At 71.7% G+C, this 109,963-nt stretch carries 94 protein-coding genes, 2 tRNA genes, 2 pseudogenes and 1 riboswitch; of the genes and pseudogenes, 61 read left to right on the top strand and 37 right to left on the bottom strand.

What is annotated here, in order from left to right:
- Positions 1–271: 271 nt before the first annotated feature.
- Positions 272–937 carry a hypothetical protein gene (locus tag ACZ5CW_RS03290; RefSeq protein WP_468597912.1) on the top strand — a complete coding sequence of 222 codons (666 nt, stop codon included), beginning with the start codon at positions 272–274 and terminating at the stop codon, positions 935–937.
- Between the two features lie 84 nt (positions 938–1,021).
- Here ACZ5CW_RS03290 and ACZ5CW_RS03285 read toward each other — a convergent pair whose 3' ends face one another.
- Genes ACZ5CW_RS03285 through ACZ5CW_RS03275 form a run of 3 tightly spaced genes read right to left on the bottom strand, consistent with a single transcriptional unit; the run spans position 1,022 to position 4,083 of the window.
- On the bottom strand, positions 1,022–2,155 hold the full coding sequence (locus ACZ5CW_RS03285) for an Mrp/NBP35 family ATP-binding protein (RefSeq protein WP_468597910.1): 1,134 nt from the start codon (positions 2,153–2,155) through the stop codon (positions 1,022–1,024).
- Positions 2,156–2,198: 43 nt separating this feature from the next.
- Positions 2,199–2,798: a DUF1003 domain-containing protein gene (locus ACZ5CW_RS03280; protein WP_468597908.1), complete on the bottom strand. Its 600-nt coding sequence runs from the start codon at positions 2,796–2,798 to the stop codon at positions 2,199–2,201.
- Entirely contained in the window at positions 2,788–4,083 is a 1,296-nt protein-coding gene (locus tag ACZ5CW_RS03275; protein ID WP_468597906.1) for a magnesium transporter MgtE N-terminal domain-containing protein, read from the bottom strand. The genes ACZ5CW_RS03280 and ACZ5CW_RS03275 overlap by 11 nt, the downstream gene beginning before the upstream one ends.
- Before the next feature lie 237 nt (positions 4,084–4,320).
- Between ACZ5CW_RS03275 and ACZ5CW_RS03270 the strand changes: the two genes are divergently transcribed.
- Complete coding sequence (locus ACZ5CW_RS03270; RefSeq protein ID WP_468597904.1) at positions 4,321–5,061, top strand: hypothetical protein; 741 nt, start codon at positions 4,321–4,323, stop codon at positions 5,059–5,061.
- Between the two features lie 61 nt (positions 5,062–5,122).
- On the opposite strand, the gene ACZ5CW_RS03265 is transcribed toward ACZ5CW_RS03270, so the two are convergent.
- Both ACZ5CW_RS03265 and ACZ5CW_RS03260 read right to left on the bottom strand, forming a co-directional pair.
- Positions 5,123–5,635 (bottom strand): hypothetical protein, encoded by a 513-nt coding sequence (locus tag ACZ5CW_RS03265; RefSeq protein WP_468597902.1) that lies wholly within the window; start codon positions 5,633–5,635, stop codon positions 5,123–5,125.
- 23 nt (positions 5,636–5,658) lie between these two features.
- Positions 5,659–6,783, bottom strand: coding sequence for a magnesium and cobalt transport protein CorA (locus ACZ5CW_RS03260; protein ID WP_468597900.1), 1,125 nt, complete (start codon positions 6,781–6,783; stop codon positions 5,659–5,661).
- Positions 6,784–7,253: 470 nt separating this feature from the next.
- Here ACZ5CW_RS03260 and ACZ5CW_RS03255 point away from each other — a divergent pair, with 470 nt between their 5' ends.
- Positions 7,254–7,838: a suppressor of fused domain protein gene (locus ACZ5CW_RS03255; protein WP_468597898.1), complete on the top strand. Its 585-nt coding sequence runs from the start codon at positions 7,254–7,256 to the stop codon at positions 7,836–7,838.
- Between the two features lie 40 nt (positions 7,839–7,878).
- Here ACZ5CW_RS03255 and ACZ5CW_RS03250 read toward each other — a convergent pair whose 3' ends face one another.
- Positions 7,879–9,138, bottom strand: coding sequence for an MFS transporter (locus ACZ5CW_RS03250; protein WP_468597896.1), 1,260 nt, complete (start codon positions 9,136–9,138; stop codon positions 7,879–7,881).
- A gap of 159 nt (positions 9,139–9,297) precedes the next feature.
- Here ACZ5CW_RS03250 and ACZ5CW_RS03245 point away from each other — a divergent pair, with 159 nt between their 5' ends.
- The 3 genes from ACZ5CW_RS03245 (at position 9,298) to ACZ5CW_RS03235 (ending at position 11,661) form a co-directional block, all read left to right on the top strand.
- The gene (locus ACZ5CW_RS03245; protein ID WP_468597895.1) at positions 9,298–9,939 is read left to right on the top strand and encodes a DUF6758 family protein; all 642 of its coding nucleotides are present in this window, start codon (positions 9,298–9,300) and stop codon (positions 9,937–9,939) included.
- 121 nt (positions 9,940–10,060) lie between these two features.
- Positions 10,061–10,918 carry a PHP domain-containing protein gene (locus ACZ5CW_RS03240; protein ID WP_468597893.1) on the top strand — a complete coding sequence of 286 codons (858 nt, stop codon included), beginning with the start codon at positions 10,061–10,063 and terminating at the stop codon, positions 10,916–10,918.
- Positions 10,919–11,055: 137 nt separating this feature from the next.
- A complete protein-coding gene (locus tag ACZ5CW_RS03235; protein ID WP_468597891.1) occupies positions 11,056–11,661 on the top strand; it encodes a MarC family protein in 606 nt (201 codons plus the stop codon).
- 47 nt (positions 11,662–11,708) lie between these two features.
- Here ACZ5CW_RS03235 and ACZ5CW_RS03230 read toward each other — a convergent pair whose 3' ends face one another.
- Positions 11,709–11,861 carry a hypothetical protein gene (locus ACZ5CW_RS03230; RefSeq protein ID WP_388792325.1) on the bottom strand — a complete coding sequence of 51 codons (153 nt, stop codon included), beginning with the start codon at positions 11,859–11,861 and terminating at the stop codon, positions 11,709–11,711.
- Between the two features lie 207 nt (positions 11,862–12,068).
- Here ACZ5CW_RS03230 and ACZ5CW_RS03225 point away from each other — a divergent pair, with 207 nt between their 5' ends.
- Complete coding sequence (locus ACZ5CW_RS03225; RefSeq protein ID WP_468598390.1) at positions 12,069–12,974, top strand: NYN domain-containing protein; 906 nt, start codon at positions 12,069–12,071, stop codon at positions 12,972–12,974.
- Here ACZ5CW_RS03225 and ACZ5CW_RS03220 read toward each other — a convergent pair.
- Together ACZ5CW_RS03220 and ACZ5CW_RS03215 are read right to left on the bottom strand one after the other, a co-directional pair.
- The gene (locus tag ACZ5CW_RS03220; RefSeq protein WP_468597889.1) at positions 12,971–13,852 is read right to left on the bottom strand and encodes an alpha/beta fold hydrolase; all 882 of its coding nucleotides are present in this window, start codon (positions 13,850–13,852) and stop codon (positions 12,971–12,973) included. The genes ACZ5CW_RS03225 and ACZ5CW_RS03220 overlap by 4 nt on opposite strands.
- A gap of 150 nt (positions 13,853–14,002) precedes the next feature.
- Positions 14,003–16,759, bottom strand: a complete 2,757-nt coding sequence (locus tag ACZ5CW_RS03215; protein WP_468597887.1) for a DEAD/DEAH box helicase — start codon at positions 16,757–16,759, stop codon at positions 14,003–14,005.
- A 502-nt stretch (positions 16,760–17,261) separates the two neighbouring features.
- Here ACZ5CW_RS03215 and ACZ5CW_RS03210 point away from each other — a divergent pair.
- The gene (locus ACZ5CW_RS03210) at positions 17,262–18,008 is read left to right on the top strand and encodes a ferritin-like fold-containing protein (RefSeq protein WP_453315428.1); all 747 of its coding nucleotides are present in this window, start codon (positions 17,262–17,264) and stop codon (positions 18,006–18,008) included.
- Between the two features lie 138 nt (positions 18,009–18,146).
- Here ACZ5CW_RS03210 and ACZ5CW_RS03205 read toward each other — a convergent pair whose 3' ends face one another.
- The 4 genes from ACZ5CW_RS03205 to ACZ5CW_RS03190 all read right to left on the bottom strand — a co-directional run bounded on the left by ACZ5CW_RS03205 (position 18,147) and on the right by ACZ5CW_RS03190 (position 19,987).
- Positions 18,147–18,419: a hypothetical protein gene (locus ACZ5CW_RS03205; RefSeq protein WP_468597885.1), complete on the bottom strand. Its 273-nt coding sequence runs from the start codon at positions 18,417–18,419 to the stop codon at positions 18,147–18,149.
- Positions 18,420–18,589: 170 nt separating this feature from the next.
- Positions 18,590–18,817 (bottom strand): DUF3107 domain-containing protein, encoded by a 228-nt coding sequence (locus tag ACZ5CW_RS03200; protein WP_468597883.1) that lies wholly within the window; start codon positions 18,815–18,817, stop codon positions 18,590–18,592.
- Positions 18,818–18,951: 134 nt separating this feature from the next.
- Positions 18,952–19,593 (bottom strand): TetR/AcrR family transcriptional regulator, encoded by a 642-nt coding sequence (locus ACZ5CW_RS03195; protein WP_468597881.1) that lies wholly within the window; start codon positions 19,591–19,593, stop codon positions 18,952–18,954.
- A 166-nt stretch (positions 19,594–19,759) separates the two neighbouring features.
- Positions 19,760–19,987 (bottom strand): hypothetical protein, encoded by a 228-nt coding sequence (locus tag ACZ5CW_RS03190; RefSeq protein WP_468597880.1) that lies wholly within the window; start codon positions 19,985–19,987, stop codon positions 19,760–19,762.
- A 265-nt stretch (positions 19,988–20,252) separates the two neighbouring features.
- On the opposite strand from ACZ5CW_RS03190, the gene ACZ5CW_RS03185 reads away from it, so the two are divergent.
- The 13 genes from ACZ5CW_RS03185 (at position 20,253) to ACZ5CW_RS03125 (ending at position 36,510) form a co-directional block, all read left to right on the top strand.
- Positions 20,253–21,353 carry an alpha/beta fold hydrolase gene (locus tag ACZ5CW_RS03185; RefSeq protein WP_468597879.1) on the top strand — a complete coding sequence of 367 codons (1,101 nt, stop codon included), beginning with the start codon at positions 20,253–20,255 and terminating at the stop codon, positions 21,351–21,353.
- A gap of 8 nt (positions 21,354–21,361) precedes the next feature.
- Positions 21,362–23,011 (top strand): DUF3152 domain-containing protein, encoded by a 1,650-nt coding sequence (locus tag ACZ5CW_RS03180; RefSeq protein ID WP_468597877.1) that lies wholly within the window; start codon positions 21,362–21,364, stop codon positions 23,009–23,011.
- A gap of 56 nt (positions 23,012–23,067) precedes the next feature.
- The gene (locus ACZ5CW_RS03175; protein WP_341868990.1) at positions 23,068–23,163 is read left to right on the top strand and encodes an Ms4533A family Cys-rich leader peptide; all 96 of its coding nucleotides are present in this window, start codon (positions 23,068–23,070) and stop codon (positions 23,161–23,163) included.
- 180 nt (positions 23,164–23,343) lie between these two features.
- On the top strand, positions 23,344–25,062 hold the full coding sequence (locus tag ACZ5CW_RS03170; protein ID WP_468597876.1) for an ABC transporter substrate-binding protein: 1,719 nt from the start codon (positions 23,344–23,346) through the stop codon (positions 25,060–25,062).
- A gap of 4 nt (positions 25,063–25,066) precedes the next feature.
- Entirely contained in the window at positions 25,067–26,194 is a 1,128-nt protein-coding gene (locus ACZ5CW_RS03165) for an ABC transporter permease (protein ID WP_468597874.1), read from the top strand.
- Positions 26,191–27,189 carry an ABC transporter permease gene (locus tag ACZ5CW_RS03160; RefSeq protein ID WP_468597873.1) on the top strand — a complete coding sequence of 333 codons (999 nt, stop codon included), beginning with the start codon at positions 26,191–26,193 and terminating at the stop codon, positions 27,187–27,189. Before ACZ5CW_RS03165 ends, ACZ5CW_RS03160 begins: the two co-directional genes overlap by 4 nt.
- The gene (locus tag ACZ5CW_RS03155; protein WP_468597871.1) at positions 27,186–28,814 is read left to right on the top strand and encodes a dipeptide ABC transporter ATP-binding protein; all 1,629 of its coding nucleotides are present in this window, start codon (positions 27,186–27,188) and stop codon (positions 28,812–28,814) included. The genes ACZ5CW_RS03160 and ACZ5CW_RS03155 overlap by 4 nt, the downstream gene beginning before the upstream one ends.
- Positions 28,815–29,069: 255 nt before the next feature.
- Positions 29,070–30,734, top strand: a complete 1,665-nt coding sequence (locus tag ACZ5CW_RS03150; protein ID WP_468597869.1) for a glycosyltransferase — start codon at positions 29,070–29,072, stop codon at positions 30,732–30,734.
- A gap of 368 nt (positions 30,735–31,102) precedes the next feature.
- Complete coding sequence (locus tag ACZ5CW_RS03145; protein WP_468598388.1) at positions 31,103–32,431, top strand: hypothetical protein; 1,329 nt, start codon at positions 31,103–31,105, stop codon at positions 32,429–32,431.
- 244 nt (positions 32,432–32,675) lie between these two features.
- A complete protein-coding gene (locus tag ACZ5CW_RS03140) occupies positions 32,676–33,635 on the top strand; it encodes an NAD-dependent epimerase/dehydratase family protein (RefSeq protein ID WP_468597867.1) in 960 nt (319 codons plus the stop codon).
- Positions 33,623–34,372 carry a spherulation-specific family 4 protein gene (locus ACZ5CW_RS03135; protein ID WP_468597866.1) on the top strand — a complete coding sequence of 250 codons (750 nt, stop codon included), beginning with the start codon at positions 33,623–33,625 and terminating at the stop codon, positions 34,370–34,372. Before ACZ5CW_RS03140 ends, ACZ5CW_RS03135 begins: the two co-directional genes overlap by 13 nt.
- A gap of 63 nt (positions 34,373–34,435) precedes the next feature.
- Positions 34,436–35,614: an adenylyltransferase/sulfurtransferase MoeZ gene (moeZ, locus tag ACZ5CW_RS03130; protein WP_468597864.1), complete on the top strand. Its 1,179-nt coding sequence runs from the start codon at positions 34,436–34,438 to the stop codon at positions 35,612–35,614.
- 236 nt (positions 35,615–35,850) lie between these two features.
- Positions 35,851–36,510: an NADPH-dependent FMN reductase gene (locus ACZ5CW_RS03125; RefSeq protein ID WP_468597862.1), complete on the top strand. Its 660-nt coding sequence runs from the start codon at positions 35,851–35,853 to the stop codon at positions 36,508–36,510.
- A 113-nt stretch (positions 36,511–36,623) separates the two neighbouring features.
- On the opposite strand, the gene ACZ5CW_RS03120 is transcribed toward ACZ5CW_RS03125, so the two are convergent.
- Positions 36,624–37,019 (bottom strand): SCO4402 family protein, encoded by a 396-nt coding sequence (locus ACZ5CW_RS03120; protein ID WP_468597861.1) that lies wholly within the window; start codon positions 37,017–37,019, stop codon positions 36,624–36,626.
- A 166-nt stretch (positions 37,020–37,185) separates the two neighbouring features.
- On the opposite strand from ACZ5CW_RS03120, the gene ACZ5CW_RS03115 reads away from it, so the two are divergent.
- The gene (locus tag ACZ5CW_RS03115; protein ID WP_468597859.1) at positions 37,186–38,262 is read left to right on the top strand and encodes a medium chain dehydrogenase/reductase family protein; all 1,077 of its coding nucleotides are present in this window, start codon (positions 37,186–37,188) and stop codon (positions 38,260–38,262) included.
- A gap of 374 nt (positions 38,263–38,636) precedes the next feature.
- A complete protein-coding gene (locus ACZ5CW_RS03110) occupies positions 38,637–39,074 on the top strand; it encodes an RICIN domain-containing protein (protein WP_468597857.1) in 438 nt (145 codons plus the stop codon).
- Between the two features lie 74 nt (positions 39,075–39,148).
- On the opposite strand, the gene ACZ5CW_RS03105 is transcribed toward ACZ5CW_RS03110, so the two are convergent.
- The 3 genes from ACZ5CW_RS03105 to ACZ5CW_RS03095 all read right to left on the bottom strand — a co-directional run bounded on the left by ACZ5CW_RS03105 (position 39,149) and on the right by ACZ5CW_RS03095 (position 45,359).
- Entirely contained in the window at positions 39,149–40,714 is a 1,566-nt protein-coding gene (locus tag ACZ5CW_RS03105) for an alpha/beta hydrolase (RefSeq protein ID WP_468597856.1), read from the bottom strand.
- A gap of 135 nt (positions 40,715–40,849) precedes the next feature.
- A complete protein-coding gene (locus ACZ5CW_RS03100; RefSeq protein WP_468597855.1) occupies positions 40,850–42,394 on the bottom strand; it encodes an alpha/beta hydrolase in 1,545 nt (514 codons plus the stop codon).
- 118 nt (positions 42,395–42,512) lie between these two features.
- Complete coding sequence (locus ACZ5CW_RS03095; RefSeq protein ID WP_468597854.1) at positions 42,513–45,359, bottom strand: lysylphosphatidylglycerol synthase domain-containing protein; 2,847 nt, start codon at positions 45,357–45,359, stop codon at positions 42,513–42,515.
- 186 nt (positions 45,360–45,545) lie between these two features.
- On the opposite strand from ACZ5CW_RS03095, the gene ACZ5CW_RS03090 reads away from it, so the two are divergent.
- From ACZ5CW_RS03090 to nudC, 5 genes are all read left to right on the top strand, one after another.
- Positions 45,546–45,932 carry an MGMT family protein gene (locus tag ACZ5CW_RS03090; RefSeq protein ID WP_468597853.1) on the top strand — a complete coding sequence of 129 codons (387 nt, stop codon included), beginning with the start codon at positions 45,546–45,548 and terminating at the stop codon, positions 45,930–45,932.
- A gap of 257 nt (positions 45,933–46,189) precedes the next feature.
- Positions 46,190–49,828 carry an ATP-dependent helicase gene (locus ACZ5CW_RS03085; protein WP_468597852.1) on the top strand — a complete coding sequence of 1,213 codons (3,639 nt, stop codon included), beginning with the start codon at positions 46,190–46,192 and terminating at the stop codon, positions 49,826–49,828.
- A gap of 114 nt (positions 49,829–49,942) precedes the next feature.
- Positions 49,943–53,581 carry an ATP-dependent helicase gene (locus tag ACZ5CW_RS03080; protein WP_468597850.1) on the top strand — a complete coding sequence of 1,213 codons (3,639 nt, stop codon included), beginning with the start codon at positions 49,943–49,945 and terminating at the stop codon, positions 53,579–53,581.
- A 76-nt stretch (positions 53,582–53,657) separates the two neighbouring features.
- Positions 53,658–55,061, top strand: coding sequence for a dipeptidase (locus ACZ5CW_RS03075; RefSeq protein ID WP_468597849.1), 1,404 nt, complete (start codon positions 53,658–53,660; stop codon positions 55,059–55,061).
- 155 nt (positions 55,062–55,216) lie between these two features.
- Positions 55,217–56,161 carry an NAD(+) diphosphatase gene (gene nudC, locus ACZ5CW_RS03070; RefSeq protein ID WP_468597848.1) on the top strand — a complete coding sequence of 315 codons (945 nt, stop codon included), beginning with the start codon at positions 55,217–55,219 and terminating at the stop codon, positions 56,159–56,161.
- A gap of 83 nt (positions 56,162–56,244) precedes the next feature.
- Here the strand turns inward: nudC and ACZ5CW_RS03065 are convergent, their stop codons facing one another.
- Entirely contained in the window at positions 56,245–56,487 is a 243-nt protein-coding gene (locus ACZ5CW_RS03065) for a mycoredoxin (RefSeq protein WP_468597846.1), read from the bottom strand.
- A 96-nt stretch (positions 56,488–56,583) separates the two neighbouring features.
- Here ACZ5CW_RS03065 and ACZ5CW_RS03060 point away from each other — a divergent pair, with 96 nt between their 5' ends.
- From ACZ5CW_RS03060 to ACZ5CW_RS03035, 6 genes are all read left to right on the top strand, one after another.
- The gene (locus tag ACZ5CW_RS03060; RefSeq protein WP_468597845.1) at positions 56,584–58,893 is read left to right on the top strand and encodes an ATP-dependent DNA helicase UvrD2; all 2,310 of its coding nucleotides are present in this window, start codon (positions 56,584–56,586) and stop codon (positions 58,891–58,893) included.
- A 164-nt stretch (positions 58,894–59,057) separates the two neighbouring features.
- Complete coding sequence (locus ACZ5CW_RS03055) at positions 59,058–59,378, top strand: hypothetical protein (RefSeq protein WP_468597843.1); 321 nt, start codon at positions 59,058–59,060, stop codon at positions 59,376–59,378.
- A 174-nt stretch (positions 59,379–59,552) separates the two neighbouring features.
- Positions 59,553–59,921 (top strand): WhiB family transcriptional regulator, encoded by a 369-nt coding sequence (locus ACZ5CW_RS03050; RefSeq protein ID WP_103817702.1) that lies wholly within the window; start codon positions 59,553–59,555, stop codon positions 59,919–59,921.
- Positions 59,918–60,241 carry a hypothetical protein gene (locus ACZ5CW_RS03045; protein WP_468597841.1) on the top strand — a complete coding sequence of 108 codons (324 nt, stop codon included), beginning with the start codon at positions 59,918–59,920 and terminating at the stop codon, positions 60,239–60,241. The genes ACZ5CW_RS03050 and ACZ5CW_RS03045 overlap by 4 nt, the downstream gene beginning before the upstream one ends.
- Positions 60,242–60,379: 138 nt before the next feature.
- Positions 60,380–60,592 (top strand): hypothetical protein, encoded by a 213-nt coding sequence (locus tag ACZ5CW_RS03040; RefSeq protein ID WP_468597839.1) that lies wholly within the window; start codon positions 60,380–60,382, stop codon positions 60,590–60,592.
- Positions 60,593–60,665: 73 nt separating this feature from the next.
- Complete coding sequence (locus ACZ5CW_RS03035) at positions 60,666–60,983, top strand: hypothetical protein (RefSeq protein WP_468597838.1); 318 nt, start codon at positions 60,666–60,668, stop codon at positions 60,981–60,983.
- A gap of 56 nt (positions 60,984–61,039) precedes the next feature.
- On the opposite strand, the gene ACZ5CW_RS03030 is transcribed toward ACZ5CW_RS03035, so the two are convergent.
- Both ACZ5CW_RS03030 and ACZ5CW_RS03025 read right to left on the bottom strand, forming a co-directional pair.
- Entirely contained in the window at positions 61,040–62,407 is a 1,368-nt protein-coding gene (locus ACZ5CW_RS03030; protein ID WP_468597836.1) for an ABC1 kinase family protein, read from the bottom strand.
- Complete coding sequence (locus tag ACZ5CW_RS03025; RefSeq protein ID WP_468597835.1) at positions 62,400–63,632, bottom strand: TOMM precursor leader peptide-binding protein; 1,233 nt, start codon at positions 63,630–63,632, stop codon at positions 62,400–62,402. The genes ACZ5CW_RS03030 and ACZ5CW_RS03025 overlap by 8 nt, the downstream gene beginning before the upstream one ends.
- Positions 63,633–63,915: 283 nt before the next feature.
- On the opposite strand from ACZ5CW_RS03025, the gene ACZ5CW_RS03020 reads away from it, so the two are divergent.
- The 4 genes from ACZ5CW_RS03020 (at position 63,916) to ACZ5CW_RS03005 (ending at position 67,769) form a co-directional block, all read left to right on the top strand.
- A complete protein-coding gene (locus ACZ5CW_RS03020; RefSeq protein WP_468597834.1) occupies positions 63,916–64,512 on the top strand; it encodes a M48 metallopeptidase family protein in 597 nt (198 codons plus the stop codon).
- 142 nt (positions 64,513–64,654) lie between these two features.
- Complete coding sequence (locus tag ACZ5CW_RS03015) at positions 64,655–66,304, top strand: TerD family protein (protein ID WP_468597832.1); 1,650 nt, start codon at positions 64,655–64,657, stop codon at positions 66,302–66,304.
- Between the two features lie 11 nt (positions 66,305–66,315).
- Complete coding sequence (locus ACZ5CW_RS03010) at positions 66,316–66,996, top strand: AIM24 family protein (protein ID WP_468597831.1); 681 nt, start codon at positions 66,316–66,318, stop codon at positions 66,994–66,996.
- A gap of 17 nt (positions 66,997–67,013) precedes the next feature.
- Entirely contained in the window at positions 67,014–67,769 is a 756-nt protein-coding gene (locus ACZ5CW_RS03005; RefSeq protein WP_468597829.1) for an AIM24 family protein, read from the top strand.
- 54 nt (positions 67,770–67,823) lie between these two features.
- Here the strand turns inward: ACZ5CW_RS03005 and ACZ5CW_RS03000 are convergent, their stop codons facing one another.
- Complete coding sequence (locus tag ACZ5CW_RS03000; RefSeq protein ID WP_468597828.1) at positions 67,824–68,345, bottom strand: NUDIX hydrolase; 522 nt, start codon at positions 68,343–68,345, stop codon at positions 67,824–67,826.
- Positions 68,342–69,784, bottom strand: a complete 1,443-nt coding sequence (locus tag ACZ5CW_RS02995) for a zinc-dependent metalloprotease (protein WP_468597827.1) — start codon at positions 69,782–69,784, stop codon at positions 68,342–68,344. The genes ACZ5CW_RS03000 and ACZ5CW_RS02995 overlap by 4 nt, the downstream gene beginning before the upstream one ends.
- Positions 69,785–69,975: 191 nt before the next feature.
- On the opposite strand from ACZ5CW_RS02995, the gene ACZ5CW_RS02990 reads away from it, so the two are divergent.
- From ACZ5CW_RS02990 to ACZ5CW_RS02975, 4 genes are all read left to right on the top strand, one after another.
- Positions 69,976–71,088 (top strand): SDR family oxidoreductase, encoded by a 1,113-nt coding sequence (locus ACZ5CW_RS02990; RefSeq protein WP_468597825.1) that lies wholly within the window; start codon positions 69,976–69,978, stop codon positions 71,086–71,088.
- 144 nt (positions 71,089–71,232) lie between these two features.
- The gene (locus tag ACZ5CW_RS02985) at positions 71,233–71,694 is read left to right on the top strand and encodes a molybdenum cofactor biosynthesis protein MoaE (RefSeq protein WP_468597823.1); all 462 of its coding nucleotides are present in this window, start codon (positions 71,233–71,235) and stop codon (positions 71,692–71,694) included.
- A gap of 149 nt (positions 71,695–71,843) precedes the next feature.
- Complete coding sequence (locus ACZ5CW_RS02980) at positions 71,844–72,017, top strand: hypothetical protein (RefSeq protein ID WP_468597821.1); 174 nt, start codon at positions 71,844–71,846, stop codon at positions 72,015–72,017.
- 50 nt (positions 72,018–72,067) lie between these two features.
- Entirely contained in the window at positions 72,068–73,165 is a 1,098-nt protein-coding gene (locus tag ACZ5CW_RS02975) for a YlbL family protein (protein ID WP_468597819.1), read from the top strand.
- Positions 73,166–73,232: 67 nt separating this feature from the next.
- Here ACZ5CW_RS02975 and ACZ5CW_RS02970 read toward each other — a convergent pair whose 3' ends face one another.
- Positions 73,233–73,775, bottom strand: coding sequence for a PPA1309 family protein (locus ACZ5CW_RS02970; RefSeq protein ID WP_468597818.1), 543 nt, complete (start codon positions 73,773–73,775; stop codon positions 73,233–73,235).
- 163 nt (positions 73,776–73,938) lie between these two features.
- Between ACZ5CW_RS02970 and ACZ5CW_RS02965 the strand changes: the two genes are divergently transcribed.
- From ACZ5CW_RS02965 to ACZ5CW_RS02950, 4 genes are all read left to right on the top strand, one after another.
- Positions 73,939–76,896: a UPF0182 family membrane protein gene (locus ACZ5CW_RS02965; protein WP_468598387.1), complete on the top strand. Its 2,958-nt coding sequence runs from the start codon at positions 73,939–73,941 to the stop codon at positions 76,894–76,896.
- A gap of 41 nt (positions 76,897–76,937) precedes the next feature.
- Positions 76,938–77,011: transfer RNA gene (locus ACZ5CW_RS02960), tRNA-Met, on the top strand.
- A 205-nt stretch (positions 77,012–77,216) separates the two neighbouring features.
- On the top strand, positions 77,217–79,037 hold the full coding sequence (locus ACZ5CW_RS02955; RefSeq protein WP_468597817.1) for a tetratricopeptide repeat protein: 1,821 nt from the start codon (positions 77,217–77,219) through the stop codon (positions 79,035–79,037).
- 132 nt (positions 79,038–79,169) lie between these two features.
- Positions 79,170–79,243: transfer RNA gene (locus ACZ5CW_RS02950), tRNA-Met, on the top strand.
- 152 nt (positions 79,244–79,395) lie between these two features.
- On the opposite strand, the gene ACZ5CW_RS02945 is transcribed toward ACZ5CW_RS02950, so the two are convergent.
- A complete protein-coding gene (locus ACZ5CW_RS02945) occupies positions 79,396–79,812 on the bottom strand; it encodes a Fur family transcriptional regulator (RefSeq protein WP_468597815.1) in 417 nt (138 codons plus the stop codon).
- Between the two features lie 145 nt (positions 79,813–79,957).
- Between ACZ5CW_RS02945 and ACZ5CW_RS02940 the strand changes: the two genes are divergently transcribed.
- The gene (locus tag ACZ5CW_RS02940; RefSeq protein ID WP_468597813.1) at positions 79,958–81,412 is read left to right on the top strand and encodes a catalase; all 1,455 of its coding nucleotides are present in this window, start codon (positions 79,958–79,960) and stop codon (positions 81,410–81,412) included.
- Positions 81,413–81,480: 68 nt separating this feature from the next.
- On the opposite strand, the gene ACZ5CW_RS02935 is transcribed toward ACZ5CW_RS02940, so the two are convergent.
- Both ACZ5CW_RS02935 and hisN read right to left on the bottom strand, forming a co-directional pair.
- Positions 81,481–81,876, bottom strand: coding sequence for a CBS domain-containing protein (locus ACZ5CW_RS02935; protein WP_468597811.1), 396 nt, complete (start codon positions 81,874–81,876; stop codon positions 81,481–81,483).
- 147 nt (positions 81,877–82,023) lie between these two features.
- A complete protein-coding gene (hisN, locus tag ACZ5CW_RS02930; RefSeq protein WP_468597809.1) occupies positions 82,024–82,824 on the bottom strand; it encodes a histidinol-phosphatase in 801 nt (266 codons plus the stop codon).
- 165 nt (positions 82,825–82,989) lie between these two features.
- On the opposite strand from hisN, the pseudogene ACZ5CW_RS02925 reads away from it, so the two are divergent.
- Positions 82,990–83,463 (top strand): annotated as a pseudogene (locus tag ACZ5CW_RS02925) (TetR/AcrR family transcriptional regulator); the annotation flags it as partial.
- A gap of 249 nt (positions 83,464–83,712) precedes the next feature.
- Positions 83,713–83,847: pseudogene (locus ACZ5CW_RS02920) on the top strand (TetR family transcriptional regulator); the annotation flags it as partial.
- A gap of 63 nt (positions 83,848–83,910) precedes the next feature.
- Here ACZ5CW_RS02920 and ACZ5CW_RS02915 read toward each other — a convergent pair.
- From ACZ5CW_RS02915 to ACZ5CW_RS02895, 5 genes are all read right to left on the bottom strand, one after another.
- Positions 83,911–84,525, bottom strand: a complete 615-nt coding sequence (locus ACZ5CW_RS02915; RefSeq protein ID WP_468597807.1) for a hypothetical protein — start codon at positions 84,523–84,525, stop codon at positions 83,911–83,913.
- A 10-nt stretch (positions 84,526–84,535) separates the two neighbouring features.
- Positions 84,536–84,859, bottom strand: coding sequence for a DMT family transporter (locus ACZ5CW_RS02910; RefSeq protein WP_361228994.1), 324 nt, complete (start codon positions 84,857–84,859; stop codon positions 84,536–84,538).
- A gap of 84 nt (positions 84,860–84,943) precedes the next feature.
- Entirely contained in the window at positions 84,944–85,954 is a 1,011-nt protein-coding gene (gene rsgA, locus ACZ5CW_RS02905; RefSeq protein WP_468597805.1) for a ribosome small subunit-dependent GTPase A, read from the bottom strand.
- Between the two features lie 12 nt (positions 85,955–85,966).
- A complete protein-coding gene (aroA, locus tag ACZ5CW_RS02900) occupies positions 85,967–87,283 on the bottom strand; it encodes a 3-phosphoshikimate 1-carboxyvinyltransferase (RefSeq protein WP_468597803.1) in 1,317 nt (438 codons plus the stop codon).
- Between the two features lie 28 nt (positions 87,284–87,311).
- Positions 87,312–88,034 (bottom strand): M50 family metallopeptidase, encoded by a 723-nt coding sequence (locus ACZ5CW_RS02895; protein ID WP_468597801.1) that lies wholly within the window; start codon positions 88,032–88,034, stop codon positions 87,312–87,314.
- A gap of 50 nt (positions 88,035–88,084) precedes the next feature.
- Between ACZ5CW_RS02895 and ACZ5CW_RS02890 the strand changes: the two genes are divergently transcribed.
- The 10 genes from ACZ5CW_RS02890 to ACZ5CW_RS02845 all read left to right on the top strand — a co-directional run bounded on the left by ACZ5CW_RS02890 (position 88,085) and on the right by ACZ5CW_RS02845 (position 98,216).
- The gene (locus tag ACZ5CW_RS02890) at positions 88,085–88,900 is read left to right on the top strand and encodes an SOS response-associated peptidase (protein WP_468597799.1); all 816 of its coding nucleotides are present in this window, start codon (positions 88,085–88,087) and stop codon (positions 88,898–88,900) included.
- Position 88,901: 1 nt separating this feature from the next.
- Positions 88,902–89,528, top strand: a complete 627-nt coding sequence (locus ACZ5CW_RS02885; protein ID WP_468597797.1) for an alpha/beta hydrolase family protein — start codon at positions 88,902–88,904, stop codon at positions 89,526–89,528.
- 310 nt (positions 89,529–89,838) lie between these two features.
- Entirely contained in the window at positions 89,839–90,534 is a 696-nt protein-coding gene (gene sigR / locus ACZ5CW_RS02880; RefSeq protein ID WP_468597795.1) for an RNA polymerase sigma factor SigR, read from the top strand.
- The gene (gene rsrA / locus ACZ5CW_RS02875; RefSeq protein ID WP_393277260.1) at positions 90,531–90,833 is read left to right on the top strand and encodes a mycothiol system anti-sigma-R factor; all 303 of its coding nucleotides are present in this window, start codon (positions 90,531–90,533) and stop codon (positions 90,831–90,833) included. The genes sigR and rsrA overlap by 4 nt, the downstream gene beginning before the upstream one ends.
- A gap of 108 nt (positions 90,834–90,941) precedes the next feature.
- Positions 90,942–92,279, top strand: coding sequence for an HD-GYP domain-containing protein (locus tag ACZ5CW_RS02870; protein WP_468597793.1), 1,338 nt, complete (start codon positions 90,942–90,944; stop codon positions 92,277–92,279).
- Positions 92,276–93,568, top strand: coding sequence for an HD-GYP domain-containing protein (locus tag ACZ5CW_RS02865; RefSeq protein ID WP_468597791.1), 1,293 nt, complete (start codon positions 92,276–92,278; stop codon positions 93,566–93,568). The genes ACZ5CW_RS02870 and ACZ5CW_RS02865 overlap by 4 nt, the downstream gene beginning before the upstream one ends.
- Before the next feature lie 100 nt (positions 93,569–93,668).
- Positions 93,669–94,673, top strand: a complete 1,005-nt coding sequence (locus ACZ5CW_RS02860) for a tetratricopeptide repeat protein (protein WP_468598385.1) — start codon at positions 93,669–93,671, stop codon at positions 94,671–94,673.
- Between the two features lie 149 nt (positions 94,674–94,822).
- A complete protein-coding gene (gene def / locus ACZ5CW_RS02855; protein WP_468597789.1) occupies positions 94,823–95,473 on the top strand; it encodes a peptide deformylase in 651 nt (216 codons plus the stop codon).
- A gap of 290 nt (positions 95,474–95,763) precedes the next feature.
- A complete protein-coding gene (cyc1, locus tag ACZ5CW_RS02850) occupies positions 95,764–96,849 on the top strand; it encodes an epi-isozizaene synthase (protein ID WP_468597787.1) in 1,086 nt (361 codons plus the stop codon).
- Complete coding sequence (locus ACZ5CW_RS02845) at positions 96,846–98,216, top strand: bifunctional albaflavenone monooxygenase/terpene synthase (protein WP_468597785.1); 1,371 nt, start codon at positions 96,846–96,848, stop codon at positions 98,214–98,216. The genes cyc1 and ACZ5CW_RS02845 overlap by 4 nt, the downstream gene beginning before the upstream one ends.
- Before the next feature lie 21 nt (positions 98,217–98,237).
- Here ACZ5CW_RS02845 and ACZ5CW_RS02840 read toward each other — a convergent pair whose 3' ends face one another.
- Entirely contained in the window at positions 98,238–99,203 is a 966-nt protein-coding gene (locus tag ACZ5CW_RS02840) for a helix-turn-helix domain-containing protein (protein ID WP_468597783.1), read from the bottom strand.
- 92 nt (positions 99,204–99,295) lie between these two features.
- On the opposite strand from ACZ5CW_RS02840, the gene ACZ5CW_RS02835 reads away from it, so the two are divergent.
- Positions 99,296–99,550, top strand: coding sequence for a hypothetical protein (locus ACZ5CW_RS02835; RefSeq protein WP_468597781.1), 255 nt, complete (start codon positions 99,296–99,298; stop codon positions 99,548–99,550).
- Here the strand turns inward: ACZ5CW_RS02835 and ACZ5CW_RS02830 are convergent.
- Entirely contained in the window at positions 99,463–100,473 is a 1,011-nt protein-coding gene (locus ACZ5CW_RS02830; protein WP_468597779.1) for a ribonucleotide-diphosphate reductase subunit beta, read from the bottom strand. The genes ACZ5CW_RS02835 and ACZ5CW_RS02830 overlap by 88 nt on opposite strands.
- On the bottom strand, positions 100,473–102,836 hold the full coding sequence (locus ACZ5CW_RS02825; protein WP_468597777.1) for a ribonucleoside-diphosphate reductase subunit alpha: 2,364 nt from the start codon (positions 102,834–102,836) through the stop codon (positions 100,473–100,475). Before ACZ5CW_RS02825 ends, ACZ5CW_RS02830 begins: the two co-directional genes overlap by 1 nt.
- A 123-nt stretch (positions 102,837–102,959) precedes the next feature.
- A riboswitch (cobalamin riboswitch) is annotated at positions 102,960–103,083 on the bottom strand.
- Positions 103,084–103,282: 199 nt separating this feature from the next.
- Between ACZ5CW_RS02825 and ACZ5CW_RS02820 the strand changes: the two genes are divergently transcribed.
- On the top strand, positions 103,283–106,906 hold the full coding sequence (locus ACZ5CW_RS02820) for an NACHT domain-containing protein (RefSeq protein WP_468597775.1): 3,624 nt from the start codon (positions 103,283–103,285) through the stop codon (positions 106,904–106,906).
- A 29-nt stretch (positions 106,907–106,935) separates the two neighbouring features.
- Here the strand turns inward: ACZ5CW_RS02820 and mctP are convergent, their stop codons facing one another.
- The 3 genes from mctP to ACZ5CW_RS02805 all read right to left on the bottom strand — a co-directional run bounded on the left by mctP (position 106,936) and on the right by ACZ5CW_RS02805 (position 109,714).
- Positions 106,936–108,564, bottom strand: a complete 1,629-nt coding sequence (mctP, locus tag ACZ5CW_RS02815; RefSeq protein WP_468597774.1) for a monocarboxylate uptake permease MctP — start codon at positions 108,562–108,564, stop codon at positions 106,936–106,938.
- Positions 108,561–108,824, bottom strand: coding sequence for a DUF3311 domain-containing protein (locus tag ACZ5CW_RS02810; RefSeq protein WP_468597772.1), 264 nt, complete (start codon positions 108,822–108,824; stop codon positions 108,561–108,563). Before ACZ5CW_RS02810 ends, mctP begins: the two co-directional genes overlap by 4 nt.
- A 125-nt stretch (positions 108,825–108,949) precedes the next feature.
- Positions 108,950–109,714 (bottom strand): GntR family transcriptional regulator, encoded by a 765-nt coding sequence (locus ACZ5CW_RS02805; RefSeq protein ID WP_360749104.1) that lies wholly within the window; start codon positions 109,712–109,714, stop codon positions 108,950–108,952.
- Between the last annotated feature and the right edge of the window lie 249 nt (positions 109,715–109,963).

Raw genomic sequence — 109,963 nt, 5'->3', positions numbered from 1 at the left:
ACAACACGGAGGCGGGGAAACCGTCAGGGTTCCTACCCGCTTCCCCCAAACACGCGGGCGTGGATGTGCCCCGTGTGCGGGACGTGTTTCAAAGCGCACACTTGGCGCGCACGGCCGGAACGGGCCGTGCCCACGACCCACGCATCCAGCGCCTGCCCTGCCGCTCTCACCGGTGTGGATATGCTGCCGAGTTGTTGTGCGGACCGGAGGAGTACGCCCGAAGGGGGGCGGGCCGCCCCGGTCCGACGAGAGCGAGGAGGCGTCCGGGCAGATGGAGACGACGAGTCGGGTGGGCGCGCAGGCGCCGGCCGCGGAAGGCGGGCAGCAGCTCGCCTCCGCCCGGCGTACGGTCGACGGTTACCTGCAGGCGCCCTTCCCGTGGTACGGCCTCGACGAGGCGTTCACCGGGCCGCGCTGGCTGATGCAGGTCGGTACGGCGGCCGACGGTGCCGTGGAGCACGGTTCGATCGGGCACGGTGACGAGCCCTCCGTGCGCAGCGAGAGCGGTTCCGTCGGCGAGCCGCGGGAGAAGTTCGCGGTCGTGGTCACCGTGGCCGCCCAGCCGTCCCGCCGGAGCGCGGACGGCACGGGCCTGCTGGAGGCGACGTCGGTCTCCTCGGCGGCCTGGCTGGCCGGTGTGGGGCTGCTGTCCTTCACCTGGCCCGGGCAGATGGATCACAGCCTGCGGGACGACTGGCTGGAGCAGCAGACGGAGACGGCGTGGGCTCTGGCCGACGACCTCGAGGGGCCGGAGTGGTCCCGGCTCTCTCTTCCGGTGGACGGGGTGGCGGCCTCTTTCCACTACCGGGAGTCGGAGTTCGGCTGGGTGCTGGCCGGTACGACCGAGGCGGGCGTGCATCTGGGGGCCTACGGGCGGGGCATGAGCGCGTACGGGCTCGGGTTCGCCGTGGTGAAGGACGTCGCCGCGTACGCATGACACAGCGTACGCATGACAAAAGGGGCGCCGGTGCCGTCGGCGCCCCTTCGTCGTGCCGGCCGCGGACCCGGAAGTCGTGCGGCCCTAGAACTTGTTCTTCGGGGTGATCCCCAGCGACAGCCCCGAAAGGCCCCGCTGTCGTCCGCCGAGCTTGCCCGCGATCGCGCGCAGTGCGGAGCCCGCCGGGGAGTCCGGGTCGGTCAGGACGACCGGCTTGCCCTCGTCGCCGCCCTCGCGGAGGCGGACGTCGATGGGGATGTTGCCGAGGACCGGGACGGAGGCGCCCGTCGTGCGGGTCAGGCCGTCGGCGACCAGCTGGCCGCCGCCCGTGCCGAAGACGTCGACCATCTCGCCGCAGTGCGGGCAGGGCAGGCCGGACATGTTCTCGACCACGCCGACGATCTTCTGGTGGGTCTGGACCGCGATGGAGCCCGCGCGCTCGGCCACCTCCGCGGCGGCCTGCTGAGGCGTCGTCACGACCAGGATCTCGGCGTTCGGGACCAGCTGGGCCACGGAGATCGCGATGTCACCGGTGCCGGGCGGGAGGTCCAGCAGCAGGACGTCCAGGTCGCCCCAGTACACGTCCGCGAGGAACTGCTGGAGCGCGCGGTGCAGCATCGGGCCGCGCCAGACCACCGGGGCGTTGCCCGGGGTGAACATGCCGATGGAGATGACCTTCACGCCGTTCGCGGACGGCGGCATGATCATGTTCTCGACCTGGGTGGGGCGGCCGTCGGCGCCCAGCATGCGCGGCACCGAGTGGCCGTAGATGTCGGCGTCGACGACGCCCACCTTGAGGCCGTCGGCCGCCATCGCCGCCGCGAGGTTCACCGTCACCGAGGACTTGCCGACGCCGCCCTTGCCGGAGGCGACCGCGTAGACGCGGGTGAGGTTGCCGGGCTTGGCGAAGGGGACCTCGCGCTCGGCCTGGCCGCCGCGCAGGGCGTTCGCCAGCTCCTTGCGCTGCTCGTCGCTCATCACGTCGAGGGTGACGTCGACGCGGGTGACGCCCTCCACCCGGGAGACGGCCTCCGTGACGCGCTGGGTGATGGTGTCGCGCATGGGGCAGCCGGAGACGGTCAGGTACACGGTGACCGCGACCGCGCCGTCATCGCCGCTCTCCACCGATTTGACCATCCCGAGTTCGGTGATGGGTCGGTTGATCTCGGGGTCGTTCACCGTCGCCAGTGCCTCGCGCACCGCGTCTTCCGTAGCCATAAGGACGATGGTACGGCGCGCCGAGGGGCCTCCGGGTAGCCCCTCAGCGGTCGTCTGCGTCACGTCCCGGCGACCGATCTGCCCGCTCTGCCGGGAATACGACATGCCCGTCGTGACGCCTTCGGTCCTCCAGCTCCTTGATCACGTCTTGCAGCTCGGAGCGGATCCAGTCGCGGGTGGCCACCTCGCCCAGGCCCGTGCGCAGCGCGGCGACCTCACGGGTCAGGTACTCGGTGTCGGCGATGGACCGCTCGTTCTGCTTGCGGTCCTGCTCCAGGTTGACCCGGTCGCGGTCGTCCTGCCGGTTCTGTGCGAGCAGGATCAGCGGGGCCGCGTAGGAGGCCTGCAGGGACAGCATCAGGGTGAGGAAGATGAAGGGGTATTCGTCGAAGCGCAGATGACGGGGTGCGGCGATGTTCCACAGCACCCAGGCGATGATGACGACCGTCATCCAGACGATGAAGCGTCCCGTGCCCAGGAACCGGGCGATCTTCTCCGACAGCCGGCCGAAGGCCTCCGGGTCCCACTCGGGCAGGAACCGGTGCCGGGGCGCGCGCGGCTGGTCGAGGCGCGCACGCGGCCGGGTCGCGGCCGTGGCGCCCACCGGGGTGCGTTCGCGTGTGCTCTCGCGCTCAGGAGCCATGGGCGGCCGCCCCCTCTCCCGCGTCCTCGTTCAGGTGGAACTCCGTCTCCCGCCAGTCGTCGGGCAGCATGTGGTCGAGGACGTCGTCCACGGTGACCGCGCCGAGCAGCGATCCGGACTCGTCCACCACGGGCGCGGCGACCATGTCGTACGTGGCGAAGAACCCGGCGATGACGGGCAGCGCGGCGTCGGGGTCCAGCGGCTGCAGGTCGTCGTCGACGAGCGAGCTGACCAGGGTGTACGGGGGGTCGCGCAGCAGCCGCTGGAAGTGGACCGTGCCCAGGTACTTGCCGGTCGGGGTCTCGTCCGGCGGTCGGCACACGTAGACCTGGGCGGCGAGGGCGGGGGAGAGGTCCGGATTGCGGACCCGGGCGAGCGCGTCGGCGACCGTGGCGTCCGGGCGCAGCACGATCGGTTCGGTGGTCATCAGACCGCCGGCCGTGTGCTCCTCGTACGACATCAGGCGCCGCATGTCGGCCGCGTCGGCGGGCTGCATCAGGCTCAGCAGCCGCTCCTTGTCCGCCTCGGGCAGCTCGGAGAGCAGGTCGGCCGCGTCGTCGGGGTCCATGGCCTCCAGGACGTCCGCCGCGCGTTCCTCCTTCAGCTTGCCGAGGATCTCGATCTGGTCGTCCTCCGGCAGCTCCTCCAGGACGTCGGCGAGCCGGTCGTCGTCCAGGGCGGCGGCGACCTCGGCACGCCGCTTGGCGGAGAGGTGGTGCAGGACGTTGGCGAGGTCGGCGGGGCGCAGCTGCTCGAAGGTGGCGAGCAGGTTCTCGGCGCCCTGGCCGTGCTCCTCCAGGGAGAACCCGGTGACGGCCGACCATTCCACGGTCAGCGTCTCGCCCTTGGCCCGCCGGAAGGCGCTGCCCTTGCGCCCCTTGCGGACGAAGACGCGGTCGATCTCCCAGTCCCGGCGGGCGGGCAGCTGCTGCACGGAGAGGTCGAGGACGGTGACCTCCTCATCGGTCTCCACCAGCTTCACGCGCCGGTCCAGCAGCTCCCCGAAGACCAGCCGCTCGGTGGGCCGCTGCTCGAAGCGCCGCACGTTGAGCACGCCGGTGGTGATGACCTGGCCGGACTCGATGCCGGTCACCCGGGTCATGGGCAGGAAGATGCGGCGCCGGGTGGACAGTTCGACGACCAGCCCGAGGACGCGCGGGGGCCGTCGCCCGACGCGCAGCATGACGACCAGGTCGCGTACGCGGCCCACCTGGTCGCCGGTCGGATCGAAGACGGGGACCCCGGCGATGTGCGAGACGAAGATCCGGGGGGCGCCGGCTGCCATGGCTCTGCTTCCTTTGCCTGGGAATCGCTGGGGACTGCTGTTCCGTGGGGGGATCGCTGGGGGGAACCGCTGTGTGGGAATTGCTCGGATTTGCCCGCTCGGGTGCGCTTCAGGCTAGCCCGTACCGGTCGGATACGCCCTGGTGGGGGGTCCGGACGGACTGGCTCCGCCGGGTGGTCGGGGCACCGGTACGCTGCCGTACGCCGCTCCGGAACCGTCAGAAAGGCAGCGTCACCTGTGACTGCGATTCCCCAGGGCCGTACCCGCCGGACCGCGCTGGTGACCGCGACCTGCGCACTGGCCGTGACGGGAGCGATGGTGCTGTCGGGGTGCGGCGGTGACGATCCGGACGCGGGGACGAACGGCGTGGGCAAGCTGCCCGCCGGCACGATCCAGGCGAAGACCCGGGCGGCGGCGGACGCGGCACCGGCGGTACGGCTGTCCGGGACCGTGGTCACCAGCGGCCGTACGTACCGGCTGGACATGCGGCTGAAGAACGACGGCGGGACGGGTTCGGTGACCTCGCAGGGGGCCACCTTCAAACTGCTGCGGGTCGGCAAGCAGCTGTATCTCAAGGCCGACGCGGACTTCTGGAACCACGCCGACGGCAGCGACGGCGCCACGGGCAAGCTGGACGGCAAGTACGTGAAGGTGCCGCAGGGGGATCCCGCGTACAAGAAGTTCAGCGGCTTCACGGACAAGGCTGTCCTCCTCGACGGTCTGCTGACGCTGCACGGCACGCTGGCGACGGACGGCCACCACGATCAGTCGGGTACCCGCACGATCCGCATCACCGGCGACAAGGGTTCCGGAGGCACCCTGGACGTCTCCCTCCAGGGCACGCCGTATCCGCTGCGCCTGGTCCGTGCCGGCGGAGCGGGGACGCTCAGCTTCTCGGACTGGGGGAGGAACTTCTCCGTCACGGAGCCCGCGAAGTCTCAGACGGTGGACTACGGCAGGCAGCTGCCCACGTCGTAGGGGGACGTTCGGCCATGACGGCGGGGACCGGCGCCGCCGCAGCCCCGTACGGCCCCCGGCGTCACTTCTTCCGGCGCTTGGCGAGGAGCTTGGGGAGCCCCGCCGGGATCGGCTGACGGGTCGTCGCGGGTGACGGCACCGGACGTTCCGCCAAGCTGCCGGACGGCAACGGCTCCACACCCCCTGCCGGCACCAGGCGGAGCACCCGGCACTCACGGGCCCAGCGGCCCGGCATCTCCTCGCCGTCGGAGGCGTTCAGCCGCTTGCCCTTCAGCTCGGCGACGGCCGCCTCCCACTCCTCGGAGCCGACGGCCGGCTCGGACACGGTCACCGGGAACGTCACCAGCCGGCCACCCTTGTCCTTGCTGCGCACCGTCACCTCGGCGGAGCCGCCGTCCACGAGCGCCGGCAGCGGCTGCTCACCGGGCCCGTCGCCGACCAGGCACACCGCGCCCTCGTGCCACACGTGCCACAGCGCACGCGCCGCGGGCGCCCCGGCGCCTCTGACCCAGATGAGGCCGGACTTCTTGGAGGCCTCCTCGATGAGGGCCCGGTCGTGCAGCTCGCTTGTCATGCGCCCAGCCTATCCAGGCCCGCTCACAGCCAGCCGTTGCGCTTGAGCGTGCGGTGGATGCCCAGACACAGGGCGACCGTGATGCCCATGATCACCGGGTATCCGTACTTCCAGTGCAGTTCGGGCATGTACTTGAAGTTCATGCCGTACACCCCGCAGACCATCGTCGGCACGGCGATGATCGCGGCCCAGGCGGTGATCTTGCGCATGTCCTCGTTCTGCGCGACGGACGCCTGCGCGAGGTTGGCCTGGAGGATGGAGTTGAGGAGTTCGTCGAAGCCGAGCACCTGCTCCTGGACCCGCGCCAGGTGGTCGGCGACGTCCCGGAAGTACTTCTGGATGTCCGGGTCGATCAGCCGCATCGGCCGCTCGCTCAGCAACTGCATGGGCCGCAGCAGCGGCGCCACCGCCCGCTTGAACTCCAGTACCTCACGCTTGAGTTGGTAGATCCGCGCCGAGTCGACACCGCGTGAGACACCGCCCTTGCGGCCCGGTGAGAAGACCTCGGTCTCCACCTCGTCGATGTCGTCCTGCACGGCGTCGGCGACCGCGATGTAGCCGTCCACCACATGGTCGGCGATGGCGTGCAGCACGGCCGAGGGGCCCTTGGCGAGCAGCTCGGGGTCGTCCTGGAGGCGGTGCCGCAGCGCCCTGAGCGAGCCCTGGCCGCCGTGCCGGACGGTGATGAAGAAGTCCCGGCCGGTGAAGCACATGACCTCACCCGTCTCGACGACCTCGCTGTTGGCCGTGAGCCGGTCGTGCTCGACGTAGTGGATGGTCTTGAACACGGTGAACAGCGAGTCGTCGTACCGCTCCAGCTTCGGCCGCTGGTGCGCCTGCACCGCGTCCTCGACGGCCAGCGGGTGCAGCCCGAACTCGCTTGCGATTCCGGCGAATTCCGACTCCGTCGGCTCGTGCAGGCCGATCCAGACGAACCCGCCGTCACGGCGCACCAGCCGCATCGCCTCCTGCGGGGTCAGGGCCCCCGTGCTCTGCACGCGGGCGCCGTCGCGGTAGACGGCGCAGTCGACGACGGCCGAGGGCGTCCCGGGGTCGCGCGTGGTGTCGTACGACGCGCTCGTGTCCTTGTGCAGCGAGACGCGGGACGACGGACGGACCACGGCACGCAGGTCGCGGATCATCGACATGGGCAGGCTCCTTCGCGGGCGGGCAGCGAAAGCGCGGCGGCGGGTGGAACTACCCGGAATGGGGACGTCCTGCGGGGGTCCCGACCCTGAGTGCAGGGAAGGATGTTTGGTACGTCCACAAAGCGGGGAGCACCGCATCGTCGCGGTGGCGACTTCGCTACTGATGCAGAACCGATTGAGATCAGGCAGAGCGAGACGAAGTGCTCTTCCGAACGACGAAGCGAACGTGAGGGCGGCAGCGAGCCAGGAACTACATCAGCAGCCGGAAGAGCGAGTGGTACTACCAGGTCGACTTCGATCCATGACAGCCCCACCTCCTCCGGCCGGTCCCTCGTAAGGGAGTCGCATCGGCGTCGGGACTCGATAGCGACGCTTCTGCGTGCTGCCCCGAACCACCGGCTCAGAGTACCAGCCGCCCGTACTGTCAAGGCGCCGCTTTGCCCGCTACTGACGAGTTCTATGCTCACCGCATGGTTGATGTTCTTCCTCTGGTCGAGGCGCGGTTGAACACCGCGCTGGGCGAACCGGACGCGCGCGCCGCGGTCACCTTCCTCGGCACGGACCGCATCGAGGTGCTCCGCTTCCAGGAGGGGGACGTCGTCCGGTACGCCACCCTCGGCATGTCCCAGCACCCGATGGCGGACCCCACCGCGATGCTCGCCGACCCGGTCAAGGGCCCCCGCGCCGAGCTGGTCCTGTCCGTCCGCGCGGGCGTCGCCGACACCGACAAGGTGCTCCGCCCGCTCGCCGTCCTCGCCGCTTCGCCGCAGGTCGAGGGTCTGGTGGTGACCCCCGGCGCCTCCCTGGACGTGGGCGATCCGCTGTGGCCCGGCGCTCCCTTCAGCTCGGTCCTGGTGGGCGAGCCCGGCGGGCTGGTCGAGGACCTGGAGCTGGACGCCCCGATGGATCCCGTACGGTTCCTGCCGCTGCTGCCGATGACGCCGAACGAGGCCGCCTGGAAGCGGGTGCACGGCGCCCAGGCGCTCCAGGAACGCTGGCTGGCGAACGGGACGGACCTGAGGGATCCCTCCCGCAGGTCCGTCCCGCTGGACTGAGCCGAAGTGAGCAAGCTCACCAAAGGCCTTTGCTGAACGGTCAGTTGGCGAAGACGCCGCTCACGTCCTCGGTCGCGTGCCCCGGTCGCGGCTCCTCCGCCACGGGGGTGCCCCCGCTCGAGCGAGGCCGAGGGCGGGGGAGGGTGAGGGCCCGGCGGCGTACGACGACCACGAGCGCGCCCAGCACCGCGGTGACCGCCGCGACCACGAACGGGATGTGGATGTCGCTCCACTCCTCGATCTTCGGGGCGAAATAGGGCGCCGCCGCGGCCGCGAACCAGCGGACGAAGTTGTAGCCCGCGCTCGCCACCGGGCGCGGCGCGTCCGACACGCCGAGGGCCAGCTCGGTGTAGACGGTGTTGTTCACGCCGATGAAGGCGCCGGACAGGATCGTGCAGACGACGGCCGCGGTGTGGTCGCCGTAGCCGAGCACGAGGACGTCCGCCGCGAGCAGCACCAGCGAGCCGCCGAGCACCTTCAGCGAGCCGAGACGGGCCTGCATCCGCGGGGCCACGATCACCGAGAAGACGGCGAGCAGCAGGCCCCAGGCGAAGAACACCGCGCCCGAGCGGTACGGGGTCATGTCCAGCACGAACGGCGTGAAGGCCAGTACGGTGAAGAACGTGTAGTTGTAGAAGAACGCCGAGACCGCCGCCGAGGCCAGGCCGCCGTGGCCGAGCGCCCTGATCGGGTCCAGGAGAGACGTCTTGCGGGCCGGCCTAGGCTGCTCCTTCAGGAACCCCGTGATGCACAGGAAGCCGATCGCCATCAGGGCGGCCGTGCCGAAGAAGGGGTAGCGCCAGCTGACGTTGCCGAGGACCGCGCCGAGCAGCGGGCCGCAGGCCATGCCGAGGCCGAGCGCGGACTCGTAGAGCAGGATCGCCGCCGCGCTGCCGCCGGCCGCGGCGCCCACGATGACCGCGAGCGCGGTGGACACGAACAGCGCGTTGCCGAGGCCCCAGCCGGCCCGGAAGCCGACGAGCCGGCCGACCGTGTCCGACGTGCCGGCCAGACCCGCGAAGACGACGACGAGGGCGAGGCCGAGCAGGAGGGTCTTGCGGCCGCCGATACGGCTGGAGACGAAGCCGGTCAGCAGCATCGCCACGGCCGTGATCAGGAAGTACGAGGTGAAGAGCAGGGACACCTGGCCGGCGGTGGCGTCGAGGCCCTGCGCGATGGACGGCAGGATCGGGTCGACGAGGCCGATGCCCATGAAGGCGACGACGGAGGCGCCGGCCGTCGCCCAGACGGCCTTGGGCTGTCGCAGGATGCCACCGGCTCCCGCTTCGAAGGGGTCCATGTGCTTCTCCCGTCCCGACGTCAGGCAGTTGCTGTATACACACAGTAAGTTAGCTGGACTAATCAATGCAAGCTACATCTACTTTCTCCTGGCCGGGCGTCCCTCCGGACGGGTGATCGTCCTTGACGTGGCGCGGCAGGGGTAGGACCGTGGAGCCCTATGAGGGGCGAACCCAGTTGCCCGAGGTGCGGTGGCCGGGTCAGGGCTCCCGGTCTCTTCGCCGATTCGTGGCAGTGCGATGTGCACGGGACGGTGTATCCGCTGCAGCCCGTGATCCCGCCCAGCGTCGAGGCCCTCAACGTGGTGGTGCGTCGCACGCAGGTGCCGGTGTGGATGCCGTGGCCGCTGCCGGTCGGGTGGCTGTTCACGGGCGTGACCTATGCGGGTGACGACCGCAGTGGCGGCCGTGCGACCGCCGTCGCCTGCTCGGGCCCCGGCCCGCTCGGCGGTCCCGGTGAGCTGATCCTGGTCGCCGAGGAGCTGGGTGTCGGACTCGGCGCGCGGTACGCGGGCATAGACGGCCCGGACCCGGGGTCGTACATGAACGTCGAGAAGCCGCCCCAGGCCAAGGTTCTGGCCGCCGGCCGCCCGACTCCGCTCTGGCACGTCTATCGCACCCCCGACGACCGCGCCGTCTTCGCCGGTGAGGCTCTCGGGATGTGGCTGTGGGCGGTGATGTGGCCCGAGCAGGCCGGACTGCTCATGTACGACGAGCTGGTGCTGACGGATCTGCGGGACGCGGGCGCGGAGCTGGACCTGGTTCCCTACGGAGCGCTCTCGCCGCGCCTGCTCCGGCCGTAGCGCGGGCCCCCTCCAAGAGTCATCCGTAGGGGGTGCTCGCCAGCTGCGGGTGTGACAGGCGTGCGTGAAATCCCGGCTATCCTTAGGTGTCCTTTCCGTCCCGTCATCGCCTGGAGCAGCCGTGCGCATCGATCTGCACTGTCACTCCACGGCCTCCGACGGCACGGACACCCCGGCCGAGCTGGTGCGGAACGCCGCCGCGGCCGGACTGGACGTCGTCGCGCTGACCGACCACGACACCACCCGCGGCCATGCCGAGGCGATCGCCGCGCTGCCCGAGGGGCTCACCCTGGTCACCGGCGCCGAGCTGTCGTGCCGTGTCGACGGCATCTCCATGCACATGCTCGCCTACCTGTTCGACCCCGAGGAGCCCGCCCTGCTCGCCGAGCGGGAGCTGGTCCGGGACGACCGGGTGCCGCGGGCCCAGGGCATGGTCGCCAAGCTGAACGCGCTGGGCGTGCCGGTGACCTGGGAGCAGGTCGAGCGGATCGCCGCCGGTGGTTCCGTGGGGCGTCCGCATGTCGCCTCCGCGCTGGTCGAGCTGGGCGTCGTACCGACGGTGAGCGACGCGTTCACCGAGGAGTGGCTGGCCGACGGCGGGCGGGCCTTCGTGGAGAAGCACGAGACCGACCCCTTCGAGGCGATCCGGCTGATCAAGGGCGCGGGCGGCGTGGCCGTCTTCGCGCACCCGGCCGCCGCCAAGCGCGGCCGCACGGTCCCCGAGTCCGTGATCGCCGAGCTGGCCGCGGCCGGTCTCGACGGCGTCGAGGTCGACCACATGGACCACGACCTGGACGCCCGGGCCCGGCTGCGGGGGCTCGCGAAGGAACTGGGCCTGCTGGTCACGGGGTCCTCGGACTACCACGGCAGCCGCAAGACCGTGTCCCTCGGCGCGTACACGACCGACCCCGAGGTGTACGGGGAGATCACGCGGCGCGCGACCGGCGCCTTCCCCGTCCCGGGGACCGGCGGGATCTGACGGCCTGGCGCCTCCCCGCTCACCGGCTCCGCCCCCGCTCCCTACCCTCACCCGTCCTTTCGCACGTCCGCCGTGCGCCCGTGTCCGCTCCGCCGGACGGGGGCCGCCGGCGGTGGCTTCCTCCTGCAAGGCTCACCATGTTCGACATCGCCGTCTTCGGCTCTCTGTTCCTGACCCTTTTTGTCATCATGGATCCCCCGGGGATCACCCCGATCTTCCTCGCCCTGACCGCCGGACGACCGGCCAAGGTGCAGAAGCGGATGGCCTTCCAGGCCGTCTGCGTGGCGGGTGGGGTCATCGCCGTCTTCGGCGTCCTGGGCCATCAGATCCTGAACTACCTGCACGTCTCCGTCCCGGCCCTGATGATCGCGGGCGGTCTGCTGCTCCTGCTGATCGCGCTGGACCTGCTCACCGGCAAGACCGACGAGCCGAAGCAGACCAAGGACGTGAACGTGGCCCTCGTACCGCTGGGCATGCCCCTGCTGGCCGGGCCCGGTGCCATCGTGTCCGTGATCCTGGCCGTGCAGAAGGCCGACAGCGTGGCCACGCAGGTCTCGGTGTGGTCCGCGATCCTCGCGATCCACGTCGTGCTGTGGCTGGTGATGCGTTACTCGCTGCTGATCATCCGGGTCATCAAGGACGGCGGTGTCGTCCTGGTGACACGGCTCGCGGGCATGATGCTCTCCGCGATCGCGGTGCAGCAGATCATCAACGGGGTCACTCAGGTGATCCGGGGGAGCTGAGTTCTCGTCGGCTCGGCTCCCCCGGAAGGCTTGAGTGGCGGTGTCCGCTACGAGGCCGAGGTCTCGGCCGGGCGGATCCACAGGCGCTGTCCGATGGCGGCGGCCTGCTGAACGATCCGGTTGACGGAGGCGGCGTCCACGACGGTGCTGTCCACGGTGGTGCCGTCGACCTCGTCGAGTCGCATGATTTCGAAGCGCATGGGCTTCTCCCTTCGTCTGGTCATCCTCCTGCGGAGAACTACTTGGTGCACCAGAGGTGTATCCGGTGTCGTTCGTAGTCAACGTGCTTCCTGTTGCAAACATTCCCTACGCTAAAGAAATTTTTCGAACGACTAATTACCGACCGGTAAGCGGCTCTCGTGGGACCGATCGGGACCAGTTGTGTTCGCAGCGTGACCAACGGGACAATGGACCCGATGAACGACGACCTGGCCGCCCTGGGCGCCCGCATCGACCGCACGAACGAGCTGCTCGAGCGCATGCTCGCCGAGGTGGCCAAGACGCCCTCGACCCACGCGATCTTCGTCGACGCGGGTTATCTGTACGCGGCCGCGGGCCGGCTGGTCGCCGGCACGGAGGACCGCAGGGCCTTCGATCTCGACGCCGAGGGCCTGATCGACGCGCTGATCGACCGAGCCCGCACGATCTTCGCGGACAGCCGACTGCTGCGCGTCTACTGGTACGACGGCGCCCGCCGCCGCATCCACACCGCCGAGCAGCAGTCCATCGCGGAACTCCCCGACGTGAAGGTCCGTCTCGGCAACCTCAACGCCAACAACCAGCAGAAGGGCGTCGACTCCCTCATCCGCTCCGACCTGGAGTCACTGGCCCGCCACCGCGCGATCAGCGACGCCGCCCTGCTCGGCGGCGACGAGGACCTGGTCTCGGCGGTCGAGGCGGCCCAGGGGTACGGCGCGCGTGTCCACCTCTGGGGCATCGAGGCCCCCGAGGGCCGCAACCAGGCCGAGCCGCTGCTCTGGGAGGTCGACAGCCAGCGCACCCTCGACCTGGAGTTCTTCAAGCCGTACGTCACCCGGCGCACCGCCGCCGCCTACGACGCCACCGCCGGCGCCCGCCCCAGCCGCGAGGACGTCCGCTTCGTCGGTGCCCAGATCGCCGCGAAGTGGCTGGCCTCCCGGGGCCGCGAGGCGCTGGTCGAACTCCTGCCCGGCCACCCCTATCTGCCCGGCTCCGTCGACCAGGACCTGCTCGTCGAGGCCGAGGGCCTGCTGCAGTACTCCCTGCGGGGCCAGGCCGACCTGCGCCGCGCCCTCAGGGACGGCTTCTGGGACCACCTCCAGTCGCAGTACTAGGGCAGGGCCGCGCTGTCGTCCCAGAAGTCGGCGATCGCGCGGGCCGTGGCGAGCGGGCGGTCGGTGTTGGGGGAGTGCTCGGCGCCGTCGATGACCGTCCGCCGCGCCTTCAGCCGTAGCGCCATGTCGTCGAGCAGGGGCAGCGGCCAGGTGTCGTCCTGGGAGCCCGACAGGACGTGGAACGGCAGCGCTACGGCGGCCAGCTCGGCGATCCGGTCCGGCTCCGTGCACAACTGGCGCCCCGTGGCGAGGAGTTGCGCGGGCTTGGTGCCCAGCCAGCGGCGCCGCAGATCGTCCCGGTCGTCCAGCCCGCCGTCGAGCGAGGGCGTCTCGGTCTCCTCGGGCGTCTCCATCGCCTGGATCGCGGCCCACACCTCGGCCATGCCCAGCACCTCGAGCGCGTCCCGCAGCAGTTTCACCCGCTCCTGCTGGGACGCCGAGATCTGCGCCGGGCCGGAGGCCATCAGGGTGAGCGACCGGAAGGGCGTGGGATCGACCAGCGCCGCCGCGCGCGAGATCTGGCCGCCGAGGGAGTGCCCCAGCAGATGCACCGGGTGCCCGAGCGCCTCCGCCTGCGCCAGCACGTCCCGCGCCAACTCCTCCTGCGCATAGGCGGATTCGTCCCTCTCGGGACCGTCCGACTCGAACTGCCCACGCCCGTCCACGGCCACGGTCCGGTACCCGCGCTCCGCCAGCGGCACGTGCAGCGGATTGAAGTCCTCCTTGCTGCCGGTGAACCCGGGCAGCAGCAGCGCGACTCCCCTGGGCTCGACCCCGGCGGCCGCGGGAGCGTCGACGACGGCGAACTCACCGCGCGCCGTGCGCAGCGAGTACGCACGGGCACCGGGGGGCGGGACGAAGGTGGCGGGCCTGCTCATGGGCAGAGGTTATCGGGCACGGGGAGCGGCCGGGCAGGGCGAGGGGTCCGTACGGGGAGTCCGTGCGGGTACGGGGACGCCGATGGCCCGGCCCCTTACGGGGACCGGGCCATCGGCGACTGACGGTGCTACCGCGTACGCGGCGCCGGATCAGGCCTCGGGGGCCTCCACGGCGGCCGTCGCCTTGCGGGTGCGGCGGCGCGGCGTGGCCGCCGGCTCCTCGGTGGCCTGCGCCGGAATCTCCGGAGCGGCCGCGACGGCCTTACGGGTCCGCCGTGCCTTCGGAGCGGCCGGCTCGACCCCGTCCACCGCGTCCACTGCGGTGGCAGCGGTCTTGCGGGTGCGGCGGGGCTTGGTCTCCGTGCCCTCGGCGGTGTCCGCGGTGTCCGCGGTGGCCTCGGCGGCTGCCGCGGTCTTGCGGGTGCGGCGCGGCTTGGCTTCGGCCTCGGGCGCCTCGGAGGTGGCCGCCGCAGCGGTCTTCCGGGCGCGGCGGGGCTTGGTCTCCGTGCCTTCGGCGGTGTCCGTCGCGGTCTCGGCGGCGGCTGCCGTCTTGCGGGTGCGGCGGGGCTTGGCCTCGGGCTCCGCCTCGGTGGCGTCCACTGTGGTGGCAGCGGTCTTCCGGGTGCGGCGGGGCTTGGTCTCCGTGCCCTCGGCGGTGTCCGCGGTGGCCTCGGCGGCTGCCGCGGTCTTCCGCGTGCGGCGGGGCTTGGCTTCCGTGCCTTCGGCGGTGTCCGCGGTGGCCTCGGCGGCTGCCGCGGTCTTGCGGGTGCGGCGCGGCTTGGCTTCGGCCTCGGGCGCCTCGGAGGTGGCCGCCGCAGCGGTCTTCCGGGTGCGGCGGGGCTTGGCTTCCGTGCCCTCGGCGGTGTCCGTGGCGGCCTCGGCGGCTGCCGCGGTCTTCCGCGTGCGGCGGGGCTTGGTCTCCGTGCCTTCGGCGGTGTCCGTCGCGGTCTCGGCGGCGGCTGCCGTCTTGCGGGTGCGGCGGGGCTTGGCCTCGGGCTCCGCCTCGGTGGCGTCCACTGTGGTGGCAGCGGTCTTCCGGGTGCGGCGCGGCTTGGCTTCCGTGCCCTCGGCGGTGTCCGCGGTGGCCTCGGCGGCTGCCGCGGTCTTCCGCGTGCGGCGCGGCTTGGCCGCCGGGGCGGCTTCCTCCGTGGCCGTGGCGGCCTCGGCGGTCGTGGTGGCCGTCGCCTCAGGCGCCGGCTCCGCTGCCTTCCGGGTGCGGCGGCGGGGCTTGGCCTCGGTGGTCTCGGCGGTGTCCACCGCGGCCTCGGCCGCGGCGGCCGGCTCGGCCACCGGCTCGGCGGCCACCGGGGACTCCACGGCCACGACCGTCGCCTGGGGCTCCGCGGACTTGCGGGTGCGGCGGCGGCGCGGCTTCTCCGAAGCGTCGGACGCGGCCGGGGCCTCCACCGTGTCCACCGACTCGACAGCGGCCTCCGGAGTCACGGGTGCCGCGGCGGCCGCCACGGCCTCCGCCGGCGCTCCGCCCCGCGTACGGCGACGGCGGCGCGGCGTACGGGTCGCCTGCGACTCCTCGGTGCCGGCCTCGGCGGCCGGTGCCTGCGCCGTCGTAGCGGCGGAGGCGTCCAGCGGGGTGCCACCGCGCGTACGGCGGCGACGGCGCGGCGTACGCGCCGGACGCTCGCGCTCGGCCGTGGCGGACTCGGCGCGACCACCACGGCCGCCCCGGTCACCGCGCCCGCGACCGCCACGCCCGCCGGTCTCGCCCAGGTCCTCCAGCACCTCCGCGTCCAGACCGGCACGGGTCCGCTCCGAGCGCGGCAGGGTGCCCTTGGTGCCCTCGGGGATGCCGAGGTCGGAGAACAGGTGCGGGGAGCTGGAGTACGTCTCCGCCGGGTCGTTGAAGTCCAGCTCCAGCGCCTTGTTGATCAGCTGCCAGCGCGGGATGTCGTCCCAGTCGACGAACGTGATCGCCGTACCCTTGGCGCCCGCGCGGCCCGTACGGCCGACCCGGTGCAGGTACGTCTTCTCGTCCTCGGGGGACTGGTAGTTGATGACGTGGGTGACGCCCTCGACGTCGATGCCGCGCGCGGCGACGTCGGTGCAGACGAGAACGTCGACCTTGCCGTTGCGGAAGGCACGCAGCGCCTGCTCGCGGGCGCCCTGGCCGAGGTCGCCGTGGACCGCGCCGGAGGCGAAGCCGCGACGCTGGAGCTGCTCGGCGATGTCGGCGGCCGTGCGCTTGGTACGGCAGAAGATCATCGCCAGTCCGCGGCCCTCGGCCTGGAGGATGCGGGCGACCATCTCCGGCTTGTCCATGGAGTGCGCGCGGTAGACGAACTGCTTGATGTTCGCGACGGTCACGCCCTCGTCGTCCGGCGCGGTGGCGCGGATGTGCGTGGGCTGCGACATGTAGCGGCGCGCGAGGCCGATGACCGCGCCCGGCATGGTCGCGGAGAACAGCATGGTCTGGCGCCTGGCCGGAAGCAGGTTGATGATCTTCTCGACGTCGGGCAGGAAGCCCAGGTCCAGCATCTCGTCGGCCTCGTCGAGGACCAGGCTCTTGATGTGGTTCAGGTTCAGCTTCTTCTGGCCCGCGAGGTCCAGCAGCCGGCCCGGCGTGCCGACGACCACGTCGACGCCCTTCTTCAGGGCCTCGACCTGGGGCTCGTAGGCCCGGCCGCCGTAGATCGCCAGCACGCGCACGTTACGGACCTTGCCGGCCGTCAGCAGGTCGTTGGTGACCTGCGTGCACAGCTCGCGCGTGGGGACGACGACGAGCGCCTGCGGGGCGTCGGTGAGGGCCTCGGGGGCCGCGCGTCCGGCCTCGACGTCGGCGGGGACGGTGACGCGCTCGAGGAGCGGAAGACCGAAGCCCAGCGTCTTGCCGGTGCCGGTCTTGGCCTGGCCGATGACGTCCGTGCCGGAAAGGGCGACGGGAAGCGTCATCTCCTGGATGGGGAAGGGGTTGATGATGCCGACGGCTTCCAGGGCCTCGGCCGTCTCGGGAAGGATTCCGAGGTCTCGAAACGTAGTCAGGGTTATGCCTCTTCTGTGTGGCGCGGTGCGAGGCGAGCGCGGGGGTCTTTGACGGACCGTGCCGGGGACGTCGGCTGCCATACGGGCGAACCACTCGGGCCAGCCGTAAAGCACGGGACCTCTGCCGACGCTCTAGCGCTCGTACCGCTGAGGGTGTCCCTCCGGTCGTCGTACGTAATGAGCCGTACGGCCAGGGAGGGCTGTCGGGTCGGAGCCGATCGGGCCACCGACCGGGCATCCTCATGCGTGCGCCCTGTCGGGACACGTCGAACATCGTCGACGCACTCAGCAGGCGCATTACCACCATACCCCGGAATCGCGCACATGTGATGGCCGAATAGGTCACGTAGTAGCGGTCACAGTGGTTGACCAGGGGCTTCCGAAGGTCGCCGAGCGGGCTATTGTGCGCCTCATGACTAGCTCTGACAAGCCTGAGAACGCGTCCGCCGCCTCCGCCGAACCGACCGGTGTCGCCGCCCAGGACTGGGCGCAGGCCTCCGCCGACCCGCAGTACCGCGCCGCGGTCGTGGATCTTCTCGGAGCGCTCGCGTACGGGGAGCTGGCGGCGTTCGAACGGCTGGCGGAGGACGCCAAGCTGGCGCCGACCCTCGCGGACAAGGCGGAGCTGGCGAAGATGGCCTCGGCCGAGTTCCACCACTTCGAGCGGCTGCGGGACCGGCTGACCGAGATCGGCGAGGAGCCCACGGCCGCCATGGACCCGTTCGTCGCCGCGCTCGACGGCTTCCACCGGCAGACGGCGCCCTCGGACTGGCTGGAGGGCCTGGTCAAGGCGTACGTCGGCGACTCGATCGCGAGCGACTTCTACCGCGAGGTCGCGGCCCGCCTGGACTCCGACACGCGCGAGCTGGTGCTCGCCGTGCTCGACGACACCGGGCACGCCGGGTTCGCGGTGGAGAAGGTGCGGGCCGCGATCGACGCCGACCCGCGCGTGGGCGGCCGGCTGGCGCTGTGGGCGCGGCGGCTGATGGGGGAGGCGCTGTCGCAGTCGCAGCGGGTCGTCGCCGACCGGGACGCGCTGTCCACGATGCTCGTGGGCGGGGTCGCCGACGGGTTCGATCTCGCCGAGGTCGGCAGGATGTTCTCGCGGATCACCGAGGCTCACACCAAGCGGATGGCCGCGCTGGGCCTCGCTGCCTGAGCGCCGGGCGCACCCCGGCCCCCCGGTGCGGGTGCGGCGGGTGCGGGCGGGGCGTTGCGGGTGCGTCGCGGTTGCCCGCGCTCTCGGGGCGGAGCCGCAGATCCGCACAGCCCCGCGCCGCTGACGGCTCGGCCGCGCCTACGCCGGCGCTGATCGTCGGCGCAGGCGGCGCCCCGTCGGGCGCAGGAGCAGGGACAGGGACGCCGCCGAGACGATGGCGGCGCCGAGGAGGCTCGGCAGGGTGCTGCCCGGACCCAGGGCGCTGTGGGTGACGAAGTCGCCGAACAGGGCTCCGGCGATGCCCGTGCAGTACACCAGCGGGCGGGCCGGCAGCCGGTGCGACAGGCGGTGCGCCGCAGCCCACGCGAACACGAGACCGAGCACAGCGGAGCCGAGTGCTTCCAGGATCATCGAGAGGTCCCTCCCACGGCCGGTCGGCCCTTTTCGGTCGTAGCCCGTCATACCCGTGACCTGCGGATTGCAATCATCCGCTGTGGAGGAATCGTGCATCGCCTGTGCGTGCTCCGCACGCGCAAGGGCCCGGCGGCACATGGCCGCCGGGCCCTTCTCACGACTTCGCCCTACAGCGCGCCGAAGCCCACCTTGCGCACGGTCGGCTCGCCGATCTCCACGTACGCCAGACGGTCCGTCGGCACGAGGACCTTGCGGCCCTTCTCGTCCTGGAGGCTCAGCAGCTGCGTCTTGCCGGACAGTGCCTCCGACACCAGACGCTCGATCTCTTCGACGCTCTGACCGCTCTCCAGAACGATCTCGCGGGGCGCGTGCTGCACGCCGATCTTGACCTCCACGGCTATGTCCCTCCGACGGTCAGTGATGTGCGCGATCTTCCGCGCCGTACGCAGCACACATTAGCCCGGTGAGGGGACGTACACGCTGCGGGCCGGAACGCCATCAGCGAACAGCCCATGGGAACAAACGGCCGTCAGTGGTGCTCGCTGCCGTGCAGCGGGAAGCCGGCGATGCCCCGCCAGGCCAGTGAGGTCAGCAGCTGCACCGCCTGGTCGCGCGGGACGCTGCGGTCGCTGTGCAGCCAGGAACGGGCCACCACCTGGGCGAGACCGCCGAGGCCGGAGGCGAGCAGCATCGACTCCGCGCGCGAGAGGCCCGTGTCCTCGGCGATGACGTCGCAGATCGCCTCGGCGCACTCGTTGGTGACCTTGTCGACGCGCTCTCGCACCGCCGGCTCGTTCGTCAGGTCCGACTCGAAGACCAGCCGGAAGGCGCCGCCGTCGTCCTCGACGTACGCGAAGTACGCGTCCATCGTCGCCCGCACGCGCTGCTTGTTGTCGGTCGTCGAGGCGAGCGCGCCGCGCACGGACTGGATGAGCGCCTCGCAGTGCTGGTCCAGCAGGGCGAGGTAGAGGTCGAGCTTGCCGGGGAAGTGCTGGTACAGCACCGGCTTGCTCACGCCCGCCCGCTCCGCGATGTCGTCCATCGCCGCCGCGTGGTAGCCCTGCGCGACGAAGACCTCCTGGGCGGCGCCCAGCAGCTGGTTCCGTCGAGCTCGGCGCGGCAGACGGGTGCCGCGCGGGCGTGCCGCCTCAGTTTGCTCGATGGCTGTCACGCCGCCTCCCAGAGTCGTCCACATGCGGTGTAGGCCGCGCGGCCATCGTACTTTTCGGTAACCGTGGTGTGCGCGGTGCGAGCGCAGAATTTCACGTACCGGACGGCCGCGAAAGCCGCGCAGCGGTCCGACCGCGGCCGGCTGCGGTCGGCGCGGTCCCGCGAGGTCAGCGGTAGTCGTCCTCGTCCAGCGAGACCACGCGGGCCTGCTCGACCAGATCGGCGACGTTCGCGCGGTCCGGATCCACTTCCGTCAGGGGGTCGTCACGGTTCGGCGCGACGTCCGTGTGCTGCTCGGCAGCGTCCACCTCGGGGGCCTCGACGTCGTCGATCTCCGGGACCGCGTCGGCCTCCAGATCCTCGATCGTGTCGGGCTCGGTGGGGTCATAGGCCATGGTGGGCTCCCTTCCTACGAACGTCCCTGGAAGCAGCAGGGGCCACAAGCGGGTGCCCTCTGTACGAGCCTAGGAGACGGCAGATCCGGACGCCATGCCTTGCGCCCGTTCGCTGTCCGGTTCACCAGTTGCTCACGGTTCACACGCTTTCCGTCTCTGTTGTCGTGATCGGTCCCTGTGGTGTACCGGTGCACCTGTGGCCCACGGGTCACGCTGTGACGGCGAACACACGAATCGGGGCGTGATCACCTCGTAACATTGGCGCATGTCTTCGACCGAGTCGCCGTCCGTGTCGGCCGCCAGTGTGCTTCCCAGGGTGGCGCCCGTACGGGTCGGTGAGGGCGAGCGGCTGCGGTCCGTGGGCCTGCCCGGAGTCACCCTGTCGGTCCGTTCCCGGCGCCCCCCGCGCGAGGGCCTGGCGCCCGCGCTGTACGTCCACGGTCTCGGCGGTTCCTCGCAGAACTGGTCCGCGCTGATGGCCGAGCTGGACGGCGTCGTCGACTGCGAGGCCGTCGACCTGCCGGGCTTCGGCGACTCCCCGCCACCGGACGACGGCGACTACTCCGTCACCGGGCACGCGCGCGCGGTGATCCGCTATCTCGACGCGGCCGGCCGCGGCCCGGTCCACCTGTTCGGCAACTCGCTCGGCGGCGCGGTCACCACGCGCGTGGCCGCCGTGCGTCCCGACCTCGTCCGCACGCTCACCCTCGTCTCGCCCGCGCTGCCCGAGCTGCGCATCCAGCGCACCGCGGTGCCGACGGGGCTGCTCGGCGTGCCCGGCATCGCCGCCCTGTTCACCCGGTTCACGCAGGAGTGGACGGTCGAGCAGCGGGTGCGCGGGGTCACGGCACTCTGTTACGGCGACCCCGGGCGGGTGTCGCCGGAAGCGTTCCAGCACGCGGTCGAGGAGCTGCAACGGCGGCTTCAACTGCCGTACTTCTGGGACGCGATGGCGCGTTCCGCACGCGGGATCGTCAACGCCTACACGCTCGGCGGACAGCACAATCTGTGGCGCCAGGCCGAGCGCGTCCTCGCGCCGACCCTGCTGATCTACGGCGGCCGTGACCAGCTGGTCGGCTTCCGGATGGCCGGCAAGGCCGCCCGTGCCTTCCGCGACTCCCGTCTGTTGTCCCTGCCGGACGCCGGACATGTGGCGATGATGGAGTACCCGGACGTGGTCGCCGGGGCGTTCCGGGAACTCCTGGTGGAGGTGGGCGACTTGGGCGAGCGCGGCGCGGGTGGACGTGACGCGGGCCGGCATGGATCGGGCGGAGCCGACTCGGGCGGAGCCGACGCGGGTAAGCCCGCGGGCACCGGGCCGCGTGGCGCCGCCGAGGACGTCGACGCCACGAGCGCGGGGAGCTGAGGGCCGGGGTGGGACGCCACAGCCGCCGCGGACCGGCTCCGAAGGACGACTCCGCGGACACAGCCGCACGGCGGGCGGAGCGGCGGGGCACACGCTCCGACGGCCGTCCCGACATACCGGGTCAGAGGGGCGGGCCGACGACCGAGCCGCCGTACGCGGAGGGCGGCGCCACGGGTGCCCCCGCAGGCCCGCGTGGCGGTTCACGCGGTCCGCTGGGTCCGGCCGCTCCGGTTGGTCCGGCTGGTCCGGGATTTCCGGGGGGATCGGGGGCTCCGGGCGGTCGGCGGGGTCCGGCTGCCCCGGGAGCTTCGCAGACGGCGTATCCGGGGGTGCCGCGGCTTCCCGACGGCACCCCCGCGCACGGTGTGCCGCGTCTCGCCGACGGTACTCCCGCGCGCGGTGTGCCCCGTTTCCCGGACGGCACCCCTGCGCACGGCGTGCCGCGGCTTCCCGACGGCACCCCTGCCCACGGTGTGCCGCGTCTCGCCGACGGCACCCCCGCGCGCGGTGTGCCCCGTTTCCCCGGCGGTGGCCCCGCCCGTGGCGGGCATCCCGAGCAGCGGGAAGCGGGCGGCGGCTGGGGGGCGTTCGGCGGGTCGGCCGGTGCCGGTGCCGGTGCGGGGCCCGGTGTGGTGCTGCCTCGGCAGCGGCAGGCGGGGCCGGGCGGCGGTCCGGGTCAGCGGTCCGGTCCCCGGCCGGAGTATCTGGACGCCTTCGAGGCCGCGAGTGACGGCCTCGAGGACGTGGACGTCTTCGCGCCCCGCGTGGGCCAGGGGCGTGACGCGGAGGTACCGGCCGCCGAGGAACAGCAGGCCGACGCCCGCGCGGCGGACGGCGTCCGGGTTCCCGCGCAGCGTGGCGGCGGCAAGGGGCGGGCCTTCGCCGGTATCGCGGCCGCGGCCGTCACCACCGTGCTGGCGGTGGTCGTCGCCGGTCAGGTGACCGAGGGCCGGGACGGCGACGCCGCACAGTCGCAGTCCGACGCCGACACCGGCCGGCCCGGTGGCGCGCTCGCTCCCGACGGGGCGGCACCCTCCGCCTCGGCGAGCGCGGTGACGCTGACGTACGAGCAGAAGATGGGCAGGAGGTACCCGCTCGGTGCCACGCTGAAGGGCTCGGGGAAGTTCGACGCCGTGCCCGGCTTCGACAAGGCGCCCGGCACGGGGCAGAAGTACCGGTACCGGGTGGACGTCGAGCAGGGGCTGGGACTGGACGGCGCGCTGTTCGCCGCAGCCGTGCAGAAGACCTTGAACGACGACCGCAGCTGGAGTCACGGCGGCGCCCGCACCTTCGAGCGCATCTCCTCGGGCAAGCCCGACTTCGTGATCACGCTGGCCAGCCCGGGCACCACCGCCACGTGGTGTGCGAAGTCCGGCCTGGACACCACGGAGGACAACGTCTCCTGCGACTCGGCCGCCACCGAGCGCGTGATGATCAACGCTTACCGGTGGGCGCAGGGCAGCAAGACATACGGGGACGAAATCTACGCATACCGGCAGATGCTCATCAATCACGAGGTCGGACACCGGCTCGGCCATGGGCATGTGACGTGCCAGAAGAGCGGTGAACTGGCGCCCGTCATGCAGCAGCAGACCAAGTTCCTCGACCATGACGGGATCCACTGCCTGCCCAACGCATGGCCCTTCCCCAGGAGTTGACCGGAGCCGCTCATGTCACGTTGACATGAGCCGCAAGTTCGTTCATATTTCTGCGCATGTGGTCTAGTCATGCCGTCTCCAACAGCGCCGCCATCGAGCTGGCGCTGATCGGCGTGACCGCGCTCTGCGTGGCCGACATCGACTGTCGCTGACGCCGCCGCCCTGGCGTTCGCGTCGCGACTCCTCCTTTTCTCACTCCGTGACTGACGTGTCACGGATTCTTCGACGACCCGGCGCCGGGGCCGACGTCTGTTCGCAGTCGTCTCATTCCTCGTCCATCTGTCTCACTTTTCGAGAAACCCTCGATCAGCCCACGAGAGGTCGTCATTCCGATGCGTCAACCGTCCGTCATAGCGCGCCGCGTGGCAGCGGCATCCGTCAGCCTGGTAGTGGCAGCGGGCGCCGCCGCCTGCGGTCCTGAGGACAACGATGCCAAGGGTTCCGGTGGCGACTCCGCGCCCCATAAGGGCGGCACGCTCACGGTGCTGAACTCCGAGCCGCAGGCCGACTTCGACCCGGCCCGCCTCTACACCTCCGGCGGCGGAAACGTCCCTTCGCTCGTCTTCCGCACCCTCACCACGCGCAACCGCGAGAACGGCGAGGCCGGCGCAAAGGTCGTCCCGGACCTCGCCACCGACACCGGGCGCCCCAACAAGGACGCGACCGTGTGGACGTACACCCTGAAGAAGGGTCTCAAGTACGAGGACGGCACCCCGATCACCTCGGCCGACGTCAAGTACGGCATCGAGCGCTCCTTCGCCCCCGAACTCTCGGGCGGCGCACCCTACTTGAGGGACTGGCTGGTCGGCGCCGCCGACTACCAGGGCCCGTACAAGGACAAGAAGGGCCTGTCCGCGATCGAGACGCCGGACTCCCGGACCATCGTCTTCCACCTGAACAAGCCCGAGGGCGAGTTCCCGTACCTCGCCACGCAGACCCAGTTCACCCCGGTCCCCAAGGCGAAGGACACGGGCACCAAGTACGAGTCGCACCCGATCTCGTCCGGCCCGTACAAGGTCGTCAAGAACGAGAACGACGGTGAGCACCTCGTCCTGGAGCGCAACACCCACTGGTCCGCGGCGGTCGACGCCGAGCGCAAGGCCTACCCGGACACGATCGACGTCCGTTCCGGCCTCGACTCCTCCGTGATCAACCAGCGGCTGTCCGCGTCCCAGGGAGCGGACGCCGCCGCGGTCACCACGGACACCAACCTCGGCCCGGCCGAGCTGGCCAAGGTCAGCGGTGACAAGGAGCTGGCCGCGCGGGTGGGAACCGGCCACTTCGGCTACACGAACTACATCGCGTTCAACCCGACCGTGAAGCCGTTCGACAACCCGAAGGTCCGGCAGGCGATCTCCTCCGCCATCGACCGGTCCTCCGTGGTCAACGCGGCCGGCGGCAGCGCGCTCGCCGAGCCCGCCACCACCTTCCTGCCCGACCAGAAGTCCTTCGGCTACACGCCCTACGACCCGTTCCCGGCGGGCGAGTCCGGCAACGCGGCCAAGGCCAGGGAGCTGCTCGCGCAGGCCGGCTACAAGAGCGGCCTCACCATCACGCTGACCCACTCCAACAACAAGGACTTCGAGACCAGCCCGGAGATCGCGACCGCCGTTCAGGACGCGCTCAAGAAGGCCGGCATCACGGTCAAGCTGCAGGGCCTGGAGGACAACGACTACCGGGACAAGATCCACAGCGTGAAGACCGAGCCCGGGTTCTTCCTCGCCCACTGGGGTGCCGACTGGCCTTCCGGCGGCCCCTTCCTCGCCCCGATCTTCGACGGCCGGCAGATCGTGAAGGACGGAGCGAACTTCAACACGGGCCTGCTGAACGACAAGTCGGTCAATGCCGAGATCGACGCGATCAACAAGCTGACCGACCTGGACGCCGCCGCCGAGCGGTGGGGTGCACTGGACAAGAAGATCGGCGAGAAGGCCCTCGTCGTGCCGCTGTTCCACCCGGTCTACAAGCGCCTGTACGGCAAGGACGTCAAGGACATCGTCATCAGCGACTGGACCGGCGTGCTGGACATCTCCCAGGTCGCGGTGAAGTGACGCCGTGAGCGAGGCACTTGTCGCCGTCGAGACCGCCGGGACGGACGCTTCCGTCCCGGCGGTCTCGGGGGCACGTCAGTTCTGGCGGCGGCTGCGGGCGCAGCGCGCCGCCCTGGCCGCCGCGGCCGTCGTCGCGCTGCTCGTCCTGATCGCGCTCGCGGCGCCGCTGCTCACCGCGCTGGAGGGCCAGGACCCCACCACCTACCACCCCTCCCTGATCGACTCCGCGCGCGGAGGCGTGCCCGTCGGCTCCTTCGGGGGCATCGGCGCCGACCACTGGCTGGGCGTCGAACCCCAGACCGGCCGCGACATGTTCGCCCGGCTGGTCTACGGGGCGCGGGTGTCGCTGGGGGTCTCGCTGGGCGCCACGGTGGTGCAGGTGAGCCTCGGCATCGCCATGGGCGTGGCCGCCGGCCTCGGCAACCGCTGGGTCGACCTGATCCTCAGCCGGATCACCGACCTCTTCGTCTCGATGCCGCTGATGATCATGGCGCTCGCGCTGCTCGCCGTCGTCCCGGACGACTTCCCGCGGCCCGTGCTCGTCGCCCTCATCATCGCCCTGGTCTCCGGCTGGGCCACGACGGCGAAGATGGTGCGCGCCCAGACCCTCACCCTCAAGAACCTCGACTACGTCTCCGCGGCCCGGCTCAGCGGCTGGAGCACCTGGCGGATCGCCCTGCGCGAGCTGCTCCCGGGGCTCGCCGCGCCGGTCATCACGTACGCGGCGCTGCTGATCCCGTCCAACATCAGCGCCGAGGCGGCACTGTCCTTCCTCGGTGTCGGCGTGAAGCCGCCCACCCCCTCGTGGGGGCAGATGCTCACCTCCGCGGACGTCTGGTACCAGGCGGCTCCGCAGTACCTGCTGCTGCCCGCCGCCGCCCTGTTCGTGACCGTCGTGGCGATGACCGTCCTCGGTGACGGCGTCCGCGTCGCCCTCGACCCGCGCGCGGCCTCCCGCCTGCGCATCGGCACCGGCCGCAAGCGGGAGACCCGCGCCGAGACGGCCGCGGCGAAGAAGGGCACCCGCGCCGAGACGGCCGTACCGAAGCCCGAAGCCCGCGCCGAGACGGCCGTAGCGAAGCCCGAAGCCCGCGCGGAGACGGCCGTACCTGAGAAGGAGGACCGGGCGTGAACGGCTTCACCGGTTTCGTCCTGCGCCGCGTCATCGGCGCCGTCGTCACCCTGTTCGTCCTCTCGGTGATCATCTACGTCGTCTTCTACGTCACCCCCGGCAACGTCGCCCAGATCACCTGCGGCCCCCGCTGCTCCCCGGCCCAGGTCCACCAGGTGGCGCAGCAACTCCACCTGGACGACCCGCTGTACGTGCGCTACTGGCACTTCCTACAGGGCCTCTTCGTGGGCCAGGACTTCTCCACCGGCACGTCCGTGGAGCACTGCTCGGCGCCCTGCCTCGGCCAGTCGTACCAGACCGACCAGCAGGTCACCGACATCATCCTGACCAAGCTGCCGGTGAGCCTCTCGCTGGTGCTCGGCGCGATGGTGATCTGGCTGCTGCTCGGCATCGGCACCGGTGTGCTCTCCGCGTGGCGGCGCGGCCGGCTCACCGAGCGCGTCCTGACCGCGATCACCCTGGCGGGCACGGCCACCCCCGTCTTCGTCATCGGTCTGATCCTGATGATCGTCGTCTGCGGCGAACTGCAGCTGCTGCCGTTCCCGCAGTACGTGAACTTCACCGACGACCCCGAGCAGTGGGCGTGGAACCTGCTGCTGCCCTGGCTCTCCCTCGCACTCATCGAGGCAGCCAACTTCGCCCGGCTCACCCGGGCGTCCATGCTGGAGACGCTGGCCGAGGACCACATCCGCACCTTCCGTGCGTACGGCGTCGGTGAGCGAGCGGTGATCGCCCGGCACGCGCTGCGCGGCGCCACGGCGTCCGTCATCGCGCTCAACGCCGTCACCTTCGGCTCGGCCATCGGTGGCGCCGTCCTCACCGAGACCCTCTTCGGCCTGCCCGGCATCGGCCAGGAGCTGGTGCACGCGGTGAAGGTCGTCGACCTGCCGGTGGTCGTCGGCATGGTCCTGGTCACCGGCTTCTTCGTGATCCTCGCCAACGCCCTCGCGGACGTGCTGTACGCGGTGGCCGACCGACGGGTGGTACTCGCATGAGCCTGGTGGAAGTCACGGATCTGACCGTCGAGTTCGGTTCCCTGCGGGCCGTGGACGGTCTCTCCTTCAGCCTGGCGAAGGGCGCCGCCCTGGCCCTCGTCGGCGAGTCCGGCTCGGGCAAGTCCACCGTCGCGGGCGCCCTGCTGGGCCTGCACCGGGGCACCGGAGCCCGGGTCACCGGCTCGGTCCGGGTCGCCGGCACCGACGTCCAGGAGGCACGCGACGAGGAGGTGCGGCGGATGCGGGGCGCGAAGGCCGCCATGGTCTTCCAGGACCCGCTGTCCTCGCTCGACCCGTACTACGCGATCGGTGACCAGATCGCCGAGGTCCTTCGCGTCCACACGCGCGTGTCGCGCCGCGCCGCACGCGCGCGTGCGGTGGAGGTGCTGGACAGGGTGGGGATCCCGGACGCGGTGCGGCGATCCCGTTCCCGCCCGCACGAGTTCAGCGGAGGCATGCGTCAGCGCGCCCTCATCGCCATGGCCCTCGCCTGCGGACCGGAGCTGCTGATCGCGGACGAGCCGACCACGGCCCTCGACGTCACCGTCCAGGCCCAGATCCTGGACCTGCTGCACACGCTGCGCGAGGAGACCGGCATGGGTCTGCTGCTCGTCACCCACGACGTGGGTGTCGCCGCCGAGAGCGTGGACGACGTCCTCGTCATGCGGCACGGCCGGGCCGTCGAGCACGGCCCGGTCGGCGCGGTCCTCGCCGCGCCCGCCCAGGCGTACACCCGCGAACTCCTCGACGCCGTCCCGCGCGTGGACGCGCGCCGGACCGGCTCCCGGGCCGCCGGGGAGGTCGTGCTGGAGGCAGACGGAGTGCGGCGCGAGTTCGGGCGCGGCAAGCGGACCTTCGCCGCCGTGGACGACGTCTCGCTGACCGTCCGCCGCGGCGAGACCCTCGGCGTGGTCGGGGAGAGCGGCAGCGGCAAGACCACACTCGGCCGCATGCTGGTCGGGCTGCTGGAGCCGACCGCGGGCGGGATCCGCTACGAAGGACGCCCGCTCACCGGCGTGAACCCGGCCGTCCAGATGGTCTTCCAGGACCCCGTCTCCTCCCTCAACCCCCGTCGCAGCGTGGGCGAGTCCATCGCCGACCCGCTCCGCGCGCGTGGCATGGGGGTCCCCCCGCGTGAGCGGGGCCGAGCGCGGGGGAGCGACGAGGAGCGCATCCGGGGGCGCGTGACGGAGCTGCTGGAGCGCGTGGGGCTCGAAAGGGCGCACTACGACCGCTACCCGCACGAGTTCAGCGGCGGCCAGCGCCAGCGCATCGGCATCGCCCGCGCGCTCGCCGCCGAGCCGCGCGTCATCGTCTGCGACGAGCCCGTCTCCGCGCTCGACGTCACCACCCAGGCCCAGGTGGTCGCCCTGCTCGGGGAACTGCAGCGGGAACTCGGCCTCGCGCTGGTCTTCATCGCGCACGACCTCGCCGTCGTCCGCCAGGTCAGCGACCGGGTCGCGGTGATGCGCCGGGGCCGGCTCGTGGAGTACGGGCCGGCCGACGAGGTGTACGACAGCCCGCGCGAGGCGTACACCAGGCAACTCCTGGCCGCCGTACCCGCGCTCGACCCCGAGCTGGCGGCCCGGCGGCGCGCGGCCCGGCGCGAACCCGCCGCGGCGTGACGTCCCGTGCATCCATGATCACTGTGTGAACTTCACTGTGTGAACTCCTAGCGTGGCGGAACGTGATCCGCACGCGAAAGTTACGACCGTTCACCCCTTTTGGTGGCGCGATGGACAACCGTCCGTCGCGCCACCGCCTTGTCCGCTTACGTTCGTCCCGCTGCGAGCCGTCGGGACCGACGGCGGCTCCCCAAACGGGAGAACGGGGGTGCACACGTGCGCATCGGACTGCTTACGGAGGGTGGCTACCCGTTTGTGAGCGGTGACGCCGGACTCTGGTGCGACCGGCTCGTGCGCGGGCTCGAGCAGCACGAGTTCGACATCTACGCGCTCAGCCGCAGTCGGCACCAGGAGGACGCGGGCTGGGTCCCGCTCCCGCCGCAGGTCAGCCGGGTCCGTACGGCGCCGCTGTGGACGGCCGAGGACGACGGGGCCGCCTGCGGGCGCCGCGCGCGCCGGCGCTTCGCCGAGTGCTACGGGGAACTGGTCGGGGCGGTGTGCGCCGGGGCGGTGTGCACCGGGCCCGAAACCCGCACCGATGACCTGGCGGACCGTTTCGGCAGCGCGCTGTACGGACTCGCCGAACTCGCCCGCGAGGAAGGCGGGCTGGTCGGCGCCCTGCGCTCCGACACCGCCGTACGCACCCTGGAACGCGCCTGCCGGGCCCCCGGCGCGCTGCGCACGGCGCGTGAGGCGCGCGTCCCGGATCTGCTCACCGTCACCGCGCACCTCGAACGCGCCCTGCGACCCCTCTCCCTCGACTGGTACGACGACGACGGCCTCGGCGCGGCCGACCTCTGCCACGCCACCGCCGGCGGCACCGCCGCTCTTCCCGGGCTGCTCGCCCGGCACTTCTCCGACGTGCCGCTGCTGGTCACCGAGTACGGCGTCCAGCTCCGCTCGCACTACCTGGCCCTCGGCCCCGACGCCGCCGCCCCCGCCGTACGCGCGCTGCTCGCGGCCTTCCACGGCCGGCTCGCCGCCGAGGTCTACCGCCGGGCCGAGATCCTCACCCCCGGCAACGCGCACGCCCGCCGCTGGCAGGAACGGTGTGGCGCCGAGCGGAGCAGGATCCGCACCGTCCACCCGGGCATGGAGGCCGCCCGCTTCACGGAGGCCGGCGAGTCCCCGGACCGCTCCGACCCGCAGACCCTGGTCTGGGTCGGCCGCGTCGAACCCGCCAAGGACCTCGTCTCCCTCCTTCACGCCTTCGCCGAGGTGCGCAAGGAGGAGCCCAAGGCGCGCCTGCGGATCGTCGGCGCGCCCTGCGGACCCGAGGGCGAGGCCTATCTCGGCCACTGCCGGGCGCTCGCCGCGCAGCTCTTCCCGGACGAGGCGGAGGGCGTGCACGCCATCGGCGACAACCCGGTCTCCTTCGAGGAGATCGGCGGCCCGGAGGCCCCGACCCTGCCCGACGCGTACGCGGCCGGCGCCGTCGTCGTGCTGTCCAGCGTGGTGGAGGGATTCCCGGTCAGCCTCATAGAGGCCATGTTCTGCGGGCGGGCCACGGTGTCCACGGACGTCGGCGCGGTGGTGGAGGCCATCGGCGGCACGGGCCTCGTCGTGCCCCCGCGCAACCCACGGGCGCTCGCCGAGGCGTGCCTGTCGCTGCTGCGCGACCCCGAGCGCCGTGCGCGCCTCGGTGCCGCCGCGCGCGCCCGGGCGCTCACACTGTTCACCGTCGAGCAGAACGGCGCGGCATTTCACAGCATTTATCTGGAGATCGTGTCGCACTGTCCGGTCCGCCGGGTCGTCCTCGACGAGGCGGGCGAGCCACTGCCCTTCGCCACCCCCGCCGAGTCCCGCGTCCCCGGCCGCTGGACCGGTCCCACGGCCCGCGTACTGCCCCGCGCCATCCCCGGCTGGGCCACGGCCGCACCGGTACGCGCCACGCCTCTGGCGGCTGCGGAGGGGGCCTGATGAACGCGTTCGACGACCACTTCGGCGACGCGGCGGGCCGGGCGCCGAGCGACCGCGGCGGCCTGGGACCCGCTGCGCCGGGCGCCCCGGGCGACCTCGTTCCCGCTCCGGGGCACAGATCCGGCGGTGAGGGCGGGTGGGCCGCGGGCGAGGCGGGCGGGGCGGCGGCCGCCGGCAGGAGCCCCCGCGCCGACGGGGGTGTCCTGTGGGACGAGGGCGGCGGGGCGGCCGTCGCCGAGGACGCCCAGGTTCGCGGTGAAGCGGGCGGGGCGACGCTTGCGTGCCCGTCCCGTGGCGACGGCGGCCAGGGCCTGAGCGAGGCGGGTGGACTCGACCTGAGCGAGGTGGGCGGACTCGACCGGCCGGGGATGCCCAGCGGCGCCGATCCGTGGGACGCCCGGTCAGGGGCGTGGCTGGGGGGTGGGCGCAGTGCTGTGTCGGCCTCGCCCGTCGAGGGCTCGGCGGACGACTCCGGCCCCGCGGCGCCGTCGGCCTCCGCGAGTGCCGGCAGGCACGCCGGGCACGGTGCCGGGGCGGCCGTCGCGGGGGCCGCGGCGAAGGCGGCCTCCGGCGAGAGACGTACTCCCATGCCCCGGCGCGGGGGAGGGGACCCGGTGAAAGCGCTGCTGTACCGGCACCGTGAGCTGTGCGAGCAGGCCGTGGACGCGCTGGAGATCGCGGCCGGGCTGGAGGCGCACGGGGTCACCGACCGTACCGCCGCCCGCTTCCGGCACCGGGACGTGTTCTCGCTCGCCGAAGAGCTGTACGCGCGCGTGCCGCGCGACGGAGATCCGCGCCCGGAGTCCCAGCCCCCGCCCGTACCCCGCGTCCGCGCCGGCCGGGTCCTGCTCACCCTGCTGCCCGGTGCCCTCGGCGCGGCCACCGTGGCGGCACTGCGGCTCACCCACGGACAGCCCCGCCTGCTGGCGGCCCTCGGCGGCGCCCTCGCCGTGGCCCTCGCCACGCGCGCCGCACTGCGACGCGGCCCCCTGGCCGGGCGGACCCGCACGCACGCGTACCGCTCCTCGGCGGGCGGCACACGCGCGTCGACGCTGTGGTTGCTGGGCTACTCACTCCTCGGCGACGGCCTGCTCGACGCCGTCCTGACGGGCGGCCCCGACGCCCTGCCCACCGGAGCCCCGGACGGCCCCTGGCCCACCGCCACCGCGCCCGCCCTGGCCCTCACGCTGGCCTGCGCCCCGGCGGCCTGGTGCGCCCACCTGCTCACCGCCGGCGCCCGCCGCAGGCTCGCCGGCAGCCGGGGCCTGCAGGACTTCACGGCGGCCGCCAGGCCGTTGCTGCTCGGCACGTTCACGCTGTTCCTCGGCGCGCTCACGGCGCTGCTCCTGCTGTGCGGCACCGTCCTGCACGAATCCGCCGCCTACCCGCAGGCCCTGGCTCTGGGGGCCCTGCTCCTGCTCGCCCGCCTGCTCGCCGTGCACCACCACCGGCACGCGCCCGCCCTCGTCCTCGGCGCCGCGGCGGCCACGGAGGCGGTGGCCCTCGCCCTGCCGCTGGCTGCCCGGCTGCCCGGCTGTGCCTTCCTCGCGGCTCCCGAGCGGACCCTCGTGGACGCCTGGGGCGCGGCCGCCGTCCCGGCCCTCGCCTGCGGCACCGCGGCCCTGGCCCTGCTGGTGCACGCCGTCCGCACCCTCACCCAGGCCTCGGCCCACGCGCCCACGGGAGGACCCGAGTGAACCCTCCGCCACCGGTCCGAACCGAGCCCGCCTGCGCCCTCCGCGCGAAACACCCGACAGCCCCGGGCGACGGCCACCGGCTCCCGGCCCGCCGCCGAAGGCACCCGTACCACCCCCTTGAAGGAGAACACCAGATGACCACCTCCCGACCCGGAGCGTCCGGAGCCACCGGAACCGCCGGAGCGGCCGCAGGAGCCTTCGCACCGGCCGGTTCCACCGGCGCGCACATCCCGGGGGGCGCCCGATGAGGGTTCTGCTGATCGGAGCCAACGGATACATCGGCCGCTTCGTCGCCGACCGCCTGCTCGCCGACCCGGCCGTCCAGCTCACCGCCCTCGGCCGCGGCGACGACGCCGACGTCCGCTTCGACCTCGCCAGCGGCAGCCCGGGCGCGCTCACCCGCTTCCTCGACGCGGTGCACCCCGGAGTCGTCATCAACTGCGCGGGCGCCACCCGGGGCGGCGCCCGCGATCTCACCCGGCACAACACCGTCGCCGTCGCCACCGTGTGCGAGGCCCTGCGCCGCAGCGGCTGCGGCGCCCGCCTGGTGCAGATCGGCTGCGGCTCCGAGTACGGCCCGAGCCAGCCCGGTTCCTCCACGGCCGAGGACGCCGTACCGCGCCCCGGCGGCCCGTACGGCGTCAGCAAGCTCGCCGCCACCGAACTGGTCCTCGGCTCCGGCCTCGACGCCGTCGTCCTGCGCGTCTTCTCGCCCGCCGGACCCGGCACCCCGGCCGGTTCCCCGCTCGGCCGCCTCGCCGAGGCCATGCGCCGCGCGATGCAGTCGGGTGACGGCGAACTGAAGCTCGCCGGGCTCGGCGTGCAGCGCGACTTCGTGGACGTGCGCGATGTCGCCCGCGCCGTGCACGCCGCCTCGCTCTCCGCCGCGCAGGGCGTCATCAACATCGGTTCCGGCCGTGCCGTCCGCCTCCGCGACGCCGCCGCGGTCCTCGCACGCGTGGCCGGATACGGCGGCGCCCTGCACGAACTCGACGCCCCGCCCGGCCCCCTGCGCGGCACCATCGGCCACCCGCGCGCCGATTCCGACCACGCGGCCCCCATGGCGTACCCGTACCCGGACGGCTGCGGCAGCTGGCAGCAGGCCGACGTGCGGACCGCGCGCGACCGGCTCGGCTGGCGGCCCCGGATCAACCTCGAAGAATCCCTGGCAGACATCTGGATGGAGGCGGCATGCCGCATCTGACCAGCACCACCGCGGGCGCCACACGCACCGGCGTCCGCACCGCCCTCGGCGTCCCCGGTTACGTCCACCCGCTTGTCGCCCCCGCCCAGTGGGCCGAACTCGCCCGGCCGGGCACCCCCGTGGACTGGGTGGTCCTCGATGTGGCCGGCGGTCCCGGCGCCCGCCCCGATCCGCACTGTCTGGAGGCCGCGGGCCGACTGCGCACTGCGGGCGTCCGCGTCCTCGGCCACCTCGACCTCACCTACGGCGCCCGCGCCTTCGGCGATCTGCTCGCCGACGCCCACCGCCACCTGGACTGGTACCGGGTCGACGGCTTCCTGCTGGACCGCTGTCCCACCGAGCGCACGGCGCTCTCCGAGGTCAGCCGCGCGATCAGCACGCTCCGGGCGATCAGTGACACCGCCCACATCGTCCTCGGCCACGGCAGTCACCCGCACCCGGGATACGCGGAGAACGCCGACCAGCTGGTGACCTTCTCCGGCCCCTGGTCCGACTACCGCTGGTCGCAGGCCGCCGAGTGGACCGCCGACTATCCGCCCGACCGCTTCTGCCACTTCGTGCACGGCGTGCCGCACGGCCACCTGGACGAGGCCCTGCGCATCGCCCGCTGGCAGGGAGCGGCCACGATCTACTTCACGGACCACACCGACCGCGGCGGGCGCACCGACCCCTGGGAGACGATGCCCGGCTACTGGGACGACATTGTCTCGCGTGTCGGAACAGGTGTCTCGGAATGAAGAAGGCCGTGGCAGTGTTACGGGGAGAACAACTGTAGTGATTGACCGACCAACGGAGTCCCCGTGTCGCTGCCACCCCTGGTCGAGCCAGCTGCTGAGCTCACCGTAGACGAGGTCCGCCGGTACTCCCGCCACCTGATCATCCCGGACGTCGGGATGGACGGGCAGAAGCGGCTGAAGAACGCCAAGGTGCTCTGTGTGGGCGCCGGCGGCCTGGGCTCGCCGGCGCTGATGTACCTGGCCGCCGCGGGCGTGGGCACGCTCGGCATCGTGGAGTTCGACGAGGTCGACGAGTCGAACCTGCAGCGCCAGATCATCCACAGCCAGTCCGACATCGGCCGCTCCAAGGCCGAGTCCGCGCGCGACAGCGTCAAGGGCATCAACCCGTACGTGAACGTGGTCCTTCACGAGGAGCGGCTGGAAGCCGACAACGTGATGGACATCTTCAGCCAGTACGACCTGATCGTCGACGGCACCGACAACTTCGCGACCCGCTACCTGGTCAACGACGCGTGCGTGCTGCTGAACAAGCCGTACGTCTGGGGTTCGATCTACCGCTTCGACGGTCAGGCCTCGGTCTTCTGGTCCGAGCACGGCCCCTGCTACCGCTGCCTGTACCCGGAGCCCCCGCCCCCCGGCATGGTCCCCTCCTGCGCCGAGGGCGGCGTCCTGGGCGTGCTCTGCGCGTCCATCGGCTCCATCCAGGTGAACGAGGCGATCAAGCTCCTCGCGGGCATCGGTGAGCCGCTCGTCGGCCGCCTGATGATCTACGACGCCCTGGAGATGCAGTACCGCCAGGTCAAGGTCCGCAAGGACCCGAACTGCGCGGTCTGCGGCGAGAACCCGACCGTCACGGAACTCATCGACTACGAGGCCTTCTGCGGCGTCGTCTCCGAGGAGGCCCAGGCGGCGGCCGCCGACTCCACGATCACTCCCAAGCAGCTCAAGGAGTGGATCGACGACGGCGAGAACATCGAGATCATCGACGTCCGTGAGCCGAACGAGTACGAGATCGTCTCCATCCCGGGCGCCAGGCTGATCCCGAAGAACGAGTTCCTCATGGGCGCCGCCCTGGAGAGCCTCCCGCAGGACAAGAAGATCGTCCTGCATTGCAAGACGGGTGTCCGCAGTGCGGAAGTCCTCGCCGTCCTGAAGTCCGCGGGCTTCGCCGACGCCGTCCACGTCGGTGGCGGCGTCATCGGCTGGGTCAACCAGATCGAACCGGACAAGCCGGTCTACTGATCAAGGGTCTCGCCGACCAGCGAGACTGAGGAAGCCCACGGCTCTGACCAGTGCAGATGCCGTGGGCTTCTGTCGTTGTCGGTTGGCGTCGGCCGGCCTCGGACAGCCCCAGGACGGCCCAGATGTCAGTCCTCGCAGAGGTGCGGGCCTTGTGTCGCGTGACGTCAGCCAGGGAACCACACTGGTCGGTGGGGCGCCCTCGTGGAGGCGCTTGCCCGCGACGGAAGGACGGATCCATGCCGACGGACACGCTTCCCGGCCCGTTGCGATTCCTGGTCTTCGGTGCGGCCCTGCGGGCCGATTCGACCAACGCCCGCCTCGCCTCCCTCGTGACCCGGCTCATCTCCGACACCGGTGCCGCCGTCGACCTCGCCAACATGCGCGACTTCGACATGCCCTTGTACGACGGCGACATGGAGGCCGACCAAGGGCTGCCGCACGGCGCTCTCGCCCTGCGCGACCGGCTGGAGCAGAACGACGCCTTCGTCATCTCCTCGCCGGAGTACAACGCCTCGGTGCCCGGAGTGCTGAAGAACGCGATCGACTGGGTCTCGCGTGTCCGTCCGCAGCCATTCAAGACCAAGCACGCGCTGCTCGTCTCCGCCTCGCCGTCGCTGGTCGGAGGAAACCGCGGGTTGTGGGCTCTGCGGATTCCCCTGGAACATCTGGGCACCCGCGTCTACCCGGACATGTTCAGCGTGGCCAATAGCTACCAGGCCTTCGCCGAAGACGGAACGCTGGCCGACCCGGGGCTGCAACAACGTCTCACCGAGACGGTGTCGGGCTTCCTCAGCCTCGTCGAGGCAGACGTGCGCTACGTCTGCCTCGAACGCCGCTGGTACGAGTTCCTGGGAGACCGCACCGAGGCGGCCATCACTCAGCGGGCCGAGGAGTGAGCCGCACCGGTGCCACGACCGGCTGCTGTGTATGGTCGCCGTCCGGGGGTGTTGATGTCAGGTGTCCGCGCTTGTCCGCCACTGTGCGTGGGTGTTGTCACGCAGTGGGACACTCACTCATGCCGCCCACAGCTCAGCAAGCTCAAGTCGTTCGAGACCATGACCTGAGCGAGGCGTCCGGCGATGGTCACGACTTCGGGCCAGGCTGCCGTCTGTAGGTACTCGGCATCGGTGTCGTGGGGAGCCTCGGCCGCAGCAGCGTTGAGCGCGACACCGAGGGCCCGCATGAGGGTTACCTCTTCCTCCGTTCTCAAGCTGACGCCGAGGTACCGCTCGGGCTCATCGGCGTCACAGAAGTCGTCGAAGAGCGTATGGAAGACATGGTCGATGTTCTCGAACTTCGAGGGGTCGAGCCACACGTCCCGCTGCCACGGTGGATTGGCCAGAGCCAAGACCACAGGTACGACGTGGACACGGTGGTTCGCCATGACTTGGGCCTCTTCGCTCACAAGGCCGAGCCTAGTTGGCGTCGGCTGACCTCGGACGGCCCAGGGATGACCCCGCACGGCGCGCCGGCCCGGCGGCTGCTCCCCTACTCGTGCCCACCTGCCAGTGACCGGTCGACCGCAAGATCCATCGGGTGCGGGGACAGTGCAGCCCACCTAGGCTGACGTCGTGAAGCGCGTCGTCGTTGATCATTTTGGCGGCCCCGAGGTCTTGAGGGGCGTGGAGGACGACGATCCCCGGCCGGGGCCAGGTGAGGTGTGTGTCAGGGTGCTGGCCGCAGGCGTGTCGTTCACGGATGCCCAGGTGCGCGCCGGCACGTATCTGGGCGTACCGAAGCCGCCGTTCACGCCCGGTTATGAGCTCGTCGGTATCGTCGAGGAACTCGGCCCGGGCTGTGCGAAGCTGCGGGTGGGGGACCGCATCGGTGCGCTGACGGTATGGGGAGCGGACGCGGAGCGCGTGTGCGTGCCGGAGGCGGAGGCGGTCGAGGTACCCGAGAACCTCGACCCCGCGGAGGTTCTGAACCTCGTCTTCACCTACATGACCGCCTACCAGCTACTGCACCGCGTGGCGGGAGTGAGGAGCGGCGAGAGGGTGCTCGTACACGGTGCCGCCGGCAGGGTAGGCACCGCGGTCATCGAACTCGGAGCGGCCACCGGGCTTCACCTCTACGGAACTGCATCCGCCCGCGACCGCGCCGCGGTCGAACGGCTCGGCGCGGTGGCGATCGACTATCGCAACGAGGACTTCCTGGAGCGGGTGCGCGAGCTACCCGGGAAGGGCGTCGACGTCGTGCTCGACGGGCTAGGCGGCGCGGTGTCGCTGCGCTCCTTCCGCGCACTGAGGCCCGGCGGACGGCTTGTCGTGTACGGCCACTACGCCACGCTCGAGCATGGGCGCAAGAACTGGCGAGCGTGGGGGGAGTGGTACGCGGCGACCGGGGCCGTCTGGCTTTGGAGCCTGCTTCCGCCCCGCCGGCAGGTGCTCGCCTACCGGATCCAGAAACTGCACGGCCATCACCGCCAACTGCTTCCCGTGGCGGGAGTACACCCAGCGCTTCCCGTGGGGGGAGGTCCCCGCGACCCGGAGCGGTTCCGGGCGGACTTCCGCGCGCTGCTCGAGCTGCTTCGCGAGCACAAGATCCACCCTGCCGTGGCCGAACGCCTGCCGCTGTCCGAGGCGCGTCGCGCGCACGAGATGCTCGAGGGCTCGGCGGCGAAGGGGAAGCTTGTGCTCGTGCCATGAGCCGAGGCCCAGGCCGAGGAGGACGCTCGCCCGCGACACCCTCCTCAGGAGTCCGATCCGCCCGCAGGAACACCTTGTGGTGTTCCAACAGAGCCGTGGACCTCTGTCGTTGTCGCGGAGCCGACGGCAGGGGAGATGCGATGGTTCGCATGACTGCTGCCCTTATGTCCCGTTATTGAGGGGTGCGCGTTGCAGTGTGATGATCACGTCGGTTAACGTGGCGTCAACTTCACGCGCAACTCGGCGCGTTGATGTGGACGACCGCTGCGTGACCACAGTCGCACGGACCACCGGGCCACAAGCGAGGCGTGACCACCCTCGCGTCCTGGTGCAGCCGCTGTCGTCACGTCTCGACAGAAGATACGGGGAGTTCCATGAAGAAGCGCTTGATGGGCAGGCTCGCGGCGATGATCCTCGCCCCGGCAGTGATCCTGGCGGGCGCCGGCCAGGCGTTCGCCGACGGCACCGTCACCTGGAAGAACAAGGGCAACGGCAGGTGCCTGGGCTACATCAACGGCATCCCGCTGGCGGCGGCCGACTGCGGTTCGCGGCCCTCCAAGTGGACGGAGACCAAGCAGTCCGACGGGACCTGGACGCTCAAGACGAGCTACGGCGACTGCCTCGACAGCAACAAGGACGGCAAGGTCTACCTGCGTCACTGCAACGGCGGCGACAACCAGAAGTGGTACGAGATCAAGGACACCGCGGGCTGGCGCCTCAAGGACAAGGCGACCGGGCTCACGCTCGGCCAGAACGACAGCGTGCTCTACACGGGCTTCGACGGCGGCCTCAAGGCCCAGCGCTGGAGCTGAGTCCGGACGTCGCTCCCGGGTGAGTCGTGGAGCAGGGGCCTCGGGCGCGACAGGCGCCCGGGGCCCCGTCCGCGTCAGGAGCAGACCGTGCCGTCCTTCGGCACCGTTCCCTTGAGCAGATAGGCGTTCACCGCCGAGTCGACGCAGTCGCTGCCGCTGCCGTACGCCCCGTGGCCCTCGCCCTTCCAGGTCAGTTCGACGCCGACGCCCTTGCCCAGCTCGTCGGCCATCCTGCGGGCGCCCTCGTACGGGGTCGCCGGGTCGCCGGTGTTGCCGACCAGCAGGATCGGCGCCGCACCCGGCGCACCGACCTCCGGGGTGTCGAACTGGCCCGGCACCGGCCAGTCGTGGCACCAGCCGGCCGTGTCCCAGCCCAGGAAGTCCCCGAACACGGGCGAGATCCGCTCGAACTCCGCCAGCCGGCGCTTCGTCTCGGCGAGCGTCGGCCGCTGCCTGTCGTCCAGGCACGATATGACCCGCTGGGAGTGGGACGTCGTGCCGTAGTGACCCGAGGAGTCCCGGTCGTTGTAGTCGTCGGCGAGCGCCAGCAGTTGCGAGCCGTCGCCGTTCTCCGCCGACTCGAGCGCGGCCGTCAGCCGCGGCCAGCTGGACTCGCTGTACAGCGGCAGGACGATCCCCGTGGCCGCGAGCGTCTGGGTCAGCTTCCGCCCGGACGACGCCGGCAGCGGCCGCGCGTCGATCCGCTTCAGCAGGGCCGCGATCTTCCGGGAGCCCTGCTCGGGGTCCTGGCCGGTGGACTTCAGATAGTCGTCCAGCGCCCGCTGGAAGCCGCGGGCCTGGTTCTCGGCATGGCCCACCGTGTCCGCGGTCGGGTCCACCACCGCGTCGAGGATCAGCCGTCCCACCCGCTTGGGGAACAAGTGGGCGTACACACCGCCGAGTTCGGTGCCGTAGGAGATGCCGAAGTAGTGCATCCGGGAGTCACCGAGGACCTGGCGCATCAGGTCCATGTCGCGTGCGGTGTCGGTGGTGGACACGTGGGCCAGCAGCCGGCCGGCGGCCTTCCGGCAGCCCTTGCCGAAGTCGGCGGCGTCCTGGAGGTAGGCCTTCTCCTCGGCCGGGGTGTCCGGGGTGGCGTCCACGTCCTCGGCGGCCTCGATCTCGCGGTCGGCGCGGCAACGGACGCCCTCGCTCGTCCCGACGCCCCGCGGGTCCCAGCTCACCAGGTCATAGCGCGCACGGAGCGAGGAGACCGTGGACGCGTAGTACGGCATCATCGACACGCCGGAGCCGCCGGGGCCGCCGAAGTTGAACAGCAATGAGCCGATGCGGTCGCCTCCGGTCGCCCGGGCGCGGATCAGGGCGAGGCCGATCGTCGCCCCGTCCGGTTCGGACCAGTCCAGCGGCACCTTGAGCGTCGCGCACCGCCAGTCGTCGCCCGGCGCCGCGGGGCCTCCGGTCGCCTTGCAGCGCTGCCAGTCGAGGCGCTGGGAGGTGAGGGAGGCCGGAAGGCGGGTGGGGGACGGTGCCGTCGACGAGCCCGGCGCGGAGGACGCCGGCGGAGGACCTGTGTCCGCCCCCTTGCCCTCGGCTCCGCCCCCGTCCGACGAACCACCACCGCAGCCGGCCACCAGCAGCGCCGCGGCCACGGCGGCCGTCCAGCGCAGGAATCGCCACATGCGCACCCCCCTCACAGGCCCGGCACATCGTGCGGCGCCAGGCGTTCCAGGCCATGGTAGGCGCCCGGGGCCAGCCCCGTTACGGCCTGTGGATAACCCTCTGACCTGCGGCTTCTATGGGTCGGTGGCGTCGGATCAGGAGCAGACCGTGCCGGCCTTCGGCACCTTCCCGTCCAGCAGGTAGCCGTTCACCGCGCTCTGCACGCACTTGTTCTTGCTGTCGTACGCCCCGTGTCCCTGCCCCTTGTACGTCAGCTCAACGGCGACGCCCTTGCCCAGCGCGTCCACCATCTTCCTCGCGCCCTCGTACGGAGTGGCCGGGTCGCCGGTGTTGCCGACGACGAGGATGGGCGCCGATCCGGGTGCGCTGACGTCGGGATGGTCGGCGGCGCCCGGCACGGCCCAGTCGGTGCAGCTGACCATGCCCCAGGCCAGGAAGTCCCCGAACAGCGGGGAGGCGGCGTGGAACTCGGGCAGCTTCTCCTGGACGAAGTCCGTGGTGTACCGGGGCTTCTCGTCGGCGCAGTTGATCGCGATGTTCGCCGCGGTGAGGTTGCTGTACTCCCCGTTCTCGTCACGGCCGTTCATCGAGTCGGACAGCAGCATGAGGATCTTGCCGTCGCCGTCGTACGCCTGCTCCAGCCCTTCGGTGAGGTACTCCCAGAAGTCCTTCGAGTACAGGGACTGCGCGATGCCGCTGGTCGCGGCGGTCTGGGTGAGCTGGCGCGGGAGGATGCCGGGGATCGGCTTCTTCTCCAGGTCCTGAAGCAGTTTCGCGATGCGGTTCTTCACGTCCTGCGGGGTGTCCCCGATCGGGCATTCCGTCGTCTTCGACGTGCAGTCCTCGGCGAAGTTGTCGAGCGCGCGCTGGAAGCCCTTGGTCTGTCCGAGCGCGCTCTGCTCGGGGGTCTGCGTGGGGTCGACCACGCCGTCGAAGACGGCCCTGCCGACGTGCCGCGGGAACAGGTGGGCGTAGACGCCGCCGAGTTCGGTGCCGTACGAGATTCCGAAGTAGTGCAGCTTGTCGTCACCGAGGACCTGCCGCATCAGGTCCATGTCGCGGGCCGCGTCCGTGGTGCGCACCTGCGGCAGGACCTTCTTGGAGTTCGTCTCGCAGGCCGCGTTGAACTGCTTGGTGCGCTTCAGGAGCTGGTCGCGCTCGGTGCTGTCGTCGGGCGTCGCGTCCTGCTGGAAGAAGGCGTCCAGCTGAGCGTCGCTCTCGCACTTCACCGGCGCGCTGCGGCCGACCCCGCGCGGGTCGAAGCTGACCAGGTCGTAGCGGGTGCGCAGCGCCGCGTAGTCCTCGGCGAAGGCGGGCAGCGTGGTGACGCCGCTGCCGCCGGGGCCGCCGAAGTTGAACACGAGCGAGCCGATCCGTTCGCTCGCCGGGCCGCTGGCCTTGGCCCGGATCAGGGCGATGTCGATGGTGTCGCCCTTGGGGTCGGCCCAGTCCAGGGGCGCCTTCATGGTGGCGCACTGCCACTTCGTGCCGTTCGGCAGCGGGGAGGGGGCGCTGCCGCCGCCCTCCGCCTGGGACGGGGCCGGGCAGTCCTGCCAGTCCAGCTTCTGCTTCGTGACGTCCCCGTCCTTCGCACTGTCCCCGCATCCGGCCAGCAGGACGGACAGCAGCACGGCGGTGGTGGTCAGGGCGGCGGCGCGCAGCCTAGAGGGGTTCGCCATGCTTCCATCCTGGGCCCGCGCAGTCCGGGGCGCGCGGGGCGCGAGCCGTACGAGGTACGCCCGCGCACGCCGCGTACGGCGCGGTGAGGGCCCGTGGCCTCGCTGATCGCCCGCCCGGCTAAAGGGCACCCTTGCGGGACAGGTGGTTGAAGGCCAGCCAGCCCGGCAGAACCGGCAGCCACAGGGTCAGCAGCCGGAACAGCAGGACCGCCGGAGCGGCGACCTCCTTGGGCAGGCCGACGGCGATCAGACCGACGGTCAGGGTCGCCTCGACCGCGCCCACGCCACCAGGGGTGGGCGCCGCGGAGCCCAGCGCGTTGCCGGCGAGGAAGACGACGGCGACGCTGGCGATGCTCAGCGAGACCGAGCCGTCGCCGAAGGCACGGATGGAGGCGTCCAGGCACATCACGAAGCAGGCGGTCAGCAGCAGCATGCCGCCGATGCCGGTGACGAGCTTCTGCGGCCGTTGCAGCACGTCGAGCATGCGCGGTACGACACCGGCGAACAGCGACCTCACGCGCGTGGCGACGAATTTCCGCAGGAACGGCACGGAGGTCACGACGAGCACCAGCACCGCCACGGTCAGCAGGCCCGCGATGACCGTGCGGGACGGCGACAGGGACGGTGTCTTCTCGGTGCCGGTCAGATAGCCGAAGGACAGCAGCATCAGGATGTGACAGCCGAGCCCGAACAGCTGCGAGGCGCCGACGCTCGCCACCGCGAGCCCGGGGCGCACGCCCGCGCGCTGCAAGAAGCGCGTGTTGAGGGCCACACCGCCGACCGCGGCCGGTGCCACGATCTTCACGAAGGACCCGGCGACCTGCGCCGCCACCGTCCTCGGGAACGGCACCCGCTCCGGCACGAACCCCAGCAGAGCCATCGCCGCGGCGACGTAGCTGAGCGCCGAGAACAGCACCGCCGCGACCACCCAGCCCCACTGGGCCTGCGCGAACAGCGTGCCGAACTCGATGTGGGTGAGCTGCGTCAGCAGGTAGTACGCCCCGATGGCGCCGGCGATGAAGCTGATCAGCGTGCGCGGCCGTACCCGTTCCAGGCGGGCCGGTTCGACGGGCGCCTGGGGCCTGATCCGCAGCACCTCGTGCCGGATCTGCGTGAGCGGGTCCTCCTCGCGGGCCTCTTCCAGGGCGTCGTCCAGGGCCCGCTTCTCCGCGCGCTGCTCCGCGCGGACGGTCTTCTTGTCGGGCTTTTCGAGAGCGGGCGTCGTCGCCGATGCCTCCTCCAGGCGGGCCGCCTTGGCCTGCCGGGACGCCTCGAGCACGGCCTCGCGTTCGCGCTGGGCGCGTTCCCGGGCCAGTCGGCGCAGCGTCGCGCGCGTGGAACGCGTCAGCGCGATCGGCTGGAGCATCGGAAGGCAGTCGGCGACCGCCTCCGGGCCGAGCACGCCGACCGCCGAGGCCACGGCCCGTTCGGCGCCGACCCGCAGGGCCAGTGTGGTGACCAGCTGGGCGACGTCCATGCGCAGCAGCAGATCACCGGCCGCGATCTCGCCGCCGCGCAGCTCGGCCAGGATCACCTTGCCGGAACGATCCACCAGAATCGCGTCACCGGCCAGCCTGCGGTGCGCGATGCGCCGCGACTGGAGCGCCTGCACCTGGTGCCAGGTGTTGCGCAGCAGTTCGTCCGTGATGTCCTCGTCGGCCAGCGAGTCCAGCGTGTGCCCGCCGGTGTGCTCGTAGACGAGCATGACCGCGTCGGGGCCGAGTTCGGAGGTGGCGATCAGCTTGGGCGCGTTGGCACCGGCCGCGATCGCGGCGTACGCCAGCAGGGCCTCCTGCTCCAGCGCCTGCCGCAGTGACTGGAGGCTGGAGCGGGTGGCGAAGCCGCGCAGTGTCAGATTGCGCCACGCGCGGTAGAAGAAGCCCTGCGCCTGCTGTTCCCGGTCGACGACCGTGACGTCCAGCGGCGGGCCGTCCTCCAGGGTGACGAAGTAGCGCCGGCCGCGGTCGCTGTTGTCCGCATCGGTGCTCTCCTCGCGGGCGGCGCTGACGGGGTGGAAGCCGACGTGCCGCAGACCCGCCATCAACGTCTGCCCCGTGGGGCGGACGTTCGGGGAGCCGACCGCGTACAGGGTGCCGTAGGCGACGGTCCAGCCGATCAGCACCGTCAGGATGATCGAGAAGGGGGTGGTGTAGCCGGTGACCAGCATCGAGAACGCGTCGAGCAGCAGCACGATCCACAGCACCGCCCGCCATCTGGGGCGGCGGGACATGCCGACGGCCGTCATGTAGGCGATGACCGGTGCCAGATAACCGTGCACGGGGTCCGTCAGGGCGTGGATGTCTCCCGGCGAGGGCTGGGTGAGCGCCTCCTGGATCGAGTCCGGGGCGGCCCGCGCGACCCAGAGGTCGGTGGCGAGGGTCACTCCGTGGGCCAGGACGGCCGCCAGCACGCCGTCGGCGATGCGCAGCCCGTCCCGTTTGATCAGCCGTTCGATCGCGAAGGCGACCGGGACCAGGAGGATCGCGATGCTGGACGCCAGTCCCGCGATCTTGATGAGCAGGTCGGGCGCCTGCCCGGTGCCCTTGTTGATGTCCTGTTCGAGGCCCGAGGTGGTGCCGTGCGCGAACGCGGCGATCGCGAACAGCACGACGATGGCGAGCACGCCCACCAGGAGCCGCATGAGGTCGGAGGGGCGGTGCACGCGCGCGGCGAGCAGCGGTTCGTCGCCCTCCACCTCCTCCGCGTGGGGGTCGTCGCCGGCGCCCGGACCGTGGTCGAGGGGCGGGTTCTCCGGCACGTGTGCCCCCTTGCCGGCGTCGTCGTCCTCACGCGCGCGCGTGCCGTCGTCCTTCGCACGCGCGTCCGTGGGATGGTTCGTGCGCGGACCAGGATCCTCCTGGTGCGCGTCGGTGTCGCCCCCGCTGCCCGCGCGGGCGGTGTCGGGGCGCGCGGCGGCGTCAGGGGTGCCCGCCGCGTCTTCGGGGTGCACGCCCTGCTGCTTCATGGTCTCTTCTTGGTCTCGTATCACCGGTCACCGCCCGCACGATGGTGGCATGTCCCACCGACACACGCGGGCACCAGGGTGTGGATGCGCGGGCGCACAGTCTGCCGGAAGTGCCGTCCAGGGGCGAGAGCGGCGGTGCGTGCGGTCCGCGGCCCGCTGTCGGTGGGGTGCGGCAGGATGGGGTGAATGAGCGAGCAGAGGCCTGCCGGGGAGACCCGTGAGGAGTACGCGGACGCGCTGCCGGAGTACGCCGAGCGGGTCCTGGAGGTCGCCGAGCGGATTCCGCCGGGGCGGGTCATGACATACGGCGATGTCGCCGAGTGGCTCGCCGAGGGGGGCCCGCGCCAGGTCGGCCGGGTGATGGCCCTGTACGGAGGCGCCGTCCCGTGGTGGCGCGTGGTGCGTGCCGACGGTGTGCTGCTGCCCGGGCACGAGCTGCGCGCGCTCGCCCACTACCGCGCGGAGGGCACGCCGCTGAAGGAGGCCGGCAGGAGCACCGAGGGGCACCTGCTCCGGCTCGACATGCGGCGGGCCCGGTGGGACGGCGGTGCGGGCACGGAGGGTCACATCTGACAGCTTCCGCCATCGGATGCCGCCACGGAGGGCTTGTGGCCCGTACGGGGGACGGAGGGGACGTCCGTGGCATGACGTACGTTCGTGGGGTGTGGGACTCGCGTGGCGCGAGGGCCGCGAGGGAAGAAGCGGAAGTTCTGCTTCCGCCCGGAGCGGCGGCGTAGCGTCGGCTGCACGTGTCCCCCTCACCCCGCGGCCACCGCCTCGCACGCGTGACCGCCCGCCCGCCAGCACGACCACCAGGACCGGCCGATCACGTGAGCTCCTCTTCCTCCACCAGGCGCCTGCCGCACCCCCAGGTGCGGCAGGGGAGCCGTGGCGCTTACCGACTGGTCCGTACCCCGCCGGCCATCGTGGACCCCCCTCGTCTGGACGCTGCCCAGCGCGCCGTGGTTGACCACCGGTCCGGACCACTGCTCGTCCTCGCGGGTCCGGGCACCGGCAAGACCACCACCCTGGTCGAGTCCGTGGCCGCGCGGATCGCCCGCGGTGGGGACCCGGAGCGGATCCTGGTGCTGACCTTCAGCCGCAAGGCCGCCGTCGACCTGCGCGACCGCATGGCCGTGCGCATGGGCGCCGCCCGCGCCCCCCGGGCGACCACGTTCCACTCGTACTGCTACGCACTGGTCCGCGCGCACCAGGACAGCGGCCTGTTCACCGAGCCGCTGCGCCTGCTCTCGGGCCCCGAGCAGGACGTCACCGTCCGCGAGCTGCTCGCCGGCCAGCCCGAGCTGGAGCGGCTCGGGCTGGCCCACGCACGCTGGCCGGACGAGTTGCGCGCCTGCCTGACCACGCGCGGCTTCGCGGGCGAGGTCCGCGCGGTCCTCGCCCGCAGCCGCGAGCTGGGCCTCGGCCCCGACGCGCTGGACGCCTTCGCCCGCCGCATCGGCCGCCCCGACTGGCGGGCGGCCGCCGCGTTCCTCGCCGAATACCTCGACGTGCTCGACATGCAGGGGGTGATCGACTACGCCGAACTCGTCCACCGCGCGGTCCTGCTCGCCCACCGCCCCGAGGCGGCCGCGCGGCTCGCCGCCCGGTACGACGCCGTGTACGTCGACGAGTACCAGGACACGGACCCCGCCCAGGTACGGCTCCTGCACGCGCTGGCCGGCGGCGGGCGCACCCTGGTCGCCTTCGGCGATCCCGACCAGTCGATCTACGCCTTCCGGGGCGCGGACGTGAACGGCATCCTGGACTTCCCGGCCGTCTTCCCGCGCGTCGACGGCCGCCCCGCCCCCGTCGAGGTGCTGCGCACCTCCCGCCGCTCCGGCGCCGACCTGCTGTCCGCGACCCGCCTGATCACCCAGCGCATGCCGCTGCGCAGGCTGCCCGCCGACAAGGTGCGCGCCCATCGCGAGCCGGCCGCCGTACGGGACGGCGGCCGCGTCGAGGTCTACACGTACCCGACGCCCGGTACGGAACTGGACAACATCGCGGACATCCTGCGCCGCGCGCACCTGGAGGACGGTGTCCCCTGGAGCGACATGGCCGTTCTGGTGCGCGCCGGAGCCCGCGCCCTGCCGACCCTCCGCCGCGCCCTCACCACGGCCGGGGTCCCGCTGGACATCGACGGCGACGACCTGCCCCTGCGGCACGAGCCGGCGGTGGCACCGCTGCTGGCGGCCCTGCGGGCGGTGGCCACGGCGGAGGCACGGCACCGCGAGGAAGAGCCCACCGCGCTCGCCGTGACGGGTGAACCATCCGCGGAAGAGGCCGCGGGTGAACCGTCCGCGGAAGAGGCCGCGGGTGAACCGTCCGCGGAAGAGGCCGTGGGTGAACCGTCCGCCGGAGGAGCAGAGGCCTGGCCGTCCGTCGGAGAGGCTGCGGGTGAACCGTCCGCCGGAGGAGCAGGGGTCGGACCGTCCGTCGGAGAGGCTGCGGATGGGCCGTCCGTCGAAGGAGCAGAGGCCGGGTCGTCCGCCGGAGAGGCTGCGGCTGGATCGTCCGTCGGCGGAGCAGAGGCCGGACCGTCCGTCGAGGAGGCTGCGGCTGAAGGCGCCGGAGGGCGGGCCCCGGACACCTCCTGGCTCGACACCGAGACCGCCCTCACCCTGCTCGTCTCCCCGCTCGCCGGCATGGACACCGCCGACCTGCGCCGTCTCGGGCGGGCCCTGCGCGAGGAGGAGCGGGCCGCCGGCGATCCGCTGCCGCCCCCGTCCGACGAACTGCTCGCACGTGCCCTCGCCGAGCCCGAACGCCTGGCCGTGCACGACCCGGCCTACGCGCGCGGGGCACAGCGCCTCGGCGCACTGCTCCGCAAGGCCCGCGAGCGCCTCGCGGGCGGCGGCACGGCCGAGGAGGCGCTGTGGGACCTGTGGTCGGGCACCCCGTGGCCCACGCGCCTGGAGCGGGCCGCCCGGCGCGGCGGCGCCGCCGGCCGCAACGCCGACCGGGACCTGGACGCCGTGTGCGCCCTGTTCGCCACCGCCGCGCGCGCGGAGGAACGCACCGGCGGCCGCGGCACCCTGAACTTCCTGGCCGAGATCGAGGCCGAGGACATCGCCGCCGACACGCTCGCACGCCGCGTCGTACGCCCCGACGCCGTCCGGCTGATGACCGCGCACCGCTCCAAGGGCCTGGAGTGGCGGCTGGTCGTCGTCGCCGGAGTCCAGGAAGGGCTGTGGCCCGACCTGCGCCGCCGGGGTTCGCTGCTGGAGGCCGACCGCATCGGCCGCGACGGACTCGCCGAACCGCTCACCCCCGGAGCGCTGCTCGCCGAGGAGCGCCGCCTGTTCTACGTGGCCGCCACACGCGCGCGCGAGCGCCTCGTCGTCACCGCGGTCAAGGCACCGGCCGACGACGGCGACCAGCCCTCCCGGTTCCTCACGGAACTGGGCGTCGAGCCGAAGGACGTCACCGGGCGCCCCCGCCGCCCGCTGTCGGTCGCCGCGCTCGTCGCCGAGCTGCGCGCCACCACCGTCGACCCGCGGGTGTCCGCCGCCCTGCGCGAGGCCGCCGCCCGCCGCCTGGCCCGGCTGGCCGCGCTCGCCGACGAGGACGGCCGCCCCCTGGTGCCGTCCGCACACCCCTACCGCTGGTGGGGCATGTTCGAGCCGACCGAGAGCAAGGTGCCGCTGCGCCACCGGGACCAGCCCGTGGTGCTCTCCGGCAGCGCCCTCGACCAGCTCGCCAACACCTGTGCGCTGCAGTGGTTCCTCGGGCGCGAGGTGAAGGCCGACGCGCCCGCCACCACCGCGCAGGGCTTCGGCAACGTCGTCCACGTCCTCGCCGACGAGGTCGCCTCCGGACGCACCCCGGCCGACCTCGACGTCCTCATGGAACGCCTGGACTCGGTGTGGAACGCGCTCGCCTTCGACGCCCCCTGGAAGTCGGAGCAGGAGAAGGGCAACGCGCGCGTGGCGCTCGAACGCTTCCTGAACTGGCATGTGCTGGACCGCACCGGCCGCACCCCCGTGGTCAGCGAGCACGACTTCGATGTCACCCTCGATGCGGGCGACTACGAGATCCGCATCCGCGGCCAGATGGACCGCGTGGAGACGGACGCGGACGGCCGTGCCTACGTGGTCGACTTCAAGACCGGCAAACAGGCGCCGAGCGCCGCCGAAGTGGCCCGCCACCCCCAGCTCGCCGTCTACCAGCTCGCCGTCGGCGAAGGCGCCGTCGACGCGGCCTTCGACGGCGTACGCCCGGAACCCGGCGGCGCCGAACTGGTGCACCTCAGGCAGGGCGCCGCCAAGCGGGACGGAGGCGAGAGCCTGCCCAAGGTGCAGAACCAGGAGCCGCCGGCGGGGGAGTGGGTCGGCGAGCTGCTGGCCACCGCTGCCGGAAAGGTCCTCGACGAGCGGTTCACGCCGAGCACCGGCCAGCACTGCACGCACTGCGCGTTCCGCGCCTCGTGCAGCGCCCGTCCTGAGGGACGCCACGTGGTCGAGTGACACGCGGCCAGGATGGGGTGACGTACGGCACTACACGTGCTGACCTGCGTTTCTTCCTCATCGGGCGGTCGAGCCGTCCTCGACTGTCAGTGCCCGCCGCTAGCCTCTTTCGACATGCCCGCCCGTATCACCGACCCCGAACAGCTCAAGGAGCTTCTCGGCATCCCGTTCACCCCGGAGCAGACGGCCTGCATCACCGCGCCGCCCGCCCCGCAGGTGATCGTGGCCGGAGCCGGGTCGGGCAAGACCACCGTGATGGCGGCCCGCGTGGTCTGGCTGGTCGGCACCGGACAGGTCGCCCCCGAACAGGTCCTCGGCCTGACCTTCACCAACAAGGCCGCCGGTGAGCTGGCCGAACGCGTCCGCAAGGCGCTGATCAAGGCCGGCGTCACCGATCCGGACGCCCTCCCGTCGCCCGGCCACCACCCCCCGACGACGGCGCTCGGCGCCGACACCCCCTGGTCGGACCCGGACAACCCGCCGGGCGAACCGGTCATATCGACGTACCACGCCTTCGCCGGACGCCTGCTGACCGACCACGGTCTGCGGCTCGGCCTGGAGCCCACCTCCCGCCTCCTGGCCGACGCCACCCGCTACCAGCTCGCCGCGCGCGTGCTGCGCGAGGCACCCGGCCCCTACCCGGCGCTCACCCGCTCCTTCGCCGACCTCGTCAGCGACCTGCTCACCCTCGACTCCGAACTCGCCGAACACCTCGTCGACCCCGAGGAACTGCGCGCCTGGGACGCCGACCTGCTGCGCACCCTGGAGGGCGCCAAGCTCAGCAACGCCGACCTGCGCAAGGTCCCCGACACGGCCGCCGCCCGCCGGGAACTCGCCGACCTCGTCGAGCACTACCGGGCCGCCAAACGCGCGCGCGACCTGCTCGACTTCGGCGACCAGATCGCCCTGTCCGCCCGCCTCGCCCGCATCCCCGAGGTGGGGCGCCTGCTGCGCGAGGAGTTCCGCGTGGTGCTCCTGGACGAGTACCAGGACACCTCCGTGGCCCAGCGCGTCCTGCTGGCGGGCCTGTTCGGCGGTGGCACCGGCCACCCGGTCACCGCCGTCGGCGACCCCTGCCAGGCGATCTACGGATGGCGCGGCGCCTCCGTCGCCAACCTGGACGACTTCCCAACGCACTTCGCCCGCACCGACGGCCGGCCCGCCACCCGGCAGGCACTCAGCGAGAACCGCCGCAGCGGCGGCCGCCTCCTCGACCTCGCCAACGGCCTCGCCGAGCCGCTGCGCGCCATGCACGCGGGCGTGGAGGCCCTCCGCCCGGCCCCCGGCGCCGAGCGCGACGGCACGGTCCGCTGCGCCCTGCTGCGCACCCACGCGGAGGAGATCGACTGGATCGCCGACTCCCTCGCCCACCTCGTACGCACGGGCACGGCCCCCGGCGAGATCGCCGTACTGTGCCGCACCGCGACCGACTTCGCCGAGATCCAGGGCGCCCTCGTGGCCCGTGACATCCCCGTCGAAGTGGTCGGCTTGTCCGGACTGCTCCACCTGCCGGAGGTCGCCGACCTCGTCGCCGTCTGCGAGGTTCTGCAGGACCCCGGCGCCAACGCCTCCCTGGTGCGCCTGCTGACCGGACCGCGCTGGCGCATCGGCCCCCGGGACCTCGCCCTCCTCGGCCGCCGCGCCCGCCTGCTGGTCGCCCACGCGCGCGTGGGCGACACCGACGATCCGGACCGCCGGCTCGCCGCTGCCGTCGAGGGGGTCGACCCGTCCGAGGTGATCTCGCTCGCGGACGCCCTCGACACCTTCCTCGAGACGCCGACGGAGGGGGCCTTCGAGGAAGGCGCCGACGACGGGCTGCCGTTCTCCCCGGACGCCCGCGTGCGCTTCGCCCGCCTCGCCGCCGAACTGCGCGACCTGCGCCGCTCCCTGTCCGACCCGCTGATGGACGTCCTGCACCGCGTCCTCGCGGTCACCGGCCTGGAGGTGGAACTGTCGGCGTCCCCGCACGCCCTGGCCGCCCGCCGCCGCGAGACCCTCTCGAACTTCCTCGACGTCGCCGCGTCCTTCGCCGCCGGCGACGGGGAGGCCACCCTGCTCGCCTTCCTCGGCTTCCTGCGCACCGCCGCGCAGTACGAGAAGGGCCTCGACAACGCCCTGCCCGGCGGCGAGAACACCGTCAAGGTGCTCACGGCGCACAAGTCCAAGGGCCTGGAGTGGGACGTCGTGGCCGTCCCCGGACTGGTGGGCGGCACCTTCCCCAGCGCCCAGGGCCGCGAGAAGTGGACCGCGCAGGCCAAGGTGCTGCCGCACGCCCTGCGCGGTGACACCGACACCCTCCCCGACATCGACTCGTGGGACTCGCGCGGCATGAAGGCCTTCCACGAGGCCATGAAGGACCACCAGCACACCGAGGAGCTGCGCCTCGGCTACGTCACCTTCACCCGCCCCCGATCCCTGCTGCTCGGCTCCGGCCACTGGTGGGGCCCCAGCCAGAAGAAGCCGCGCGGTCCCTCCGACTTCCTGCAGGCCCTGTACGACCACTGCACCGCCGGGTACGGCGAGATCGAGGCCTGGGCGCAGGAGCCCGCCGAGGACGAGGAGAACCCGGCCCTGCACACGGCCACCGCCGACCAGGTGTGGCCGCTCCCGCTGGACGACGCCGCCCTGGCCCGCCGCCGCGCGGCCGCCGACACCGTCCTCGCCCACCTGGACGCCCTCGCCGCCCAGGGTGACGGCCACCCTCAGACCGCCCACGGCCCCGCCGCCCCCGACGACCCGGACTGGCCCGCTCCGCCGGACGACGACCTCTACGGCGAGGAGCCCTACGAGGAGGGCTTCCCCTACCCGGAGGAGGCCCCTCACGAGGAGGACTTTCCGTACGAGGACGGCACCCTCCACGACGAGGACGCCCCCTTCGAGGACGGCCCTGCCGACGAGGACGCCCCCTACCCGGACCCCCCCTACGGCGATCACGCCTTCGGCGAGGAGCCCGCGTCCGCCCGCCGGCCGACGGTCCCCCGCCAGGCACCCCCACCGCAGGACCGCCGCCCCCGGCCCGCCGAGTCGCGGCCGGACACCGCACTCACCCCCGAGGAAGCCCGCGCCGTCGCCTCCTGGGACCGCGACCTCGACGCGCTCACCGGGGAACTGCTGCGCGCCCGGCAGAGCGTCACGGACGTCCCCCTGCCCGCCACGCTGAGCGCGACCCAGCTGCTGCGGCTGGCCGAGGACCCGGACGGGCTCGCACAGGAACTCGCGCGCCCCATGCCGCGCCCTCCGCAACCGGCCGCGCGCCGGGGCACCCGGTTCCACGCCTGGGTCGAAGCCCGCTTCGAGGAATTGACCCTTCCGCTGCTCGAACCCGACGAGCTGCCCGGCAGCGACGCCGATATCGCCGACGAACGCGACCTGGAGGCCCTGAAGGAGGCCTTCGAACGCACCGAGTACGCCCGGCGCACCCCCTACCGGGTCGAGGCCCCCTTCCAGCTCACCCTCGCCGGCCGCGTCGTACGGGGCCGCATCGACGCCGTCTACCGGACCGGCGACGGGGACGAGGCGACGTACGAGATCGTCGACTGGAAGACCAGCCGCACCCGCACCGCCGACCCGCTCCAGCTCGCCGTGTACCGGCTCGCCTGGGCCGAGCAGCAGGGCGTGCCCCCCGAGTCCGTGACGGTCGCCTTCCTGTACGTGCGCAGCGGCGAGGTCGTACGCCCCGAGGGCCTGCCGGACCGGGAGGCGCTGGAGCGGTTGCTCACGGGCGAGCCCGAGAGGGCACGGGAGGCGACCTGACAGTGGCACGACGGACAGACCGAGTGTGACGAACCGCCCGCCGAGGATGCCCGCGCGGGCGGATAGGCTCGTGAGCATGAGCCAGACCCCGGACAGCGCCGTCCGTACGTACATCGAACAGCATCGCGCCGCCTTCCTCGACGACCTCGCCGCATGGCTGCGCATCCCCTCCGTATCGGCCCAGCCCGACCACGCATGCGATGTACGGCGCAGCGCCGACTGGCTCGCCGCCAAGCTCGAGGAGACCGGCTTCCCGACCGTGGAGGTCTGGCAGACCCCGGGCGCCCCGGCCGTCTTCGCCGAGTGGCCCTCGGACGACCCCGAGGCGCCCACCGTCCTCGTCTACGGCCACCACGACGTACAGCCCGCCGCCCGCGAGGACGGCTGGGACAGCGACCCCTTCGAGCCGGTCGTCCGGGAGAACCGCCTCTACGCGCGCGGGGCGGCCGACGACAAGGGCCAGGTGTTCTTCCACACACTCGGCGTCCGCGCCCACCTCGCCGCCACCGGCCGCACCACCCCGGCGGTCAACCTGAAGCTGCTGATCGAGGGCGAGGAGGAATCCGGCTCCCCGCACTTCCGCGCCCTCGTGGAGGAGCGCGCGGAACGGCTCACCGCGGACGCCGTGATCGTCTCCGACACCGGCATGTGGTCCGAGGACACCCCGACCGTGTGCACCGGCATGCGCGGCCTCGCCGAGTGCGAGATCCGCCTCCACGGCCCCGGCCAGGACATCCACTCCGGCTCCTTCGGCGGTGCCGTGCCCAACCCGGCCACCGCCGCCGCCCGCCTTGTCGCAGCCCTCCACGACGAGCACGCGCGCGTGGCGATCCCCGGCTTCTACGACGGCATCGTCGAGCTGACCGACCGGGAGCGCGAGCTGTTCGCCGAGCTGCCCTTCGACGAGGAGCGCTGGCTGCGCACCGCCAAGTCCCACGCCACCCACGGCGAGGCCGGGCACACCACGCTGGAGCGCATCTGGGCCCGCCCGACCGCCGAGGTCAACGGCATCGGCGGCGGCTATCAGGGTCCCGGCAGCAAGACGATCATCCCGTCCTCGGCGATGGTGAAGCTGTCCTTCCGGCTGGTCGCCGGCCAGGACCCCGACCTCGTCGAGAAAGCCGTCCGCGCCTGGGCCGCCGAGCAGGTCCCCGCCGGAATCCGGTACGAGATCGACTTCGGCTCGGCCACGCGCCCGTGCCTGACACCGCTCGACCACCCCGCGCTGCAGTCCGTGGTCCGCGCCATGGGCCGCGCCTTCGAGGGACCGGTCCGCTTCACCCGCGAGGGCGGCTCCGGACCCGCCGCCGACCTCCAGGAAGTCCTCGGCGCCCCCGTGCTCTTCCTGGGCATCTCCGTCCCCTCCGACGGCTGGCACGCCCCCAACGAGAAGGTCGAGCTGGACCTCCTGCTCAAGGGCGTCGAGACCAGCGCCTACCTGTGGGGCGATCTGGCCGGTGCCTGGCGTCCCACACCCTGACCGGCCGGCGCCGTACGGAAGGGCGCCGCGCGCGGGGCACACTGGTACGACGCCCCGAACGCCCCGCCCCCGCCCGGCCCGCTGCCCTCCCGCCCGATGTCCTGCCGAACCGTCCGCCGATACGAACCGCTGCACTGGGGGAGTTGGAAGCACCCGTGACCACCTGGACCGACGACACAGCAGACCGACCCATCTCGCTGACCGCCCCGAGCGGCATCGACCGCGCCGCCCACCACCGGCTGGACGAGGCCTGGCTCGCGGCGGCGTGGAGCCACCCCACGACCCGCTGCTTCGTCGTCTCCGGCGGTCAGGTGCTCATCGACGAGACCCCGGACGGCCGGACCGAACTCGTCATGACGCCGTCCTTCGAGGCCCCGCTCACCGAGGCGCACCGCTACTTCCTGGGCATCGACGAGGAAGGCGTCAGCTACTTCGCGCTCCAGAAGGACGCACTGCCCGGCCGCATCGACCAGTCCGCCCGCCCCGCGGGCCTGCGCGAGGCCGGCCTGCTGCTGTCGCCGCGCGACGCCGGGCTCATGGTGCACGCGGTGGGCCTGGAGAACTGGCAGCGCACCCACCGCTTCTGCTCCCGCTGCGGTGAACGCACGGTCATCGCCGCCGCCGGCCACATCCGCCGCTGCCCGGCCTGCGGTGCCGAGCACTACCCGCGCACCGACCCGGCCGTGATCATGGCCGTGACCGACGCGGACGACCGCATCCTGCTCGGCCGCCAGGTCCACTGGCCCGAGGGCCGCTTCTCCACGCTCGCCGGCTTCGTCGAGCCCGGTGAGTCCATCGAGCAGGCGGTGCGCCGAGAGGTCTTCGAAGAGGTCGGCGTCACCGTCGGTTCGGTCGAGTACGTCGCCAGCCAGCCGTGGCCGTTCCCGTCCAGCCTGATGCTGGGCTTCATGGCCCGCGCCACCACGACCGAGATCGACGTCGACGGCGACGAGATCCACGAGGCCCGCTGGTTCTCCCGTGAGGAACTCCACGAGGCCTTCGAGTCCGGCGAGGTCCAGCCGCCCTACGGCATCTCCATCGCGGCCCGCCTGATCGAGATGTGGTACGGCAAGCCGCTGCCGACGCGCAGCTTCGTCTGAGGCGCCGCGACAGACAGCAGGGCGGCCCCTGAGGAATCAGGGGCCGCCCTGCTGTGTGGTCACCGCGGCGAACCCGCGGAGCGTCACGCGGCGAGCTTCTGCTTCACCTGGGCCAGCGACGGGTTCGTCATCGTGGAGCCGTCGGCGAAGAGCACGGTCGGGACCGTCTGGTTTCCGCCATTGGCCTTCTCCACGAACGCCGCGGAGTCGGGGTCCTGCTCGATGTTGATCTCGGTGTAGGCGATGCCCTCCCGGTCCATCTGGCTCTTCAGCCGCCGGCAGTAGCCGCACCAAGTCGTGCTGTACATCGTCACAGTGCCCTGCATGTCTCTCGCGCTCCTCAGGCAGCTCGGAAAAGTCGTCCGGGGGAAGAACGTAAGCGACCGGCTCGCCATTCCCGCCCGGGGTATGCACCCCGGGCTGTGACACCTGCCGCATTAGTACGACTACCGGGGCCCGCCTGTGGACAACCGGCACGGCAGTCTCCGGCGACCTGGCAGCATGGCTACGTGACAGCAGCAACGCACTCCCCCCTCTTCCCGCAGGGAACCGGAGGCTCCCAGTACTCGGCCCCGCCGAGCGGCGCCGACGCGGTGCTCGACGGGCTCGACCCCGAGCAGCGCGAGGTGGCCACCGCCCTGCACGGGCCGGTGTGCGTGCTGGCCGGAGCGGGCACGGGCAAGACGCGGGCGATCACGCACCGCATCGCCTACGGGGTGCGGGCCGGGATCCTGCAGCCGTCCAGCGTGCTCGCCGTCACCTTCACCAACCGCGCCGCCGGAGAGATGCGTGGCCGGCTGCGCCAGCTCGGCGCCCACGGCGTCCAGGCCCGCACCTTCCACTCCGCCGCCCTGCGCCAGCTCCAGTACTTCTGGCCGAAAGCGATCGGTGGCAGCATGCCCCGGCTCGTCGACCGCAAGGTCCAGCTCGTCGCCGACGCGGCCGCCGCCTGCGGGACCCGGCTCGACCGGGGCGAGCTGCGGGACGTCACCGCGGAGATCGAATGGTGCAAGGTCACCCAGACCGTTCCCGCCGACTATCCGTACGCGGCTGTGAAGGCCGGTCGCGAGGCCCCGCGCGACCCGGCCGAGATCGCCCACCTCTACGCGGCCTACGAGGACCTCAAACGCGACCGCGCGGTGATCGACTTCGAGGATGTCCTGCTGCTGACCGTCGCCGTCCTCCAGGACCGCGGCGACATCGCCGAACAGGTCCGCGCGCAGTACCAGCACTTCGTCGTCGACGAGTACCAGGACGTCAGCCCCCTGCAGCAGCGGCTCCTGGAGCTGTGGCTCGGCGACCGCGACAACCTCTGCGTCGTCGGTGACGCCAGCCAGACCATCTACTCGTTCACGGGAGCAACCCCCGACCACCTCCTCGACTTCCGGTCCCGGCATCCCGGCGCCACCGTCGTGAAGCTGGTCCGTGACTACCGCTCCACCCCGCAGGTCGTCCACCTCGCCAACGGTCTGCTCGCCCAGGCCCGCGGCCGCGCCGCCGACCACCGGCTGGAACTGGTCTCCCAGCGCGCCCCGGGCCCCGAGCCCGTCCACACGGAGTACACCGACGAGCCCGCCGAGGCCGAGGGCGCCGCCCGCCGCATCCGCGAGCTGATCGACGCGGGCGTCCCGGCGGCCGAGATCGCCGTCCTGTTCCGTACGAACGCCCAGTCCGAGACCTACGAGCAGGCGCTCGCCGACGCCGGGGTCCCGTACCAGCTGCGCGGCGCCGAGCGCTTCTTCGACCGGCCCGAGGTGCGCAAGGCCGGCGTCGCGCTGCGCGGCGCGGCCCGCTTCGGCGGCAACGACTCCCTGCTGGACGGTGCCGTGGACCTGCCCTCGCAGGTGCGGGCGGTGCTGTCCGGGGAGGGCTGGACCACTCAGCCTCCGGCCGGCTCCGGTGCTGTCAGAGAGCGCTGGGAGTCCCTGGCCGCGCTGGTCAACCTCGCCCAGGACCTCACCACCGCCAGGCCCGGCGCCACCCTCGGCGACTTCGTGGCGGAGCTGGACGAGCGGGCGAGCGCCCAGCACGCCCCGACCGTCCAGGGCGTCACCCTCGCCTCCCTGCACGCCGCCAAGGGTCTGGAATGGGACGTCGTCTTCCTGGTGGGCGTCGCCGAGGGCATGCTGCCCATCACGTACGCCAAGACCGATGAGCAGATCGAGGAGGAACGCCGGCTCCTCTACGTCGGCGTGACCCGGGCCCGGGAGCGGCTCCACGTCTCCTGGGCGCTGTCCCGCTCGCCCGGCGGCCGTCCGGGCCGCCGGCCCAGCCGCTTCCTCGACGGCCTGCGCCCCGGCACCACCGCCACCGTCGGCCGCACCGGCTCGGGTGCCGGCGGAGGCGTGGAGCGCGGGGTCGCCGCGGGCACCACCGTCGTTCCCCGGCGCACCCAGCGCACCCCGGCCCGCTGCCGGGTCTGCGGTCGCACGCTGACCGACGCGGGCGAGATGAAGCTGATGCGCTGCGAGGACTGCCCGTCGGACATGGACGAAGGGCTCTACGAGCGGCTGCGGGAGTGGCGGGCGGTCCAGGCCGAGCGCAGCGGGCAGCCGGACTTCTGCGTCTTCACCGACCGGACCTTGATGGCCATCGCCGAGGCCCGGCCCGAGAGCCCCGCCGAACTCTCCCGCATCCCCGGCGTCCTCAGCCGCAAGCTACGCAGCTACGGAGCCGACGTTCTGGCCATATGCGCAGGCCAGGAGCCTGGAGAGGACGAGGAGAGGGACTGATGCGAACTCGTCGAAAAAATAGTTTGCGCATGCCCCGGCAATCCCCATAGGTTCTAGGCACGGAAGCAGCGGCCTTCTCCAAGGCCCGGATTTCGTGATGTACTTGCACATCTGAACGGGCTGGTTCACCCCAGTCCCTGAGACGCCGAGAGGAGGCGAGTCCAGTGATCAGCATCTACTTCAGCACCACCAGCACGGCCAAAATGACCGATCGCTCGGCCGTCTCCACGTGCATGCTCGGCGCCTCGAACCAGGGCACCGGTCTGTCCGGCATTCGTGCCGTCCGTCCGGCGTCCTCCCTGTCTCTCGCGGGTCTTCCCGTCCGTGAGCGCAATGAGCGACCGACCAAGGCACTGGAAGCGGTAGCGGCACAGGCACATGCCTATGCCTTTGCGGCGGCCGGTGCCGGATTCCGGAAGCAGACGACGCAGCACCACCTGATGTGGGCCTTCCGTGGGCCAGAACCCTGGAGTGATCCAGCCTGATCGCCGATCAGGCCGGCGCCTTCAGGGCCGCGGAACCCCACCCGGGATCCGCGGCCCTTCTGTTTTCCCCGAACGGGGACGACGGAGCGAAGGGGCCTCGGGACAAGAAAAGAACCCGGTACCAAGCCGACACCCGGTCAACCGGCCGGACCGACCAGACGAGGAAGACGAACCGTGCAACTCGAAGCGCACGCCCCGTCCGTACCGCCTTCACAAACGATCCCCCCGCCCGGCCTCACGGAGGACTCCACCTTGACCCCCCTCACCGCGCTCACCGCGCTCGACGACGCCATCGAGAACCTCGGCGTACCGGTCCCGTGCCGCTCCTACGACCCGGAGGTCTTCTTCGCCGAGTCGCCCGCGGACGTCGAGTACGCCAAGTCCCTCTGCCGTACCTGCCCGCTGATGGAGGCCTGCCTCGCCGGCGCCAAGGAGCGGCGTGAGCCCTGGGGCGTCTGGGGTGGCGAGCTGTTCGTCCAGGGTGTCGTCGTCGCCCGGAAGCGGCCGCGTGGTCGCCCGAGGAAGAACCCGGTCACGGCATGAACACCGCAGGAACGATCGATCGCCCCCTCACGCACGACCCCAAGAAGCAGGCCCCGATGAAGCCGTCCACCAGCGAGCCCACCGGCTCCGCGACCCCAGACTTCACCACCACCGGCGCGACCGAAGCGCGTCAGAACAGGAACCGAGAAATGCAACTCATGCAAGAAGCCCTGGCCCGTGCGCATATGCACGAGCGGCTTCATGAGGCCGTGCGCGAACGCCGGGCCATGCGCCTGGCGGTCGCCCAGCGGATGCAGCGCCGGGCCGAGCGCGCCTCGCTGCGCGCCCGCCGCGCGCTCGCCATGGCCGTCATGCAGTAACCAGCACGCCTGAGAAGCGACGGCCTCCCGGCTCAGGGAGGCGACGCCATCCCCGCGGGGGCCGGTCCGGCCGAACGGACCGGCCCCCGCGGTGCGTTGCGCACGGCGAACCGCCGGCCGCGGGGTTATCGTCGCCGGGTGACGAGTCTTCCCGGAGGCAGTGATCAGGGCGGCTCCGGCCCGGAGCGCCGCCCACTCGTCTGCGCCCGCTGCGGCACCCCGGCCGACGGCCCTCAGCCGGTCACCTGGACCTGCTCCGTGGAGAACGGCATCCGCCAGTACTTCTGCGAGAACTGCTCCAGGGAGAACCTGCGGGCGATCGAGGGCCGACTGGACTCGTCCTGGTGGTGAGCCCCCTTCCGGCGAGGGGGTGAGCCTGCCGCTACGCTGCTTTCGGAGCGGTCTGCTGGACGACGGGGGAACGGTGGCGGCACAGGACGAGCCCGAGGCACGTCTCAGGATCGAGAACAACGGCGAGGAACTGCTGGAACTCGTTCTGGAGCCGTACGGAAGCGACCACTGGCTGCTTCCCGGCGAGACGTTCGTGGTCCGGACGGTCGGCTGGTCGGACGGTGACCGTCCCTGGTCCGGGACGACGCGCGGCAACGAGCCCTTCGAGGTCGAATACCGGCCGGGGTCGGTGACGGTGCACAGCAACGGCTCCATCGGGTACGTCACCGATGTCGACGGCAACGAGATCGAGTGCGGCCACCGTCGGCCGGTCGGCCCCGGGGCCGGGTGACGCCGGGGCGGCACCCGTAGGTCAGGGGCGGTCGGTCCGGGGACGGTGACCGTCGGTCATGCGCCCGCCGGTTCCTCCTCGGTCGGTTCGTCCTCGGGCAGGAAGCCCGGGAGCCACTCCTGCAGTTCCTCGCGCAGCCGCACCGTGGCGCCCAGCTGGCACAGCACCCCGATCGTGCTGAGGGTCACCCGGTGGATCAGCAGATAGGCCGGCGGCAGGTTGAGCCGCTTGCCCAGCTGATAGGCGGGGGAGCGGGGGTCGGCGATACGGGCGGCCTGGCTGCGCATCCAGGAGCGGGTGAAGGTGAACGCCTCCACCCGGGCCGGCTCGATGATCGGCAGCAGGTAGTCCAGCACCGCGTCGGGGTCCAGCTCTATGGACTCCTTCACGAACCCTTCCTCGCAGAGGAGTTCGTAGACCGTCTCGGCGTCGCCGTCCAGCGTCAACCGTAGAGAGACGCCGATCGGCAGGGGCAGCCCACCGGGGAGCCGGTCGACCGTGCCGAAGTCCAGGACGCCCAGGCGCCAGTCCTCCTCGCCGGCCGGTCCGCCGGGCAGCAGACGGAAGTTGCCCGGATGGGGGTCCGCGTGCAGCAGGCCGGTGCGGGCCGGGCCCGAGAACAGGAAGCGGGCGAGCAGCTGGCCGGCCCGGTCGCGCTGCTCCTCGGTGCCGTCCGCGATGATCTCCGACAGCGGGATGCCGTCGATCCACTCGGTGACCAGGATCTGCTCGCACTGGTGCACCACCGCCGGCACCACCACGTCCGGGTCGTCCGCGAACTCCTCCGCGTGCGCGCTCTGGGCCTGGGCCTCCAGCCCGTAGTCCAGCTCCTCGGAGACGCGGTCCTTCAGTTCCATGATGAGCGGCTTGATGTCCATGCCCGGGATGAGCGGCCCCAACAGCCGTGCGAAGCGGCTCAGTTGGCTGAGGTCGGACAGCAGGGCCTCGCCGGCGCCCGGGTACTGCACCTTGACGGCCACCTCGCGTCCGTCGTGCCACACCGCCCGGTGCACCTGGCCGATCGAGGCCGCGGCCGCCGGCTTGTCCTCGAACTCCTCGAACAGGTCGCGCCAGTCCGGCCCCAGCCGCTCCTCCAGCACGGCGTGCACCGTGCGGGTCGGCATCGGCGGTGCCGCCTCCTGGAGCTTGGTCAGGGCCGCGCGGTAGGGGCCGGCGATCTCCTCGGGCAGCGCGGACTCGAAGACGGACAGGGCCTGTCCGAACTTCATCGCACCGCCCTTGAGTTCTCCGAGCACCTTGAACAGTTGCTCCGCCGTGCGCTGTTGCAGCTCCCGGCCGACGATCTCCGCGGACTCGCCCACGATCCTTTTGCCCAGCCCCCAGGTCGCCCGGCCGGCGAAGCCGAGCGGGAGCGCGGCGAGCTTGGCGGTACGGGTGACCGCCTTGCGGGGAAGATCAGACATGCGCCCTCCAAGTCCCAGTCGGCCGCGCTGCGCCTGCCTCGCGTCGCCGCTCCGTCGACGGCCGTTGCACCGCCATTGTCTCGCGCGGCTGCCCGCCGGTTGAGGAGTGCTCCCCTTTACCTTTCTCCGCCGCACCGCATCCGCATGCCGGATGTGGCCAGACCGGCCGGGAGTGCCAGTTCAGACCGGGTACGGACACCTCCCAGCGGACTCCGACGCCGGATGGCGACTCGTCGTCGAGGAAGGCCAGGGCGTGCGCCGCGGCCAGTCCCGCGACCGTCGTGGCCAGTGTCACATCACAGGCCCCTACCCGGCGGGCCCGGCCGGACCGCCACTGGGAGATCAGCCGGGGCCAGGCGGGATCCCGGTCCGTGCGGTTCTCGTGCAGGCAGCCGGCGCAGCTCGACTCGCCGGGTAGGACCAGCGGACCGACGACGCCCGTGCCCTCCACGACGCCGGCGTACAGGTGGGGCGTTCCGGAGGCCATGAGCGGCTCGGCCGTGAACGGATCGGGTGCGTGCACGGCCACGTCGTCCCGGGGCGTGAGGATCACCAGGGACAGGCCGGGTTCCTCGGTGCCGGTGCCGGTGCCGGCACCGGAGCCGGAGGAGCGGGGGCGGCGCGGTGGGCGGTCCGGTGCCGCGCGGCGGACGGCGGCCCGCGCCGCCGCGTCCCGGCGCTCGCCGAGAGACTCCGGGGGCAGCCCACCCGGTGCCACGTCCCAGGGCTCCACGCGGCCCACGTCGCGTACGTCGACCTCGCCGACACCGGCGGCCGAGAGCACCGACGCCAGCACGGCGCCGACCCGCCCGGCGCCGCGCACCTGCACCCGCAGCGCACGGCGGGCGGCGAGCCGGGCGAGCGCGCCGCCCGGTTCCGCGGTGGTCAGGGTCAGCGACGCGAGGTCCGGGCGCAGCCGCCGCAGGACCTCCTCCTTCTCCCGCAAGGCGTCCGCGGCCGGTCCGCCGCCGCGCGCGTCGTCGACGAGGCCCGCCCGCGCCAGCCGCTCCACCAGCGCGTCGACCTGGCCGTCCGGCAGGTCCATGCGGCGTCCCTCCTGGCGCAGCAGGGGCAGCCCCCGGGTGCCGTTGAGCAGCTCCAGGAAGCTGCCCGCGGCCGTGTCCATCGGCCCCAGTGTCAGTGCGTGCGCCGGGGTCATCCCGAACTGCACGGTGTTGAGATCACGCCAGCCGCGCCGCAGCGCCGGCTTCACCATCGGATGCATGTCTGGCCCCCGTATCCATGGAGACGTCCTGAGACATCACGGAATGCCCGTTCACCGGCGGATTCGGTAGCTCTCCGCCGACGCCTGCCAGCATGCCTGGCTTGTGCGTCGGACGCTGAAGGTTGTCCACAGGCAGGGGATGTTCGTCATATAAACCAGTCGGGTGAAGTGGTGCAAAACGGGCGAGTGGGCCCGTCGTACGAATCAAACGCATGGTGGGGGATCGGCATCGAACCGACCCGGAGCCGGGACTTTGCCCATGCCCAGCGGGTAACGTCGGGGCGTGCCCGCCGACCCACTGCACCGCGCCGGAAAGTCACAGCGCAGCACGACGAGCCAGCCGCCCGGCGGCTCGGGGGCGAGCGCGATCGAGGTCCGCAGGAGTACCCGGCGCCGCCGGACGGTCTCCGCGTACCGCGAGGGCGATCGCACCGTCGTGCTGATCCCCGCCCGGATGTCGCAGGCGGAGGAGCAGCGCTGGGTGACCGTCATGCTCGACAAACTCGCCGCCCAGGAGAGCAAGCGGCTGCTCGGCGACGCCCAGCTCGCCGAGCGCGCCGAGCGGTTGTCGGCGCAGTACTTCGGCGGCCGGGCCCGGCCCGCCTCCGTGCGCTGGGTCACCAACCAGAACACCCGCTGGGGTTCGTGCACCCCCGCCGAGGGCAGCATCCGCCTCTCGCACCGCCTGCAGGGCATGCCGGAGTACGTCGTCGACTACGTGCTCTGCCACGAGCTGGCGCATCTGCTGGTCCCCGGTCATGGGCCCGACTTCTGGCGGCTGCTGGACGCCTATCCGCGCACCGAGCGGGCCCGCGGCTACCTCGAAGGGGTCGTCGCCGCCGGCCGGCTGCCGCACGTGCCCGGCGCGCGCGACGAGTGAGCGTTCCGGCCGCCCGGGTGAGCGGTCGGGTGCAGTTGTGTACCGGCTCTGTACCGACCAGGCCCGACGGGGGTCGATGTCGGCCATTGCCGTTAGCCTGGCGCGACGCACTCGCATTCGGGATGGGGGACGGTCGTAACGCATGGCCAGGGAATTCCAACGCGGCCACAAGGCCAGGATCAGTGACCTCACGGCGGGCACGGATCTGTACGTAGGCGTGCAGATCTCCGCCCCCGGACTGACCTTCGACATCAGCTGCTTCGGTCTGGACGCCGACGAGCGCCTGTCCGACGACCGGTACTTCGTCTTCTTCAACCAGCCGAAGTCCCCGGAGGAGTCCGTCCAGCTGCTGGGTGCCCAGGCGGGCGACACCGAGTCGTTCCGGATCACGCTCGACCGGATCCCGGTGCAGATCCGCAAGCTGTCCTTCACGGCCACCGTCGACGGCGCCGGACAGATGTCGCAGATCGCGCCCGGATACCTGCGCATCGTGGCGGGCGGCGAGGAGGTCGCCCGGTACTCCTTCAACGGCTCGGAGTTCTCCACCGAGCGGGCCGTGATGCTCGGTGACTTCTACTTCAAGGACGGCTGGCGGTTCGCCGCCGTCGGACAGGGCTTCGACGGCGGCCTGGACGCGCTGCTGAAGAACTTCGGCGGCGAGGTGCTGGAGGAGGAGGCGCCCGCGGCCCCGCAGCAGCCGCAGTCCGCCGCGCCCGGTTTCGCCCCGCCCGCCCAGTCCAGTGCGCCGCCCGCGTTCGGTGCCCCGGCCGCGCCCGCTCCGGCCCCGGCTCCCGCGCCGCAGCCCGCCCCGCAGGGCTTCGCGCCGCCGCCCGGCCACACCCCGCCACCGGCGCCCGCGCCGAACGTGCACGCGGCGCCGACGATCGTCGCCCCCCTGACCCCGCCCGCCGGTGGCGCCGTCCCGCCCCCGGCCCCGGCGCCCGCGCCCTACGGCCAGCCGCAGCCGCCCTCGTACGGCGGCCAGCCCAGCGCGCCGATGCCGCCGGGCTACGGCCAGCAGCCGCCCTCCCACGGCGGCCAGCCCGGTGCGCCGATGCCCCCCGGCTACGGCCAGGTCCCCGGCCAGCAGGCCGCCCCCTACGGAGTGCCGCAGGGCGCCCCCCAGGGCGGCGCCGGTGTGACGGCGGCGCTCCAGACGTTCAAGGAGACGCCCACCGGGCAGCGCTGGACGCAGCAGAACAAGAAGCTCATCCGCGTCGACCTCGGCATCGGCGGCCAGCCCGTGCTGGCCCGGCAGGGCAGCATGGTGCTCTACCAGGGCAAGGTCGACTTCAGCTACAAGGGTGCGGGCTTCGCCGGCCGGATCGTGGGCAACGCCACCGGCCAGGAGATGCAGCTGATGCGCTGCACCGGCCAGGGCCAGGTGTTCCTCGCCGAGAACTCCACCCACCTGCACCCGGTCGAGCTGCAGGGCGACGCGATCTGCGTCTCCGCGGAGAACGTCCTCGCCTTCGACGAGAGCCTGCAGTACGAGGTCCGCCGCGTCGAAGGGCACGGCATCCCGGGCGGCGCGCTGTTCACGATGCAGTTCCAGGGCACCGGCACGATCGTCGTCAAGACGCACGGCACTCCGGTCGTGCTGCCCGTGACGCCGACGACGTTCGCCGACTGCAACGCCGTGGTCGCCTGGTCGGCCGCCTCCCAGGTGATCGTCTCCAGCCAGGTCCGGATGCGCCGCAACGCCTACCCGGGCGACACCGGGGAGAGCGTCAACCTGCAGTTCCGGGGCGCACCCGGCAACTTCATCGTCGTCCAGCCGTACGAGGTCTGAGGGAGCCCGTCATGAACCAGCCGCTCGCGGGCTACGCTCCCGCACCCGTCACCGCCCGCATGGAGAACCACGGCAACCACATGCTGAAGGTCGCCATGCAGACCGGGAACGACCTCCTCGCGCGCGTGGGGTCGATGGTCGCCTACGAAGGCTTCGTCCAGTACGAGCCCAACCCGCCGGCCGTCCGCCAGATCGCCCGTGACTGGGTCACCGGCGAGGGCGCCCCGCTGATGAAGTGCTCCGGCGACGGCCTGCTCTACCTCGCCGACTACGGCGCCGACGTCGTCGTGATCAACCTCAACGGCGACGGCATCTCCGTCAACGCCACCAACCTGCTCGCCTTCGACGCCCACCTCACCTGGGGTGTGGAGCGCGTCAAGGGGCTCGCGAAGTTCGCCGGACAGGGCCTGTGGAACACGAGGATCTCCGGACAGGGCTGGGTCGCGCTGACCTCCCGGGGCAAGCCGATCGTCGTGGACTGCGGCGGCGGCGACGACGAGACGTACGTCGACCCGGACGCGCTCGTCGCCTGGTCCCCGAACCTGAAGGTCAAGGGCAAGCGCAGCTTCAAGGCGCAGTCGCTGATCGGCCGGGGCAGCGGCGAGGCCTACCAGATGGCCTTCTCCGGCCAGGGCATCGTCGTCGTCCAGCCCAGCGAGGACAGCACCGACCGCCTCCGGATCCGGGGCTGAGGGGGAGCCAGAACACCATGCAGAGCCCGCTTTTCGCCCACAACGACCTGCAGAGCCAGGAGCGCTGGAGCCTGCAGAACAAGCAGATGCTCCGCATCACCCTGGAGGGCCACGACGACCTCCTCGCCCGCAAGGGCACCATGGTCGCCTACCAGGGACTCGTCGAGTTCGACGCCGAGTACCGCAGCAACAACCAGTCACGCGCGCGTGCGCACACCGGTGAGGGCCTGGACCTGATGCGCTGTCACGGACAGGGCACGGTCTACCTCGCCAACCTCGCCCAGCACGTGCACATCATGGACGTCGAGCAGGACGGGCTGACCGTCGACAGCTCCTACGTCCTCGCCATGGACTCGTCGCTGCACCACGAGGTCATCGCCGTCGACAGCCTCTACGGCATCTCTGGCTCCGGGAAGTACCAGCTGAACATCACCGGACGCGGCAAGGTCGCCCTGATGACCTCCGGCGCGCCCCTGCTGATGCAGGTCACGCCCGACAAGTACGTCAACTGCGACGCCGACGCGATCGTCGCCTGGTCCACAGGGCTGCGCGTGCAGATGCAGGCCCAGACGCACTCGTCCGGCGTCTGGCGCCGGCGCGGCAGCACCGGTGAGGGCTGGGAGCTGAGCTTCATGGGCTCCGGATTCGCCCTGGTGCAGCCCAGTGAGCTGCTGCCGCCGCAGAACGCGCAGATCGGCCAGGGCCTCGCCGCCCAGTTCGGCATGGGGCAGCAGGGGGCGCGCGGACAGAACCAGGGCAACGTCTGGAGCTGACCGCCCGGAACGCAGACGTGAGGGGCGGCCGCCCGAGCGGCCGCCCCTCACACGTCAGAGCCGGGCGCGCGTCGCGTCGAGCAGCCGCACGACGGACCCGTCGGCCACGTCCGCCACCTCGTCGTAGGCGAACCAGCGCAGGTCGAGGGACTCGTCGCTGATCGCGTGCTCGGCCTCGCTCGGGGCGAGAACCGCGTACTGGACGTCGTAGTGACAGTGACACGGCGGCGGGATCGGATGCCGGTCCAGGCGCACCGGGCCGCCGGGCAGCAGCGTCAGCCCGGCGATGCCGGACTCCTCGGTCGCCTCACGCAGGGCAGCCGCCTCCAGGCCGGGATCGCCCGGCTCGCAGTGGCCGCCCATCTGCAGCCACATCCGCAGCTTCCTGTGCAGGGTGAGCAGCACCCGGCCGCGCTCGGGGTCGATCACCAGTGCGCTCGCCGTGATGTGCCCGTCCTCGCAGGACTTCCACATGCCGTCCGGGTGGGCGGCCAGGTGGTCCAGGTAGGCCTGACGCAGCTCGGCCTGGCCCTCGTACCCCTTGAGAACGAGGACCGCGTCGTCGTGCAGGCTCACTCGGCGTCGTCGCCCTCGGCCTCGTCGTCCTTCTTGCGCAGGTCGGGCTTGCCCTGGGAGCCGCCCGCCGCCTCGCCGAGCATCCTGTCCAGCTCGGAGAAGTCCAGCTGCTCGCGGTGGACGAAGCCGTCCGGGTCGTCCAGGTCGGTCGCGGTCGGCAGCATGTCCGGGTGGTGCCACAGCGCGTCCCGGCCGTCGACCCCGCGCGCGTCCGTGAGCGAGGCCCACAGGCGGGAGGCGTCGCGCAGCCGGCGCGGACGCAGCTGCAGGCCGATCAGCGTGGCGAACGTCTGCTCCGCCGGGCCGCCGGTCGCGCGGCGACGGCGCAGGGTCTCGCGCAGGGCGTCGGCGGACGACAGGCGCGGCTTCGCGGCCGCGTGGACCACCGCGTCCACCCAGCCCTCGACGAGGGCCAGAGCGGTCTCCAGACGGGCCAGCGCGGCCTTCTGCTCGGGCGTGTCCTCCGGCTGGAACATCCCCTGCTGCAGGGCGTCCTGCAGCTGCTCCGGGTTCTGCGGGTCGAACTGGCCGACCACGTCCTCGAGCTTGGCCGTGTCGACCTTGATCCCGCGGGCGTAGCCGTCGACCGCGCCGAACAGGTGCGAGCGCAGCCACGGCACGTGCGCGAACAGGCGCTGGTGCGCGGCCTCGCGCAGGGCCAGGTAGAGCCGCACCTCCTCCTGCGGGACGCCGAGGTCCTTGCCGAAGGTCTCGACGTTGGCCGGGAGCAGGGCGGCCTTGCGGGCCGGGCCCAGCGGCAGGCCGATGTCCGTGGAACCGACGACCTCGCCCGCGAGGACGCCGACGGCCTGCCCGATCTGCGTGCCGAACATGGCGCCGCCCATCGAGCGCATCATGCCGATCAGCGGGCCCGCCATGGCCTGCATCTCCTCCGGCAGGACATCGCCCATGGCCGCGCCGACCCGCTCGGCGACCGGGTCCACCAGCTCCTGCCACGCGGGCAGGGTCGCCTCGACCCACTCCGCGCGGGACCAGGCCACCGCCGAGGCGGAGCCCGACGGCAGGGACGTCACGTCGTCCAGCCACAGGTCGGCCAGGCGGACGGCCTCCTCGACCGCCTTGCGCTCGGCCGGGCCCACGCTGGCGTCCTTGGTGCCGTCCGGGGCGCCCTGGGCGACCGTCTGGCGGGCGATCTGCTTGGCCATGTCCCAGTTCACCGGGCCGCCCTCGTACGAGAGCATCTGGCCCAGCTGCTGGAACGCGGCGCCCAGGTCGGTGGGGTTCAGGGAACCGAACATGGCTGCGAGCGGATTGTCGGCGCCGGGGCCGCCAAGGCCTCCGGCTCCGGGCAGACCGCCGAAACCGAACGGATTGGCCGGTCCCTGCCCACCACCGCTCTGCTGGTCCTTCTTCTTGCCCTCGTCGCCGTCTTCCGGCTCCTCCGGCGGAAGGCCGAATCCGAATGGGGTGTCACTCACGGGGTTCCTCGGCTGGTAAGGCCACCGGTTCTCTCCGGCGGCGCGGCTGCCCGACGTCACCACCCAGCGTAGACACCCGGGACCGATCGGGCCTCGGTGCTTCGCCCACGGAAGGCCTGCGGCAGGATGGATGCACCTGGTACGCGCGCGTCAACCGCGCTCGTACTGAAGACAACCGCTGGAGACGCCCGGTGAGTTCCCCAGATCCGCAGGTTCGCGCAGCGCGAAACCTCTCAACCCCTCCCGCCGTGCGCGGGCCCGTCGTGGCGGTCACCGGCGCCGCCACCGGGGTCGGCGCCCTGCTCACCGAGCGGCTCGCCGCCTCCGAGGAGATCAAGCGGGTCATCGCCATCGACGAGCGGCGCGGGGAGTGCGCCGACGCCCAGTGGCACATCCTCGACGTGCGCGACCCGGCGATCGCGGACAAGCTGCGGGGCGCGGACGTGGTCGTGCACCTCGCGCTCGACCTCGACCTGGAGACCGATCCGGCGGCCCGCACGGCTTACAACGTCCGGGGGACGCAGACCGTGCTGACCGCCGCCGCGGCGGCCGGGGTGCACCGGGTGGTGCTGTGCACGTCCGCGATGGTCTACGGGGCGCTGCCGGAGAACGAGCTGCCCCTCTCGGAGGACGCCGAGCTGCGCGCCACGGCCGAGGCCACGGGCGTCGGGGACCTGCTGGAGATCGAGCGGCTGGCGCGCCGTGCTCCTCGGGCTCACCCGGGGCTGAACGTCACCGTCGTGCGGCCGGCGGTCCTGGTCGGGGGCACGGACACCGCGCTGACCCGGTACTTCGAGTCGCCCCGGCTGCTGGTGGTGGCCGGCTCGCGGCCCGCGTGGCAGTTCTGCCACGTCGAGGATCTCTGCGCCGCTCTCGAGTACGCCGTCCTGGAGAAGGTCGACGGGGAACTGGCCGTCGGCTGCGACGGTTGGCTGGAGCAGGAGGAGGTCGAGGAGCTGAGCGGGATCCGGCGGATGGAGCTGCCCTCCGCGGTCGCGCTCGGCGCTGCGGCCCGGCTGCACCGGATCGGGCTCACGCCGTCTCCGGCGGGCGACCTGGCCTACACGATGTACCCCTGGGTGGTCAGCGGGAGCCGACTGCACGATGCCGGGTGGCGGCCGAAGTGGACCAACGAGGACGTGCTCGCGGAGCTGCTGGAGGAGGTCTCCGGGCGGCACACGGTCGCCGGGCGGCGCCTCGGCCGCAAGGACGCGACGGCCGCGGGGGCCGCGGGGGCGACGGTGGCTCTGCTGGGCGCGGCGGCTGTCGTGCGGCGCGCTCGGAAGGCGCGACGGCGCGTGTGAGGCGAGGGGGCTCCGTCCCCCGGCCCCGCCCGCGGCCCCCACCGGGGACCTGGAAGTGTCTGTAGGAGACTCCAAACGCCACCACGCGCGCGCGTGGTGAAAGTCGTATTCCGGGGTGCCGGAGGTGTGCGGCAGGATGGGGGTATGGCACAGGCGAACGAGCACCCGGGTGAGCAGGCGGCTCAGGATCCCATCAAGCTGATCGGCATCCGGGAGACCGCGCTCTCCGTGGACGAGGTGTTCCAGGCCGTCGGGGACGAGGCGGCCGGGGGCATCGCACTGTTCGTGGGGACGGTGCGCAATCACGACGGGGGCGCCGACGTGAACGCGCTCGGGTATTCCTGCCATCCGAGTGCCGAGGCCGAGATGCGGCGGATCGCCGAGAAGGTCGTCGCCGACCACCCGGTGCGCGCGCTCGCCGCCGTCCACCGGGTGGGGGACCTGCGGGTCGGCGATCTGGCCGTGGTCGTGGCCGTCGCCTGTCCGCACCGGGCGGAGGCTTTCGACGCCTGTCGCAAGCTGATCGACGACCTCAAGCACGAGGTGCCCATCTGGAAGCACCAGACGTTCTCCGACGGGACCGAGGAGTGGGTCGGCGCCTGCTGACTTCCACGTCGGCGCCCCTGACGCGCGTCACATTCGGCGCACGGTCCCCCCGGGTTGCGTAACCGGCACCCTGCCGTGAGCGTTGTCAGTACGGATGGTTAATCTGCTGATCAGTCAGTTGCGGACGCTCATGGGGTTGGGAGGTCGGCATGGCGGCGCTCGCCTGGTTGCTGATTCCGCTCGTGGCCGCGATAGCGGCCGGACTGTGGGGCAGTTGGGCCAATCGGACCCGCAAGGCGCGCAGTGACGGTCCCGAGCTGGACGGGTACGCCCGCTTCCGCGCGGCCATGGAGAAGTCCGACTCGGGTGCGCACGGCGCGTGACGTGGGTGCCCTGACGGTGCGCTGACAGAGGTGTCCCGTACTGTCGTGGCATGCCACGCCGCACCGCGACGATGCTCGCCTCCACCCTGATGCTGATCGCGCTCCTGTGCGCGGGAGTGCTCATCCCCGTGCCGTACTCGGAGATGTCTCCCGGCCCGACCGTGAACACGCTGGGGGACCACGACGGCGAGCCGGTGCTGCAGATCTCCGGGCACAAGACCTACCCGGCGGACGGCCACCTGAACATGACCACCGTCCGGGTGACCAGCGCCGACTTCCGGATGAACCTGGTGGAGGCGGTCTACGGCTGGCTGGCGCACGACAGCAAGATCGTCCCGCACGACACGCTCTACCCGGACGGCAAGACGGAGGAGCAGTCCACGCAGGAGAACGCCGAGGAGTTCAGCCAGTCCCAGGAGAGCGCCAAGGTCGCCGCCCTGAAGGAACTGGGCGTCCCGGTGAAGTCCTGGGTGATCGTCTCCACCGTCGTCAAGGGCTCCCCGGCCGAGGGCGAGCTGCACGCCGGTGACGTGATCAAGGCGGTGGACGGCACGGCGGTCAAGCAGCCGTCCGACGTCGCCAAGCTGGTGACCAAGCACAAGCCCGGTCAGGACGTCGTCTTCACCGTCGTCCCCGCCAAGGAGCAGGCCGCCGCCGAGAAGGCGAACAGGACGGCGACCAGGACGCGGGACGTGACCATCACGACCACGACCTCCGACGACAGCGGCGCCAAGCGGGCCATCGTCGGGATCTCCGCCGGGACCGACCACACCTTCCCGTTCACCATCGACATCAAGCTCGCCGACGTCGGCGGGCCCAGCGCCGGTCTGATGTTCGCCCTCGGGATCTACGACAAGCTCACCCCGGGCGACCTCACCGGCGGAAAATTCGTCGCCGGCACCGGGACCATCGACGACAACGGCACCGTCGGGCCCATCGGCGGCATCCAGATGAAGACCGTCGGCGCGCGCGACAAGGGCGCCCGGTACTTCCTGACGCCGGCCGACAACTGCGCCGCGGCCGCCGAGGACACCCCGAGCGGCCTCACCCTGGTCAAGGTCAAGACGATCGGGGACGCGCTCGACGCGCTGAAGGACATCCGCGGCGGGAACACCGCGGCACTGCCCAGGTGCACCACCAAGGGCTGAGCGGTCCGCGACACGGCTGGGGGCGCCCCGTGGACCTGGGGCGCCCCCATCGCCGTACCGCCGGGAGTCAGTCCGCGAACGTCGCGGACAGGGCCTCCGCGAGACCCGGAACCAGGTCCGGGCCGGTCAGGACCTCCGTCGGGGAGTCCTTCTCCCGCAGCCGCAGCGCCGAGTCACGGCTGCCGTCGCGCAGCACCGCGACCGTCATGCGGACCTCCTGGCGCTCGGGGTGCTCAGCCACCCACTTGGCCAGCCTGGCCTCGCTCAGGTTCTGCGGGACCTGCGCCTCGGCCGACGGCGGCAGCATCAGGCGCTCCACCGTGAGCGCGCAGCCGACGACCGCGTCGGGCCAGGCGATGGTGCCGAGGAACTCGTCCAGCGGCTTTCCGGACGGGATCTCGTCCTGCTCGATCGGGGTGAGACCGGTGGTCTCGGGCTCGTCCTCGAGGCCCAGCTGAGCCGCGAGCGAGGGTTCCTGGACCCGCAGCCGTGCGGTGTCTACGAGGGCGAAGAGGCGAGCGGGCTGGTCCCAGCCGAGGCCGGAGGCGTACTCGTCGATCTCGAGTACGGCCCGGGTGAGCGGGCTCGCTGCCATGGGAGTGTTGGACATGGTCACAATCCTGCCTCGTTCCCGGCCGGAATCGGGAACCGAGTAAACCGTGAGTAAGTTGCATAGGTGTGGGCCCGCGATCACGGGGGGCCACGGCGGGCTCGCGAACACGAGGGCCTGACGGATCGACAGCGACTTCGAGGTGCGCACCTTGGCTTTCCAGATGCCGGACCGCGGCGGAGGCCCGTCGGGGCCACGGATCAGAGCGGGCCGCCCGTCCCGGCGCGTGAGGACCCTGCTCTTGACACTGGGCGTCCTGGCCGTCCTCGGCATGGCGTTCACCATGTTCGCGGGCTTCTGGACGGACTGGCTGTGGTACCGGTCGGTGCACTACTCGTCCGTGTTCACCACCACCCTGTGGACCAAGATCGGCCTGTTCTTCGTCTTCGGCCTGCTGATGGCGGTGTCGGTCGGGGTCAACATCTGGCTCGCGCACCGGCTGCGGCCCCCGCTGAGCGCCATGTCCATGGAGCAGCAGAGCCTCGACCGCTACCGGATGGGCATCGCGCCGTACAAGAAGTGGCTGCTGCTCGCCGTGACCGCCCTGGTCGGCCTCATCGCCGGCGCCTCGGCGTCGAGCCAGTGGCGGACCTGGCTGATGTGGGTCAACGGCGTGCCCTTCCACCAGAAGGACCCGCAGTTCCACCTCGACGTCTCCTTCTACGCCTTCGATCTGCCGTGGTACCGCTTCCTGCTGGGCTTCGGCTTCGCCGCCGCCATCCTGAGCCTGATCGCCGCCGCGCTCACCCACTATCTGTACGGCGGGCTGCGCGTCACCAGCCCGGGCGCGCGGGCCACGGCCGCCGCGACCGGGCACCTGTCGGTGCTGCTCGGCATCTTCGTCGCCCTCAAGGCGGTCGCCTACTGGCTCGACCGGTACGGCCTCGCCGTCAAGTCCAGCGACTTCAAGGCGACCGACAACTGGACCGGCCTGCGCTACGTCGACGCCAACGCCTATCTGCCGGCCAAGACGATCCTGTTCTGCATCGCCGTGATCTGCGCGCTGCTGTTCTTCGCCACCCTGTGGCGGCGCACCTGGCAGCTGCCGGTCATCGGCTTCGGCCTGATGGTCCTCTCGGCGATCCTGATCGGCGGCCTGTACCCGGCGATCGTGCAGAAGTTCCAGGTCCAGCCCAACGAGCAGGCCAAGGAAGCGCCGTACGTCCAGAAGAACCTCAAGGCGACCCGCGAGGCGTACGGCATCGACGACGCGCAGGTCACCGAGTACGCGGGCAAGTCCACCACCGAGGACAAGACCAAGCTGCGCGACCAGGTCGACGACGCGGCCAGCATCCGCATCATGGACCCGAACATCGTCTCGCCGACGTTCCAGGTGCTTCAGCAGATGAAGAACTACTACGGGTTCCCGACCAACCTGGACGTCGACCGGTACCCCACCAAGGACGGCAAGGAGCAGGACACCGTCCTCGGTCTGCGCGAACTGAACCTGGACGGCATCCCGAAGAACAACTGGATCAACGACCACTTCCGCTACACGCACGGCTACGGCGTGGTCGCCGCCAAGGGCACCGAGGCCAACGCCAACGGCGAGCCGGTCTTCACCGAGTACGACCTGCCGTCGCAGGGCGACCTCGGCACGTACCAGCAGCGGATCTACTACGGCGAGAAGACCACCACCTACTCCATCGTCGGCGGTCCCCAGAAGGAGATCGACTACTCCGACAACGACGGTGAGAAGACCACCAGCTACCAGGGCGGGAGCGGGGTCAACCTCGACAACCCGATCAACCGGGCCGCGTACGCGGTGGCGTTCAACGAACCGCAGATCCTCTACTCCGGCGCGATCGGCAAGGGCTCGCGGATCCTGTACAACCGCACGCCCAAGGAGCGCGTCGAGGCGGTCGCCCCCTGGCTGACCATCGACGGCGACGCCTACCCGGCGGTGGTGAACCACCGCATCCAGTGGATCGTCGACGCGTACACGACCACCAACGGTTATCCGTACGCGTCCCGTACGACCCTCGGTGACACCACGGCCGACTCGCTGACCGCGACGAACAACTCGCGTGCGGTGGTGGCCCAGCAGAACCAGGTCAACTACATCCGCAACTCGGTGAAGGCGACCGTCGACGCGTACACCGGCGACGTCAAGCTGTACGAGTGGGACACCAAGGACCCGGTGCTGAAGACCTGGATGAAGGCCTTCCCCGGCACGGTGAAGCCGAAGACCGCCATCTCCCAGGACCTGATGGAGCACCTGCGCTATCCGCAGGACCTGTTCAAGGTCCAGCGCGAGCTGCTCACCCGCTACCACGTGACGGACGCGCAGACGTTCCTCACCGGCAGCGAGGTCTGGCAGGTGCCGGACGACCCGACCAACAAGTCGGGCAACGCGGTGCCGCCGTACTACCTGAGCATGAAGATGCCGGACCAGACCCAGCAGGCGTTCTCGCTGTCGACGACGTTCACGCCGAACGGCCGGTACAACCTGAGCGCGTTCATGTCGGTCGACGCCGAGGCAGGCAGCAGCGAATACGGCAAGATCAGAATTCTGAGACTGCCGACCAGTACGACCGTCGACGGCCCCAGACAGGTCCAGAGCCAGTTCAACTCCGAACAGGACATCGCCGCCGCGATCAAGCTCCTCAAGGGCGGTGACTCGGAGGTCGAGTACGGCAATCTGCTGACCGTGCCACTGGACGGGGGACTGCTCTATGTGGAGCCGGTCTACGTACGCGGTGGCGGACTCAAGTACCCGCTGCTGCGGAAGGTGCTGGTCACCTACGAGGGCAAGACCGCGTTCGAGAACACGCTCGGCGAGGCGCTCGACAAGGTCTTCGGAGCCAAGGGGACGACCACCCCACCACCGGACACCGGCACCACCAACCCGCCGCCGTCGTCCACCAACCCCACCGTCCAGCAGGCTCTTCAGGACGCCCAGAAGGCCTTCGACGCCGGGCAGGAGGCCCTGAAGCAGCCGGACGGACCGGACTGGACCGCGTACGACAAGGCGCAGAAGGACCTCAAGGACGCGCTCGAGCGGGCCAAGGAGGCGGAAGCCGCAGCCGGCACCGACAAGAACACCGACAAGAACACCGATAAGAGTGGCGAGAACGCCGACAAGAACACCGATAGGAGTGGCGAGAAGAGCGGGAGTTGATCAAGGGCACTCCGCGCCGTGGTACGGTTACCAGGCAACGGCGCGGGGTGGAGCAGCTCGGTAGCTCGCTGGGCTCATAACCCAGAGGTCGCAGGTTCAAATCCTGTCCCCGCTACTGCAGTCGAAGGCCCGGATCCTACAGGGATCCGGGCCTTCGTGGTGTGCGAACTCATGTCCGGAGGGGAGGGACGGCCGCGCCGCCGTGGGGAGTTGGGGGTTCTGTGTTTGACTTGTCTCTCTGTGGGCATGTCGACAAAACGCTGAAGTGACCTCACGGGCTGCGGTATACCGGGTATACCCAGGTTGCAGGTGGTGCGACGATGGACGTTATGGGGGACAAGGCAACTCTGTTCGAGACAGGGCGATTTGTGCAGCCTCCCGAGGGGGAGGCGTCCCGCGACGAACGGGACGACATGGGGGACGCCGCCGAGGAGCTGCGCCTTCGGCTGGCCGCCGAGAGCAGCGACGCCGAGGCCATGAGCGTCCTCGGAGCCATGCTGCTGCGCCGCGGCGACCTCGACGGAGCCGAACCCCACCTGCGGGCCGCCACCGCGGCCGGTGACCGGGCCGCCGCCAACAACCTGGGCGTCCTCCTGCACCAGCGCGGCTACCCCGAGGAGGCCGCCGGCTGGTGGCGGATCGCCGCCGTCGCCGGTTCCGCCGCCGCCGCGCACGCGCTGGGCCGCCATCACCGCGAGCGCGGCGACGAGCCGGCCGCCGAGTACTGGCTGCGCCAGTCCGCCGAGCAGGGCCATGCCCTCGGCGCCTACGCGCTCGCCGACCTGCTGGAGCACCGCGGGGACGCCGGCGCCGAGCACTGGATGCGGGCCGCCGCCGAGCGCGGGCACCGCGAGGCCGCCTACCGGCTGGCGCGCGCGCTGGACCGCAGGGACGGACTCGAGGACGAGGCCGGGGCGGACAACGCTGTCGAAGAGGTCGAGCAGTGGTACCGGCAGGCCGCCGCCCGCGGCCACCGGCGGGCCGCGCTGCACCTCGGGGCGATCCTGGAGAAGCGTGGGGACCTGAAGGAGGCCGGGCGCTGGTATCTGACCTCCGCCAAGGACGGCGAGCCGCGCGCCGCCTGTGCCCTGGGCTTCCTGCTGCGGGACGCCGGTGACACCGAGAGCGCGGCCGTGTGGTGGCTGCGTGCGGCCCAGGAGGGCGACGGCAACGCGGCCAACGCGCTCGGCGCCCTGCACGCCGAGCGCGGGGAGACGCAGACCGCCGAGCGCTGGTACCGGGCCGCACTGGACGCCGGGGACGACAACGGCGCCTACAACCTGGGCCTGCTCAGCGCCGAGCAGGGCCGGACCGCGCAGGCCGAGCAGTGGTACCGGCGGGCCGCCTACGCCGGGCACCGGGAGGCGGCCAACGCGCTGGCCATCCTGCTGCTCCAGGGCGGCGACAAGACCGGGGCCGAGCCGTGGTTCTCCAAGGCCGCCGAGGCCGGCAGCGTGGACGCCGCGTTCAACCTCGGCATCCTGTACGCCGGGCGGGGCACCGGGCAGGGCGCGGAGATGGCGCTGCGCTGGTACGAGCGGGCGGCGGCCGCCGGGCACACCGAGGCCGCGTTGCAGGTCGGGATCGCCCGGCTGCGCGACGGTGACGAGCAGGAGGCCGAACGGCATCTGCGGTGCGCCGCCGGCGGCGGCAGTGCCGAGGCCGCATACCGGCTGGCCACCCTGCTCGACGCGCGGCGGCCGCCGGAGCCCGCGCACGAGCTGGGGGAGGTCGTGCACGAGAAGACCGAGTGCGAGGAGTGGTACGAGCGGGCCGCGTCCCAGGGGCACCGGCGGGCGCAGGTGCGGGTGGGCATGCTGGCCGCTGCCCGGGGGGACGTGGTCGAGGCGGCGCGGTGGTACCGGGCGGCGGCGGAGGCCGGCTCGCGCAACGGTGCCTTCAATCTGGGGCTGCTGCTGGCGCGCGAGGGGAGCGAGCCGGAGGCCGCCGTGTGGTGGACGCGGGCCGCTGACGCCGGGCACGGCCGGGCGGCTTTGCGGCTGGCCCTTGTCTACGCGCGTCGCGGCGAGCTGGCGGAGGGGCAGAAGTGGGCGGACAGGGCGGTGGCCCTGGGACCGGCCGAGGTGGCCGAGCGGGCGGGGCGGTTGCGGGACGCGCTGCGGGAGGAGCTGTCGGCGTGACGCCGCGGCGGGCTCGAGCGGATTCTTCCCGCCCGCCCAGCCGTCTCGCTCGGTCGGCGGGTGACGCCGGACACCCCGCCCCCAATGGATTTGCCTCTCGGTGCTCCGCTCGCGTAATGTCGTGTTCACCGACGCGGGGTGGAGCAGCTCGGTAGCTCGCTGGGCTCATAACCCAGAGGTCGCAGGTTCAAATCCTGTCCCCGCTACTGAAGGCCGAGGGCCGGAATCCAGAGATGGATTCCGGCCCTCGGTCGTTTCGCGTCCGCACTCGGTCGTTTCGCGTAAGTGGCCATGTCGTGTGAGCGGCAGGCTGGCCTGGCCACCTGGCCAGAAAAAAGGGGGGCTCACGCCCCCCTCGTCACGCGGTCGTGCAGTTCGGGCACAGGCCGCGGTACGTCACCTCGACGTCCGACACCGTGAAGCCGAAGCGCTCGGAGTCGGGGAGGTCGGCGAGCGGGTTGCCCGTGGGGTGGACGTCGCGGATCGAGCCGCACTGCGCGCAGACCAGGTGGTGGTGCGGGCGGTGCGCGTTCGGGTCGTAGCGCTTGGCGCGCTTGTCCGTCGAGACTTCCAGCACCTCGCCGAGGGAGACCAGCTCGCCCAGCGTGTTGTAGACGGTCGCCCGGGAGATCTCCGGCAGCTTCGCGACAGCCCTCGCGTGGACCTCGTCGGCCGTCAGATGGACGTGTTCGCCGTCGAGGACCTCGGCCACCACGCGCCGCTGCGCGGTCATCCGCCATCCGCGTCCACGCAGCCGTTCCAGAAGGTCGCTCATGGCTATCAGCCTAACAGCAGCGGGGACCAGCTTGGGAACGAGTGTGAGATTAGATAGCCGTTTGACTTAGACAAAGTCCATTGTAGGATCGAGAACGGCTTTGGCCATGGGACAGGACCAGTCGGTAATGACGCAGGAGGCGCACGTGACGCAGGGACCGCTCACCACGGAGGCCGGTGCCCCGGTCGCCGACAACCAGAACAGCGAGACCGCAGGCGTCGGCGGCCCGGTGCTCGTCCAGGACCAGCTCCTCCTGGAGAAGCTGGCCCACTTTAACCGCGAGCGCATCCCGGAGCGTGTGGTGCACGCCCGCGGCGCCGGTGCCTACGGCACCTTCACGGTGACCGCCGACGTCACGCAGTACACGCGCGCCGCGTTCCTCTCCGAGGCCGGCAAGGAGACCGAGGTCTTCCTGCGCTTCTCGACCGTGGCCGGCAACCTCGGCGCGGCGGACGCCGTCCGCGACCCGCGCGGCTTCTCGCTGAAGTTCTACACCGAGGAGGGCAACTACGACCTCGTCGGCAACAACACCCCGGTGTTCTTCGTCCGGGACGCGATCAAGTTCCCCGACTTCATCCACACCCAGAAGCGCGACCCGTACACGGGCAGCCAGGAGGCGGACAACGTCTGGGACTTCTGGAGCCTGTCGCCCGAGGCCACGCACCAGGTGACCTGGCTGTTCGGCGACCGCGGCATCCCGGCCTCGTACCGCCACCTGGACGGCTTCGGCTCGCACACCTTCCAGTGGAACAACGCGGCCGGCGAGGTCTTCTGGGTCAAGTACCACTTCAAGACCGACCAGGGGATCAAGAACCTCACCGCCGAGGAGGCCGAGGTGCTCGCGGGCAAGGACCCCGACTCGCACCAGCGCGACCTGCGTGAGGCGATCGAGCGCGGCGAGTTCCCGAGCTGGACCGTGGGCGTGCAGATCATGCCGGCGGCCGACGCGGCCTCCTACCGCTTCAACCCGTTCGACCTGACCAAGGTGTGGCCGCACGCGGACTACCCGGTCATCGAGATCGGCAAGCTGGAGCTGAACCGCAACCCGCAGAACGTCTTCGCCGAGGTCGAGCAGTCGATCTTCAGCCCGGCGCACTTCGTGCCCGGCATCGGCCCCTCGCCCGACAAGATGCTCCAGGGCCGTCTCTTCGCCTACGGCGACGCGCACCGCTACCGCGTCGGCATCAACGCCGACCATCTGCCGGTGAACCGCCCGCACGCCACCGAGGCGCGCACCAACTCCCGTGACGGCCATCTCTACGACGGCCGCCACGGCGGTGCGAAGAACTACGAGCCGAACAGCTTCGGCGGACCGCAGCAGACCGGCCGCCCGCTGTGGCAGCCCTTCGACGGCTTCGCGGCCGGCACCGGCGACCACCCGACGCCGGCGCACGCCGAGGACGACGACTTCGTGCAGGCGGGCAACCTCTACCGGCTGATGTCGGAGGCGGAGAAGGAACGCCTGATCGCCAACCTCGCGGGCTCGATCTCGCAGGTCTCCCGCGAGGACATCGTCGAGCGCGCGATCGGCAACTTCCGCAACGCCGACGCCGACTTCGGCAAGCGGCTGGAGGCGGCGGTGCAGGCGCTGCGCGGCTGAGCCGGCCGCCTTCGCGGCTGGGCGGGCCGGACCCCACGGTGCTCTGGGGTCCGGCCCGCTTCGCATGTTCAGGGCACGGTTGCGGGTTCGGGCGCGGGGAGCCAGCAGCGGATGATGTCGCGGACCGAGACGATGCCGGCCACGTCGCCGCTGTCGAGGACGACCAGGTGCCGGAAACCGCCGTGGGTCATGGCGCGGGCGGCCTCCTGGAGGGACCAGGTCGGGTTGGCGAAGACGACGTCGGTGGTGGTGTGGGCGTGGGTGCGTTCGGTGTCCGGGTTCTGGCCGAGGCCGACGGACTTGAGGATGTCGCGTTCGGTGAGGATGCCTATGCCGCCGGCGTCGGGGTCGAGGACCACGGCGGCCCCGACGCGGCGAGCGGACATCAGGGCGGCCGCCTGGCGGAGGGTGTGGGCGGGTCCGAGGGTGAGTATCAGCGTGCTCATGGCGTCGCGGACGAGCATGAATGAGCCACCTCCTTGGGAACCCATGGAATAGTTCATGGATTCACAAATTCACAAGTGGGGGTGCGCTCAGAGTGCCAGGTAAAGGGAGGGTCAACAAGAGGGCGCGCGGCGGTAGTTGGGGGAGTGTGCGATGGAGTGCGGCGCTCAGCGGCGCGGGTTCAGGTACTCCAGCAGCTCGTCGTGCAGCAGGCCGTTGGACGCGGCGGCGTTGCCGCTGTGCGGACCCGGGCGGCCGTCGAGGCCGGTGAAGGTGCCGCCCGCCTCGGTGACGACGATCGCGGTGGCGGCCATGTCCCACAGCGACAGTTCCGGCTCGGCGCAGAAGTCCACGGAGCCCTCGGCGACCATCATGTACGGCCAGAAGTCGCCGTACGCGCGCGTGCGCCACACCTGGCGGGTCAGGTCCAGGAAGCCGTCGAGGCGGCCCTGTTCCTCCCAGCCGGAGAGGGAGGAGTACGCGAACGAGGCGTCCGCGAGCTGGCCGACGCGGGAGACGTGGATGCGGGCCGCGGAGGTGAGGTTGCGGCCGGTGAAGGCGCCGTGGTCCTTCACGGCCCACCAGCGGCGGCCGAGGGCGGGCGCGGAGACGACGCCGACGACGGGCTGGTAGCCGCCCTCTCCGGCCTCCATGAGGGAGATCAGCGTGGCCCAGACGGGAACACCGCGGACGTAGTTCTTGGTGCCGTCGATCGGGTCGATCACCCAGCGGCGGGGGCCGGTGCCCTCGACGCCGTACTCCTCGCCGAGGACCGCGTCCCGCGGGCGGGCGCGCTGGAGCTGGCCGCGGATGAGTTCTTCCGCCGCCTTGTCCGCCTCGCTCACCGGGGTCATGTCCGGCTTGGTCTCCACCTTCAGGTCGAGGGCCTTGAAGCGGTCCATGGTGGTGGCGTCGGCGGCGTCCGCGAGGACGTGGGCGAGGCGCAGGTCGTCGAGGTAGTCCGGCATGTGACGAACGGTATCTGCCGAGGTCGGTGCGAAGCCACCAGGGGCGGGGGTGACCGGCGCGCCCCGGCGGCCGAAGCCCGCCCCTGCACCGCCGCGAACCCTTGACAGTGCATACAAGCGCGTCAAATCTGGGCGCAGAGTCGCTCCGCCCCCAGGGAGGCGAGGATGCCTGCTGCCCGGGAATCGCTACTGGACGCCGCCTGTACGGCCCTTGCGCGCCGGCCGTGGTCCGCGGTGCGGATGGTCGACGTGGCCGCGGCGGCCGGGGTGTCCCGGCAGACCCTGTACAACGAGTTCGGCAGCAAGGACGGGCTGGCCCGGGCCTTGGTGCGGCGGGAGGCCGACGGCTACCTCGCCGGTGTGGAGCGGGCGCTCGCCAGTTCCGCCGAGCCCCGGGAGCGGCTCACCGCCGCCGCCGAGTGGACGGCCGCCGCCGCCCGGGACAACGCGCTGGTCCGGGCCATGCTCACCGGCTCCTGGAGCGAGCGGCTGCCGGCGCCGCCGCTCGCCGGCGTGCCGTCCTCCTCCGCGGTGCCCGCACAGCGCCGGGCCGACGGGCCGCTGCCGACGCCCCGCGACTTCGTGCGGGTCGTGCGGGACCGCGCGGTGATCGCGCTCACCGGGCCCGGCGCCGCCCCGCCGGGGGCCGCTGCCTCGTCGGGGGCTGCTGCCTCGCCGTGGCCTGCTCCCTCGTCGGGGGCCGCTGCCTCGTCGGGGGCTGCTGCCTCGCCGTGGCCTGCTCCCTCGTCGGGGGCCGCTGCCTCGTCGGGCGCTGCCGCCCCGTCGGGCGCCGCTGCCTCGCCCGGCGCTGCCGCCTCGCCCGGCGCCGCTGCCCCGCCCGGCGCTGCCGCCTCGCCCGGCGCTGTCGCCCCGCCCGGCACCGCCGCTCCGCCCGGCACCGCCGAGCTGGCCCTCTCCTGTGAGCTGGTCGTACGCCTCGCGCTGTCCTGCGTGGCGGCGCCGCCCGGGGACGGTGGCATGGCGGAGCTGGTCCGCGTGGTCCTCCCACGGCACCTGGTGTGAGGGCGGCCGCGCCCCGCGCCCCGCTGCGCCGGCCGATCGGGGACGGACGCCGTGGCCGTCGCCTCAGGTGCCGTCCTCGTACGGGCCGCCCCGGAAGTACAGGGCCCCGTAGTGCCGGGGACGGTCCCCGCGTTCGTGCGCGGCGTCGGAGCGATCGGCGGGTGCCGAACGGCGTGCCAGGTCCCGCAGCCGGTCGAGGCCGGCCATGACCTCGGCGCGGTGGCCGGACTCCTTCATCCACCGGGGCAGCCGCGCGAACATCGCCATCGTCGGACGCGCTGCGCCCCGCTCGCGCAACGCGGCGCCGACGTACGCGGCCAGCGCTTCGAGGTGCTCCTCGTCGTAGGCCCACAGCACGCGGCCGGCGCACCGGGTCTGCAGCCACAGGGGCCGCCGGAAGAAGGGGTCCTCGGTGCCGCCCGGCCGGGCCGCGACCAGCCCCCGGTCGCGCGTGCCCGGCGTCCAGCGGGCGATCGCACCGCAGCCCGCGCAGGTCAGCCGGCGGGGCAGGACCAGCAGTTCGCTGAAGTACCGGGGCGGGGGCGGTCCGGGCCGGGGAGCGACCAGCGCGCGTCCGCCGCAGCCCGGGCAGACCACCAGGATCCGGCCCGTGAACTCGACCAGCCAGTGTCCCGGGTCATGGTGCCGGGACGGATCCGTGTCCCCCGTGGACCCCACGCCTCGCCCCCTAGTGCGCCGACCCCGACAGCTGAAGCCCGATCACGCCGACGATGACCAGGCTGATGGAGACGATCTTCAGGGTGGACACCAGGTCACCGAGGAAGACCATGCCGTAGATCGCGGTGCCGGCCGCGCCGATCCCGGTCCACACGGCGTAGGCGGGGCCGACGTCGAGCTTCTTCAGCGAGAGGGTCAGCAGGCCGAAGCTGCCGAGCGCGAACGACGCGAACGCGACCGTCGGCCACAGACGGGTGAACCCGTGCGACAGTTTCAGGCACACGGCGAATCCGGTCTCCAGAAGTCCGGCCACTATGACCAGCAGCCACGCCATGTGCTGTCCTCCCGTTGGTCCGGATCTCCGGCTCGGTGCGATTATGCACTTGCCGGACTCAGGCCCGGGCAAACAACGCGGTGCTCAGTCGCCTTCCCTGCGCTCCCGCGTGGACAGCAGCCGGCGCAGGGAGTACAGCCGCGCCGGGTCCGCGTGCCCCTCCTCGACCCATGCGTCCAGCGCGCAGTCCGGTTCGTCGTGACTGCACGCGCGCGGGCAGCCCTCGGTACCCGGCTCCAGGTCGGGGAAGGCGTGGATCACCCGGGACGGGTCGATGTGCGCGAGCCCGAAGGACCGCACCCCCGGAGTGTCGACGACCCAGCCGTCCCCACCCGTCAGGGGCAGGGCGAGAGCGGAGGTGGTGGTGTGCCGGCCGCGGCCGGTCACCGCGTTCACATGGCCCGTCGTACGCCGGCGCTCCTTCGGCACGAGCGCGTTGACCAGGGTCGTCTTGCCCACGCCCGAGTGGCCCACGAACGCGGTGATCCTGCCGTTCAGATGCTCCCGCACCCGGTCCGCCGCGCCGCCGGTCTCCAGCTCTTCCCGGCTGGTGACGACGTACGGGATGTCGAGGGCGCCGTACAGCTCGAGCAGTTTGTCCGGCGGGGCCAGGTCCGACTTGGTCATCACCAGCAGCGGCTCCAGACCGCCGTCGAAGGCCGCGACCAGGCAGCGGTCGATCAGGCGGGGGCGGGGCTCGGGGTCGGCCAGGGCCGTGACGATCGCCAGCTGGTCGGCGTTGGTGACGACCACCCGCTCGAACGGATCGTCGTCGTCGGCCGTGCGCCGCAGCACCGACGTGCGCTCCTCGATGCGCACGATCCGCGCGAGGGTGTCCTTCTTGCCGGACAGATCGCCGACCAGCGCCACCCGGTCGCCGACGACGGCCGCCTTGCGGCCCAGCTCGCGCGCCTTCATCGCCATGATCACCCGGTCGTCGACCAGGCAGGTCAGCCGCCCCCGGTCGACGGTGAGGACCATGCCCTCGGCCGCGTCCTCGTGCTTGGGCCGGATGTTCGTCCGCGGCCGGTTGCCCTTGCGGTTGGGACGGCTGCGGATGTCGTCCTCGTCGGTGTGCTTGCCGTAGCGGCGCATGGCGTTACGTCCCTACTGCCCGAGCATCCCGGTCCACAGCTCCGGGAAGTCCGGCAAGGTCTTCGCCGTCGTCGCCACGTTCTCGATGCGCACGCCCTCGACCGCCAGGCCGATGATCGCGCCGGCGGTCGCCATGCGGTGGTCCTCGTAGGTGTGGAAGGTGCCGCCGTGCAACGGGCGCGGGCGGATGTGCAGGCCGTCGGCGGTCTCGGTCACGTCACCGCCGAGTTCGTTGATCTCCTTGGTGAGCGCGGCCAGCCGGTCCGTCTCGTGCAGCCGCAGATGGGCCACGCCCCGCAGGGTCGAGGGGGAGTCGGCGAGGGCGGCGACCGCCGCGATGCCCGGGGTCAGCTCGCCGACGTCGCCGAGGTCGACATCGATGCCGTGGATGGCACCCGAACCGGTGAACACCAGGCCGTATTCGGTGAGTTCGCAGGAGCCGCCCATCTCGGTGAAGATCTCCCGCAGCCGGTCACCCGGCTGGGTGGTACGGGCAGGCCAGTCCGGGATCAGCACCTTGCCGCCCGTGACCAGGGCCGCCGCCAGGAACGGCTGCGCGTTCGACAGATCCGGCTCGATCGTCAGGTCCCGGCCGAGCAGCGCGCCCGGCGTCACCCGCCACACGTTCGGCTCGCCGCCCGACTCCGGGGTGTCCACCTGGGCGCCGACCGCGCGCAGCATGTCCACCGTCATCCGGATGTGCGGCATGGAGGGCAGGGTCGCGCCGGTGTGCCGGACCTCGACGCCCTGGTTGAAGCGGGGCCCGGACAGCAGCAGCGCCGAGACGAACTGGGAGGACGAGGAGGCGTCGACCGACACCGGGCCGCCGTCCAGGGCCCCGCCGCCGTGCACGGTCAGCGGCAGCGCGCCCCGGCCCTCGTCGTCGATCCGGGCACCGAGCACACGCAGCGCGTCGATCACGCCGTTCAGGGGGCGCTCGTACGACCTCGGGTCCCCGTCGAAGCGGATCGGGCCGTCGGCGAGCGCGGCCACCGGGGGCAGGAAGCGCATGACGGTGCCGGCGTTGCCGACGTCGACCGTGGCCGGGCCGCGCAGGCCCGTGGGCAGCACCCGCCAGGCCTCGCCGGTGCCGTCGGGTCCGACCCCTTCCTCGATCTCCACGCCCATGGCCCTGAGCGCACCGGCCATCAGGAGCGTGTCGCGGGAGCGCAGCGGGCGGCGCAGCCAGCCGGGCTCGGAGGCCAGGGCGGCCAGGACGAGGGCACGGTTGGTGACCGACTTGGACCCCGGCACGTGGACCGTCGCGTCGACGGCTCCGCTCGCGTGCGGGGCGGGCCAGAGGGCGGTAGGGGCGGTGTTCGGGGCCATGGGGCCACTGTATAAGGAGGGCCCGGTGTCAACCTTCCAGCAGCCAGCGCCCGCCGCCGATCAGCGAGCACAGCGACACCGCGTGGAACAGGAACAGCCACAGGCCCGCCGGCACGTGCGTCAGGCGGGACAACTGGTCCGCGTCCGAGTCCCCGGCCCCTCCCCGCGACCGCTTGGCCTGCAGCTCGAACGGGGGCCGTACCCCGCCGGACAGCAGGAACCACACCACCGCGTACGCGAAGGCTGCCTGCACCTGCGGCCCCGCCAGCCAGGACACCAGCAGGAAGGCACCGCCCGTGAGGACGACCGTCAGCACGCCGTACGCGTTGCGGATCATCACCAGCATCACGACCAGCAGCGCGGTCGCCGCCCACAGCAGCAGTGTGATGCGCCCGGCGGCCAGCAGGGCGGCCCCGCCCAGGCCCAGCAGCGAGGGCGCCGTGTACCCCGCGGCGGCCGTGAGGATCATGCCCAGGCCGTACGGCTTGCCCCGGCTGACCGTGAGGCCGCTGGTGTCGGAGTGCAGGCGGATGCCGGTGAGCTGCCGGCCGGTGAGCAGGGCGACCAGGCCGTGGCCCCCCTCGTGCGCGATGGTGATCGCGTTGCGGGATATCCGCCACGGCGGGGACGGGACCACCACGGCGAGCGCGGCGGCCAGGGTGGCCAGCACCACCCACAGGTCGGGATCGGGCTGGGTGCCGGTGAGCCGGTCCCAGAGGTCGGGCAGCGCGGTGGCGGCGAGGCTGTCCATGGGTCCGAGTGGCTCCCTCAGGTCGTGCGGAGTCTGGCAGTGTGGCACGTATGTGCGGACGGTATGCATCGAGTCGTAGGCCCGAGGATCTCGCAGGAATCTTTGAGATCGAGAAGTGGGATCCCGAGGAGACCCTGGAGCCGGACTACAACGTGGCTCCGACCAAGGAGGTCCACGCCGTCCTCGACCGTCCCCTGAAAGACGCGGACTCACCGCGTCCGGTTCGCCAGCTGCGCAGGCTCAAGTGGGGCCTGGTGCCCTCCTGGGCCAAGACGCCCGAGGGCGGCGCCCGGATGATCAACGCCCGCGCGGAGACCGTCCACGAGAAGCCCGCCTACCGCCGCGCCTTCGCCGCCCGCCGCTGCCTGCTGCCCGCCGACGGCTACTTCGAGTGGGTCACCGGCGAGCAGGAGCGGGAGCTGGAGGTGGAGGGCAAGAAGAAGCGGCCGCGCAAGCAGCCCTACTTTGTGCTGCCCGCCGACGGCTCGGTGTTCGCGATGGCCGGGCTGTACGAGTTCTGGCGGGACCGGACGCTGCCCGACGACCACCCGCAGGCCTGGTGGGTCACCTGCTCGGTGATCACCACGGAGGCGGAGCGGACCCCGCTGGCGGTGGCCCCCGCCCAGGGCCCGTACTCGCTCGCCGAGATCCACCCCCGGATGCCGCTGATGCTCACCCCGGACCGCTGGGACGCGTGGCTGGATCCCTCCCGCACCGACCCGGACGACCTGCGCGAGCTGCTGGCCCCGCCCCCGGCCGGCCTGATGCGCGCCTACCCGGTCTCCACGGCCGTCAGCAACGTCCGCAACAACGGACCGGAGCTGCTGAAGGAGCTGGAGGCACCGGAAGAGGGCACACTCTTCTAGCGTGATCGAGACTGTCGAGACCGAGGCCGGGAGCGCACGCGTCACCTGGCACAGGGCGAAGAAGGCGCGGCTGGTGCTGGCCGTGAGCCATGGGGCGGGCGGTGGCATCGAGGCGCGCGACCTCCAGGCGCTCGCGGGGACACTGCCCGGGCACGGGGTGAGCGTCGCCCTCGTCGAGCAGCCGTGGCGGGTCGCGGGCAAGAAGGTCGCGCCCGCGCCGAAGACCCTGGACACCGGGTGGCGCGGGGTGTGGCCCGTGCTCGCGGGGCCCGGCCTGCCGGTGATCTCCGGCGGGCGCAGCGCCGGCGCCCGGGTCGCCTGCCGTACCGCCACCGAGCTGGGCGCGCACGCCGTGCTCGCGCTCAGCTTCCCGCTGCACCCGCCGGGCAGACCGGAGAAGTCCCGCGCCGAGGAGCTGCTCGGCGCCGGGGTGCCGACGCTGGTGGTGCAGGGCGGGAACGACCCCTTCGGCAGGCCCGAGGAGTTCCCGGAGGGCGACTTCGAGCTGGTCGAGGTGGACCGCGGCGACCACGGCTTCGCCGTCCCCAAGCGCGCCGACATCACGCAGGAGCGGGCCCTGGAGGTCATCACCGGCGCCGTCGTGGAGTGGATCGCGTCACTCGGGTGACCGGTGGGAATGCCGTGCGGCGGCCCACTGTTGTGGCGGACAGAAGTGCTGAGGTCTCGGCACCGATGTCGTAGGAGAGGAAGTCCGCCGCATGGGTTCGACCATCTGCCCTCCCGCCGCCCACCACCGCCCCGTGGAAGGGCTGCGCCCGGCAGAGTCTGATTCGAGCCGCAAGCGCAGCGCTGACCTGGAGTGGACGGTGCTGCACGCGGCAAGGACCGCTCCTATTCGAGCGGCGGGAGACACGGGTCGTGTTCTATCCTCCGAATCGAGTGGGATCGGTCTCGATCCCACCCGGGATCTTGAGGAGGTGGGTCCGGTCACTGGGACCGACGCAGGGACCGACAACGGTCAGGCGGAGCTGCCCGAGGGCCAGGGCGTGAGCGCGGAGGCTTCCTCCGAGTCCACCGCGGAGCGCAGTGCGCGCTTCGAGCGGGACGCGCTCGAATTCCTCGACCAGATGTACTCGGCCGCGCTGCGCATGACGCGCAACCCGGCCGACGCCGAGGACCTGGTGCAGGAGACCTACGCCAAGGCGTACGCGTCCTTCCACCAGTTCCGCGAGGGCACCAACCTCAAGGCGTGGCTGTACCGGATCCTCACCAACACCTTCATCAACTCGTACCGCAAGAAGCAGCGCGAACCCCAGCGCAGCGCGGCCGAGGAGATCGAGGACTGGCAGCTCGCCCGCGCCGAGTCGCACATGTCGACGGGTCTGCGCTCCGCCGAGTCGCAGGCGCTCGACCACCTGCCCGACTCGGACGTGAAGGAAGCGCTGCAGGCGATCCCCGAGGAGTTCCGCATCGCCGTCTATCTCGCGGACGTAGAGGGCTTTGCGTACAAGGAGATCGCGGACATCATGGGGACACCCATCGGTACGGTGATGTCCCGGCTGCACCGGGGCCGCCGTCAACTGCGCGGCATGCTGGAGGACTACGCCCGTGAACGCGGGCTGGTCCCGGCCGGCGCCGGAGAGTCGAACGAAGCGAAAGGCTCGGGCTCATGAGCTGCGGAGAGCCGCACGAGACGGACTGCAGTGAGGTCCTCGACCACCTGTACGAGTTCCTCGACAGCGAGATGCCGGACGTCGACCGCGACAAGTTCCAGCACCACTTCGAGGAATGCTCCCCGTGCCTGGAGAAGTACGGTCTGGAGCAGGCCGTGAAGAAGCTGGTCAAGCGGTGCTGCGGACATGACGACGTACCCGCCGACCTGCGGGCCAAGGTCATGGGGCGGATCGATCTGATCCGCTCCGGTCACACCGTGCCCGAGCACGACGTGACCGCGACCGCTCCGGAGAGCTGAACACCGGGTCATCACCCGAACGTGCTAATCCTCAGGTCATAGGCCACGCGCCCCCGACATTCCGCCCTAGGCTCCGAGCCTGGACAGGCATGCTCGGGGAGGGACGCGATGGAGGCGCTACCGGCGAGGGCACGCGGCTATGTCGCCTGCGTCGCCCTGCTGGCCGTGCTCTGCGTTTTGCCCGTGTCGGCGGCCCACGTCCCCTGGCGGGCGCTGGCCCTGCTCACGGCGGTCTACGTGGCCTGCGAGTACGTCGTACGGCGTCGCTTCGGCGGCACCTTCTACCCCGTGCTGCTCGCCGGTGCGTTCCTGCTGCCCCCGTCGGCCGCCGCGCTCGTCCCGCTGCCGGCAGCCCTGCTGTGCCCCGTCGAGCACGGGCCCGCGCTGCCGCGCCGCGTCTGGCGGGCCGCGCAGCCCTCGCTCGCCGTGTGGGGCGCCGGTCAGGTGCACGGGGCGCTCGGTGGCCGGGACGCCGTCGCCGCCTGCGACTTCCCCTACCCGCTGCTGCCGGCCGGCGCGGCCGTGCTCGCCTTCTGCGTGATCCTCGCCATCCTCGACGGCGGCATCCTCGCCGTCGCCGTGGGAGCGGCTCCCGCACCGTTCGCGCCGTGGGGGAACGTGCCGCTGCTCCGGGCCTGGTGCGGGCTGCTGTCCCGCTCGCTCGCCCCGGTGGCGGTGCACGGACTCGCCGGGCTGATGATGGCCGTGCTGTGGTGCAGCCCGTACGGTCCGGTCGCCGCGCTGCTCGTACTGCTGCCGATGTACGTCTCCTCGTGGGTGTTCGCCCAGTACCACCGCGAACGCGTCGCCCACCAGGCCACCATCCGCGCCCTCGTCCAGGCCGTCGACATCAAGGACGGCTACACGCGCGGCCACAGCGAACGCGTCGGACACGCCTCCGTGATGATCGCCCGCGAACTCGGCATGGACGACGAACGCGTCGAGGTTCTGCGCTTCGCCGGCATCCTGCACGACGTCGGCAAGCTGGGCGTCCCCACCCGGCTCCTGCGCAAGGACGGACCGCTCACCCCCGAGGAGCGGCGGATCATCGAACTGCATCCCGAGTACGGTCACGAGATGGTCCGCGGGATCTCCTTCCTCGGCGAGGCCCGGGCGGCGATCCTGCACCACCACGAACGCCTCGACGGCAGCGGCTACCCCTACGGCCTGACCGGCACGCAGATCCCCGAGTGCGCCCGGATCGTCGCCGTCGCGGACGCCTTCGACGCGATGACCTCCACCCGCTCCTACCGCAGGGCCCGCCCGGTCGAGGCGGCCGTCACCGAGCTGGAGCGCTGCGCCGGGTCCCAGTTCGACCCCCGCATGGTCACCGCGCTCGTCCGCGCCCTGCGCGACCACGGCTGGCACCCCGCGGTCACCGCCGACGAGCCGTCGTACGGCACGGCGCCCGAGGAACGAATCCCCACCACCGGGACGTCCCGATGACCGTTCTGCGACTCGTCCACGGTGCCGCCGCCCTCGCCGCGGCCGGCTCCCTCGCCGTCACCCTGTGGACCGGCCTGGAGGACCGGGGTGTCGCGCTCGCCTTCGGGGTGCTCATAGCCGTCGGCGAACTCGCCCGGTGGAGCGGCGCCACGGCACGGCAGGCCGCGCCCCTCGGCGCCGCCGGAGCACTGTCGTACGCCCTCCTGGGCGCCGACGCCGGGCGGCCCACCGAGCACGACGCGGCCCAGGTCGTCACCGTCGTCCTCGTCGCCGCGCTGCTCGGCGCCGTCCCGCACATCTGGTCCGGCCGCACCGCCACCCTCGACCACCTGGCCCGCCGCGTGCTGACCGTCGGCTTCGCCGCCGTCTGCTTCCAACCCCTGTACAACCGCGGTGTGTTCGCCCCCTGGGCGGGCCCCGCCTACGCCCTGCTCCTCGTCACCCTGCTCGCCCTCACCGCCCTGTGCGACGCCGTCCTCGCCGCCGCCCTCGCCCACTGCCGCACCCGCTGGCCGTTCGGCCCGCTGCTGCGCGAGGAACTGCGCGGGCTGCTCGGCATCGGCTCCGCCGTGTGCGCCACCGGCGCGGTGATGGCGCTCGCGGTCGCCGTCGCCGGACTGTGGGCGCTGCCCGTGTTCTGCCTGCCCCTGCTGCTCACCCAGCTCTCCGTCCGCCGCTACGCGGCCGTCCACGCCACCTACCGGCAGACCATCGCCTCGCTCGCCCGCGCCACCGAGATCGCCGGATGCACCCCTGCCGGACATGCCCGCCGCGTCGCCGCGCTCAGCCTCGCCGTGGGCCGGGACCTGGGCATGACCGGACCCGAGCTGACCGTGCTGGAGTACGCGGCCCTCATGCACGACATCGGACAGCTCAGCCTGGTCGACCCGGTCCCGGCCGGCGCCACCGCCGGCCTGCCGCCCGAGGAGCAGCGGCGCATCGCCCTGCTCGGCGGGGCCGTGGTCCGGCAGACCGGCGTGGACGCGGCGGTCGCCGTCGTCGTGGAGCGGCAGGCCGACCCCTGCGCCGGGCAGCCGGTCGCCGCGCGGATCGTCCGGGCCGTGAACGCCTACGAGGAGAAGACCCGGGACGCCGGGCCCGAGGGGGCCCTGCGGGCCCTGGAGGAGTTGCGCCTCGGCACCGCCGGGGAGTACGCCCCCGAGGTCGTGGAGTCGCTCGCCCGGGTCCTCGCCCGGCCCCGGGGAGGGCGCGGGAGCGGGCCGGCCGGGGGCAAGGGGAGACGCACGGCACTGTCTGACCCCGTCCGTGGCTGGGTAACCCATGGGTAATGAGCGCCTTTCCCACAGCACGTGGTTGGATGCGAGGGAGAGGGTGTCCGGGGGCACAAGCCAGCCCACTATGCGGAACTGGAACTGGCAGGCGGGAATCGTGAGGATCTTCGGCAAGGGACGGCACCGGCCCTCCGCCTCCTGGCGGCAGGCCACCGACCGCGCGTTCACGCTGATCGGCGACGGACGGTACGAGGACGCGGGCGAGCTGCTGACACGGGCCGCCGACCTGGAGCCCTGGCTGTCGGAGTCCTGGTTCAACCTCGCGCTGCTGCACAAGTTCCGGCACGACTGGGAGCAGGCTCGCGCGGCCGGACTGCGCGCCGTGGCCCTCCTGGACCGGGAGACCGGCGCCCCCGACTGGTGGAACGTCGGCATCGCCGCGACCGCCCTGCAGGACTGGCCGCTGGCCCGTCGCGCCTGGCAGGCGTACGGGCTGAAGGTGCCCGGCGCCTCGCGGTCGAAGGCCGGGGGCGGTGCCGCCCTCTCCGGTGAACCCGTCGGCATGGAACTGGGCAGCGCGGCCGTACGGCTCTCCCCGGAGGGTGAGGCCGAGGTGGTGTGGGGCCGCAGGCTGGACCCGGCCCGGATCGAGGTGCTGTCCATCCCGCTTCCCTCGTCCGGGCGACGCTGGGGCGAGGTGGTCCTGCACGACGGCGTCCCGCACGGCGAGCGCACCACGTCCGCCGGCCACTCCTACCCGGTCTTCGACGAGATCGAGCTGTGGGCGCCGTCCCCCGTCCCGACCTGGGTGGTCCTGCTGGAGGCGGCCACGGAGGCGGACCGGGACGCGCTGGAGCAGCTGGCCGCCGACGCGGGGTTCGCCGCGGAGGACTGGTCGTCCTCGGTGCGGCTGCTGTGCCGGATGTGCTCGGAGTCCCAGATGCCTTCGGACGAGGGCGAAGGGGTGCATCTGGATCCGCACGACCACAGCGAGCCGGGTCATCCCGGGCCGCTGGGGCACCGGACGGACGGGCAGCTGTGGGTGCCCGAGCGGGAGTGCGGGGTGGCCGCGCCGGCTTCGCTGGTCCGCGGGCTGCTGGACGGATGGGTCGCGGACAGTCCGGACTCGCGGGACTGGCGGGATCTCGAAGAGGTGTGCTGAAGAGCGCGTCCGGCCGCGGCTTCGCCGTGCCCGGTCGCGCCCGCGGCGCAGCCGTGTATCAGACATGTTCCCGCGCCCGGCCGGGACGCCCCGCGTACCCTGTATCAGCATTCACTCTCGATTCTTGTGCAGGAAGGCGTACGTCGGTCATGGCGCAGCAGGACACCGATCAGCAGCACGCGGGCGTGCTCCCCGTCGACGACGAGGGTTATGTCGTCGACACGGAGGACTGCGAGGAGCGCGAGACGGCCTGGCGGGAGCGCGGTACCTCGCGCCCGATCACCGTCGTCGGCAACCCGGTGCTGCACAAGGAGTGCAAGGACGTCACCGAGTTCGGCGAGGAGCTGCAGCAGCTGGTCGCCGACATGTTCGCCAGCCAGCGCACCGCCGAGGGCGTGGGCCTGGCCGCCAACCAGATCGGTGTCGACCGGAAGGTCTTCGTCTACGACTGCCCCGACGACGAGGGCGTCCGGCACGTCGGCGTGGTGTGCAACCCGAAGCTCGTCGAACTGCCCGCCGACCGGCGCCGGCTGGACGACAGCAACGAGGGCTGCCTGTCCGTGCCGACCGCGTACGCGCCGCTCGCGCGTCCCGACTACGCCGAGGTGACCGGCCAGGACGAGAAGGGCAACCCGATCAAGGTCCGCGGCACCGGCTACTTCGCACGCTGTTTGCAGCACGAGACCGACCACCTCTACGGCTACCTCTACATCGACCGCCTGTCCAAGCGGGACCGCAAGGACGCGCTGCGGCAGATGGCCGAGAACGAGCCACGTTACCCCGTGGTCGCCAACGACTAGGCGACGCTGGGACGTTGGGGCGCCCGGCCGGGATCACTCCCGGTCGGGCGCCCTTTGCATGTCCCGGTTCGCTCGTCAGTACGTCGCACAACCGATCGCTTCTACGTGCCTAGTGATCCTTAATCGGTCACGTGGGGGGAGATTCTCGGCATCTTGGGGTAGTGAGTGAAGCAAATCCGTTCCCACGACGGTCAGTTGTGGTGCTGAATGGAAGTGCGGGATACGCAACGGCGCACGCCCGGCACAACGGGAGGGGCGTGCGCTCCTGGCGGCTGAGAGGGGTCTGTTCTGTGCAAGCTTTCCCACACAGCACCACAGCGACACCGACGGCGGTCGTAGTCCCACCCTCACTGGTACTCCCGGTGATCGAGTCCGCCTTTCCCCGGCGACTGCATCCGTATTGGCCGCAGCTCCAGGAGAAGACGCGGCGCTGGTTGCTGGAAAAACGGCTCATGCCGGCGGACAAGGTGCAGGAATATGCCGACGGACTGTGCTACACCGACCTCATGGCGGGCTACTACACGGGCGCGCCGGACGAGGTCCTGCAGGCCATAGCCGACTACAGCGCCTGGTTCTTCGTCTGGGACGACCGCCACGACCGCTACGTCGTCCACGGCCGGACGGGCGACTGGCGGCGGCTGAGGTACCGCCTGCACGCGGCACTCGACGCACCCAGGCACCATCTGCACCACCCCGACCCACTGGTGGCGGCCTTCGCCGACAGTGTGCGGCGGCTGTACGGCTTCCTGCCGCACACCTGGAACCAGCGGTTCGCCCGGCACTTCCACGCGGTGATCGAGGCCTACGACCGCGAGTTCCGCAACCGCACCGAGGGATATGTGCCCGGTGTCGAGGAATACCTCGCCCTGCGCCGGCACACCTTCGCGCACTGGATATGGACGGACCTGCTCGAGCCGAGTGCCGGCTGTGAACTCCCGGACCGTGTACGGAAAAACCCGGCCTATCGCCGGGCCGCGCTGCTGAGTCAGGAATTCGCCGCCTGGTACAACGATCTGTGCTCACTGCCGAAGGAAATAGCGGGCGACGAGGTCCACAATCTCGGTATCAGTCTCATCAGTCATGAAGGGTTGACCCTCGAAGAAGCCGTGGACGAAGTCAGGTACCGGGTCGAGGAATGCATCAGTGAATTCCTCGACGCCGAGCGGGACGCCCTGCGGTTCGCCGACGAGATCGACGACGGCACGGTCCGCGGCAAGGAATTGAGCGTCGCCGTCCGCACCTGTGTCGGCAATATGCGCAACTGGTTCAGCTCCGTCTACTGGTTCCACCACGAGTCCGGCCGGTACCGGGTGGACAGCTGGGACGACCGGTCCACGCCCCCGTACGTCACCAACGAAGCGGCAGGTGAGAAATGACCGTCGAGTCCGTGAAGCCCGTGGCCCCCGAGACCACCGAGCTGCGCGAACCACCCCTGGCCGGGGGTGCCGTACCGGGCCTCGGGCACGGCCTGAGGCTGGTCCGGGACCCGCTGGCCTTCATGTCCCGGCTGCGCGAGCACGGCGACGTCGTACGCCTCAGGCTCGGCCCCAAGACGGTGTACGCCGTCACCACGCCGGCGCTCACCGGTGCGCTGGCCCTGAGCCCCGACTTCAAGATCGACGGCCCGCTGTGGGAGTCGCTCGAAGGGCTGCTCGGCAAGGAGGGCGTGGCCACCGCCAACGGCCCCCGGCACCGGCGCCAACGGCGCACCATCCAGCCCGCGTTCCGGCTGGACGCGATACCGGGCTACGGGCCGGTCATGGAGGAGGAGGCGCACGCGCTGACCGAGCGCTGGCGGCCCGGCGAGACCATCGACTGCACCTCCGAGTCCTTCCGGGTCGCCGTCCGCATCGCCGCCCGCTGTCTGCTGCGCGGCGAGTACATGGACGAGCGCGCCGAGCGGCTCAGCGTCGACCTCGCCACCGTCTTCCGGGGGATGTACCGCAGGATGGTGATCCCGCTCGGGCCGCTGTACCGGCTGCCGTTCCCGGCCAACCGCGAATTCAACCGGGCCCTGGCCGATTTGCATCTGCTGGTCGATGAGATCGTCGCCGAGCGGAGGGCATCTGGTCAAAAGCCGGACGATTTGCTGACGGCATTGCTGGAGGCGAAGGACGACAATGGCGACCCCATCGGGGAACAGGAGATCCACGACCAGGTCGTCGCGATACTCACGCCCGGCAGCGAAACCGTCGCGTCCACGATCATGTGGCTGCTGCAGGTCCTCGCGGAACATCCGGAACACGCCGAGAAGGTACGGACCGAGGTCGAATCCGTGACGCGTGGTCGACCGGTCGGATTCGAGCACGTTCGCGCACTCACCCACACCAACAATGTCGTCGTCGAGGCCATGCGGCTCAGGCCCGCCGTATGGATATTGACGCGGCGCGCGGTGACCGACACCGTCCTCGGGGGCTATCGCATTCCGGCCGGGGCGGACATCGTCTACAGCCCGTACGCCGTCCAGCGTGACGCCCGTTCCTACGACCGCCACCTCGACTTCGACCCCGACCGCTGGCTGCCCGAGCGGGCGGGGCAGGTGCCGAAGTACGCCATGAGCCCGTTCAGCGTCGGCAACCGCAAGTGCCCCAGCGACCACTTCTCCATGGCCCAGCTGACCCTGATCACCGCGGCGATCTCGGCGAAGTACCGCTTCGAGCAGGTCAGCGGGTCGAACGACAGCACCCGGGTGGGTATCACGCTGCGCCCGCACGACCTGCTGCTGCGGCCGATGCCCTGGTAGGACACCTGGGCCGGCGCGCGCTCAGGCGGCCTGCGGGCCCCGGAACGCGCGCCGGTAGGCGTTCGGGGTCGTCCCGAGCGCCCGGACGAACTGGTGCCGCAGCGCGGCCGCCGTACCGAATCCGGTGCGCCAGGCGATGGCGTCCATCGTCTCGTCCGTGGCCTCCAGCAACTCCTGGGCCAGCAGCACCCGTTGGCGCAGGATCCAGCGGTAGGGCGTGGTCCCCGTCTCCTGCTGGAAGCGGCGGGCGAAGGTGCGCGGGGACATGTGGGCGCGGTCGGCGAGCTGCTCGACGGTCACCTCCTGGTCGAGGTGGGCCTCCATCCACGCCAGCACCTCCCCGACCGTGTCGCAGGGCGCCTTCGGCAGGGGCCGCTCGATGAACTGCGCCTGTCCGCCGTCCCGGTGCGGCGGTACCACCATCCGGCGGGCGATCTTGTTGGCGACCTCCGGGCCCTGCTCCTTGCGCACCAGGTGCAGACAGGCGTCGATCCCGGCGGCGGTGCCGGCGGAGGTGATCACCGGGTCCTCGTCCACGTACAGGACGTCGGGCTCGATGATCGCCCGCGGGTTGCGCAGCGCGAGTTCTTTGGCCTGCCGCCAGTGCACACTGCACCGCCGGCCGTCGAGCAGTCCGGCCGCGCCGAGCACGAAGACGCCCGAGCACACGCTCAGCACGCGGGTGCCCCGCTCCACGGCCCGCACCAGGGCGTCCAGCAGCGCGGGCGGGTAGTCCCGGGTGACGTAGTCGCTGCCGGCCGGCACCGCGATCAGGTCGGCCTCCTCCAGCCGCTCCAGGCCGTACGGCGTCGACACGGTCAGTCCGCCGACGTGCGTGCTCAGCTGCTCGCTCTCGGCCGAGACCACGGCGAAGTCGTACACCGGCAGCCCTTCGTCGCTGCGGTCGATGCCGAACACCTCGCACACGACACCCAGCTCGAAGGGATGCACTCCGTCCAGCAGCACGGCGGCCACGTTCTTCAGCATGCTGCCAGTGTGCCTCGTCGATGGCAGTAATTCGAGGGTCTGCGGCAGTCCTGCCACTCACGGTAAGGAGCATTCGGCGCGACAGTGGTGTCATGAACGGAAACCAGATCGAAGGCCTGATCGGAATGCTCGCCACGCTGGGGATCCTGGTCCTCCTGGTCCTCCCGTCCGTGCTCGGCATCGTGCGCGACAGGCGCATCGACCGGCAGCTCAGGGAGGCCCAGGAGGCCTGTGGAGGCAACCTGCGGAAGGAGGAGGCTCAGAAGTCCTCGTCCAGGTCGACCGTGCCCTCCACGGCGACCTGGTACGCCGAGGGACGGCGCTCGAAGAAGTTCGTCAGCTCCTGAACACCCTGCAGCTCCATGAAGGAGAAGGGGTTCTCCGAGCCGTACACCGGGGCGAAGCCGAGACGCGTCAGACGCTGGTCGGCGACGCACTCGAGGTACTGCCGCATCGAGTCGGTGTTCATGCCCGGGAGGCCGTCACCGCACAGGTCGCGCGCGAACTGCAGCTCGGCCTCGACGGCCTCCTTCAGCATGTCGGTGACCTGCTGCTGCAGCCCCTCGTCGAAGAGGTCCGGCTCCTCCTTGCGGACGGTGTCGACCACGTCGAAGGCGAAGGACATGTGCATCGTCTCGTCACGGAACACCCAGTTGGTGCCGGTGGCCAGACCGTGCAGCAGGCCGCGGCTGCGGAACCAGTAGACGTACGCGAAGGCACCGTAGAAGAACAGCCCCTCGATGCACGCGGCGAAGCAGATGAGGTTGAGCAGGAAGCGCCGGCGGTCCGCCTTGGACTCCAAGCGGTCCAGCTTCTCCACCTCGTTGATCCACTTGAAGCAGAACCCGGCCTTCTCGCGGATCGACGGGATGTTCTCCACGGCCGCGAAGGCGGCGGCACGGTCGTCCGGGTCGGGCAGGTAGGTGTCGAGCAGCGTCAGATAGAACTGGACGTGCACGGCCTCCTCGAACAGCTGGCGCGACAGGTACAGGCGCGCCTCCGGGGAGTTGATGTGCTTGTACAGCGTGAGCACCAGGTTGTTCGCGACGATCGAGTCGCCCGTGGCGAAGAAGGCCACCAGACGGCCGATCAGGTGCTGTTCGGCCGGCGTCAGCTTCGCGAGGTCGGCGACGTCGGAGTGGAGGTCGACCTCCTCGACGGTCCAGGTGTTCTTGATGGCGTCCCGGTAGCGCTCGTAGAAGTCGGGGTAGCGCATCGGGCGCAGAGTCAGCTCGAAGCCGGGGTCGAGCAGGTTCTGGTTGCTGGGCATTACTGGCAGGCCTCGCAGGACTCGGGGTTCTCAAGGGAGCAGGCGACGGCGTCGGGGTCGGCGGCCTGCTGCACGGGGATGGGGGTCTGGGTCTGCGCCTGGGCGGCGCGGGCGATGCGGGTCGCCGGGCGGGAGCGCAGGTAGTACGTCGTCTTCAGGCCCTGCTTCCAGGCGTACGCGTACATCGAGGAGAGCTTGCCGATGGTCGGCGTCTCCATGAACAGGTTCAGCGACTGCGCCTGGTCCAGGAACGGGGTCCGGGCCGCGGCCATGTCGATCAGGCCGCGCTGCGGGATCTCCCACGCGGTGCGGTACAGCGCCCGTACGTCCTCGGGGATCCACGCGAAGTCCTGCACCGAGCCGTTGGAGTCGCGCAGCGCCTCCCGGGTACGGGCGTCCCAGACGCCCAGCTCCTTCAGGTCGTGCACCAGGTACGAGTTGACCTGGAGGAACTCGCCCGACAGCGTCTCGCGCTTGAACAGATTGGACACCTGCGGCTCGATGCACTCGTACACGCCCGCGATGGAGGCGATGGTGGCGGTCGGGGCGATGGCGAGGAGCAGGGAGTTGCGCATGCCGACCGCGGCGATCCGCGTCCGCAGCGCCGCCCAGCGCTCCGGCCAGGTGAACTCGACGCCGTAGTGGTCGGGGTGCAGGACACCCTGGGCCGTACGGGTCTTCTCCCAGGCCGGCAGCGGGCCGTTGCGCTCGGCGAGGTCGGCCGAGGCCTCGTACGCGGCGAGCATGATGCGCTCGGCGATCCGGGTGGACAGGGCCTTCGCCTCGGGGGAGCCGAAAGGCAGGCGCAGCTTGAAGAAGACGTCCTGCAGCCCCATCGCGCCGAGGCCGACGGGGCGCCACTTGGCGTTCGAGCGGCCCGCCTGCTCGGTCGGGTAGAAGTTGATGTCCACGACCCGGTCGAGGAAGGTGACGGCCGTGCGGACCGTCTCGTCCAGCCGCTCCCAGTCGATGTCGTCTGCCGTCACGAAGGCGCCGAGGTTGACCGAGCCCAGGTTGCAGACCGCCGTCTCCCCGTCGTCCGTGACCTCCAGGATCTCCGTGCAGAGGTTGGAGGAGTGGACGACATGGCCGGCGGTCGCCGTCTGGTTCGCCGTGCGGTTGGCGGCGTCCTTGAAGGTCATCCAGCCGTTGCCGGTCTGCGCGAGGGTGCGCATCATGCGGCCGTACAGGTCGCGGGCCGGGATCGTCTTCTTCGCGAGGCCGTTCGCCTCCGCCTTGCGGTAGGCGGCGTCGAACTCCTCGCCCCACAGGTCCACCAGCTCCGGCACGTCCGCCGGGGAGAACAGCGACCACTGCTCGTCGGCGTTGACCCGGCGCATGAACTCGTCCGGGATCCAGTGCGCGAGGTTCAGGTTGTGCGTACGCCGGGCGTCCTCACCGGTGTTGTCGCGCAGCTCCAGGAACTCCTCGATGTCGGAGTGCCAGGTCTCCAGGTACACCGCGGCCGCGCCCTTGCGCCGGCCGCCCTGGTTCACGGCGGCCACCGAGGCGTCCAGGGTCTTCAGGAACGGGACGATGCCGTTGGAGTGCCCGTTGGTGCCGCGGATCAGCGAACCGCGCGAACGGATCCGGGAGTACGACAGACCGATGCCGCCGGCGTGCTTGGAGAGGCGGGCGACCTGGTGGTAGCGGTCGTAGATGGAGTCCAGCTCGTCCAGCGGGGAGTCGAGCAGGTAGCAGGACGACATCTGCGGGTGCCGGGTACCGGAGTTGAAGAGGGTGGGGGAGGAGGGCAGGTAGTCGAGGCGGCTCATGAGCCCGTAGAGCGCCGCGACCTCGTCCACCGAGCGGGTGGTGTCGTCCTCCGCGAGTCCGCCGGCCACGCGCAGCATGAAGTGCTGGGGCGTCTCGACGACCTTGCGGGTGATCGGGTGCCGCAGCAGGTAGCGGCTGTGCAGGGTGCGCAGCCCGAAATAACCGAAGCGGTCGTCGGCCTGCGGGTCGATCAGCGCGTCGAGCCGCTCGGCGTGCAGCCGCACGAACTCGGCGGTCCGGTCCGCGATGAGACCCTCCCGGTGCCCCACGGCGACGGACTCGGTGAAGGACCGCACGCCCTGCGAGGCGGCCTCGTCCCGGATGGCCAGGGTCAGCAGCCGGGCGGCCAGCCTGGAGTAGGCGGGGTCCTCGGAGATCAGGCCCGCGGCCGCCTCCGTGGCCAGCTCGCGCAACTCCGCCTCGTCGGCCCTCGCGGACCGGCCCCGCAGCGCGGCGGCGGCGACCCGGCCGGGGTCGGCGTCGGGGAGGTCGGCGGTCAGCTCGGTCAGGGTCCGCAGCAGCGCGGCACCGGGACCGTCGGTCTTCAGCTCGCTGACTGAAGCCGGATCGGCTGGCGCGATGGTCACGTGGGGCTCTCCCTCGCTCGGCACGGGGCCTGGCGGAGGGCAGGGGCAGCCACGAGCGCGCACGGCGTCGCGTCCACCGGCCCACTCCACGAGGCCCGGACGTCTCAAGGCACCCGGACCGGACGGCCGGGCGCGCTGCCGGCAGGTCCTCGGACTGAACGGGCGTGCGGATGCACGCAAGTACACCGTTGCGGGACAGTTCCGGATTCGCACCGGATTCCCCTGCGGCGACAGCGAGGATGAGCATACATCTAGTGCTGGGCTGCCGTGTCACCCCCACATGTTGTGTCTGTTGCGTGGTGCGGCGGCTTCAGAGGGTCAACTTCCGTGGCCCGCGGGCCTGGCCGCGGGCCGGGTTGCGGGGCGCGCCGGGAGTGCTTCCATGGAAGTAGGCGTCGGCGTCCAGGGGTCCTCCGTCCCGAGCAGGCACAGGAGGAGAGTGCACGATGCCGAAGGTCGTCCGTCACCCGCCGGGCAAGGAGCGGCCGCGCAGCGCACCCATGGCGACCCTACCGCTGAGGGGGTTGGGACGCCGGGGCCACCGGCTCTGTCTCGGCTACTGGCACGGCATGACGGTCCGTTGGGAAGCCCGCCAGGACACCACCCGGCCCAAGAAGTGGCGCAGATGGTTCTCCTACACCAACGCCACCAGGATCGTCTGGACCGTCGCCGCGCTCGCGCTGCTCGCCTGGGCCGGAGAAGGCCTGTACCTCTGGTTCTCCGACGCGAAGACGACCGGCTTCGAGGACTGGCGCAAGGACAACCCGGCGTTCGACGACGCCTTCTTCCGCGTCCTGGGTCCCGTCCTCACCGCCTCGCTCGCCGCCACCTGCTTCCTGTTCTGCTGGTACGCCTGGACCAAGCACCGCTACCTGGCGAAGGCACGCAGACGCCCGCAGGACCTGGTGGTCACCGCCGGACCGGACACCGCCGAGATCGTCGGCCGGGAGGAGGTCGCCGAGGTCATCGCCCAGCGGTTGCGCAGCCGTGACACGCGCAGACCGTATCTGCTCGTCGGCGGGGTGGGGGTCGGCAAGACGGCCGTACTGGTACGGCTCACCGAGATGCTGGCCCGGCAGCGTGCCGTGCCCGTGCCGATCCGGCTGCGGGACGCCACCGGCCCCGACCTGAACTTCGAGCGCATGGCCCAGCGACGTTTCGCCGAGGAGGCGCCCCACGGCATCCTGGCGCGCACCAAGACCGAGCGGGTCTGGCAGCAGCTGATCGCCGACGACAAGGTGGTCGTCATCGCCGACGGCCTGGAGGAGGCCGTCCTCGACCCGGGGCTCCAGGAGGACCGGGACAACATCATCCGCAAGGCCATCGAACGCGCCTATCAGGAGCGGCTGCCCCTCGTCATCGCCTCCCGGCCGCACAGCCCGCTGGAGAGCACCCCCGCCGCCATCGTGGAGCTGGAACCGCTCAGCGAGGAGGAGGCATTGCGCTTCGTCGAGTCGAGAGTGCCGGAGACGGACGAGCGGCGCATCGACTGGATCGTGGAGACGGCGGAGATGACCGAGTCGCCCATCTACCTGCAGATCGCCCGGGAGCTGCACCACCACGGCGCCCTGGAACGCGACCGCCGCAGGGATCCGCGACGGCTGGACACCCGCAGCGAGGACCGCAGCCAGCTGCGGCTGTGGCTGCTGGAGACGTGGGAGCACGCCCTGCTGGAGGGACGGCTCCGCGACGACGTGGCGCTCGGTCCGCAGGAGCGCGGCGACACCCTGGAGGTGGTCTCGGCCCTGGCCTGCATCGGACTGCTCCAGGACAAACTGGAGGTCGGCTTCGCAGAGCTGCTGGGCCCGGACGTCCGGCCCGGCCCGGCCCGGCGGGCGCGGGCCCGTGCCGGACGTGCCTGGGAACAGCGCGGCTTCACCCCGAACGGCAAGCGGGGGGACGCCTCCTCCGAGTGGCACCGGCAGCAGATCTGGGGCCTGCTCTGCGACCGGGTGAGTCCGGAGGTGGGCAAGCGGCTGAGGGAGGGGAACCCGGTCCAGTGCCACGCCGTCCTCGCCCGCTTCGCGGCCCAGGCCGACAAGCTGAAGCTGGTGGAGGGCTTCGAGCAGAAGGTCCGCTTCCCGCACAGCATCATCCAGGCGTACTTCGGCCACCGCGCGCTGTACCGCCTGGGCGAGCGCGGCGCCGGCGAGCTGGTCCAGCAGGCGCTGCAACCACCGGGACCCAGCAGGGAGTTGCTGATCACCCTGGTCCTGATGTCCCGCCGGCGGGCCGCGGACCGGTACGTGGAGGGCGGGAGCGTGAGCGCCGAGCTGAAGAAGGCGGTGAAGGGGCGGCTGCGGCAGGCCCCGGTCCCCGGACGGTCGCTGGCCCACCGGCTGCGGGCGACCGCGGACCGCCGCCCCGGCGACCCCAAGACCCTCGACCTGTACACGGCGGCGCTGGAGATCGAGAGCGTGGAGGAGGACCCGCGGCCGATCGCCGACGTCGTCCGCACGGTGCACGACAGGTGGTCGCAGATCAGGGGTGACGCGCGCACCGTGGAGGAGGCGAAGCTGGGACTGCTCAAGCAGCTCGGCACCGCGCTGCGGGCCGCCGCCGACAGGATCGACACCACGCCGCTGTACAAACAGCTCTTCGAGATCGGCAAGGCCGAGCCCGCGTACTCCATCCGCCTCGCGGCCGCCCAGGAGTTCGGCAGCGGGGGCAACCCGGCGTTCGCGGTGGTCCGCGAGTGGATCGGCGTGCACACCGACCCCGTGCAGGAGTACACCACGAAGGTCGGCGGCCTGAAGGCCTGGAGGAGACAGCGGTACGCGGCGTGGGCCGCCGAGATGCGCGAGGCGCGCGCCGCCCGCGTCTCCTCGGCGGTACGGGCCCAGCGCATCGCGGTGCTGCAACAGCGCCGGCGGGCCCTCAACCGGCGGTACACGGAGAAACGCGCCGCTCTGCTGCGCGAGTTCGTGATGCGGGCCTGGATGATCCCCATGCTCCTCGGCTCCGTCGACGACGTCCACCGTGACGAGGCCCGCGAACGCCTCACCAAGTGGCTGCGCCACCTCGACCCGGGGTACACCGGCGGCGCCCCCGATCTGCCGCTCGCTCTGGAGACCGCCCTGTCACAGGGCTTCAAGTACGCGGCCAACCGCCGCAAACGCCATCCGCACAGCCACCTGGGCTCCCGTGCCGACCTGATCCGGCAGGCGGAGACCGTACTGCAGCAGAGCCGCTGCTGGTACGCGCAGCTCAACCTCCTCCAGGCGCTGTGCCTGTGGGAGCTGCCGGACAAGGTGACCCGCCGGGATCCGGCCGGTCGTGCGGCGGCGGACGGGTCCGGCCGGGGAGCCGCGCGTGAACCGTCGGCCGCGGTGCGCGGCATGACCGCCGTACAGACCGTGGAGCGCTGGCTGTCGATGGCGGGGACGGTCAACCACGCGTCGGCACGGCCGGGGCCGAACGGCGCCTCCCCCCGGCACTGCCTGCACCCGTTCGTCGCCGAGGCCGGCGATCTGGTGGCCCTCGCCCTGGAGGTCGGGCGGCCCGAACGGTACGTGTGGATCGACGAGAAGGGCGTCGCCGACAACATCGGCTCCCGCATCGCCGACCCGCAGGGCTACCGCAAGCACAACCTGTGGATCGCGCCCTCGGCCGGCTGGCGCACCCTGGACGGGCGGGCCCAGCGACTGGTCGCCGACGTGCTGGTGATGCTCAACCTCGTGGAACGCGACGGGCAACCGGACGAGGTCGAGGAACGGCTGAACCGTGTCGAGCAGCTGGGGATGCCGCTCCCGCCGTGCATTCGGCGGGACCGGCAGCCGCTCAGGCCCGGCCTGAAGGCGGGCATGGCGCAGCCGCCCGTGCCGGGCAGCACCTGCCTGCCCGACTGCAAGTTCCAGCTCTGCCCGTACCCGCCTCGCGGCTGCGTGCCCCGGGGTGAGATCCGCGAGCCGTTCTGCCGCCAGCAGCAGGCCCTGCTGCCCGGACACATCCGGCGCTGCCTGCCACGGGGCCTGGGCACCCTGCACCGCAAGACGCCCGCCTGGGTCGGCATGCGCGTGGGGGACCTGGACCGTTTCTGGGACGCGATGGCGGGGCGCACGCGCGACTAGAAGCCGCCCGTGCGCCCCGCCCGCTCGGGTCAGTGCGCGGAACCCGCGGTGGCCGGCGGAAGCTCCACCTGGACGCCCGCGTCGCCCGCGTCCGCCGTGTAGTCCTCCGGCCGGGTCTGGTCGAGACCCTCGGGGGCCTTCACGGCCTTCAGGACGAAGGTGAGGACCACCGTGACGACGACGTTGAGGACGAAGGCCGTCAGACCGATGTAGCCGATCTCCCCGATACCGGGGATCTCCTTCGCCGAGCCGCCGAAGTGCTTCTGCGTCGGCGAGGCCACCCCGTACGCGGCGACCGTGCCGTACACCATGCCGACCGCCCAGCCGGCCAGCAGCGCCCAGCGGTGGAACCAGCGGGTGAACAGGCCGCCGACCAGGGCCGGGAAGGTCTGCAGGATCCAGATGCCGCCCAGCAGCTGGAAGTTGATGGCGACCGTCTTGTCCATCGTCAGGACGAAGGCCAGCGCACCCACCTTCACCAGCAGGGACACGAGCTTGGAGACCTGGGCCTCCTCCTTCGGCGTGGCGTCCGGCTTGATGAAGTCCTTGTAGATGTTGCGGGTGAACAGGTTCGCCGCCGCGATGGACATGATCGCCGCCGGCACCAGCGCGCCGATGCCGATCGCCGCGAAGGCCACGCCCGCGAACCAGTCCGGGAACATGTCCTCGAACAGCTGCGGGATCGCCAGCTGCCCGTTGGTGACCTTCACCCCGGCCGCGATCGCCATGAAGCCCAGCAGCGCCAGCAGGCCCAGCATGAGCGAGTACAGCGGCAGGATCGTGGTGTTGCGGCGGATCACCTCGCGGCTCTTGGACGACAGGGTCGCGGTGATCGAGTGCGGGTACATGAACAGTGCCAGGGCGGAGCCGAGCGCCAGCGTGGCGTACGTCCACTGGCCCGCCTCGGGCGGGGCAAGGGCGCCGCGCGGTTTGCCGGTGGCCGGGTTGACCTGGCTGAACGCGTCACCCGCCTTGGCGAAGATGTCGTCGAACCCGCCCAGCTTGATCGGGATGTAGATGATCGCGACCGCGATGACGATGTAGATCAGCGCGTCCTTGACGAACGCGATCAGCGCGGGCGCGCGCAGGCCGGAGGAGTAGGTGTAGGCCGCCAGCACACCGAAGGCGATGAGCAGCGGGAGGTCCTTCACGAACCAGTTCGTGTCCTCGCCGCCGCCGACGCCCATCACGTCCAGGACGGCCTGGATGCCGACGAGCTGGAGCGCGATGTACGGCATCGTCGCGAGGATGCCGGTGACCGCCACCGCCAGCGACAGGCCCTTGGAGCCGAACCGGCCGCGCACGAAGTCCGAGGTCGTCACGTAGCCGTGCTTGTGCGAGACCGACCACAGGCGGGGCAGGAACGTGAAGATCAGCGGGTAGACCAGGATCGTGTACGGCACCGCGAAGAAGCCGGACGCGCCCGCCGCGTAGATCGCCGCCGGCACGGCGACGAAGGTGTAGGCGGTGTACAGGTCGCCGCCGAGCAGGAACCAGGTGATCCAGGTACCGAACGACCGCCCGCCCAGACCCCATTCGTCCAGCGAGTGCTCGTTCTCGGCCCTGCGCCAGCGCGCGGCCAGGAAGCCCATGACCGTGACGGCCAGGAAGAAGAAGATGAAGACGCCGAGCGCGACGCCGTTGACACCGTCCTTCACTTCGCGGCACCCCCCTTCACGTCCCGGCGGGCGCGCTGGTCACGCTGCCACAGCTTGTACGCGATCATCGTGAGCGCCGTGGAGATCAGCACCCAGAGCATCTGGTACCAGTAGAAGAACGGGATCCCGATGAAAGCCGGGTCCGTCTTGGCGTAGGAGCCGACCCACAGCATCGCCACGAAGGGCGCGAAGAGACACAGGCCGATGATCACCCGGCCCGGTGTCACCACCGGTGGTCTCACTTCAGGCGTTTCCGACATGCCGCGGCTCCGTCCCCTCGCTGGTCACCTGTTGTAATGCGCAGGCAATCTAGGTGACAGGATCACGCCAGCGGAAGACCTCGTCCGTATATCGGTACTTCGATTTCGGTGGCCGCGGGCTCCGTCTACTCCGCGGGCCGCTTCAGCCGTGCGACGAACTTGTACCGGTCGCCCCGGTACACCGACCGCACCCACTCCACCGGCTTGCCCTCGCGGTCCAGGGAGTGCCGGGAGAGCATCAGCATGGGCAGGCCCACGTCGGTGCCGAGCAGGCCCGCCTCGCGCGGGGTGGCCAGCGAGGTCTCGATGGTCTCCTCGGCCTCGGCGAGGTGGACGTCGTAGACCTCGGCGAGCGCGGTGTACAGGGACGTGTACTTCACGAGCGACCGGCGCAGTGCCGGGAAGCGCTTGGCGCTCAGGTGGGTGGTCTCGATCGCCATGGGCTCGCCGTTGGCCATGCGCAGGCGCTCGATCCGCAGCACGCGCCCGCCGGCGGTGATGTCGAGCAGCTCGGCGAGCCGGTCGTCGGCGGTGATGTAGCCGATGTCCAGCAGCTGCGAGGTCGGCTCCAGGCCCTGGGCGCGCATGTCCTCGGTGTAGGAGGTGAGCTGCAGCGCTTGGGAGACCTTCGGCTTGGCGACGAAGGTGCCCTTGCCCTGGATGCGTTCGAGCCGGCCCTCCACGACCAGTTCCTGCAGGGCCTGGCGGACGGTGGTGCGGGAGGTGTCGAACTCTGCGGCCAGCGTGCGCTCGGGCGGGACCGGCGTGCCCGGCGCCTGCGTCTCCGTCATGTCGAGCAGGTGCTTCTTCAAGCGGTAGTACTTGGGCACGCGCGCGGTACGGACGGTTGTGCCGGCCTCGTTCTCCGCACTGCTGACGTCGGTGCTCATGCTCTGCCTTCCCGGCTCCGGATGCCGAAAGCGACCGACTGACATCGGCCACGGCTCACATCGTGGCACGGCTTCGTGTGTCAGGAGTCCACCCGCACGCTCCGTGATCTCCTCTGTATACCGGTGCACCCGCTGTTGGTCTAGTCCATCGAGCCGCGCGGGCGCGGGGGGGGGGGGGGGGAGGCCCACCCCCCCCCCCCCCCCCCCCCCCCCGCGGGGGGGGGGGGGGGAGCGGGGGGAGGGGGCGGC

This window comes from Streptomyces sp. NPDC031379, from assembly GCF_055569615.1.
The sequence above is the reverse complement of the archived record's forward strand: the minus strand, read 5'-3'. Positions and strand labels throughout refer to the sequence as shown.

Coding starts and splice junctions, on each gene's coding strand:
- ACZ5CW_RS03215 (WP_468597887.1), bottom strand. CDS start 16,759: ATGACGCTTCCCGTCGCCCTTTCCGGCACGGACGTCATCGGCCAGGCC.
- ACZ5CW_RS03175 (WP_341868990.1), top strand. CDS start 23,068: ATGTGGTCTAGTCATGCCGTCTCCAACAGCGCCGCCATCGAGCTGGCG.
- hisN (WP_468597809.1), bottom strand. CDS start 82,824: ATGCCGGACTACCTCGACGACCTGCGCCTCGCCCACGTCCTCGCGGAC.
- ACZ5CW_RS02835 (WP_468597781.1), top strand. CDS start 99,296: ATGAACGGAAACCAGATCGAAGGCCTGATCGGAATGCTCGCCACGCTG.
- ACZ5CW_RS02970 (WP_468597818.1), bottom strand. CDS start 73,775: ATGTCCAACACTCCCATGGCAGCGAGCCCGCTCACCCGGGCCGTACTC.
- ACZ5CW_RS03255 (WP_468597898.1), top strand. CDS start 7,254: ATGGTTGATGTTCTTCCTCTGGTCGAGGCGCGGTTGAACACCGCGCTG.
- ACZ5CW_RS02935 (WP_468597811.1), bottom strand. CDS start 81,876: ATGCTCGTCCGCGACGCCATGAGCACGCTGATACTCACCCTCGGACCC.
- ACZ5CW_RS03230 (WP_388792325.1), bottom strand. CDS start 11,861: ATGCGCTTCGAAATCATGCGACTCGACGAGGTCGACGGCACCACCGTG.
- ACZ5CW_RS02865 (WP_468597791.1), top strand. CDS start 92,276: ATGACCGTTCTGCGACTCGTCCACGGTGCCGCCGCCCTCGCCGCGGCC.
- ACZ5CW_RS03030 (WP_468597836.1), bottom strand. CDS start 62,407: ATGTCTGATCTTCCCCGCAAGGCGGTCACCCGTACCGCCAAGCTCGCC.
- ACZ5CW_RS03205 (WP_468597885.1), bottom strand. CDS start 18,419: ATGATCCTGGAAGCACTCGGCTCCGCTGTGCTCGGTCTCGTGTTCGCG.
- ACZ5CW_RS02870 (WP_468597793.1), top strand. CDS start 90,942: ATGGAGGCGCTACCGGCGAGGGCACGCGGCTATGTCGCCTGCGTCGCC.
- ACZ5CW_RS03140 (WP_468597867.1), top strand. CDS start 32,676: ATGAGGGTTCTGCTGATCGGAGCCAACGGATACATCGGCCGCTTCGTC.
- ACZ5CW_RS03090 (WP_468597853.1), top strand. CDS start 45,546: ATGAGCGAGCAGAGGCCTGCCGGGGAGACCCGTGAGGAGTACGCGGAC.
- ACZ5CW_RS03190 (WP_468597880.1), bottom strand. CDS start 19,987: ATGGCCTATGACCCCACCGAGCCCGACACGATCGAGGATCTGGAGGCC.
- ACZ5CW_RS03170 (WP_468597876.1), top strand. CDS start 23,344: ATGCGTCAACCGTCCGTCATAGCGCGCCGCGTGGCAGCGGCATCCGTC.
- ACZ5CW_RS03145 (WP_468598388.1), top strand. CDS start 31,103: ATGCCCAGCGGCGCCGATCCGTGGGACGCCCGGTCAGGGGCGTGGCTG.
- def (WP_468597789.1), top strand. CDS start 94,823: ATGGCGCAGCAGGACACCGATCAGCAGCACGCGGGCGTGCTCCCCGTC.
- ACZ5CW_RS03080 (WP_468597850.1), top strand. CDS start 49,943: ATGCCCGCCCGTATCACCGACCCCGAACAGCTCAAGGAGCTTCTCGGC.
- ACZ5CW_RS02895 (WP_468597801.1), bottom strand. CDS start 88,034: ATGGACAGCCTCGCCGCCACCGCGCTGCCCGACCTCTGGGACCGGCTC.
- ACZ5CW_RS03110 (WP_468597857.1), top strand. CDS start 38,637: ATGAAGAAGCGCTTGATGGGCAGGCTCGCGGCGATGATCCTCGCCCCG.
- ACZ5CW_RS02945 (WP_468597815.1), bottom strand. CDS start 79,812: ATGAGCGACCTTCTGGAACGGCTGCGTGGACGCGGATGGCGGATGACC.
- ACZ5CW_RS03280 (WP_468597908.1), bottom strand. CDS start 2,798: ATGGCTCCTGAGCGCGAGAGCACACGCGAACGCACCCCGGTGGGCGCC.
- ACZ5CW_RS02820 (WP_468597775.1), top strand. CDS start 103,283: ATGCCGAAGGTCGTCCGTCACCCGCCGGGCAAGGAGCGGCCGCGCAGC.
- ACZ5CW_RS03010 (WP_468597831.1), top strand. CDS start 66,316: ATGAACCAGCCGCTCGCGGGCTACGCTCCCGCACCCGTCACCGCCCGC.
- ACZ5CW_RS03025 (WP_468597835.1), bottom strand. CDS start 63,632: ATGCATCCGATGGTGAAGCCGGCGCTGCGGCGCGGCTGGCGTGATCTC.
- ACZ5CW_RS02840 (WP_468597783.1), bottom strand. CDS start 99,203: ATGCTGAAGAACGTGGCCGCCGTGCTGCTGGACGGAGTGCATCCCTTC.
- ACZ5CW_RS03260 (WP_468597900.1), bottom strand. CDS start 6,783: ATGTCGATGATCCGCGACCTGCGTGCCGTGGTCCGTCCGTCGTCCCGC.
- ACZ5CW_RS03075 (WP_468597849.1), top strand. CDS start 53,658: ATGAGCCAGACCCCGGACAGCGCCGTCCGTACGTACATCGAACAGCAT.
- ACZ5CW_RS03100 (WP_468597855.1), bottom strand. CDS start 42,394: ATGGCGAACCCCTCTAGGCTGCGCGCCGCCGCCCTGACCACCACCGCC.
- ACZ5CW_RS03220 (WP_468597889.1), bottom strand. CDS start 13,852: ATGAGCAGGCCCGCCACCTTCGTCCCGCCCCCCGGTGCCCGTGCGTAC.
- ACZ5CW_RS03185 (WP_468597879.1), top strand. CDS start 20,253: ATGTCTTCGACCGAGTCGCCGTCCGTGTCGGCCGCCAGTGTGCTTCCC.
- ACZ5CW_RS02980 (WP_468597821.1), top strand. CDS start 71,844: ATGGCGGCGCTCGCCTGGTTGCTGATTCCGCTCGTGGCCGCGATAGCG.
- ACZ5CW_RS02955 (WP_468597817.1), top strand. CDS start 77,217: ATGGACGTTATGGGGGACAAGGCAACTCTGTTCGAGACAGGGCGATTT.
- ACZ5CW_RS03265 (WP_468597902.1), bottom strand. CDS start 5,635: ATGACAAGCGAGCTGCACGACCGGGCCCTCATCGAGGAGGCCTCCAAG.
- ACZ5CW_RS03250 (WP_468597896.1), bottom strand. CDS start 9,138: ATGGACCCCTTCGAAGCGGGAGCCGGTGGCATCCTGCGACAGCCCAAG.
- ACZ5CW_RS03225 (WP_468598390.1), top strand. CDS start 12,069: ATGGACCCGATGAACGACGACCTGGCCGCCCTGGGCGCCCGCATCGAC.
- ACZ5CW_RS03210 (WP_453315428.1), top strand. CDS start 17,262: ATGACTAGCTCTGACAAGCCTGAGAACGCGTCCGCCGCCTCCGCCGAA.
- ACZ5CW_RS03125 (WP_468597862.1), top strand. CDS start 35,851: ATGCCGACGGACACGCTTCCCGGCCCGTTGCGATTCCTGGTCTTCGGT.
- ACZ5CW_RS02965 (WP_468598387.1), top strand. CDS start 73,939: ATGCCGGACCGCGGCGGAGGCCCGTCGGGGCCACGGATCAGAGCGGGC.
- ACZ5CW_RS03065 (WP_468597846.1), bottom strand. CDS start 56,487: ATGCAGGGCACTGTGACGATGTACAGCACGACTTGGTGCGGCTACTGC.
- ACZ5CW_RS03135 (WP_468597866.1), top strand. CDS start 33,623: ATGCCGCATCTGACCAGCACCACCGCGGGCGCCACACGCACCGGCGTC.
- ACZ5CW_RS02985 (WP_468597823.1), top strand. CDS start 71,233: ATGGCACAGGCGAACGAGCACCCGGGTGAGCAGGCGGCTCAGGATCCC.
- ACZ5CW_RS03045 (WP_468597841.1), top strand. CDS start 59,918: ATGAACACCGCAGGAACGATCGATCGCCCCCTCACGCACGACCCCAAG.
- ACZ5CW_RS02810 (WP_468597772.1), bottom strand. CDS start 108,824: ATGTCGGAAACGCCTGAAGTGAGACCACCGGTGGTGACACCGGGCCGG.
- ACZ5CW_RS02910 (WP_361228994.1), bottom strand. CDS start 84,859: ATGGCGTGGCTGCTGGTCATAGTGGCCGGACTTCTGGAGACCGGATTC.
- rsgA (WP_468597805.1), bottom strand. CDS start 85,954: ATGCGCCGCTACGGCAAGCACACCGACGAGGACGACATCCGCAGCCGT.
- ACZ5CW_RS02845 (WP_468597785.1), top strand. CDS start 96,846: ATGACCGTCGAGTCCGTGAAGCCCGTGGCCCCCGAGACCACCGAGCTG.
- ACZ5CW_RS03285 (WP_468597910.1), bottom strand. CDS start 2,155: ATGGCTACGGAAGACGCGGTGCGCGAGGCACTGGCGACGGTGAACGAC.
- rsrA (WP_393277260.1), top strand. CDS start 90,531: ATGAGCTGCGGAGAGCCGCACGAGACGGACTGCAGTGAGGTCCTCGAC.
- ACZ5CW_RS03275 (WP_468597906.1), bottom strand. CDS start 4,083: ATGGCAGCCGGCGCCCCCCGGATCTTCGTCTCGCACATCGCCGGGGTC.
- ACZ5CW_RS02805 (WP_360749104.1), bottom strand. CDS start 109,714: ATGAGCACCGACGTCAGCAGTGCGGAGAACGAGGCCGGCACAACCGTC.
- ACZ5CW_RS03245 (WP_468597895.1), top strand. CDS start 9,298: ATGAGGGGCGAACCCAGTTGCCCGAGGTGCGGTGGCCGGGTCAGGGCT.
- aroA (WP_468597803.1), bottom strand. CDS start 87,283: ATGGCCCCGAACACCGCCCCTACCGCCCTCTGGCCCGCCCCGCACGCG.
- ACZ5CW_RS03235 (WP_468597891.1), top strand. CDS start 11,056: ATGTTCGACATCGCCGTCTTCGGCTCTCTGTTCCTGACCCTTTTTGTC.
- ACZ5CW_RS02830 (WP_468597779.1), bottom strand. CDS start 100,473: ATGCCCAGCAACCAGAACCTGCTCGACCCCGGCTTCGAGCTGACTCTG.
- ACZ5CW_RS02890 (WP_468597799.1), top strand. CDS start 88,085: ATGTGCGGACGGTATGCATCGAGTCGTAGGCCCGAGGATCTCGCAGGA.
- ACZ5CW_RS03005 (WP_468597829.1), top strand. CDS start 67,014: ATGCAGAGCCCGCTTTTCGCCCACAACGACCTGCAGAGCCAGGAGCGC.
- ACZ5CW_RS03155 (WP_468597871.1), top strand. CDS start 27,186: ATGAGCCTGGTGGAAGTCACGGATCTGACCGTCGAGTTCGGTTCCCTG.
- ACZ5CW_RS02975 (WP_468597819.1), top strand. CDS start 72,068: ATGCCACGCCGCACCGCGACGATGCTCGCCTCCACCCTGATGCTGATC.
- ACZ5CW_RS03015 (WP_468597832.1), top strand. CDS start 64,655: ATGGCCAGGGAATTCCAACGCGGCCACAAGGCCAGGATCAGTGACCTC.
- ACZ5CW_RS03290 (WP_468597912.1), top strand. CDS start 272: ATGGAGACGACGAGTCGGGTGGGCGCGCAGGCGCCGGCCGCGGAAGGC.
- ACZ5CW_RS03105 (WP_468597856.1), bottom strand. CDS start 40,714: ATGTGGCGATTCCTGCGCTGGACGGCCGCCGTGGCCGCGGCGCTGCTG.
- ACZ5CW_RS03095 (WP_468597854.1), bottom strand. CDS start 45,359: ATGAAGCAGCAGGGCGTGCACCCCGAAGACGCGGCGGGCACCCCTGAC.